Annotated in this window: 120 protein-coding genes (1 of these 120 cut by a window edge); 47 read left to right on the forward strand and 73 right to left on the reverse strand. The window is 57.1% G+C overall.

From position 1 onward, the window contains the following. Positions 1 to 16: 16 nt before the first annotated feature. From D9K61_RS18365 to D9K61_RS18395, 7 genes are all read right to left on the reverse strand, one after another. Positions 17 to 1699, reverse strand: coding sequence for a bifunctional protein tyrosine phosphatase family protein/NAD(P)/FAD-dependent oxidoreductase (locus tag D9K61_RS18365; RefSeq protein WP_120634850.1), 1683 nt, complete (start codon positions 1697 to 1699; stop codon positions 17 to 19). A gap of 13 nt (positions 1700 to 1712) precedes the next feature. Then, positions 1713 to 2597: an MBL fold metallo-hydrolase gene (locus tag D9K61_RS18370; protein WP_120634851.1), complete on the reverse strand. Its 885-nt coding sequence runs from the start codon at positions 2595 to 2597 to the stop codon at positions 1713 to 1715. Between the two features lie 166 nt (positions 2598 to 2763). Next, positions 2764 to 3201 carry a DUF6691 family protein gene (locus tag D9K61_RS18375; RefSeq protein ID WP_120634652.1) on the reverse strand — a complete coding sequence of 146 codons (438 nt, stop codon included), beginning with the start codon at positions 3199 to 3201 and terminating at the stop codon, positions 2764 to 2766. Between the two features lie 3 nt (positions 3202 to 3204). After that, positions 3205 to 3636, reverse strand: a complete 432-nt coding sequence (locus tag D9K61_RS18380) for a YeeE/YedE family protein (RefSeq protein WP_120634653.1) — start codon at positions 3634 to 3636, stop codon at positions 3205 to 3207. 1 nt (position 3637) lies between these two features. After that, entirely contained in the window at positions 3638 to 3853 is a 216-nt protein-coding gene (locus D9K61_RS18385) for a DUF2892 domain-containing protein (RefSeq protein WP_120634654.1), read from the reverse strand. A gap of 97 nt (positions 3854 to 3950) precedes the next feature. Beyond that, entirely contained in the window at positions 3951 to 4616 is a 666-nt protein-coding gene (locus D9K61_RS18390) for a Crp/Fnr family transcriptional regulator (RefSeq protein WP_120634655.1), read from the reverse strand. Further along, positions 4613 to 5083, reverse strand: coding sequence for an Rrf2 family transcriptional regulator (locus D9K61_RS18395; protein WP_120634656.1), 471 nt, complete (start codon positions 5081 to 5083; stop codon positions 4613 to 4615). Before D9K61_RS18395 ends, D9K61_RS18390 begins: the two co-directional genes overlap by 4 nt. Before the next feature lie 126 nt (positions 5084 to 5209). Here D9K61_RS18395 and D9K61_RS27710 point away from each other — a divergent pair, with 126 nt between their 5' ends. The 6 genes from D9K61_RS27710 to D9K61_RS18420 all read left to right on the forward strand — a co-directional run bounded on the left by D9K61_RS27710 (position 5210) and on the right by D9K61_RS18420 (position 11045). After that, positions 5210 to 5338, forward strand: coding sequence for a hypothetical protein (locus D9K61_RS27710; RefSeq protein ID WP_256386765.1), 129 nt, complete (start codon positions 5210 to 5212; stop codon positions 5336 to 5338). After that, entirely contained in the window at positions 5338 to 6762 is a 1425-nt protein-coding gene (locus D9K61_RS18400) for a cytochrome ubiquinol oxidase subunit I (RefSeq protein WP_120634657.1), read from the forward strand. Before D9K61_RS27710 ends, D9K61_RS18400 begins: the two co-directional genes overlap by 1 nt. Before the next feature lie 2 nt (positions 6763 to 6764). Beyond that, positions 6765 to 7769 carry a cytochrome d ubiquinol oxidase subunit II gene (cydB, locus tag D9K61_RS18405; protein ID WP_120634658.1) on the forward strand — a complete coding sequence of 335 codons (1005 nt, stop codon included), beginning with the start codon at positions 6765 to 6767 and terminating at the stop codon, positions 7767 to 7769. Between the two features lie 224 nt (positions 7770 to 7993). Then, positions 7994 to 8902: an MBL fold metallo-hydrolase gene (locus D9K61_RS18410; RefSeq protein WP_120634659.1), complete on the forward strand. Its 909-nt coding sequence runs from the start codon at positions 7994 to 7996 to the stop codon at positions 8900 to 8902. Positions 8903 to 8904: 2 nt separating this feature from the next. Further along, positions 8905 to 9846, forward strand: coding sequence for an MBL fold metallo-hydrolase (locus tag D9K61_RS18415; RefSeq protein ID WP_174235115.1), 942 nt, complete (start codon positions 8905 to 8907; stop codon positions 9844 to 9846). Positions 9847 to 9992: 146 nt separating this feature from the next. Then, a complete protein-coding gene (locus D9K61_RS18420; RefSeq protein WP_120634660.1) occupies positions 9993 to 11045 on the forward strand; it encodes a YeeE/YedE family protein in 1053 nt (350 codons plus the stop codon). Between the two features lie 14 nt (positions 11046 to 11059). Here the strand turns inward: D9K61_RS18420 and hemA are convergent, their stop codons facing one another. The 13 genes from hemA to D9K61_RS18485 all read right to left on the reverse strand — a co-directional run bounded on the left by hemA (position 11060) and on the right by D9K61_RS18485 (position 22770). After that, entirely contained in the window at positions 11060 to 12277 is a 1218-nt protein-coding gene (gene hemA / locus D9K61_RS18425) for a 5-aminolevulinate synthase (RefSeq protein WP_120634661.1), read from the reverse strand. Beyond that, entirely contained in the window at positions 12277 to 12699 is a 423-nt protein-coding gene (locus tag D9K61_RS18430; RefSeq protein WP_120634662.1) for a DUF302 domain-containing protein, read from the reverse strand. Before D9K61_RS18430 ends, hemA begins: the two co-directional genes overlap by 1 nt. A 120-nt stretch (positions 12700 to 12819) precedes the next feature. Further along, positions 12820 to 14085 carry an NAD(P)/FAD-dependent oxidoreductase gene (locus D9K61_RS18435; protein WP_120634663.1) on the reverse strand — a complete coding sequence of 422 codons (1266 nt, stop codon included), beginning with the start codon at positions 14083 to 14085 and terminating at the stop codon, positions 12820 to 12822. Between the two features lie 23 nt (positions 14086 to 14108). Beyond that, positions 14109 to 14777 (reverse strand): c-type cytochrome, encoded by a 669-nt coding sequence (locus tag D9K61_RS18440; protein ID WP_254055821.1) that lies wholly within the window; start codon positions 14775 to 14777, stop codon positions 14109 to 14111. A 42-nt stretch (positions 14778 to 14819) separates the two neighbouring features. Continuing rightward, positions 14820 to 16118, reverse strand: a complete 1299-nt coding sequence (locus D9K61_RS18445; RefSeq protein WP_120634665.1) for a c-type cytochrome — start codon at positions 16116 to 16118, stop codon at positions 14820 to 14822. Next, positions 16102 to 17373, reverse strand: a complete 1272-nt coding sequence (gene soxC / locus D9K61_RS18450) for a sulfite dehydrogenase (protein WP_120634666.1) — start codon at positions 17371 to 17373, stop codon at positions 16102 to 16104. Before soxC ends, D9K61_RS18445 begins: the two co-directional genes overlap by 17 nt. 21 nt (positions 17374 to 17394) lie before the next feature. Beyond that, positions 17395 to 19092, reverse strand: coding sequence for a thiosulfohydrolase SoxB (gene soxB / locus D9K61_RS18455; protein WP_120634667.1), 1698 nt, complete (start codon positions 19090 to 19092; stop codon positions 17395 to 17397). An 87-nt stretch (positions 19093 to 19179) separates the two neighbouring features. Beyond that, positions 19180 to 20010, reverse strand: coding sequence for a sulfur oxidation c-type cytochrome SoxA (soxA, locus tag D9K61_RS18460; protein WP_120634668.1), 831 nt, complete (start codon positions 20008 to 20010; stop codon positions 19180 to 19182). Between the two features lie 34 nt (positions 20011 to 20044). Then, positions 20045 to 20374 carry a thiosulfate oxidation carrier complex protein SoxZ gene (gene soxZ, locus D9K61_RS18465; protein ID WP_120634669.1) on the reverse strand — a complete coding sequence of 110 codons (330 nt, stop codon included), beginning with the start codon at positions 20372 to 20374 and terminating at the stop codon, positions 20045 to 20047. A gap of 26 nt (positions 20375 to 20400) precedes the next feature. After that, entirely contained in the window at positions 20401 to 20823 is a 423-nt protein-coding gene (soxY, locus tag D9K61_RS18470; RefSeq protein ID WP_120634670.1) for a thiosulfate oxidation carrier protein SoxY, read from the reverse strand. A 22-nt stretch (positions 20824 to 20845) separates the two neighbouring features. After that, on the reverse strand, positions 20846 to 21301 hold the full coding sequence (gene soxX / locus D9K61_RS18475; protein ID WP_120634671.1) for a sulfur oxidation c-type cytochrome SoxX: 456 nt from the start codon (positions 21299 to 21301) through the stop codon (positions 20846 to 20848). A gap of 151 nt (positions 21302 to 21452) precedes the next feature. Further along, complete coding sequence (locus tag D9K61_RS18480) at positions 21453 to 22013, reverse strand: thioredoxin family protein (RefSeq protein WP_120634672.1); 561 nt, start codon at positions 22011 to 22013, stop codon at positions 21453 to 21455. A gap of 16 nt (positions 22014 to 22029) precedes the next feature. Next, the gene (locus D9K61_RS18485) at positions 22030 to 22770 is read right to left on the reverse strand and encodes a cytochrome c biogenesis CcdA family protein (RefSeq protein ID WP_120634673.1); all 741 of its coding nucleotides are present in this window, start codon (positions 22768 to 22770) and stop codon (positions 22030 to 22032) included. An 83-nt stretch (positions 22771 to 22853) separates the two neighbouring features. Between D9K61_RS18485 and D9K61_RS18490 the strand changes: the two genes are divergently transcribed. From D9K61_RS18490 to D9K61_RS18500, 3 genes are all read left to right on the forward strand, one after another. Then, a complete protein-coding gene (locus D9K61_RS18490; RefSeq protein ID WP_162946960.1) occupies positions 22854 to 23216 on the forward strand; it encodes a hypothetical protein in 363 nt (120 codons plus the stop codon). Positions 23217 to 23307: 91 nt separating this feature from the next. Then, complete coding sequence (locus D9K61_RS18495; protein WP_120634854.1) at positions 23308 to 23601, forward strand: helix-turn-helix transcriptional regulator; 294 nt, start codon at positions 23308 to 23310, stop codon at positions 23599 to 23601. Positions 23602 to 23640: 39 nt separating this feature from the next. Continuing rightward, a complete protein-coding gene (locus D9K61_RS18500) occupies positions 23641 to 24693 on the forward strand; it encodes a YeeE/YedE family protein (RefSeq protein ID WP_120634855.1) in 1053 nt (350 codons plus the stop codon). Positions 24694 to 24814: 121 nt separating this feature from the next. Here D9K61_RS18500 and D9K61_RS18505 read toward each other — a convergent pair whose 3' ends face one another. Continuing rightward, entirely contained in the window at positions 24815 to 26416 is a 1602-nt protein-coding gene (locus D9K61_RS18505; RefSeq protein WP_120634674.1) for a BCCT family transporter, read from the reverse strand. Between the two features lie 58 nt (positions 26417 to 26474). Here D9K61_RS18505 and D9K61_RS18510 point away from each other — a divergent pair, with 58 nt between their 5' ends. Genes D9K61_RS18510 through D9K61_RS18525 form a run of 4 tightly spaced genes read left to right on the forward strand, consistent with a single transcriptional unit; the run spans position 26475 to position 27899 of the window. Further along, complete coding sequence (locus D9K61_RS18510; protein ID WP_162946961.1) at positions 26475 to 26750, forward strand: hypothetical protein; 276 nt, start codon at positions 26475 to 26477, stop codon at positions 26748 to 26750. A 27-nt stretch (positions 26751 to 26777) separates the two neighbouring features. After that, complete coding sequence (locus tag D9K61_RS18515) at positions 26778 to 27131, forward strand: helix-turn-helix transcriptional regulator (protein WP_120634676.1); 354 nt, start codon at positions 26778 to 26780, stop codon at positions 27129 to 27131. Further along, positions 27112 to 27534 carry an SRPBCC domain-containing protein gene (locus tag D9K61_RS18520; protein ID WP_120634677.1) on the forward strand — a complete coding sequence of 141 codons (423 nt, stop codon included), beginning with the start codon at positions 27112 to 27114 and terminating at the stop codon, positions 27532 to 27534. The genes D9K61_RS18515 and D9K61_RS18520 overlap by 20 nt, the downstream gene beginning before the upstream one ends. Then, on the forward strand, positions 27531 to 27899 hold the full coding sequence (locus tag D9K61_RS18525) for a DUF1761 family protein (protein ID WP_120634678.1): 369 nt from the start codon (positions 27531 to 27533) through the stop codon (positions 27897 to 27899). The genes D9K61_RS18520 and D9K61_RS18525 overlap by 4 nt, the downstream gene beginning before the upstream one ends. 62 nt (positions 27900 to 27961) lie before the next feature. Here D9K61_RS18525 and D9K61_RS18530 read toward each other — a convergent pair whose 3' ends face one another. Beyond that, positions 27962 to 28726, reverse strand: a complete 765-nt coding sequence (locus D9K61_RS18530) for a DUF3299 domain-containing protein (RefSeq protein WP_120634679.1) — start codon at positions 28724 to 28726, stop codon at positions 27962 to 27964. Positions 28727 to 29072: 346 nt separating this feature from the next. Here D9K61_RS18530 and D9K61_RS18535 point away from each other — a divergent pair, with 346 nt between their 5' ends. The 3 genes from D9K61_RS18535 (at position 29073) to D9K61_RS18545 (ending at position 33583) form a co-directional block, all read left to right on the forward strand. Beyond that, entirely contained in the window at positions 29073 to 29738 is a 666-nt protein-coding gene (locus D9K61_RS18535; protein ID WP_120634680.1) for a hypothetical protein, read from the forward strand. 446 nt (positions 29739 to 30184) lie between these two features. Continuing rightward, a complete protein-coding gene (pnp, locus tag D9K61_RS18540; RefSeq protein WP_120634681.1) occupies positions 30185 to 32335 on the forward strand; it encodes a polyribonucleotide nucleotidyltransferase in 2151 nt (716 codons plus the stop codon). A 249-nt stretch (positions 32336 to 32584) separates the two neighbouring features. Beyond that, a complete protein-coding gene (locus tag D9K61_RS18545; RefSeq protein WP_120634682.1) occupies positions 32585 to 33583 on the forward strand; it encodes a Hint domain-containing protein in 999 nt (332 codons plus the stop codon). A 398-nt stretch (positions 33584 to 33981) separates the two neighbouring features. Here the strand turns inward: D9K61_RS18545 and D9K61_RS18550 are convergent, their stop codons facing one another. Further along, a complete protein-coding gene (locus D9K61_RS18550) occupies positions 33982 to 34632 on the reverse strand; it encodes a peroxiredoxin (protein WP_120634683.1) in 651 nt (216 codons plus the stop codon). A 221-nt stretch (positions 34633 to 34853) separates the two neighbouring features. On the opposite strand from D9K61_RS18550, the gene D9K61_RS18555 reads away from it, so the two are divergent. Beyond that, on the forward strand, positions 34854 to 36293 hold the full coding sequence (locus D9K61_RS18555; RefSeq protein WP_120634684.1) for an aldehyde dehydrogenase family protein: 1440 nt from the start codon (positions 34854 to 34856) through the stop codon (positions 36291 to 36293). A gap of 54 nt (positions 36294 to 36347) precedes the next feature. Here D9K61_RS18555 and D9K61_RS18560 read toward each other — a convergent pair whose 3' ends face one another. The 4 genes from D9K61_RS18560 to D9K61_RS18575 all read right to left on the reverse strand — a co-directional run bounded on the left by D9K61_RS18560 (position 36348) and on the right by D9K61_RS18575 (position 39871). Beyond that, positions 36348 to 36782 (reverse strand): glyoxalase superfamily protein, encoded by a 435-nt coding sequence (locus D9K61_RS18560; RefSeq protein ID WP_120634685.1) that lies wholly within the window; start codon positions 36780 to 36782, stop codon positions 36348 to 36350. Between the two features lie 168 nt (positions 36783 to 36950). Then, positions 36951 to 37847 (reverse strand): cation diffusion facilitator family transporter, encoded by an 897-nt coding sequence (locus tag D9K61_RS18565; RefSeq protein ID WP_120634686.1) that lies wholly within the window; start codon positions 37845 to 37847, stop codon positions 36951 to 36953. A 53-nt stretch (positions 37848 to 37900) separates the two neighbouring features. After that, the gene (locus D9K61_RS18570) at positions 37901 to 38752 is read right to left on the reverse strand and encodes a bifunctional helix-turn-helix domain-containing protein/methylated-DNA--[protein]-cysteine S-methyltransferase (protein WP_120634687.1); all 852 of its coding nucleotides are present in this window, start codon (positions 38750 to 38752) and stop codon (positions 37901 to 37903) included. Between the two features lie 75 nt (positions 38753 to 38827). Next, the gene (locus D9K61_RS18575) at positions 38828 to 39871 is read right to left on the reverse strand and encodes a heme-binding protein (protein WP_120634688.1); all 1044 of its coding nucleotides are present in this window, start codon (positions 39869 to 39871) and stop codon (positions 38828 to 38830) included. A 197-nt stretch (positions 39872 to 40068) separates the two neighbouring features. Here D9K61_RS18575 and nth point away from each other — a divergent pair, with 197 nt between their 5' ends. Beyond that, positions 40069 to 40713, forward strand: a complete 645-nt coding sequence (nth, locus tag D9K61_RS18585; protein ID WP_120634690.1) for an endonuclease III — start codon at positions 40069 to 40071, stop codon at positions 40711 to 40713. After that, on the forward strand, positions 40710 to 41699 hold the full coding sequence (locus D9K61_RS18590; protein ID WP_120634691.1) for an adenosine kinase: 990 nt from the start codon (positions 40710 to 40712) through the stop codon (positions 41697 to 41699). Before nth ends, D9K61_RS18590 begins: the two co-directional genes overlap by 4 nt. 60 nt (positions 41700 to 41759) lie before the next feature. On the opposite strand, the gene D9K61_RS18595 is transcribed toward D9K61_RS18590, so the two are convergent. Both D9K61_RS18595 and D9K61_RS18600 read right to left on the reverse strand, forming a co-directional pair. Further along, positions 41760 to 42407, reverse strand: coding sequence for a hemolysin III family protein (locus D9K61_RS18595; RefSeq protein ID WP_120634692.1), 648 nt, complete (start codon positions 42405 to 42407; stop codon positions 41760 to 41762). A gap of 106 nt (positions 42408 to 42513) precedes the next feature. Further along, positions 42514 to 42999 (reverse strand): RNA pyrophosphohydrolase, encoded by a 486-nt coding sequence (locus tag D9K61_RS18600; RefSeq protein WP_120634693.1) that lies wholly within the window; start codon positions 42997 to 42999, stop codon positions 42514 to 42516. Positions 43000 to 43135: 136 nt separating this feature from the next. Here D9K61_RS18600 and D9K61_RS18605 point away from each other — a divergent pair, with 136 nt between their 5' ends. Together D9K61_RS18605 and D9K61_RS18610 are read left to right on the forward strand one after the other, a co-directional pair. Continuing rightward, positions 43136 to 45163, forward strand: coding sequence for an NADPH-dependent 2,4-dienoyl-CoA reductase (locus tag D9K61_RS18605; protein WP_120634694.1), 2028 nt, complete (start codon positions 43136 to 43138; stop codon positions 45161 to 45163). Positions 45164 to 45277: 114 nt separating this feature from the next. Beyond that, the gene (locus D9K61_RS18610) at positions 45278 to 46570 is read left to right on the forward strand and encodes an MFS transporter (protein ID WP_120634695.1); all 1293 of its coding nucleotides are present in this window, start codon (positions 45278 to 45280) and stop codon (positions 46568 to 46570) included. On the opposite strand, the gene D9K61_RS18615 is transcribed toward D9K61_RS18610, so the two are convergent. Beyond that, positions 46571 to 46891 carry an antibiotic biosynthesis monooxygenase gene (locus D9K61_RS18615; RefSeq protein ID WP_120634696.1) on the reverse strand — a complete coding sequence of 107 codons (321 nt, stop codon included), beginning with the start codon at positions 46889 to 46891 and terminating at the stop codon, positions 46571 to 46573. It lies immediately after the preceding gene. Continuing rightward, positions 46888 to 47211, reverse strand: a complete 324-nt coding sequence (locus tag D9K61_RS18620) for an NIPSNAP family protein (RefSeq protein ID WP_120634697.1) — start codon at positions 47209 to 47211, stop codon at positions 46888 to 46890. The genes D9K61_RS18615 and D9K61_RS18620 overlap by 4 nt, the downstream gene beginning before the upstream one ends. A 72-nt stretch (positions 47212 to 47283) precedes the next feature. Here D9K61_RS18620 and D9K61_RS18625 point away from each other — a divergent pair, with 72 nt between their 5' ends. Beyond that, positions 47284 to 47964, forward strand: coding sequence for a helix-turn-helix transcriptional regulator (locus tag D9K61_RS18625; RefSeq protein WP_120634698.1), 681 nt, complete (start codon positions 47284 to 47286; stop codon positions 47962 to 47964). A 3-nt stretch (positions 47965 to 47967) separates the two neighbouring features. On the opposite strand, the gene D9K61_RS18630 is transcribed toward D9K61_RS18625, so the two are convergent. Then, the gene (locus tag D9K61_RS18630) at positions 47968 to 48408 is read right to left on the reverse strand and encodes a DUF4399 domain-containing protein (protein ID WP_120634699.1); all 441 of its coding nucleotides are present in this window, start codon (positions 48406 to 48408) and stop codon (positions 47968 to 47970) included. 228 nt (positions 48409 to 48636) lie between these two features. Between D9K61_RS18630 and D9K61_RS18635 the strand changes: the two genes are divergently transcribed. Then, complete coding sequence (locus D9K61_RS18635; RefSeq protein WP_120634856.1) at positions 48637 to 49542, forward strand: LysR family transcriptional regulator; 906 nt, start codon at positions 48637 to 48639, stop codon at positions 49540 to 49542. A 67-nt stretch (positions 49543 to 49609) separates the two neighbouring features. Here the strand turns inward: D9K61_RS18635 and D9K61_RS18640 are convergent, their stop codons facing one another. The 4 genes from D9K61_RS18640 to D9K61_RS18655 are packed head-to-tail and all read right to left on the reverse strand — an operon-like array spanning position 49610 to position 52525. Continuing rightward, complete coding sequence (locus D9K61_RS18640; RefSeq protein WP_120634700.1) at positions 49610 to 50512, reverse strand: OmpA family protein; 903 nt, start codon at positions 50510 to 50512, stop codon at positions 49610 to 49612. Next, a complete protein-coding gene (locus D9K61_RS18645) occupies positions 50509 to 51066 on the reverse strand; it encodes a peroxidase-related enzyme (protein ID WP_120634701.1) in 558 nt (185 codons plus the stop codon). The genes D9K61_RS18640 and D9K61_RS18645 overlap by 4 nt, the downstream gene beginning before the upstream one ends. An 11-nt stretch (positions 51067 to 51077) precedes the next feature. Next, the gene (locus D9K61_RS18650) at positions 51078 to 51806 is read right to left on the reverse strand and encodes a GNAT family N-acetyltransferase (RefSeq protein WP_120634702.1); all 729 of its coding nucleotides are present in this window, start codon (positions 51804 to 51806) and stop codon (positions 51078 to 51080) included. Then, positions 51803 to 52525, reverse strand: a complete 723-nt coding sequence (locus tag D9K61_RS18655; protein WP_120634703.1) for a molybdopterin-binding protein — start codon at positions 52523 to 52525, stop codon at positions 51803 to 51805. Before D9K61_RS18655 ends, D9K61_RS18650 begins: the two co-directional genes overlap by 4 nt. Positions 52526 to 52717: 192 nt before the next feature. On the opposite strand from D9K61_RS18655, the gene sfsA reads away from it, so the two are divergent. Then, the gene (sfsA, locus tag D9K61_RS18660; RefSeq protein WP_120634704.1) at positions 52718 to 53428 is read left to right on the forward strand and encodes a DNA/RNA nuclease SfsA; all 711 of its coding nucleotides are present in this window, start codon (positions 52718 to 52720) and stop codon (positions 53426 to 53428) included. A gap of 65 nt (positions 53429 to 53493) precedes the next feature. After that, positions 53494 to 54132 (forward strand): hypothetical protein, encoded by a 639-nt coding sequence (locus D9K61_RS18665; protein WP_162946962.1) that lies wholly within the window; start codon positions 53494 to 53496, stop codon positions 54130 to 54132. Between the two features lie 65 nt (positions 54133 to 54197). Here the strand turns inward: D9K61_RS18665 and D9K61_RS18670 are convergent, their stop codons facing one another. After that, positions 54198 to 55862: a tetratricopeptide repeat-containing sulfotransferase family protein gene (locus tag D9K61_RS18670; protein WP_120634706.1), complete on the reverse strand. Its 1665-nt coding sequence runs from the start codon at positions 55860 to 55862 to the stop codon at positions 54198 to 54200. 191 nt (positions 55863 to 56053) lie between these two features. Between D9K61_RS18670 and map the strand changes: the two genes are divergently transcribed. After that, complete coding sequence (gene map, locus D9K61_RS18675; RefSeq protein ID WP_120634707.1) at positions 56054 to 56866, forward strand: type I methionyl aminopeptidase; 813 nt, start codon at positions 56054 to 56056, stop codon at positions 56864 to 56866. On the opposite strand, the gene D9K61_RS18680 is transcribed toward map, so the two are convergent. The 4 genes from D9K61_RS18680 to D9K61_RS18695 are packed head-to-tail and all read right to left on the reverse strand — an operon-like array spanning position 56854 to position 59459. Beyond that, positions 56854 to 57060: a hypothetical protein gene (locus D9K61_RS18680; protein ID WP_254055822.1), complete on the reverse strand. Its 207-nt coding sequence runs from the start codon at positions 57058 to 57060 to the stop codon at positions 56854 to 56856. The genes map and D9K61_RS18680 overlap by 13 nt on opposite strands. Continuing rightward, positions 57057 to 57692, reverse strand: a complete 636-nt coding sequence (locus D9K61_RS18685; protein ID WP_120634709.1) for an HAD family phosphatase — start codon at positions 57690 to 57692, stop codon at positions 57057 to 57059. The genes D9K61_RS18680 and D9K61_RS18685 overlap by 4 nt, the downstream gene beginning before the upstream one ends. Beyond that, positions 57685 to 58251 (reverse strand): 16S rRNA (guanine(966)-N(2))-methyltransferase RsmD, encoded by a 567-nt coding sequence (gene rsmD / locus D9K61_RS18690; RefSeq protein WP_120634710.1) that lies wholly within the window; start codon positions 58249 to 58251, stop codon positions 57685 to 57687. Before rsmD ends, D9K61_RS18685 begins: the two co-directional genes overlap by 8 nt. Further along, positions 58248 to 59459, reverse strand: coding sequence for an NAD(P)/FAD-dependent oxidoreductase (locus D9K61_RS18695; protein ID WP_120634711.1), 1212 nt, complete (start codon positions 59457 to 59459; stop codon positions 58248 to 58250). Before D9K61_RS18695 ends, rsmD begins: the two co-directional genes overlap by 4 nt. A 98-nt stretch (positions 59460 to 59557) precedes the next feature. Here D9K61_RS18695 and D9K61_RS18700 point away from each other — a divergent pair, with 98 nt between their 5' ends. From D9K61_RS18700 to D9K61_RS18715, 4 genes are all read left to right on the forward strand, one after another. After that, positions 59558 to 60043: a peroxiredoxin gene (locus tag D9K61_RS18700; protein WP_120634712.1), complete on the forward strand. Its 486-nt coding sequence runs from the start codon at positions 59558 to 59560 to the stop codon at positions 60041 to 60043. A 104-nt stretch (positions 60044 to 60147) separates the two neighbouring features. Further along, positions 60148 to 60393, forward strand: coding sequence for a glycine zipper 2TM domain-containing protein (locus tag D9K61_RS27755; protein ID WP_120634857.1), 246 nt, complete (start codon positions 60148 to 60150; stop codon positions 60391 to 60393). An 11-nt stretch (positions 60394 to 60404) separates the two neighbouring features. Beyond that, positions 60405 to 60752, forward strand: a complete 348-nt coding sequence (locus D9K61_RS18710; protein WP_120634713.1) for a hypothetical protein — start codon at positions 60405 to 60407, stop codon at positions 60750 to 60752. Between the two features lie 22 nt (positions 60753 to 60774). Continuing rightward, on the forward strand, positions 60775 to 61086 hold the full coding sequence (locus tag D9K61_RS18715; RefSeq protein ID WP_120634714.1) for a hypothetical protein: 312 nt from the start codon (positions 60775 to 60777) through the stop codon (positions 61084 to 61086). On the opposite strand, the gene D9K61_RS18720 is transcribed toward D9K61_RS18715, so the two are convergent. From D9K61_RS18720 to D9K61_RS18735, 4 genes are read right to left on the reverse strand one after another with little or no spacing between them, the layout of a single operon-like run. Continuing rightward, on the reverse strand, positions 61083 to 61376 hold the full coding sequence (locus D9K61_RS18720) for a 4a-hydroxytetrahydrobiopterin dehydratase (RefSeq protein ID WP_120634715.1): 294 nt from the start codon (positions 61374 to 61376) through the stop codon (positions 61083 to 61085). The two genes, D9K61_RS18715 and D9K61_RS18720, sit on opposite strands and share 4 nt — an antisense overlap. Next, the gene (locus D9K61_RS18725) at positions 61373 to 62560 is read right to left on the reverse strand and encodes a GNAT family N-acetyltransferase (RefSeq protein WP_120634716.1); all 1188 of its coding nucleotides are present in this window, start codon (positions 62558 to 62560) and stop codon (positions 61373 to 61375) included. The genes D9K61_RS18720 and D9K61_RS18725 overlap by 4 nt, the downstream gene beginning before the upstream one ends. 45 nt (positions 62561 to 62605) lie before the next feature. Further along, positions 62606 to 63373 carry a glycerophosphodiester phosphodiesterase family protein gene (locus D9K61_RS18730; RefSeq protein WP_120634717.1) on the reverse strand — a complete coding sequence of 256 codons (768 nt, stop codon included), beginning with the start codon at positions 63371 to 63373 and terminating at the stop codon, positions 62606 to 62608. Continuing rightward, on the reverse strand, positions 63370 to 63825 hold the full coding sequence (locus tag D9K61_RS18735) for a RidA family protein (protein WP_120634718.1): 456 nt from the start codon (positions 63823 to 63825) through the stop codon (positions 63370 to 63372). Before D9K61_RS18735 ends, D9K61_RS18730 begins: the two co-directional genes overlap by 4 nt. Before the next feature lie 292 nt (positions 63826 to 64117). On the opposite strand from D9K61_RS18735, the gene D9K61_RS18740 reads away from it, so the two are divergent. Beyond that, the gene (locus D9K61_RS18740) at positions 64118 to 64933 is read left to right on the forward strand and encodes a VacJ family lipoprotein (protein WP_254055823.1); all 816 of its coding nucleotides are present in this window, start codon (positions 64118 to 64120) and stop codon (positions 64931 to 64933) included. Further along, entirely contained in the window at positions 64923 to 65531 is a 609-nt protein-coding gene (locus D9K61_RS18745) for a phospholipid-binding protein MlaC (RefSeq protein ID WP_120634719.1), read from the forward strand. The genes D9K61_RS18740 and D9K61_RS18745 overlap by 11 nt, the downstream gene beginning before the upstream one ends. A 108-nt stretch (positions 65532 to 65639) precedes the next feature. Here D9K61_RS18745 and fliP read toward each other — a convergent pair whose 3' ends face one another. From fliP to fliF, 4 genes are read right to left on the reverse strand one after another with little or no spacing between them, the layout of a single operon-like run. Beyond that, positions 65640 to 66371: a flagellar type III secretion system pore protein FliP gene (fliP, locus tag D9K61_RS18750; RefSeq protein ID WP_120634720.1), complete on the reverse strand. Its 732-nt coding sequence runs from the start codon at positions 66369 to 66371 to the stop codon at positions 65640 to 65642. Next, the gene (locus D9K61_RS18755) at positions 66371 to 66658 is read right to left on the reverse strand and encodes a FliM/FliN family flagellar motor C-terminal domain-containing protein (RefSeq protein ID WP_120634721.1); all 288 of its coding nucleotides are present in this window, start codon (positions 66656 to 66658) and stop codon (positions 66371 to 66373) included. The genes fliP and D9K61_RS18755 overlap by 1 nt, the downstream gene beginning before the upstream one ends. Continuing rightward, positions 66651 to 67247, reverse strand: coding sequence for an ABC transporter ATP-binding protein (locus D9K61_RS18760; protein ID WP_120634722.1), 597 nt, complete (start codon positions 67245 to 67247; stop codon positions 66651 to 66653). The genes D9K61_RS18755 and D9K61_RS18760 overlap by 8 nt, the downstream gene beginning before the upstream one ends. Then, positions 67247 to 68833 carry a flagellar basal-body MS-ring/collar protein FliF gene (gene fliF, locus D9K61_RS18765; protein WP_120634859.1) on the reverse strand — a complete coding sequence of 529 codons (1587 nt, stop codon included), beginning with the start codon at positions 68831 to 68833 and terminating at the stop codon, positions 67247 to 67249. Before fliF ends, D9K61_RS18760 begins: the two co-directional genes overlap by 1 nt. A gap of 119 nt (positions 68834 to 68952) precedes the next feature. Here fliF and fliL point away from each other — a divergent pair, with 119 nt between their 5' ends. Genes fliL through D9K61_RS18790 form a run of 5 tightly spaced genes read left to right on the forward strand, consistent with a single transcriptional unit; the run spans position 68953 to position 73590 of the window. After that, complete coding sequence (gene fliL / locus D9K61_RS18770; protein WP_120634860.1) at positions 68953 to 69450, forward strand: flagellar basal body-associated protein FliL; 498 nt, start codon at positions 68953 to 68955, stop codon at positions 69448 to 69450. A 9-nt stretch (positions 69451 to 69459) separates the two neighbouring features. Then, positions 69460 to 69951 (forward strand): hypothetical protein, encoded by a 492-nt coding sequence (locus tag D9K61_RS18775; RefSeq protein ID WP_120634723.1) that lies wholly within the window; start codon positions 69460 to 69462, stop codon positions 69949 to 69951. Continuing rightward, positions 69948 to 70532, forward strand: a complete 585-nt coding sequence (locus tag D9K61_RS18780; RefSeq protein WP_120634724.1) for a MotE family protein — start codon at positions 69948 to 69950, stop codon at positions 70530 to 70532. Before D9K61_RS18775 ends, D9K61_RS18780 begins: the two co-directional genes overlap by 4 nt. 47 nt (positions 70533 to 70579) lie before the next feature. Continuing rightward, the gene (motA, locus tag D9K61_RS18785; protein WP_120634725.1) at positions 70580 to 71449 is read left to right on the forward strand and encodes a flagellar motor stator protein MotA; all 870 of its coding nucleotides are present in this window, start codon (positions 70580 to 70582) and stop codon (positions 71447 to 71449) included. Then, positions 71446 to 73590, forward strand: coding sequence for a hypothetical protein (locus D9K61_RS18790; RefSeq protein ID WP_120634726.1), 2145 nt, complete (start codon positions 71446 to 71448; stop codon positions 73588 to 73590). Before motA ends, D9K61_RS18790 begins: the two co-directional genes overlap by 4 nt. A gap of 88 nt (positions 73591 to 73678) precedes the next feature. On the opposite strand, the gene D9K61_RS18795 is transcribed toward D9K61_RS18790, so the two are convergent. The 3 genes from D9K61_RS18795 to betB all read right to left on the reverse strand — a co-directional run bounded on the left by D9K61_RS18795 (position 73679) and on the right by betB (position 79076). Continuing rightward, positions 73679 to 75031, reverse strand: coding sequence for an MmgE/PrpD family protein (locus D9K61_RS18795; protein WP_120634727.1), 1353 nt, complete (start codon positions 75029 to 75031; stop codon positions 73679 to 73681). Further along, the gene (locus D9K61_RS18800; RefSeq protein ID WP_120634728.1) at positions 75028 to 77472 is read right to left on the reverse strand and encodes an FAD-dependent oxidoreductase; all 2445 of its coding nucleotides are present in this window, start codon (positions 77470 to 77472) and stop codon (positions 75028 to 75030) included. The genes D9K61_RS18795 and D9K61_RS18800 overlap by 4 nt, the downstream gene beginning before the upstream one ends. A 149-nt stretch (positions 77473 to 77621) precedes the next feature. Continuing rightward, positions 77622 to 79076, reverse strand: coding sequence for a betaine-aldehyde dehydrogenase (gene betB, locus D9K61_RS18805; RefSeq protein WP_120634729.1), 1455 nt, complete (start codon positions 79074 to 79076; stop codon positions 77622 to 77624). 193 nt (positions 79077 to 79269) lie between these two features. Here betB and D9K61_RS18810 point away from each other — a divergent pair, with 193 nt between their 5' ends. Continuing rightward, positions 79270 to 79599, forward strand: coding sequence for a hypothetical protein (locus D9K61_RS18810; RefSeq protein ID WP_120634730.1), 330 nt, complete (start codon positions 79270 to 79272; stop codon positions 79597 to 79599). Between the two features lie 5 nt (positions 79600 to 79604). On the opposite strand, the gene D9K61_RS18815 is transcribed toward D9K61_RS18810, so the two are convergent. Together D9K61_RS18815 and D9K61_RS18820 are read right to left on the reverse strand one after the other, a co-directional pair. Further along, positions 79605 to 80108 carry a potassium channel family protein gene (locus D9K61_RS18815; RefSeq protein WP_120634731.1) on the reverse strand — a complete coding sequence of 168 codons (504 nt, stop codon included), beginning with the start codon at positions 80106 to 80108 and terminating at the stop codon, positions 79605 to 79607. A gap of 65 nt (positions 80109 to 80173) precedes the next feature. Further along, positions 80174 to 81079, reverse strand: coding sequence for a rhodanese-related sulfurtransferase (locus tag D9K61_RS18820; protein ID WP_120634732.1), 906 nt, complete (start codon positions 81077 to 81079; stop codon positions 80174 to 80176). 96 nt (positions 81080 to 81175) lie between these two features. Here D9K61_RS18820 and pncA point away from each other — a divergent pair, with 96 nt between their 5' ends. After that, entirely contained in the window at positions 81176 to 81769 is a 594-nt protein-coding gene (gene pncA / locus D9K61_RS18825) for a bifunctional nicotinamidase/pyrazinamidase (RefSeq protein WP_120634733.1), read from the forward strand. Here pncA and D9K61_RS18830 read toward each other — a convergent pair. After that, the gene (locus D9K61_RS18830; RefSeq protein WP_120634734.1) at positions 81766 to 82296 is read right to left on the reverse strand and encodes a hypothetical protein; all 531 of its coding nucleotides are present in this window, start codon (positions 82294 to 82296) and stop codon (positions 81766 to 81768) included. The genes pncA and D9K61_RS18830 overlap by 4 nt on opposite strands. 165 nt (positions 82297 to 82461) lie before the next feature. Between D9K61_RS18830 and pncB the strand changes: the two genes are divergently transcribed. Beyond that, positions 82462 to 83754 (forward strand): nicotinate phosphoribosyltransferase, encoded by a 1293-nt coding sequence (pncB, locus tag D9K61_RS18835; RefSeq protein ID WP_120634735.1) that lies wholly within the window; start codon positions 82462 to 82464, stop codon positions 83752 to 83754. Here pncB and D9K61_RS18840 read toward each other — a convergent pair. From D9K61_RS18840 to D9K61_RS18865, 6 genes are read right to left on the reverse strand one after another with little or no spacing between them, the layout of a single operon-like run. Further along, positions 83751 to 85202, reverse strand: a complete 1452-nt coding sequence (locus D9K61_RS18840) for an aldehyde dehydrogenase family protein (RefSeq protein WP_120634736.1) — start codon at positions 85200 to 85202, stop codon at positions 83751 to 83753. The genes pncB and D9K61_RS18840 overlap by 4 nt on opposite strands. A gap of 34 nt (positions 85203 to 85236) precedes the next feature. After that, positions 85237 to 86829 carry an ABC transporter ATP-binding protein gene (locus tag D9K61_RS18845; RefSeq protein ID WP_120634737.1) on the reverse strand — a complete coding sequence of 531 codons (1593 nt, stop codon included), beginning with the start codon at positions 86827 to 86829 and terminating at the stop codon, positions 85237 to 85239. Continuing rightward, positions 86826 to 87641 (reverse strand): ABC transporter permease, encoded by an 816-nt coding sequence (locus D9K61_RS18850; protein ID WP_120634738.1) that lies wholly within the window; start codon positions 87639 to 87641, stop codon positions 86826 to 86828. The genes D9K61_RS18845 and D9K61_RS18850 overlap by 4 nt, the downstream gene beginning before the upstream one ends. Then, complete coding sequence (locus D9K61_RS18855) at positions 87638 to 88585, reverse strand: ABC transporter permease (RefSeq protein ID WP_120634739.1); 948 nt, start codon at positions 88583 to 88585, stop codon at positions 87638 to 87640. Before D9K61_RS18855 ends, D9K61_RS18850 begins: the two co-directional genes overlap by 4 nt. 40 nt (positions 88586 to 88625) lie before the next feature. Then, positions 88626 to 89645 carry a hypothetical protein gene (locus D9K61_RS18860; protein ID WP_120634740.1) on the reverse strand — a complete coding sequence of 340 codons (1020 nt, stop codon included), beginning with the start codon at positions 89643 to 89645 and terminating at the stop codon, positions 88626 to 88628. A 29-nt stretch (positions 89646 to 89674) separates the two neighbouring features. Continuing rightward, positions 89675 to 91162, reverse strand: coding sequence for an ABC transporter substrate-binding protein (locus D9K61_RS18865; RefSeq protein WP_174235116.1), 1488 nt, complete (start codon positions 91160 to 91162; stop codon positions 89675 to 89677). 170 nt (positions 91163 to 91332) lie between these two features. Between D9K61_RS18865 and panB the strand changes: the two genes are divergently transcribed. From panB to glpK, 3 genes are all read left to right on the forward strand, one after another. Beyond that, the gene (panB, locus tag D9K61_RS18870) at positions 91333 to 92172 is read left to right on the forward strand and encodes a 3-methyl-2-oxobutanoate hydroxymethyltransferase (protein ID WP_120634741.1); all 840 of its coding nucleotides are present in this window, start codon (positions 91333 to 91335) and stop codon (positions 92170 to 92172) included. After that, positions 92169 to 93020, forward strand: coding sequence for a pantoate--beta-alanine ligase (panC, locus tag D9K61_RS18875; RefSeq protein WP_120634742.1), 852 nt, complete (start codon positions 92169 to 92171; stop codon positions 93018 to 93020). The genes panB and panC overlap by 4 nt, the downstream gene beginning before the upstream one ends. Before the next feature lie 71 nt (positions 93021 to 93091). After that, positions 93092 to 94570, forward strand: a complete 1479-nt coding sequence (gene glpK, locus D9K61_RS18880) for a glycerol kinase GlpK (RefSeq protein ID WP_120634743.1) — start codon at positions 93092 to 93094, stop codon at positions 94568 to 94570. 32 nt (positions 94571 to 94602) lie between these two features. Here glpK and smpB read toward each other — a convergent pair whose 3' ends face one another. The 10 genes from smpB to D9K61_RS18930 form a co-directional block, all read right to left on the reverse strand. After that, a complete protein-coding gene (smpB, locus tag D9K61_RS18885; protein WP_120634744.1) occupies positions 94603 to 95079 on the reverse strand; it encodes an SsrA-binding protein SmpB in 477 nt (158 codons plus the stop codon). Between the two features lie 58 nt (positions 95080 to 95137). Continuing rightward, positions 95138 to 95680, reverse strand: a complete 543-nt coding sequence (gene idi / locus D9K61_RS18890) for an isopentenyl-diphosphate Delta-isomerase (RefSeq protein WP_120634745.1) — start codon at positions 95678 to 95680, stop codon at positions 95138 to 95140. 206 nt (positions 95681 to 95886) lie between these two features. Then, positions 95887 to 96300 carry a cytochrome c family protein gene (locus tag D9K61_RS18895; RefSeq protein WP_120634746.1) on the reverse strand — a complete coding sequence of 138 codons (414 nt, stop codon included), beginning with the start codon at positions 96298 to 96300 and terminating at the stop codon, positions 95887 to 95889. Between the two features lie 113 nt (positions 96301 to 96413). Then, a complete protein-coding gene (locus D9K61_RS18900) occupies positions 96414 to 97430 on the reverse strand; it encodes a P1 family peptidase (RefSeq protein WP_120634747.1) in 1017 nt (338 codons plus the stop codon). Between the two features lie 24 nt (positions 97431 to 97454). Continuing rightward, positions 97455 to 98201 carry an SDR family oxidoreductase gene (locus tag D9K61_RS18905; RefSeq protein WP_120634748.1) on the reverse strand — a complete coding sequence of 249 codons (747 nt, stop codon included), beginning with the start codon at positions 98199 to 98201 and terminating at the stop codon, positions 97455 to 97457. Between the two features lie 60 nt (positions 98202 to 98261). Beyond that, on the reverse strand, positions 98262 to 98681 hold the full coding sequence (arfB, locus tag D9K61_RS18910) for an alternative ribosome rescue aminoacyl-tRNA hydrolase ArfB (RefSeq protein WP_120634749.1): 420 nt from the start codon (positions 98679 to 98681) through the stop codon (positions 98262 to 98264). Positions 98682 to 98944: 263 nt separating this feature from the next. After that, positions 98945 to 99589 (reverse strand): queuosine precursor transporter, encoded by a 645-nt coding sequence (locus tag D9K61_RS18915; RefSeq protein ID WP_120634750.1) that lies wholly within the window; start codon positions 99587 to 99589, stop codon positions 98945 to 98947. 96 nt (positions 99590 to 99685) lie between these two features. Continuing rightward, the gene (locus tag D9K61_RS18920; protein ID WP_120634751.1) at positions 99686 to 100570 is read right to left on the reverse strand and encodes an esterase-like activity of phytase family protein; all 885 of its coding nucleotides are present in this window, start codon (positions 100568 to 100570) and stop codon (positions 99686 to 99688) included. Next, a complete protein-coding gene (gene mepA / locus D9K61_RS18925; RefSeq protein ID WP_120634752.1) occupies positions 100543 to 101406 on the reverse strand; it encodes a penicillin-insensitive murein endopeptidase in 864 nt (287 codons plus the stop codon). The genes D9K61_RS18920 and mepA overlap by 28 nt, the downstream gene beginning before the upstream one ends. Then, positions 101403 to 102770, reverse strand: a complete 1368-nt coding sequence (locus tag D9K61_RS18930) for an MFS transporter (protein ID WP_120634753.1) — start codon at positions 102768 to 102770, stop codon at positions 101403 to 101405. The genes mepA and D9K61_RS18930 overlap by 4 nt, the downstream gene beginning before the upstream one ends. Before the next feature lie 130 nt (positions 102771 to 102900). On the opposite strand from D9K61_RS18930, the gene D9K61_RS18935 reads away from it, so the two are divergent. The 3 genes from D9K61_RS18935 to yaaA all read left to right on the forward strand — a co-directional run bounded on the left by D9K61_RS18935 (position 102901) and on the right by yaaA (position 106110). After that, positions 102901 to 103188, forward strand: coding sequence for a YggT family protein (locus tag D9K61_RS18935; RefSeq protein ID WP_120634754.1), 288 nt, complete (start codon positions 102901 to 102903; stop codon positions 103186 to 103188). A gap of 78 nt (positions 103189 to 103266) precedes the next feature. Next, complete coding sequence (gene recQ / locus D9K61_RS18940) at positions 103267 to 105306, forward strand: DNA helicase RecQ (protein ID WP_120634755.1); 2040 nt, start codon at positions 103267 to 103269, stop codon at positions 105304 to 105306. A 33-nt stretch (positions 105307 to 105339) separates the two neighbouring features. Next, complete coding sequence (yaaA, locus tag D9K61_RS18945; RefSeq protein WP_120634756.1) at positions 105340 to 106110, forward strand: peroxide stress protein YaaA; 771 nt, start codon at positions 105340 to 105342, stop codon at positions 106108 to 106110. Here yaaA and D9K61_RS18950 read toward each other — a convergent pair. Both D9K61_RS18950 and D9K61_RS18955 read right to left on the reverse strand, forming a co-directional pair. Beyond that, on the reverse strand, positions 106107 to 106562 hold the full coding sequence (locus D9K61_RS18950) for a VOC family protein (RefSeq protein WP_120634757.1): 456 nt from the start codon (positions 106560 to 106562) through the stop codon (positions 106107 to 106109). The two genes, yaaA and D9K61_RS18950, sit on opposite strands and share 4 nt — an antisense overlap. Positions 106563 to 106571: 9 nt before the next feature. Beyond that, positions 106572 to 108776 (reverse strand): response regulator, encoded by a 2205-nt coding sequence (locus tag D9K61_RS18955; RefSeq protein WP_120634758.1) that lies wholly within the window; start codon positions 108774 to 108776, stop codon positions 106572 to 106574. A gap of 116 nt (positions 108777 to 108892) precedes the next feature. On the opposite strand from D9K61_RS18955, the gene D9K61_RS18960 reads away from it, so the two are divergent. Then, positions 108893 to 111916 carry the 5' portion of an alpha-2-macroglobulin family protein gene (locus tag D9K61_RS18960; protein WP_120634862.1) on the forward strand. It continues 2403 nt past the right edge of the window, so 3024 of the gene's 5427 nt are visible here — the first part of the coding sequence; it begins with the start codon at positions 108893 to 108895; its stop codon lies off the right edge, out of view.

Genomic DNA, 111916 nt, shown 5'->3' on the forward strand with positions numbered 1-111916 from the left:
GTGGCCTGGCGCTGGGCTACTCGGCCGCGACGTTCAGCGGTTCAGGTTTCGCCATCCACTCTTTCCCCTTCAGCATGGCCGACCAGTAGATCGGCGGCAGGAGTTTTTCCTTCAGGATCCAGGCTGCCCGCGTCGGCTTGGTCCCGTCGACAAGGTACTTTGGAAAGCTCGGCTTGAGCACACCGCCATAGCCGAACTCGGCCAATACGATCTTGCCGCGCTCGACCGTCAAGGGGCAGGACCCGTAGCCATCATAGGCTGCAACCGGCGAGCCGCCATTGATGTCGGCCACGATATTATCCGCCACGGTTGGGGCTTGTTTGCGCGCAGCAGCTGCCGTTTTTGCATTTGGCGCATTCATCACATCGCCAAGCGACCAGATATTCTCAAAGCTTTTGTGGCGCAGCGTTGCCTGATCCACATCGACCCACCCTGCAGCATCCGCCAAGGACGAGACGCGGATGAAATCGGGTGCAACCTGCGGCGGGCAAACATGCATCATGTCGAAATCGACAGTGACCTGCTTTGGTTCAGCGTCGGGCATGCCAACACTGAAAGTCGCCTTTTTTGCCGCGCCATCCACTGCGATCAGGTTGTGAAAGTAGTTCAGCGTCGCGTCGTATTTCTGCACATATTCCATCAACGCCGGAACGTAGTCTTTGACACCGAACAGAACGCCGCCTGCATTCATGAACTGGATGTCGATATCCTTCAGAACACCACTCCGGAACCAGGCATCACCGGACAGATACATCGCCTTTTGCGGCGCGCCGGCGCATTTGATGGGCATAGGCGGTTGCGTGAACAGCGCGCGGCCTTCTTTCATCTCTTGCACCAATTGCCAAGTATAAGGCGCCAGGTCGTAGCGATAGTTGGACGTCACGCCGTTGCGACCCAGCGTTTCCTCAAGCCCCTCAACCGCACCCCAGTCAAGCTTGAGCCCCGGAGAAACAACCAGACGACCGTATTTCACAACGCGGCAACCATCCAGAATGACCGCGTTGTTCTGCGGTTCAAATGCGGCCACAGCGGCCTTGAACCATTTGACGCCGCGCGGAATCAAAGACCCCATGGTCTTTGCAGTCTGTTCCGGCGCAAAAACACCACCCCCGACCAATGTCCATCCGGGCTGGTAGTAATGTACATCCGAGGGATCGATGATGGCGATCGAAAGGTCGGATTTGCGCGCATGCAGGCTGGCCGCTGTCGCGATCCCTCCGGCACCGCCGCCGACGATGACCACATCGAATGACGCATCGCCGGTATCCGTCGGGGTGCGACCACCATTTGCGATACGGCGGGCCACGCCGCTCATGTCATAGCCGGCGGCTTTTGTTGCGGCTAGGATTTCAGAGACCGGGCGCTTGTGTGCCGCCTCGTTCAGCGACCACAGCGTCGCCGACCGTGTCCCAGTTCGGCAATAGGCCAGAACCGGCCCCGGCAATTCCGTCATCGCGATACCAAACGTCTTGGCATCTTCATCCTTGACCAACCCACTTTGCACCGGGGCATAGCGCGCCTCGATACCGACACGTTCAGCCGCGGCTTCGATTTCTTCAAACGTGGGTTGATCGGCCCCTTCACCATCGGGTCGGTTGCAGATGATGGCCCGAAACCCAGCCGCTTTTATGGCCGCGATGTCGCCCTGCACGATCTGAGGAGAGACCGAGAGCGCGTCGGATATCTTCGTCATCTCCATGTTCATATCCTCTTCACAGCGCATTCACGGGCACTTTGAGCATCGGGTTTCCATCCTTGTCGGTCGGAACTTCACCGGCCCGCATGTTCACCTGCAAAGACGGAATGATCAGTTTCGGCATGGCCAGCGTTGCGTCGCGCTCGGTCCGGAACTTGACGAACTCTTCTTTTGTCCTGCCGCCACCCACATGGATATTGTGCGTTTTCTCTTCGCCGACGGTGGTTTCCCATTTGATGTCGCGCCCGTTTGGACCGTAATCGTGGCACATGAACAGACTGGTTTCGTCCGGCAGGCTCAGCACTTTCTGGATCGAGTCATACAGGATACCGGCATCGCCCCCAGGGAAATCCGCCCGTGCCGATCCACCATCGGGCATAAATAGCGTGTCACCGGCGAAGGCTGCATTCCCCATGACATGAACCATGCAGGCGGGGGTATGGCCGGGCGTGTACATGGCAAACGCGCGCATGTTGCCAACCATGTAGGTGTCGCCATCCTTGAACAGAGCATCGAACTGGCTGCCGTCACGTTGAAATTCGGTGCCTTCGTTGAACACTTTGCCGAACGTGTTCTGAACGACCATTATCTTGTCGCCGATTCCGATTTTGCCGCCCAGCTTCTGCTGGATATAGGGCGCTGCCGAAAGGTGGTCGGCATGGACATGGGTTTCGATAATCCACTCCAGAACCAACCCTTGCGCCTTGACCTGACGGATCAGTTCATCCGCGTGATCATAGGTGATCCGACCGGCGGCATAATCGATGTCCATCACACTATCGACAATGGCGCAGGCATTGGATGTCGGGTCTTTCACGATGTAACTGATTGTGTTCGTGGCCTCATCGAAGAACGCCTGAACGTCGGGTTTGACATTCATATCAATGGGGTAGTCATTCATGTCGGGTCTCCTGTTATTGGTCAGGGCGGGTCGGTGACCTCGGGCCTGATCCATCATCAATTCGTGCATTGCGCGTAGCGGCCTTCCGCGCCCAGTCAAAGGCGCCGATTTCGGCAGCTGCGGCTTTGTGTGTGAAAGCTGACTTGTCGCTCGGTCTGAATGCCGCTCAGGCTCTGGCCGAGCGCGAAAACAATGGTTGGCCTTGCAAGATGCGGGCCAGAGCCAACCCTACCGCAACTGCGCCGAGGAACAACAGAACCTCCCACCGGCCTGTTCCTATCGCTGGGATGGCGGCACCGGGACAGAAGCCTGCGATCCCCCAACCGATGCCGAACAAAGCCGAACCACCGATCAGTTTTGTGTCGATAACCTTCGAGGTCGGGATCTGGAACAGGCTCGCAAACAACGGCGCATCGCGGCGCCAAACAAGATGGTAGCCGACAAAGGTAACCACCAAAGCGCCACCCATCACAAAGGCAAGACTGGGATCCCAGGTTCCGGCCAGATCGAAGAAGTTCAGCACCTTGGCCGGGTTCATCATACCCGAGATCGCGATCCCGAGGCCAAACACAAGGCCGGTGAGAAACACATAGATCAATCGCATCCCCTATCCTCCGAACATGTGGCGGATCACAAAAACGGTGATTGCTGCGGTCACCATGAAGGTCGGCACGGCCACAAGCGACCGCACAGACAGGCGCGACAGGCCACATACGCCGTGACCGGAGGTGCACCCGGACCCAAGGCTTGCGCCCAACCCGACAATCACACCGCCGATGACGATCATCAGCGGGCTGATCGGAACGTCGATTGCGGGCATGGTGCCGGTCACTGCATAGATCAGGCCCGGCGCAAGGATCATCCCCGCCGCCAGTGCAGCCCGCCAGGAAAACTCGACCGTGTTTTCAGCAAAGACCAGCCCGGACATAATGCCGGTGGCCCCCATGATGCGCCCAAGGCCCAGCATCAACAGCACGGCCCCAAACCCAATCAGCAACCCGCCGCCCAATGACGCAAATGGAGTGAATGCGGTTTCCATGTCAGCAAGCCTTGCAGGTCTTAATGCCCAGCAACGAATACAGCGGGCAGACTTGCATGGCCGAGGTCAGCAAAACGACGCCGCCGATGACTGCCGCGCCATATTTGTACAGGGGTTCGGCAAACAAAGGCTGGGCACTGAAGAAGGCAAGGTACAGCAGGGCCAGACCCAGCGCGGCGCGCAGAACCCGGTCGATTGCTCCGACATTGGCGGTCATATCGTTCTCCTAATTCTAAAGCTCATCAAAAAATATAACTTTGAGACCAGACCTTCAGTGACAATGTCACGCAAACTTAGAAAAAATCTGAAATCCTTCAGTCGCTTTGCGCCAGCACTGCTAACGCAGGCTTGTCGATCAATGAGATCTGGCCACGTGACTGGGTGATCAAGTCGCGCTTTTGAAAATCATGCAAGACCCGCGACACCACTTCACGGGCGGTGCCCAGCTCGCTGGCAAGCTGCTGATGCGTGGCCAGAATTTCAGCCTTGTCGTCGGCAAGGGCCAGAAGACGTTCGGCCAGCCTGACGTCGATGCGCCCAAAGGCTACGTCGTCCACGACCCTCAGCAGGTCGATCAGACGACGGGAATAGGCCGCAAACACGAAATTGCGGAACGCGTCCTCTTCGGCAGCCAACCGGTCAAAGGCGGGTTTTGGCAGAACAATCGCCGTCACGTCGGTTTCGGCCACGCCCTCTGCATTATACGCCTCTTCGGCCAACATGCAGGCGGTGGTCAACACGCAGCTTTCACCAGCCTCAACCCGGTAAAGCACGATCTCGCGCCCTGATTCCGAGCTTTGCGATACCCGGATTCTACCTTCGTAAAGGAAAAACAGGCTGTCCGGCACGTTATCCGGGCCAAAAACCTGACTACCTTTGGAAAACCGCACGAGACGCGCCGCGGATACAAGGCGATCGCGGACGGACCGCGGCAGCCTGCTGGTGCCTTGAAAGCGTTCGGTCCAGTCCGTGATCGTCATCGCGCTTTCCTGATGGGTGCCACTATGCCGTCCTCAATCGGTGCAATACGCGCAAGCAGTTCGCCTTTGTTCGAGGCGATATCGGCCAGGGTCAGATCATCGAGCACGGCCATGAAAGCAAGGGTTGCCTTCTGCATCGCCTGTGACAGCTTGCAAATGCCGATCAACGGGCATGTGTTTTTCTCGGGGTTGAAACACTCGACAACATCTAGCGGGCCCTCGGTCAATCTGATGACGTCGCCAACAACAATTTCATCCGGTGGCTTGGCCAGGAAAAATCCGCCGCCACGACCGCGCAGGGTCTTAAGGTATCCGGCACGCCCAAGCTCGTGTACGATTTTCACTATGTGGGGCCGGGCCAACCCGTGGACGCGCACGACATCATCCACTCGAATGCGATTCGGGGCCTTCAGTGCCGCAAGTTGTAATGATCGCAGCGCATAATTCGAATACGATGTCAGCTTCATTTTGTCCCCTCGAACAAAATTCTAAAAATAATATAACTTTTCTGCAAGCTCAGTGATTTTGTCACTGAATGCATGTCTCGGCACAGATATGTCGGGCGCAAGTGACAAGATCGGAAAGGAAGACTCATGCCACGAATCCCTGGTGATGTTTCTCTGATCGTCTCAGCTGAAATTTCAACACCATTCAAGTCGGTGCCGCAGCGCCTGTTCTCTGCGATGCTGGCTGTTCGCCTCGTTGAAAAGGAACCGATCTAATGCTCGAAAGCTTTAGTGCAGAGACTCTGGCGCGGGCGCAGTTTGCGTTCACCGTCTCGTTTCACATTATCTTCCCAGCGTTTTCAATTGGACTGGCCAGCTATTTGGCGGTGTTGAACGGATTGTGGCTGCGAACGCGGGACGAAACCTATTTGAACCTGTTCAACTACTGGAAAAAGATCTTTGCCATGGCGTTTGGCATGGGCGTCGTTTCGGGCATTGTGATGTCCTACCAATTCGGAACGAATTGGTCGGTGTTTTCCGACAAGGCAGGCCCGGTCGTTGGGCCGCTCATGGCGTATGAAGTGCTGTCGGCCTTTTTCCTCGAGGCCGGGTTTTTAGGCATCATGCTGTTTGGCCGGGACCGCGTGGGCGACAGGCTGCACATGTTCGCAACAGCCATGGTTGCGGTTGGCACACTGATGTCCGCCACCTGGATTTTGGCCGTGAACAGCTGGATGCAGACACCGGCAGGCTTTGGCATCGGCGAAAATGGACAGTTCATTCCGCTGGATTGGTGGGCCATCACATTCAACCCCTCATTCCCTTACAGGTTGGTGCATATGGTGCTGGCCGCCTTTTTGACTGTCGCCTTTGTAGTTGGCGCTGTCAGTGCGCTGCATTTGCTGCGCGACCGGACGGATCGGGAATCCCGTCGCGCCTATTCGATGGCCATGTGGATGGCGGTTGTGGTCACGCCGATCCAGATCATGGCGGGCGATCTTCACGGCCTGAACACGCTGGAATATCAACCTATTAAAGTTGCTGCGATGGAAGGTCATTTTGACCGGGAAGGCGATCATCAGCCCTTTGCCCTGTTTGGCATCCCGAATGAAAAGGACGGTCGGCTGGATCATGCGATAGAGATTCCGTATCTCGGCTCTCTGATCCTGACCCATACGATTGACGAGCAGATCAAGGGTCTGAATGAATTTGACCGGGACGAGTGGCCACCGGTCGCGATTGTGTTCTTCAGCTTCCGGGTGATGGTCGCGATCGGCTTTGCGATGCTGGGCCTGGGCCTGTGGAGCCTTTGGGCGCGCTGGCGGGGCGGGTTGTATGACTGGCCATGGTTACATCGCGCAGCGCTTGTGATGGGGCCAAGCGGGTTCGTCGCGGTGCTGGCAGGATGGATCACGACCGAGGTTGGCCGACAACCCTATACGGTTTATGGCCTGCTGCGCACATCAGACAGTTTAGCCCCTGTGGACGCCCCGGCTGTTGCTACATCACTCCTGGCTTTTGTGGTGGTCTATTTCTTCGTCTTCGGAGCGGGCGCGTTCTACATCCTGCGCATGATGAACCAACGCCCAGCGACCCCGAAGATTGGCTTGCGGGACGGGCCAGTCCGCGCAGCAGGCATTACACCTGCGGCACAGCTCGATCCCAATTTCATTCCCGCCGCTTCACCCAAGGAGAATTGATCATGCCATTCGATCTTGCATTTATCTGGGCCGGTCTCATCGCTTTTGCCGTTCTTACCTATGTGGTGCTTGACGGCTTTGATCTGGGTATCGGCATTCTGTTCCCATTTGGAAAATCCGACCACGACAGAGATCTGATGATGAATTCGGTCGCGCCGGTCTGGGACGGCAATGAGACCTGGCTTGTGATGGGCGGCGGTGGGCTTTTTGCCGTCTTCCCGCTGGCCTATGCAGTCTTGATGCCAGCACTTTACATCCCGATCACATTGATGCTGTTGGGGCTGATCTTTCGCGGTGTTTCCTTTGAGTATCGCTGGCGCACTACGCGCTGGAAAGGCGTGTGGGACATGGCCTTTTTCGGCGGTTCCCTTTTGGCCGCCTTTTGTCAGGGCATTGCACTTGGTGCTTTGGTGCAAGGCATCGACATCGCCGACCGCGCCTATGCGGGTGGCTGGTTCGACTGGCTAACGACGTTTTCAATCCTGACCGGGCTGGCCGTTGTCATTGGCTATGCGCTGCTGGGCGCGACGTGGCTGGTTCTGAAGACAGAAGGCGACCTGCAGGTCCAGATGCGCGGCTACTCGTGGTGGCTGGGGGCCATGACTCTGGCACTGATCGGTTTGGTCAGTATCCTGACACCGTTTCAGGACCCGGTCTATTTCCAGCGTTGGTTCAATCTACCGGGCAGTCTGATTTCGATGGTGGTTCCGCTGCTTATGCTTGCCCTGACTTGGACGTTTTTTGCCGGGCTCAGCGAGCAGAAAGATCTGCAACCCTTCCTCTCTGCGCTTGGTTTCTTTGTTCTGAGTTTCGTCGGGATTGGCATCAGCTTTTATCCGATGATCATTCCGCCTTCTTTGACGATCTGGCAAGCGGCCGCACCAGATGAAAGCCTTGCTTTTGCATTGGTCGGAACAGTGATCCTGATCCCGATTATCCTGGCCTACACGGCCTACGCCTATTGGGTGTTCCGCGGCAAGATGGACCCGAATGAGGGGTATCATTGATGGCAAAACAGTCTTCGTTATCAAAGTGGCTGTGGTTTGCCGGGCTTTGGTTGGCCGGGGTGGCGACCCTATTATTCGTCGCCTTTGCAATCCGCCTGATGATTTAAGCACAGATCAGCCCGGTCACCATAAACCGGATTTCCAACGCCGAAGCGACATAGTTTCCTTGCGATCTAATCAATATTCATTCATATTCGTATAAGAGAATTCAATGGAGGGATGTGATGCCATTTTCACGCCGCAGGTTTCTGCAGACTGCAGCCATCATGTCGTTGGCAAGCGCCCTCCCAACGCTTTCAAAAGCCGAGATTTCAATTGGCTCTGCTACAATTACAACCGTAAGCGATGGCCACCTGACATTGCCCGGCAGCTTCTTGTTTGGGCCGATGCCACAGGACGAACTTGCGCCAATTCTGGCAGAATACGGAGTGTCGAACAAAACGCTCCTGCCCGAGTGCAATCTGACCCTGTTCCGAGACGGGCAGAATACGGTTCTTTTTGATGTGGGATCCGGCGCGGATTTCATGCCTTCCGCCGGCACGGTGTTAGACAGTTTGGACGCTGTTGCGTTGGCACCGGAAGACATCACGCATGTCGTGTTCACCCACGCCCATCCCGATCACATCTGGGGCCTTCTGGATGAATTTGACGAGCCTGTGTTTTATAACGCGACCTATATGATGGGACGGGCCGAGTGGGATTACTGGTGGAACCCGGAAACCGTGACTGACATCGGTGAAGCCCGAGTTGCCTTTGCTGTGGGCGCCAAGCGTCGGATGGAAGCGATCGAAGACAACGTTCAGCTGTTCGATGCCGATCAAGAGATACTGCCCGGGATCGCTTCGGTCTCGACGCCCGGACATACGCCGGGACACATGTCCTTTGAGATCAGGCAGGGTAATTCAGCCGCGATGATTGCAGGCGATGCGATTGGCAATCACCACGTGGCGTTTCGCAAGCCGGGCTGGCTCAGCGGGTCTGACCAGAACGCCGAATTGGCTGCTGCAACCCGGCAGATGCTTTTTGATCGCCTGACGCACAAAGACCTGAGCCTTGTTGGCTTTCACCTGCCCAATGGTGGCATTGGTCGGGCCGTCGCGGACGGTGACGGTTATCGGTTTATCGAGGGTTGATCATGCGCAAAATCATCTCACTGATCCTGCTGGCATCCCCCGCTTTGGCCAGCGAAGATATTGCGGATCAGTATCCGGGATCGCCACTGTATTCCAAACCGGTTGAGGTCATTCCACACGTGTGGTCCGCGATAGGTGCAACTGCCCCGCCGACCTATGAGAACAGCGGTCACAACAACAATCTCAGCTTCATCGTGACAGGGGATGGCGTCATCGTGATCAATGGTGGTGCCGCCTATATTTTGGCGCAAGCCTTGCATGAAGAAATCACGGCCATCACGGACCAGCCCGTGAAACTGATCATCGACGAAAATGGTCAGGGTCATGCTGTGCTGGGCAATTCGTACTGGGCTGAACAAGGTGTACCAATCCTGGCCCATATCGACGCGGCGCATGAGGTCGAGGAACAGGGAAACCGGCTGCTTGAGCAGATGAAGGGCTACAACCGGGACAAGGCCGAAGGCACCTTCATTGCCGCCCCGACCGAGACGTTCGAAGACAAGAAAACCATCGAAATGGGCAAGTTCCGGATAGAAGTTCTGAATCTGGGCCCCGCGCACGGGCCGGGCGACACGCAAGTCTGGTTACCCGATCAGGGTCTTGTCATTGCCGGGGACATGGCGTTTCACGAACGGATGCTGCCCATTTTTGAGAACACAATTGTGCTCGACTGGATCGAAACCTGGGAAACCGCTTTCGAACCCTTGAATGCCACCTATGTGATTCCGGGGCACGGTCATCCGACCAACATGGATCAGGTCCGCCGGTACACGCACGGCTATCTGGTCTATCTGCGCGAGAAAGTCGGCGAACATCTGGGCAATGGCGGGGATCTCGCCGAGGCCTATTATGTCGACCAAAGCCCCTACGCAAATCTGGATACGTTCGAAGAACTGGCGACCCGCAATGCCGGACGCGTCTACGAGCAGATGGAGTTTGAGTAAGCAGGTGCTACCGGCTGTTTCCAGTCCGAACATCATGAGATTGATGTTTTGACTTCTGGTTAGACCCGCCGCAATTGCGCGAAGTCAAGGACGCTCTCAAACTGCCGATGCATGGTGGTTCAACTGATGACGAACCAGCGGTTTGAATGGAACAGCTCATTGATCAGTTCGGTGAACCAAAGCTCCTGATGGCGTCAGGCGCTGGTGTCGGGCTGGTCTTTGGCGCGGCGGCCTATCATTCGCGGTTTTGCCTGCGGGCTGCGACGGTAGAGGTTGCGCAACTTTCATTTGGGCCGAAACTTGCAATCTGGTTTGTGGCGTTTGCAGCCGGGCTGGCAATGGTTCAAATCGCAATTCTGTCAGGTCATCTGGATGTCAGCGCAGCTCGGCAACTTACCGGCACCGGTAGTCTGTCCGGTGCGATGATCGGGGGTCTGTTGTTCGGAATCGGCATGATCCTTGCGCGGGGCTGTGCCAGCCGACTGCTGGTTCTGTCTGCCTCAGGCAACCTTCGGGCAATTGTGACCGGCCTTGTTCTGACCTTGACGGCACAGGCATCGTATCGCGGCGTTCTGGCCCCCGTGCGGGAAAAACTGGCGGGGATCTGGACGGTTTCCGGCGAGTCAGAAAGGTCACTGCTCGAAACCACACCTGTTGTCGGGATCGCTTGCGGACTGGCTTTGCTGGGCGCCCTTGCATTTGGGCTGTCGCAGAACCTGCGAAAATCCGAACTGCTCTCAGCGGCGCTTGTTGGCATTGCTGTTTTTGCAGGCTGGTTCCTGACTTACCGGGTCGCCGCAGTTTCCTTCGACGTGGTTCCCATTCAATCCGTAACGTTCACAGGGCCGTCTGCCGACACCTTGATGGCATTGGTCAATGACCGCGTATTACCGATGAGTTTCGGGCTGGGGCTGGTTCCCGGTGTCTTTTTGGGGGCCTTGAGCGTCGCGCTCATGACCGGCGAGGCGAAAATCCAGCGGTTCGAGGCCGACACTCCGATGGAGAAATACCTGCTCGGAGGTGTTCTGATGGGGTTTGGCAGCATGCTGGCAGGCGGATGCGCCGTTGGGGCCGGTATGTCGGGCGGCGCAATTCTTGCACTTACGGCTTGGGTTGCCGTCTTTTGCATGTGGATCGGTGCGATTGGAACGCATGTCCTGATGGCCTCGGGACGCGGCGCCAAACCGGTCAATTCGTAATCCGATTTAACTGGTTATTGCGCCGCCAAAGGCTGCCGGGCCAGTTGGCACTGGGACCAAAGGTCTTCAAGTGCGGTGACCAATCGATCAATGTCCTGCTGCGTGTGAACAGGGGACGGCGTGATCCTTAGACGCTCGGTCCCTTTTGGCACAGTCGGGTAATTGATGGGCTGAATGTAGATGCCGTAGTCTTTCAACAGCGTGTCCGAGATGAATTTACACTTGATTGGATCACCCACCATCACGGGAATAATATGGCTGGGGTTGTCGATATGAGGCAAGCCTATCGCATCCAGCTTGGCCCGCACCTCGGCCACCCGCTGTTGTTGCGTCGCGCGTTCCTGATCGCTGTTCTTCAGATGCCGGATCGAGGCCGCCGCCCCGGCCGCAATGGCGGGTGGCAGCGCGGTGGTAAAGATGAATCCACTGGCAAATGAACGCACGAAATCACAGACCTCAGCAGAGGCCGCGATGTAGCCGCCCATGACGCCAAACGCCTTGCCTAACGTGCCTTCGATAACCGTCAGCCGGTCCATAAGACCCTCGCGTTCGGCGATGCCGCCGCCCCTTGGGCCATAAAGACCAACAGCGTGGACCTCATCGAGATAGGTCATCGCATTGTAGCGGTCGGCCAGATCGCAGATCTCTTTGATTGGAGCGATATCACCATCCATCGAGTAGACGCTTTCAAACGCGATCAATTTCGGCTGGTCAATCGGCAGTGCGGCCAGCTTCGATTCCAGATCGACCAGATCGTTATGTTTCCAGATCACTTTTTGGGCGCGAGAATGACGGATCCCTTCGATCATCGACGCATGATTCAGCGCGTCAGACAGGACGACACAGTCCGGAATGCTAGCCGCCAGAGTTCCCAGCGCAGCCCAGTTGGACACATATCCCGACGTGAACAAAAGCGCCGCTTCCTTGCGATGAAGATCAGCCAGCTCACCTTCGAGCAATACGTGATCATGGGTGGTGCCTGAGATGTTGCGCGTACCTCCTGCACCGGCTCCGGTCCGGTCCAACGCGTCGTGCATGGCCTGTAGAACCTTTGGGGATTGTCCCATGCCCAGATAGTCGTTTGAGCACCAGATGGTGACCTCGCCCGGCCCATTGTGACAGGTCGCGCTGGGGAACTGCCCCCTGTGACGCTCAAGCTCAGCGAACTCGCGATAATTGCCTTCATCACGCAAGCGCGTCAGTTTGGATCGGAAGAAGCCCTGGTAGTTCATCAGTTCCCCGCTGCCTCAGCAACAATGTCATTGAGAAGAGCCTGCACTTTCTGCATCGGCCCATCTGGGTATGATCGATACCCTACCATGACCTGACCTTCCCGATCTGTGACAAAGATACCATAAGGACAAAACTCGATATTCATCGGGTCCGCTTCCATCACCTCGCGCGAGATGACGGCCGAGCAGAACAGGAAGATGTCGGCATTGTCAAAAATCGTCGCGTCGCTGCCCACATCCTGACCGGTACGGTTCAGCATGTCGCCAACATGACTTACGGAATCGATCACCAGACCTTTGCCGACAATCGCGCTTTCAACCGCAAAGGTTGCGTCATCGAAGCTGCCATCAAATGGCACTAGGATTGGGTCAGCGGCCGCCGTACCGGCGGTCAGGGCAAGTGCCAAAAGCGTCGTATTCATCTTGCAGCTCCTTCTTCGTTCAGTATCGTCAGATCCACGACCGGGGGCCTTAAACGTCATCCGGGAACTTCAAAAAAGACGCCCTTGATGCCTGATACGCGACAAGGACGTCCAATCGGCTCAGCCGAACATGTCGGCGGTTATTCCGGAATACCAACCCTCAGATTCTTCGTAGGTGGCTTTGCGCAAATCAGCACTTTCGCCGGTTTGGGAAATGAAACCATCCACCTTGGCGATCTTTTCGGCTGTCGCCTCGTACGTGGCACCAACTTTGACACCATCGTTGGTTTCAATGAGGGACCAACAGGTGTTCGAGAATTTGGCCGGGAATACTTTGGACCCAGTCAGCGCACCGCGCACGGCATTGGCGCACACCTTGGCCTGGCTGTTGGCCGAGAACCCTGATTTGGGCATGTCACCCTGTTGCGAGGCATCCCCCAGTACATAGATGTCGGGATCGGCCTTGGTGGACATGTCCGCCGCATTGACAGGGGCCCAGTTGCCATCGGTCACACCTGCAATCTCGGCAATGCGACCGGCTTTCATGGCCGGGATGACATTGCAGACGTCAACCTTGGTTTCTTCACCATCAATCGTCACAGTCATTGCAGCAGGGTCCACGCTGACATTGCCACCGCCGAAATCCTCGCCGATCCAGTCGATCATCCCTTCGTAATGGTTCGCCCAACCTTCCTGGAACAGCGACATTTTCGAGAATTTTGGCTTAGGGTCAGCCACGATGATCTTGGCCGTCGGGTTATTGGCCTTCAGGTAATGCGCGGCCATCGAGACCCTCTCATACGGGCCGGGTGGGCAGCGATACGGGTTTGGCGGGGCCACCATTGCAAATGTGCCGCCTTCGGGCATCGCCATCAGTTGCGCCCTCAACAGTTCGGTTTGTGATCCGGCCTTATACGCATGAGGCATCGCATTTTGTGCAGAAATGTCCCAACCGGGAACGGCCATATCGACGAAATCGATACCGGGGCTGAGGATAAGCTTGTCGTATTTCACATTGCCACCACCGGCGAGCGATACCGTTTTTGCATCGCGGTCGACACCAACAGCCCAGTCATGCACGACGTTGACACCACCGGCTGCAAGGCCACCATATGAATGGCCGATATCTTCGATCTCTTTGAAACCGCCAAGATAGAGGTTTGAAAAGAAACAAGTGTAGTAGGTCCGCGTCGGCTCGATAAGCGTTACATTGATCTCACCTTTGCTGTCTTTGGCGATATAGCGTGCCGCAGTCGCACCGCCTGCACCCCCTCCGACAACGACGACGCGTGGCTTGGCATGACCGTCCGCCAGAACCATTGGCGCAGCCACGGCGGCTGTCGCCACAGCGGTTTTGCCCAGAAAAATCCTCCTATTCATCTTCATTGCAGTCTCCTCCCTGTTTTGCCTCAGTTTTCGAGGCTGTTGAAATACGCCGCCAAGGCGGCGATTTCTTCGTCATTGAGCCGTCCTGCTATCATTTGCATGACAGGATGATTGCGTTGCTTGGTCTTGTAGGCATGCATGGCGACAACAAATTCGTCTTCCGGCCATAGAACGATTGACGGGATGCCCGCATCCCCTCCGTCCGCCTGATGGCAGGTTGTGCACTCGCTGCTCAGATAGGCGCCATATTCGGGATCGCCCTGAGTTGCTAAAATAGCCTGATCGACGTCATGATCAGTTGCCGTTGCGGTTGGGTCTGCTTCGGGAATGTTTGCGGGGTCATCCGAGAACAACCGCAAATACGCGATGACATTGTGCCGGTCTTCGGGGTTTTTCAGTCCGCGAAAGCTCATCCGCGTTCCGGACGCGTAAGACCGTGGGTTTTCCAGAAACGCATCCAGGGTTTCAGCATGCCATTCCAGCCCACTGGATCCAGCTCGCTGAATGCTTTTCGAATAGGAAAACTCGGTCAACCCGGCGGCGGGGCGGCCGAACAAGCCGTTCAGATGCGGCCCAATACGGTTCCGCGCGCCTTCGCCAACCTGATGGCAGCCTTTGCATTTCGCGAAAACCTTCTCTCCCGCCTCGGAATCCCCGAGGGTACTCGCCGCCGCGACGGTAGAAACCGTCATGGCGAGGGCTGAGAGGGAAGGTCGCAAAAATGGCACCATCTACTATTCACCGATTGATTTGAGATACGCTGTTATTGCGGCTCGGTCTTGCTCTTTCTTCAATCCTGCAAAGCTCATCTTGGTGCCTTTCATATAGGCTTTTGGCTTGGCCAGGAACTCGTCCAGCGTAACCTCATCCCAAACACGGCCTTCGTCATGTGCCGCTTTGAAGACGGACGAGTAACTGAACCCATCAACCGCACCAAATTCACGTCCAATCAAAGCGTTCAACTGCGGACCCACTTTGTTGGTGGCCCCATCCCCGACAGCATGGCAGGCTTTGCACTTCTTGTAGACTTTTTTGCCTGCCGCGACCAATTCAGGGTCTATTCCAGCGGCACTGGCAGTCGCATCTGCTGAAACCGCGGGTGTTTCGGTGTCAGCGGCTGACGTCGACGCTGCAGTGAATGTTGGCGTATCTGAGGTGGTTGCGTCGTTCATCACCGACTCTCCACCCTCTTCTGGTGTGACGTCCAGGAAGGTGGCCCGCATGGTGATTTCCACGCTGTCTTTGCAGTTCTCCATACAGGGTTCGACGGCCCATTCGGCGTATTCAAGATCAGGCCGGTCATCGATGACAAAGCCGTCCTTATTGTACATCTCGAACGCTGCGAAATTGTCCTGGGTCAACTCGAACTCATCATCCACCAAATCATTGGAATACAGAATATAAGCAACGATTGCATAGGTTTCGTCGGCACTTAGCGTTCCGGCCTCGCCGAAAGGCATCGAACGGTTCACATAGTCCCAGACCGTGGACAAATGCGGCCAGTACGAGCCGACGGTTTTCACCGGATCCTTGTCGGCCAATGTGTCAAACCCGCCGGCAAGGACCGGCCAATTGTCGACGCCTTCGGCAAAATCTCCGTGGCAGGAGGCGCATTTATCAGCGAAGACCTCCTCCCCGGTGAACACATCGCCAGCACCTTCCGGCAGACCCCGCCCATCCGGAAGCACATCTACATCCCATGCAGCAATCTCTTCCGGCAGCGCGTTGCGCCCAAGCCTCAATTTCCCGTCATGTGCGGGCACCTGTTCTGATATTCCGATACCTGAGGCACCTGCCCCGCTGTTGGCCTGCGCCTCCTGCAATTGCGTTTCCAGTTCGGCAACCCGGGCGGCATTTTCATCCGCCAATACCCGCGCCGCGCCCTCATGGGCCTTGACCTGAGACAGACGCGTCTGCAGCGTGTCAATCTGGCTGTCGCCATACCCGCGATTTGCAACAGCCACAGCAAGACTGGAAACCAGCGCGATACCGCCGAATATGGGAAGATAGATACGACTAAGAGACTTCGACATTCTCGGCGATCCCTTCTGCATTCACGTACCAGGTCTGGATACAGTTGTTATGATAGACAGAGTTTTCGCCGCGCTTTTCACGCAGCTGATCCTTGGTTGGTTGGACATACCCGGTTTCGTCCATCGCCCGACTTTGCAGCAGCATTGGCGCGCCGTCCCAGTCAGTATCCAGATAGAACCGTGTCAGGGCTTTGGTGTCGCCCTGTCGCCCCAACCGCGCCGTTTCCCAGGTAATGCCGCCGTCTTTGGAGACGTCGACCCTGGTGATCTGACCGTGACCGGACCATGCAAGGCCGGAAATGATCAACGGACCTTGCCCATGTTTGATCGGCATCTGAGGGCTGGGCGAGGTAATGACCGATTTCGCGTCCATAACCCACGTCCATTTCCGCGCAACCCCGTTTTCATACACATCCGTGTATTTCGACGTTTCTTCGCGGCTTTCGACGGCTGCATCCGTCACTTCAACGCGGCGGAGCCATTTGACCCACATATTGCCTTCCCAGCCGGGCACAACCAGACGCACAGGATAGCCATGTTCCATCCGAAGCGCTTCGCCGTTGGCCTTGAAGGCAACAAGCACGTCGTCCAAGGCTTTTTCCATCGGGATCGATCGGCCGTTGGACGAGGCATCCGCGCCTTCGACATAGACCCATTTGTCCGCAAAATCCCCGGCCGCATCCAGACCGGCCTCTTGCAGTAACAGGCGCAGTGGCACGCCGGTGTATTCCATGTTGTGAATCATGCCATGGGTGAATTGCACGCCGTTCAGCTGCGCGCCCGCCCATTCCATGCCAGTGTTAGCGGCGCATTCACAGAAATAGACATGGTTTTCGCGCGGGAACCGCTGAAGATCGTCATAGGTGAAGACCAGGGGCTGATCGACCAACCCGTTGATCATCAGGCGATAGTCATCTTTGCTCAGTTCGATGGCGCCGGAATGGTGCCGTTCGAATGCACAACCCTGAGGCGTAATCGTCCCATCAAGCGCATGGATCGGCGTGAAGTTGATCGAGGAAATCGGCGAGGCCGTCAGCCATTCCACATTCCGACGTACCACATCGCTTTCAAAGTGAATCGGAAGGCTATAAGGCGTTTCGTCAACACCTGCGCCGGTGTACGAGGCCCAGTCCTGCAGCTCGGTGATCAGCGGGTCTGCGTTTTGGGCGGCAACCGAGCCAGCAACCGAGCCGGCCGCGATCGCGGCGCCGCCTCTCAGGAAGGCTCGGCGGGACGGCTTGAACATCTGATCCATGTCTCAAGTCTCCAGTTTTATTTAAACGCCGACAACGTCGACATTGGTGTTATCTTGAACCGTCACGGTACCCAGCTTGCGGATGTGGCTTTCCACGACATCCCAGATCTGCGGACCTTCGGTGTCTTCATTGACCGAAGCCCATCCGGCGACCACATAGGATTTTGCCGGATCAATCGCCTCACCCGTTTTCACAAGCGTCATGTTCGAGATACGTTCGCCCTGCGGCTTGGACACATCGATCCGATAGCCAAGCCCACCGGTGCGCACCATGTCGCCGCCTTGTTGGTAATAGGGATCCGGGTTGAAAATGTTGTCGGCAACATCTTCGAGCACAACTTTCAGGAATTCCCCTGTCATCTCAGAGCGATAGGCTTGACCATAAGACATCGAGGTCACGCCAAAGATATCCTCACGGGTGATGTCCTGACCGGGCACCAGCGACGGGCCCCAGCGCACACCGGGGCTGAGCGCGATTTCCGCGTCACGCTCGCTGAGCAGTGCATCACAGATCAGATCATCCCACGTGCCGTTGAAATTCCCACGCCGATACAGAAGGCTGTCGGTCTGCCCGACGACCTCCAACATCTCGGCCAGATAAGGCGCGCGCTGTTCATCGATCAGGGCGGCCACTTCGGCGTCCGGGGCTATCACATCCGAGAAAATCGGGATCAGTTTCGTCCGATACCCCATCATCCGACCGTCACGGATATCAAGATCGACACGGCTCACGAATTTTCCGTTCGAGCCTGACGGCACGATGATGGTATCTCCAACCTGTACCGGCTCGGGCAGGGCGTCGTGCGTGTGGCCAGACAGGATGACGTCGATCCCTGGGACAACGCTGGCCATCTTCTTGTCAACGTCGAATCCATTATGGCTGAGCACAACGACACATTCCGCCCCGGCTGCGCGCACCTCTTTGACCATCGCGGCCATGTGTTCGTCGCGGATGCCAAAGGCGTATTCGGGGAACATCCAGCCGGGATTTGCAATCGGCATGTACGGAAACGCCTGCCCAATAACCGCGATCTTTGTGCCGCCGCGTTCGAACATTTTGTAGGGGGGGAACAGCTCGGTCGGTTCGTCCCATTCCGCGTCAAAGATATTCTGCCCCAAGGCCGCAAAGGGCAGCTGTTCAACCAGCTCGGCGACGCGATCACTGCCTAAGGTGAATTCCCAGTGAAACGTCATAGCGTCCGGCGCAAGGGCGTTCATCACATTGACCATATCCTGGCCCTGCGTCTTCAGACAGGTGTAAGAGCCATGCCAAGTATCGCCGCCATCCAGAAGAATGGCATCGGGGCGATCTGCACGGATGGCCTTGATCACCGTTGCGACCCGATCAAGCCCGCCGACCCGTCCATAGGTCTGAGCAAGCGACGAAAAATCCCCGGAACTCAGCGCATAGTGGCTGGGGCTGCCATCGGCGATGCCATAGAGTTTGCGGAAATCAGAGCCTGTGACATGCGGCGCAACACCTTTGCCACCACCGACACCGATATTGATGGAAGGCTCGCGGAAATAGATCGGTTTCAGCTGCCCGTGAATATCCGTCACATGGATCAGGGAAACATTACCGAACGTGTCGAACTCTAACAGTTGGTCCTGTGTTAGGGACTGTTGCGCTGCAAGCCGCGCCCAATTCCCGAAACCGGATGCGCCGACAATGGCTGAGGCTGCCATCCCGACCTGCAAAAAGTCCCGACGCGAAATCATAGTTGTTTTCTCCCTTAAACACATGCGCATGTTTGAATTTTAAATAAGTGCAATGGCCCCGTGCGTGACACGGGGCCAGTCAGATCATCAGTTTCGTACAGAAGGCGTCTCGACCGACAGACCCTGGCCACGCGAGGCTATATAAAGCTCCAGCGCTTTGAACTCGTCACCGCCTTCCTTGAAGGGTGTGGCCCGAATGTTCTTCATGCATCCTTTGAAACGCCCGTGGATCGAATTCAGCTTGGCGTTCTTCAGACGATAGGTGGGAAAGCCATTGACCTGACCCTGGGACAGATGGTCCGCCCGGATCATGACGCCATAATTGTCTTCGTGACAATTCGAGCAGGCCATGTCCAGCTGACCAACACGCGTATAGTACAGGTCCTTTCCTCTTTCCCAGAAAGGCGCGGCATCGCCGTCGATGGCAACTTCGACAGGCATGCCACGTGATTGCACGCCAATAAGCGCGGTCATCGCCGTCATCTGGCCACCCGACCATTTCCAAGGCTCGGCACCCATATGTTCGACACGGCTGCGGTTGATCAGATCTTCCAGCGTCATAAGCTCGCCATTTTCGACGCGCGGAAGCTGGGCCCGTAGCCCTGCGAACTCTTCAACGCTTTCATGGCAGGATGCGCAGGATTTCTCGGCCGACCCATCGACCTGCTCCCACAGATCTACGGCTTGCTCAACGAACACAAATGCCGGGTTGTCAAAGTCATCTATTTCCAGCGCCTGAGTTTCCGGCGAACGGAACCGCCATCCGGAATAGATCGTGTCGACGTTTTCCAAATGATCCGGCGCTGCCACCTCAGTGATCATTGCCTCGCCGTCAATGCTCAGCGAATTGCTGTCCTGAGCAGTCGCGGCGCCGGCCAACCCAATCGCTGCTGCCGTTATCCATAGTGTCGCGCGCATGTGGCTACCTCCCTGGCTCTGCACCCTTGTCTTCTTACGAGACCGATATTTTTTTGCTTTCTTCGTAGACGGACCCGTCATCGTCATACCAGGTGAACTTGAATTCACCGGTTTCCGGCACAACAGCCTCGAACTGGAAATATGGATTGGTTGAAATCGCCGGTTCCAGCGTCACATCGATCACGTTCTGACCATTGAAATCAGCGGTGAAGCGATTGATGATCGAACGCGGAATGATGTTGCCATCATCGTCTTTGCGCTGCCCGCTTTCCATCTTGTGGCTGATCAAGGTCTTGATGGTGATCGTCTCACCTGCTGCCGCCGTTTTTGGGACTTTGACCCGGGGTTTTACACCAGATGCCATAGTGTCTCTCCTTGCGTTTCGTGAGTTCAGCCGCCGCAACCGCCGATTGTTACTTTGACATTGGCTTTCGCCATCTGGAATGAACCGTCTTCCATCTTGGCGATGGCAACAACGTTCTGTGTCGCGGCAAGGCGGATACGCGTTGATGCACTGCGAGATGCGCTGAGCGGGCCAAAGTTGAACGTCGCGACGTTCGGCACCGGGTTGCCATCTGCATACAGCGTGATCGAAACGGCACCGGGTGCCTCGACCTTGACGGGTACAGTATTCCCGTTCTCTGCGATTTCCGGCGCGGTCAGTACAACTGCACCTTCCCCAATTTCAGCGCCCCCGGTCAGGGCTGCGATCGCGTCGTCCGTCAGGCTGGCAAATGCTGGCAGACCGGTAAAGCTTGCCAGCGCAAACGTACCGGAGCCGATCGCGAGAATTTTTCGCCGTGTCAGTTCCATGTCATGCTCCAAATTTCGTGGATTACTGTTCTTTCAGCGTCATCAGGTAGGCCACGACATCTTCGACCTGCTGCGCGGTCAAAATGCTCTGGCCTGCAAAATCGTCCAGCGGTCGTTCATAACCGCTGTCGATGTAGAAAGCGGGCATGATCGTTCCTTCGAACATATTTTTCGAGTTCGAAACGATACCGCGAAGTTCAGCTTCGGTCCAACGATCCGCGACGCCGTCCATTGGTGGACCAACTTCGCCGTGGAAGCTTTCTTCGGGTATTTCCGAATTGGTATGGCAGGCGAGGCAGTTGCCTTCTTTGCGGTTTGCGAAAACCGCCCTGCCTGTTGCTGGATCACCGGCAACGCCGGTCAGTGATGTCTCGACGGCACCATCCGTAAAGGACACATCCATCGGTTTCAGTTCACCCGCTGTGGCGGTCGATGCACATAGCATCATGGCAAAGCCTAGCTTCAACGCGTTTCTCATGCCTCCTCCCAAAGACGATTCTTGTCGGTCGTTTTTTGCACACTAATGCACACATTCAGCAGTTCGCAACATTAAATTCATTTAGATGAATTTTTCAATTACTTTGCAAGCGCAGAAAAATTTTCACAAAAGTTGCGAGGACGGCAACGTGTCAGCCGTTTTGTTCTTCAAACTTACGGGCATGGTACTTCTGGAACGGCTCATGCCCTTCATATCCCTTTTCAACAACCCAGTTCAGCATGTTGAATGTCGTCCACCGGCCAAAGGCGCCGGGCATATTGGCAACAGCCGCTTGCGGCGCGGTCAGATCTTCAGAAACATCTGCAGGAAGGAAATAGATACTGGGCGTAAACAACGCACCCCACCTTTTGACCATGTCTTTCTCAGGCAGCATAGTTCCGTCGAAATCGGTGACTTCGACATCCCCGAACATGTTGATCTGCAGAACAAAATAGTTGTCTTCAATGAACTGTTCGATTTCCGGGATGACAAACACTTCTTCGTGCATCTTCTTGCAGTAGATACACCCGCGCTGCTCAATGATGATCATCAGGCGCTTACCTTCCGCATTTGCTTCGGCAAGGTCTTCGCGCAGGTCCATGAATGTATCGCGCATCCAGGGTGCTTTGTGCAGGCCATCATCGCCAAGTTCGGCTGCAAAGGCCGCCGGAACCATCAGGATCGACAGCAACAATATCCAAAGTCTCTTCATGATCTCCTCCTGAGATTCATCCGATCACGCTGAACCACGGAACATGTTCCAGCATCCATTGAGCAATGTAATTGATCGAGTTGGTGGCGATCAGAACTCCAAACAAAATAAGGAAGACCCCCATCAGCTTTTCGATCAAGCCAAGGTGTTTTCGAAACCGCGCCATCCAGGACATGAATGGCCCGATGAACAAGGCCGCAATAACAAAGGGCAGGGTCATGCCCAACCCATATGCCAATAACAGTAGTGCCCCTTGATCGGCAGTGTCTTGCCCCGCAGCCGTAAACAGGATCGCCGCCAGAACCGGCCCGACACAGGGTGTCCAACCAAACGCAAACGCCAGTCCAATGACGTAGGCCCCTATCAGGCCGACATTCGAAGTGTCGCCCGCATCGGCGCGGAATTGCCGATATAGAAACCCGATTTTGATGACGCCCAGGAAATGCAGACCCAATGCAATGATAACGGCGGCCGCAAACCAGCGCAGCACGTCAAAATACTCTCTCAGCAAACCTCCGAACACGGTCGCGGTTGCCCCAAGCCCGACAAAGACCGTGATAACGCCCAGCGCGAAACAACAGGCAGCCAGAACTGCCCTGACCCGCACCGCGCGCGAGATTTCAGCGTCAGCCGAAATCTGGTTCATCCCGACACCTGCAAGGTAGCTGAGGTAGAAGGGAACGATGGGCAAAATGCACGGCGACAGGAATGACAGCAGCCCGGCGACAATTGCGCCCAGAAATGTGACATCAAACATATCGCTCTGGCCTCACAGCTTGAGATATTCAAAAATATAATTATGATGAAAGATAAGCTCCCGTCAATTTAGGACGTCTGAAAATGATAAAGACGTTGGTCACCTCCTTCGCCTTGATGTTGCCGATCTCAACATCGGCTGAACCTTATCTTCTGATGGCTGAAGAAGATGGGTGTTATTGGTGTGCCAAATGGAACGCAGAAATCGCGCATATCTACCCCAAAACAGCCGAAGGGCGCGCTGCCCCTTTGCAGCGCTACGACCTGCACAGCGAAACACCCGATGTTGCGTTCGATCGCAGGGTGCATTTCACCCCGACTTTTATTCTGGTTGAAAATGGTCGCGAAGTCGGGCGAATTGAGGGATACCCCGGAGAAGACTTTTTCTGGGGCCTGCTGACCATGATGTTCGAACGCGCAGGAATAGACTTGAAACAGACCGGGTAAAGGAAACCTTTTCGTGACCTCTAACGCTGAAAGCACACCACAAACCGCTTCGCGTCTGCCAGTGTTCGACAAGAACATCTGTGCCGATGACATGCAGCGCATGATGGACAACGCGCAACGGGCGTCCAACTTCCTGAAGGCCATTAGCCACGAAGGTCGGTTGATGATCATGTGTCATCTCGCTTCGGGCGAAAAATCGGTGACGGAGTTGGAGGAGCTTTTGTCAGCACGACAAGCCGCAGTCTCGCAGCAGCTATCCCGGCTTCGCTATGAGGGGCTTGTGATACCAAGACGGGAAGGCAAGGCCATTTACTACAGCTTGGCAGATGACCGCCCGAAACAAATCATGGAGGTCGTGTACGATTTGTTCTGCCGTACCGACTGACCAGATGCAGGACCGGTGTTTGGTCAGGGGAGGGCCGAGGTGCTGGAAATACTCGGAGAAGCAAACACTGCCGCTCTGATCGGCTTGATCGGTGGGGTTGCGCTTGGACTCGCCGCCAGAATTGGGCGGTTTTGTACCCTTGGCGCTATCGAAGACGCGCTTTACGGGGCAGACAATCGTCGCCTGAAAATGTGGGCCATTGCCATCGGTGTCGCCATTGTCGGGGCGCATCTGGCAATTGGATTCGATCTGCTGGACGGGTCGGAAACGGCCTATCTTGATCGCGTCTGGAACCCGCTTGGTACCATCATCGGCGGGCTGATGTTTGGCTATGGCATGGCCCTGAGCGGAAACTGCGGCTATGGCGCTTTGGCCCGTCTTGGCGGCGGCGATCTGCGGTCCTTTGTCATCGTTGTGGTAATGGCATTATCCGCCTATTTCGTGATGTCAGGGCCGTTGGCCCATACCCGGGTCTGGTTGTTCCCCGAAGTAACAGGGGCCACGTCTGCTCAGGGGTTCGCGCAGTTGTTTGAAGCTTACGGTGTGGCCCCATTGGTCACTGGCCTTGTGATCGGAACCGGGCTTGTTGTGTTTGCCATTGCGCGTGCCGAAACGCGCCCATCGTACAAACAGATCTTCTGGGCGTCGGTTGTGGGTCTTGCCGTCGTATCTGGCTGGGTCGGCACCTATTGGATCGCCACGACCGGATTCGACGCCGAACTAATTGAAACGCACACCTTTGCGGCCCCGATCGGGGATACCATCATTTATGGGATGACCGCCTCGGGCAACGCTTTGTCCTTTAGCGTTGGGTCGGTCGTGGGTGTCGTTATTGGGGCTGTTTTGGGATCATATTCCAAGGGTCATTTCCGATGGGAGGCCTGCGAAGACCCCCGCGAATTGCGGCGCCAGCTACTAGGAGCGGCGATTATGGGTCCCGGCGCTATTCTTGCGGTGGGCTGCAGCGTTGGTCAGGGAATCTCTGCGTTTTCGGTGCTTGCCTTTAGCGCACCAATTGCCTTCATCGCGATTTTCGCAGGCGCCGCCATTGGACTGCGTCAGCTGATTACAGGATTTGCACCAGCCGAATAAGGTTTGCTTTCATAGATCAGGCCTATGTTCGGTGACGCAAATAGCCTTTTAGCGGGCATCCACCCACATAAGAAAACGCCCGCCGGGATGGCGGGCGTTTCATGTGTATCAGATCTGCGCTTTAGATCTTTGCGCGTTCCGATTTCAGCGCCAGCCACAGGCAATAGCACATTATCAGAACCACCAGTGTGAACGGTATGCCGGTTGACACCGCAGCGCCCTGAAGCGCCGAGAGGCCACCCCCAAGCAAAAGTGCAATGGCCACCAGTCCTTCGAGTGTGCACCAGAACACGCGCTGCACCACAGGCGCGTCCATCTTGCCGCCCGCCGTGATTGTGTCGATCACCAACGAACCGGAATCGGATGAGGTGACGAAGAAGATCACAATCAGCACCAGCGCGATAGGGGCCACGATGCTATTCAGAGGCAGCTCCTTTAGGAAGCCGAACAATGCGCCTTCCGGGGCATAGCTGTCGATCACTGTGGCGCGGACACCTTCTGCACCACCAGCGTTCAGCATGTCGATGGCGGCACCGCCAAAGGTAGACATCCACAGGGCACAGACGGCGGTCGGCGCCAGCAAGGCGCAGATGATGAACTCACGCACAGTGCGGCCCCTTGAGATGCGGGCGATGAACATGCCCACGAAGGGTGACCATGCAATCCACCAAGCCCAGTAGAAGGTTGTCCATCCGTGGAAGTAACTGGTGTCCTCACGCCCGAACGGGTTCGACAGAGCGGGTAAATGAGTAACATAGTCCGTCATCACGCTGAAATAACGTGAAATTGCAGTGCCGACGCCTGTAACGGCAATCACAAACAGGAACAGGCCAACGGCCATAATCATGTTGATCTCACTCAGCCGTTTGACGCCCGCATCCATACCCATCAGAACCGAACCCAAGGCGATAAGCGTAATGCCGATGATCAGCAGGACGGTGACGGTCGGGCTGGGCTCGATGCCAAAGACCTCGTTCAGGCCCGCCGCGACCTGCTGCGCGCCCAGACCCAACGAGGTTGTCAGGCCGAACAACGTGGCAAACACCGCCAGCGTGTCGATCATGTGGCCCCACCAGCCCCAGACACGTTCGCCCAGGATCGGATAAAAGGCGGACCGTAGCGTCAGCGGCAAACCGAGGTTGTAGCTGAAGATTGCCAGGCTCAGACCCACGGCGGCATAGATCGCCCAGCCTTCAAGGCCCCAATGATGGATCGTTCCGACGATACCGGCATATTCATTTCCCGGTACCGCGATATCGATACCCAATGGGCTGGCACCACCGTCTTCTGCGAAGTTGTAGTAAACCGGTTCCATCACGCCAAAGAACAGCAGACCGATACCAATGCCGGCCGCGAACATCATCGCGATCCATCCGGCATAGGAATAGTCTGGCTTGGCATCTTTGCCGCCGATACGAACCTTACCCACCGGCAGGACGATCAAAGCCAAACAAAACAGGGTGATTGCATCAACCGACAAAACCAGAAACCAGTCGAATGTGCTGGTGAGCCATGGCCTGAGCCATCCAAAGAATGTGCCGGCAGCTTCCTGGTTTGCCAATGCGATCAGAACGAACGCAAAAATCAGGATGCTTGAGATCAGAAAGACCGGATTGTGAATGTCCAGACCGAACGGGCGGACATTGTCTTGCCCAAGCTCATACTCAGTCTCAAAATCATAGATCCGAGGGTCCGGATCCAACATTTTCTTGGTTTGTGCCATGCGTCTGCCCTTCTGTTCGCTACGTGCAAACGCCAAGGTATTCGACCGGCGGACGGAGATGAGTTTGGTGTTCCCTTGGCGCGTTTCCGTCGTTTCGACCGCAGGTATGGTGATAACAACCTACACGGTCACCAAACTTTCACCAAACGCATTCATTGGTTGGAGTTCGTTCAGCAAGAAAACCGACCCCAGTGCCGAAGATCACGCCGTGCGAAGGGAATTCAGAAAGGGGGCCAAGATGCCCGTGCATCTGCCGGAACGCCGGGCAAAGAGTGTACAGCTGTGGCTGGCCAAAGACCCAGGTAGCATGTTATTCACCCAAATGGTTGACTGAAGTAGAATAAGGTTGTAATTCATCCATATGGTTGAACGAGAGAGTCGATATGACCTCAACGCGATATTGAAGGCCGCGTCCGACCCGACCCGCCGTGCAATCCTGACGATGCTTGCGCAGCAGGGACCTTTGCGGGTGACGGACATCGCGCGGCAGTTCGATATGAGCCTCAATTCGGTCTCCAAGCACATCAAGGTGCTGGAAAACGCCGAATTGGTGCAGCGCCGGACGGAATGGCGCGAGCATCTGATCGAGGTTCAGATGGCCCCCTTGTCAACCGTTGATTCTTGGTTCGCCGGGTTGCGTTCGATTTGGACGCTTCGGCTGGACGCCTTGGAAACTGCTTTGGAGGAACCAGAAGATGACGGATCTGTCACTTGAAATAACACGCGCCATCCCGCACCCGCCAGATAAGGTATTCGATGCCTGGCTGAACCCCGAAATGCTGGCAAAATTCATGCTTCCGGCGCCAGGTATGACGGTGTCCGAGGCGCAATCCGACGCCAAGGTCGGGGGTCGGTTCAAGATCGTCATGCGCGCGCCCGAGGCCGGCGACCTGCCACATGAGGGTGAATACAAGGTCATCGACCGCCCGAACCGTCTGCAATTCAGCTGGAATTCTCCGTACAGTCAGGACGATTCGACCGTGACGCTGGATTTCACCCCAACGGATAAAGGCACTCAGCTGCGCCTGCATCACATCCGGTTCCCCTCGCAGGAAAGCCGCGACAATCACGAAGGTGGCTGGACCGCAGTATTGGCTGCGCTGGAGGAAGCGCTGTGATCAACTGGCTGGCGCTTGCAGCGGGGGTGATCGCGGCGTTTCTGTTAGGTTATCTGGTCTATGGGCCGCTCGGCTTTCAGAAACGCTGGGCCGAGGGCACACGGATTGACCCAACCCCGCCTGATACACCACCACTGGCGGCAATGACCGCACAGATCGTGTTCCTGATCTTGCTGGCAGCGGTGATCGCGGTGACCGAGACCACCAACAGTCTAGGTGTGGCTCTGTTGGCGATCCTAGCGGTGGCGGCGCAGGCGGTCTCGGTTGGCGCTTGGGCGCAGAAAAGCAGCTTCGCGATCACGGTCGATGCCGGTTATGCGCTGGGCTGCGGCGTTGTGATGATCTTGGCCCACGCAATCCTATGACATCTCTGCCTCGGTCCGGTCCCCTGTGGGTTGGGCTGAGGTTAACATTTTAGCTGCCCGTCCTACTCGGTCGCTTGTCCACCGCCCGTTTTCTTATGTCCCGCTGCCCGAATTCGGTCCGTCAGGCTGAGTTGCGCGTCCGACGCACCCCCGGCACCACCCAAATCTTCAATCTCTGTCACGTCCAATCTGAACGTCGCCCGCATCGGCACCAAGCCATCCACGACGACAATCTCACGCTCGGACGGATCAATAGACAGCGTTCCGGTTACTCGCACCAGAACATGGGCATAATCCGGGGTCCAGGTGCCATCCAACTGCACGCGGATCATCTGATTTGGCGGCGGCGGCGGCATATGACTGCACATTCCAAACTGAGGCACCAAATAGGCGACCGCCTGGCCATCAGCCTCCGGCGGCGCCGGGATAGCAAACCCGTTCAGCGTGACCGTCTGGCCATCGAATTGCGGGTTCCCGGCTGCACCAGCCCGTTCCCGGCGTTCGGTGACAACCGGAACCTGTTCAAGAAGCCAATCGACATCGATGTCGTCCGAAGCCAGCGCGTCCTCGGTCTCCAACAGCAGCTCTTGCCATGTTTGTCGTTCTTCTTCGGTGCCGACATCCTTTCGCAACCTGTTGCGCAGGCGAACCACAAAGAGGACATCGTCGAACTGTTCCGGGCTGAGATCACGATAGGGATCGTCGAAGACTTGCATCGCAGGGTCCGGCAGGTCGGACCATCCGACAGGCAAGGGCGACGCAGTCACTGCTGGAATCCCCCAAAGGGCCAGTAAGATCACCGTCAGGAACTGCAGGCGGAAGGTCATGGCATCCTCGGACTATCAGCGCATGTTACGTCGTCAACAATCCTACGTCGAATGCCGCGCGCGTCCATCCGGAAAACGGTCACAACCTTGGCATGACGATCACTTGCCCAGGCTCGGTGGTTCACCTACCCGTCAATCCAAGCGTCGAGTACACACATGCGGGAACTGACGCAGGGAAACCATCCCAATTCTACGCCAGCACCTTGCAAGAATTTCTCCTTAAGGTAGATCTTTGCAAAGCAGAAATTTCAATGTCTCAAATTAGCACTCTAATTTCATAAATCTGCCAGACCATTCGAGCGTACCGCCTTGCGCAGGCACAACCCATTACTTGCAGGCCCTTGCCATGATGATCATCCTCAATTCGATACCCCTGTCATTCGGCGTGTTTGTGCGCATGATTTTCCCGGTCATTCTGATCAGCGTCGCCTCTATGGTTGTGTGGGCCATTCTGAATATCGTCACCCTCGGAATGGCAAGTTACATCAGCGGGCCGGTTACAGCGGTGTTCATCAGCCTGTTTGGTATTCGTGCAGCTTTGGCAATCAAAGGTGATTTGCGCCGAACGGATCTAACGATCCTGGCATTGAACTCACTCCTGTATGGCGTGTTCTTTATCGCTGTAATCGGCGGCCTGGCCGTTTTCGCAAATGTTGTAGCTGTGTTGTTTGCCCTGTGGACATTGGGTGAGCCGATATCCCTGAGCGCACTCAGCGAAGCTGCAAAACCCATTCAGATTTCGTTCGCGTTTCTCGCGGTGGGCAGCAAAATTGTTTTGGCATACATACTTTTAGCGGTTGTCTACACCGTCATGGCCGTACCAATGGCAAGCGCAGCCCGAGGGGCAGGCCAAGGGGCCCTAAGCAGAGGCTTTTTCAATGGGTTCGGGCGCAGCTTCCTTCCATTGTTCTGCGTCTTTTTCGTTTCAATATTCCTCCAGTTCTTTTTCGACGTTTTTACCGCTCTGTTTGCCATTTCCCCCTCATTCTGTCGATTGTGTCACTTGTCCTGACACAGTCCTTACCGAAATTCGATCTCGACACTATCCTGAGGGGCATAGCCTCGGGTGCCGCCCTTCTCTGGCTCAATTCATGGATTTGGTCGATATCAGCACTTGCTCTGCTGAAGCTCGACGACAGCGACATCCCGCGCCCCCCTGTCCCATCACCTGAGGCGGAAACGGAAACCGATATTCGGGGACTGCGCAAATCTCGCGAGCGGTCATTTTGAGTTTCGGGACCTGCGCTGTTCCCAGCAGACTTATCAGGACCAATGATCACTCACGAAAGTGAGACCTCTTTCAATCCGGACCATTCTCATGTATGGGCGCTGCATCTGAGACGTTGTGCCCTGACCCCGGCACTCGAACGGAAGATAAAATGGGGTCGGCGGCAATGGGGCCGCCATGCAAAACGGGAGACCCGCAGGGGCGGGAGTGCTCTCATCTAGGATACGCATATGTTTGATGTAACAAAGAAATCAATTCAGTGGGGCGAAGAGACGCTGACACTGGAAACCGGCAAGGTTGCCCGTCAGGCCGACGGCAGTGTGATTGCCACGCTGGGCGAAACCAGCGTCATGGCAAACGTGACCTTTGCGCGGAAGCAAAAACCCGGTCAAGACTTTTTCCCTCTGACCGTCCACTACCAAGAGAAATACTATGCCGCCGGTAAGGTTCCGGGTGGCTTTTTCAAGCGCGAAGCGCGCCCGACGGAAAAAGAGACGCTGACAGCGCGTCTGATCGACCGTCCGATCCGCCCGCTGTTCGTTGACGGCTTCAAGAACGAAGTTCTGGTGATGTGCACCGTGCTGAGCCACGATCTGGTCAACGATCCCGACATGGTTGCAATGATCGCCGCCTCTGCCGCACTGACCATTTCTGGCGCACCGTTCAGGGGTCCGATCGCGGGTTGCCGCGTTGGCTTCGAGGATGGCGATTACGTCCTGAACCCGACCGTAGACGACATGCAAGACCTGCGCCTGAACCCTGAACAGCGTCTGGACCTGGTTGTTGCCGGCACCAAAGACGCCGTGATGATGGTTGAATCGGAAGCGTACGAGCTGTCCGAGGCCGAAATGCTGGGTGCGGTCAAATTCGCACATGAGCAGATTCAGCCGGTGATCGACCTGATCATTGATCTGGCCGAAGATGCCGCAAAAGAACCTTTCGATTTTCAGCCTGCTGATTACTCGGAACTGTATGAAGCGGTCAAAGCTGCTGGCGAAACCGAGATGCGTGCCGCATTTGCGATCAGCGACAAGCAAGAGCGTACCGCCGCAGTGTCTGCTGCCCGTGACACCATCAAAGCCGCTTTGACCGAAGAGCAGCTGGATGACGCGAACCTCGGATCGGCCTTGAAAAAGCTTGAGGCTGGCATTCTGCGCGGTGACGTTGTCAAAACCGGCAAGCGTATTGACGGTCGTGCAACCGACGAGATCCGCGACATCGTTTCGGAAACCGGAATGCTGCCCCGGACCCATGGCTCGGCCTTGTTCACCCGTGGTGAAACGCAAGCGCTGGCCGTGACCACGCTGGGCACCGGCGACGATGAGCAGTTCATCGACGCGCTGCATGGCAACTTCAAATCGAACTTCCTGCTGCATTACAACTTCCCTCCCTACTCGGTTGGTGAAGCGGGTCGCGTGGGCCCTCCGGGACGTCGTGAGATTGGTCACGGCAAACTGGCATGGCGCGCGTTGCAGGCGGTTTTGCCTGCGGCAACCGACTTCCCTTATACGATCCGTATCGTGTCCGAGATCACTGAATCCAACGGCTCCAGCTCGATGGCTTCGGTCTGCGGTGGCTCCCTGTCGATGATGGATGCGGGCGTTCCGCTGAAATCGGCAGTTGCCGGTGTGGCCATGGGTCTGATCCTGGAAGATGACGGCGAATACGCCATCCTGTCAGACATTCTGGGTGACGAAGACCACTTGGGCGACATGGACTTCAAAGTGGCGGGTACCGAAAACGGCATCACCTCGCTGCAGATGGACATCAAGGTTGCGGGCATCACGCCCGAGATCATGGAGAAAGCCCTGGCGCAAGCCAAGGACGGCCGGATGCACATCCTGGGCGAGATGGGCAAAGCCCTGTCCGAGACCAACGAATTCTCGGTCCACGCCCCGCGCATCGAGACCATGAACATCCCGACTGACAAGATCCGTGAAGTGATCGGTTCTGGTGGCAAGGTCATCCGTGAGATCGTTGAGGTTTCGGGTGCCAAGGTCGACATCAACGACGACGGCGTCATCAAGATCGCCTCGCCTGATGGGGAATCGATCAAGAAGGCCTATGAGATGATCCACTCGATCGTCGCTGAACCGGAAGAAGGTCAGGTTTACACCGGCAAGGTCGTCAAAATCGTCGACTTCGGTGCCTTCGTGAACTTCTTTGGCAAGCGTGACGGTCTGGTGCACGTGTCCCAGATCGAAAACCGCCGCCTGAACCATCCGTCAGACGTTCTGAAGGAAGGCCAGGAGGTGAAGGTCAAGCTGCTGGGCTTTGACGATCGCGGCAAAGTACGCCTGTCGATGAAAATCGTTGATCAGGAAACCGGCGAAGAGATCGCTCCTGAGAAAAAAGAAAAGAAGGAAGAAGGCGCAGAATAACCTGCCCTTCCCCTTCGAGTTTGAAAGACCCCGGTTCTGGCCGGGGTCTTTTTTTTGCATGTAGCAAATCTCAAACGTTAGGCGTGAAGGCAAGGGGCGTCCCAAGCTCAATGCGCGCCACCTCGTCTTCTGTAATGGTTCAACCCCGGCCCAGCTTGTTGCTGTGAACACCGCTAGGCATATGCACGCTATACGCGTATACTCTCAGGACTACTTAAACTTTAAGCTTTCCTGAGGCGTATTACAGCCATGAAGTTTATTACAATTTACCAGATTAACAGCGACCCGTTGAGCAATACAAATGTCACGGTTCTGCAATCCTTTCAGGTTGCGATCACTGATAGTGACGATGCGTTGGAAGATCCTGATGCGGATGGCGGCACGCAGCTTGACGTCAGCGGCGTTCCCGGATTCATCGGCAATTCCACAAACTTCCAGACCTTCGAAACCTATAGTGGAAATGTCGGTGGAAATCCGGTCACCTTCACGCTGCTGCAGTTTTCCAGCCCGCAATACATTGTCGTCACCTCTGGCCAGGTTCAGGTGGGCGAGGTCATTGCCGGTACCAATAATTCGATCAACACGGCCCCACCCGTCGACTACGACACACTGCCGACATTTGTTTGCTTCACCGCAGGCTCGCATATCCAAACACCAACGGGACTGCGTAGGATTGAGACGCTGCACCCCGGTGATCGGGTATATGTCGGCGACGGCAGTATCAAACCTGTTCGCTGGATCGGACGACGGCGATTGTCGGCACCTGAGCTGCAACAGGACCCGCATCTGTGCCCTATTCGGATCAAGAAGGGCAGTTTCGGCGAGGATTGCCCCAGCCGCGACCTTCTGGTCTCGCCCCAACATCGGATTGCGGTCTCCTCAGTGAGGATGGAGCTTTACTACGCTGATCCGGTCATGCTCGCCCCGGCCAAAGGGCTGCTTGATGGTGAGACAATCACTCAGGAGTCACCCGACCGGGGTGTTGAATACATCCATATCCTGTTTGACCAGCATGAATTGGTGAATGTCGAGGGCGTCTGGTCTGAGTCCTTCTTTCCCGGCACCGTAACGCTTGACGCACTGGCCGCAGAAACCAAACGCGAACTGTTCGATCTGTTTCGAGAACTGATGTCCAGAGACACCGGGTACGGAGATACGGCTTTGCCTGTTATGAAACCGTACGAGGCTCGGTTATTGCAACAAGATTTTTCTGTCCTGCAAGGGCATAGGGCGCCCCTGTCGGCGTGACGCTCGGGTTCGCCCAAGTTAGCCTGAGAACGATCTGTATCCGTTTCGACCGGCGCAATGATTTACGAACCATTCAAATGGCAGCATTTGCCTCCGGTTTCACACCTCCGCATAGCGTCGTATTTTAGCACTGGGCATGCGTTCCTTCGTCATCCGCATGTCTACCTGTACAGCCCGGCAGCCCAATCCCAAACTGCTGTGCAGGGACCTACCCAGTGCTGAGCGGTTCGAGGCTGTGGTCGGAACGCGGATCAGATCGCTGATGTCAACGTCCATCGCAAGAGACTGCAACCTCCATTATCCCTTCGCCCTGCAAGCCGCGGAAATCGGCGAAACCCTCGCGCAGAAAGATGCAATGAGCTTAGCAGGGATTAGGGGGCCTATGGCCCCCTTCCATATTACGATGGCGCTTTGGTTTTGCGCAGATAAGGGAAGATCGTCTCGAACTCGCCGAATTTCGCCTTGGCGTCTTCATTCGAAACGCTGGGTGGGATGATGACATCTTCACCCGGCATCCAGTTTGCCGGCGTCGCAACACCCTTTGAGCTCATCTGAAGACCATCCAGCGCGCGCAGGATCTCGGCGAAGTTCCGACCCACTGTCATCGGGTATGTCATCGACAACTTCAGTTGCTTGTCGGGCCCGATGATAAAGACCGAGCGCACCGTGGCGCTGTCGGCTGGCGTGCGGCCATCGGGCAAATAGGCCTCGGCGGGCAGCATGTCGAAGGCTTTGGATACGGCCAAACCGTCATCGGCGATGATCGGGAAGCCGGGGTTGGCTTTGCCGTATTCTTCGATGTCCTTTTTCCATTTTTTGTGGTCTTCGACACCATCCACAGATACGCCGATGACCTTGGTGTTTCGCGCGGCCCATTCATCGTTCAACTGGGCAACCGCCGAGAATTCGGTCGTGCAGACAGGCGTGAAGTCTTTCGGGTGTGAAAACAGGATGGCCCAATTGTCGCCGATCCAGTCATGAAACTGAATGGTGCCTTGATCCGTTTCTGCCGTGAAATTCGGGACCGTATCGTTGATGCGCAAACCCATGGGGCATCTCCTTTCCTGTTAAAAACCGAGTCGGTTGCTGTAAACCTAAACACTTTGTGCGCAGGTTAAACCATCGGTTTGGGGCCGCCGAATTTATTTCGCATTGTTTTGCCTGAAAAAATTTGATCAAATTTTGATCTCTCCCTCTTGCCGGGCGTGCATACCGGTGCCAGAGTGACCGCGAAACCGCCCCAGTGGCTGTATGGTCAGGAGGATCTACCATGATCGAAAAACGCGATTTCTATGTCAACGGACAGTGGGTTGCCCCGTCTGCGGCGAATGACTTCGAGGTGATCGACCCGTCGACCGAAGAGCCTTGCGCGGTGATCTCTCTGGGGTGTGAAGCCGATACCAACGCCGCTGTTGCTGCCGCCAAGGCCGCGCTGCCAGGCTGGATGGCGACACCGGTCGAAGACCGCATTGCCTTGGTCGAAAAACTGATCGGCAACTACCAAACCCGCGCCGAGGATTTGGCACAGGCCATGTCGCATGAGATGGGTGCACCCATAGACATGGCGCGCAACCAACAGGTTGGGGCCGGGTCTTGGCATCTTCAGGGTTTTGTCCAAGCCGCCAAGGCTTTCGCGTTCGAGCGCCCGCTGGGTGATCACGCCCCCAATGATCGTATTATCCATGAGGCGGTGGGCGTTGCGGCCCTGATCACACCGTGGAACTGGCCAATGAATCAGGTCACACTCAAAGTCGGTGCGGCGGCGATTGCCGGGTGCACCATGGTTCTGAAGCCCTCGGAACAAAGCCCGCTGAACGCGATGATCTTTGCCGAGATGATGGATGAGGCCGGGTTCCCGGCGGGCGTCTTTAATCTGGTGAATGGGGATGGTGTGGGCGTTGGTTCGCAACTGTCCGCGCATCCCGATGTGGATATGGTCAGCTTCACCGGCTCAACCCGCGCAGGCACCGCCATTTCCAAGGCCGCGGCGGACACGCTGAAGAAGGTGCATCTTGAACTCGGCGGCAAAGGCGCGAACGTGGTGTTTGCAGATGCCGATGAAAAAGCCGTCAAACGCGGTGTGCTGCATATGATGAACAACACCGGCCAGAGCTGTAACGCGCCCAGCCGCATGCTGGTGCAGCGCCCGATTTATGATCAGGCCGTCGAAACGGCTGCTGAGGTGGCGAACAAGGTTTCGGTCGGCCCTGCGTCAGAGGAAGGCCGCCATATCGGCCCCGTCGTGAACGAATTACAGTGGGGCAAAATTCAGGATCTGATCCAGAAGGGGATCGACGAAGGTGCCCGTCTGGTCGCCGGTGGTACCGGGCGCCCCGAAGGGTTGAACAAGGGCTTTTATGTGCGCCCAACGGTCTTTGCCGATGCAAACAACCAGATGACCATTGCGCGCGAGGAAATCTTTGGCCCGGTCCTGACCATGATCCCTTTCGACACCGAAGAAGAAGCGGTCGAAATCGCCAATGATACGCCCTACGGCCTGACCAATTATGTCCAGACCCAAGACGGCGACCGCGCCAACCGCATGGCACGAACTCTTCGGTCGGGCATGGTTGAGATGAACGGCAAGTCGCGCAGTGCGGGTTCACCCTTTGGCGGCATGAAGCAATCCGGCAATGGCCGCGAAGGTGGTCTGTGGGGACTGGAAGATTTCCTTGAGGTCAAGGCTGTGGGCGGCTGGGCCGCTGAGTAGCACCCCATCTGACGACATAATTGGGCGAGGCGCAGCGTTGTGCCTCGCCCTTTTTTAGGCTGGTCGCACCACCAATTGCGGCTCACCATCAGAGGTGTGTCGTGTGGATCGACCGTCCCACCCGACTTCGCCGGTGACGCGTTGCCGAAGGGCCGAGAAACTGTCGAACCGAACCACATCAACGGGCGCATCGAAATGCAGGGTGACACGTCGATGTGCACCGTCGCCCAGCAGGGTCAGACCACGAATTTCCGCGGTGAAGGGTTGTCCCAGATAGTGCCCAGACACCCGATCACCAACGCGCAGGCGCATCCGGTTTCCGGCCATCGCGTGCAACGTGTTCCAGTCTTTGACCCCATGTTGATGAGCAACCAGCTCAAGCGCTTCGCTATGCGACAGCGCTGTCCCGGCATGGTCGAGTTTTTCGCGCAGCCGTTTGGCCTGCGCCTTCAGCTCCTCAAGCGGAGCGATGTCTTGTAAATGTGTCATGCCTCGTTTCCTTGAACGGGCGCAAAGTCTGGACGGTGTTCGCATTGCCATCCGCGCGCCTGGAAAAGGCAACAGATGCTTGTTCGACCGGGTTTCACCAAAGCCAAATGGCTGCGAACGGCGGGGGACCCGAACCTGCGCAGTTTGTGACACCGAGGGCGCGATCTGTCAATCAGACACCACTGCCTTCAATTCGCTGTCCGGCTCCAGGTGGATCACAAACACCGATCCCGGGTATTCCTTCAGCAAGGCGGCCTCGATATCGTCGCAAATCTCATGCGCGGCGGCAACCGACATGGTGCCAGCGACAACAAGATGAAACTCGACAAAAATGATGCTGGCCGATCTGCGCCCGCGCAGGTCATGATACTCCAGCGCCGGGCCAAGGTTGGAATCGATGGCGTTGCGCACGGACTGTAACTCGGCCTCGGACAAGGACACATCCATCAGCCCGTCCACCGAGGAGCGGATGACCTTCCAGCCCTCCCAGAGGATGTTCAGGGCAACCAGTATCGCGAGGATCGGATCAAGGATCAGCCATCCGGTTGCCATGGCAAACAACAACCCGATCACAACTCCGACCGAGGTTATGACATCGGTGAAGATATGCTTGGCGCTGGCCTCAAGCGCGGGGGACCGGGCGCGCCGGCCAACCCGAAGCAGGACGAATGCCCAAGCGCCGTTCAGACAGGTTGCAATCGCGTTGATCGCGATACCCAGAAATGGCGCGTCGCTTAGATGGGGCGAGGCAAGCGCAGCCGTGGCTTCGCGTATGATCAGAAGGGCCGCCAGCACAATCAGAATACCTTCGACCACGGCCGAGAGATACTCGGCCTTTTTGTGCCCGAAGGGGTGTTTCTTGTCCGGGGGTTTTCCGGAAATCCAGACCGCGAAATAGGCCAGCGACGCCGCCGCGACATTCACGATGGTTTCCAAAGCGTCCGAGAACAGGGCAACCGACCCGGTCAACCACCAGGCCAGAAGTTTCAAAGCCAGAATTACGATGGAAACCGGAATGGCCAAGGCGGCGAAAGTCCGGGGTGTCAGCTGAGTGTCCTGCGTCATTGCCCATGATGTAACACAGGAATTCCCATCGCGCGCCGCCTTTTTGGCAGCGCCTAAGCGTCAGCCTGCGCCGCCTCATAGGCCAACATCGCGCGTTTCACAGGCAGGCCCCAGTGATAGCCGCCCAGACCGCCGGATTTGCGCAAGGCACGATGGCAGGGGATCAGCCAGCTGACCGGGTTTCGACCTACGGCGGTGCCCACGGCCCGCACCGCCTGTGGCGATCCGACCCGCTGTGCAATCTCGGAGTAGGTGGTGACCTGACCGGACGGGATGTGCATCAGCGCCTCCCACACTTTGATCTGAAGGGGGGAGCCGATCAAGTAGAGCGGTGTCGTCTCAAGCCGGTCGCTGGCCGATCCAAAGGCGCTGAGCACCCAGGGGCGCATACGCATCGGATCTTCGACATACGCGGCGTTGGGCCAGCGTGAAAGCATATCTTCCATGGCAGCTTCCTCGCCGGATTCAGCCCCGAAGGCGATGCCGCAGATACCCTTGTCTGTGCCCATGACCAGCGCCGGACCAAAGGGGCTTTCGAACCAACCCCAATAGATCGTCAGCCCGCCGCCCTTACGGGCGTATTCGCCGGGGCTCATGGATTCCCATTTCACGAACAGATCATGCAGGCGTCCACTGCCGGACAGGCCGACATTATGGGCGGTTTCCAGCGTGCTGAAGCGTTCGCGCAGCAGCGCCTTGGCATGGCCCAACGTCAAGTATTGCTGGTACCGCTTTGGCGACACCCCGGTCCAACGCGAAAACAGGCGTTGAAAATGCGCCGGGCTCATATCCATCTGACGCGCCAGCTCATCCAGGCTGAGCGGTTCGGCGCTTTCATCGATCAGATCGATGGCGCGGCGCATCACGTTAAAATGGTAACCGGTCTCTGGGGTCTGGACGTTCATGGTCGCACTCCTTTACCCGATCAAAACTAACTGATCCGATCCGAAGTGCGACCCGATTCTTGCGCTTTTGACCGGTCAGACGGCAGGCATCAGCGTATAGGGCTCAGCATCTTCCGGCGGGGCGACTTTTTCCATCAGGTTGATACTGACATGGGGCCAGCGGATCAGACCGGGTTGGCCATCAAACCGAGGGAAGAAATCGAGGCCAACATTTTGCAGATACATCAACATCAGTTTCGGCTCACCGCCGATGCCGGGTTCATCCAGCTCAAGAATCCAGAAGATCGAATCCATGACCGCCGCATTGGCCTGTTTGACGATGAACGGGATGTTGACGATACCCGCATCCTGAAGCGCGGTATTGAACGGCAGCACGGTCGTGCGTTTCACATTACCTGGCATACCTGCCTGCAGCAGCAGCTGCGGATGCACCGGATCGAACCCTGGGAATCCAGGGGCCGCGATGGTGCCCTTGAACGGGTTGTCATGATAATGGAGGTAAGGTGCCAGATATCCGCTGTTCAGGTCTTTGGTCGCGCCTTCAGGCAGGCCGTCTACCGCGGGGATGGTAGGTGGTCCGTCCATAATGGCAGACTCCCCCAGCCCCAACAGGGAATCCCCGTGCGGCACCGTCCCAAGACGCGCCACATCTAGATTGTCAGTCGTGAAGTTGGTCATATGCAGGAACAGCCCGGGTTCATGATGGATCGCCAAATCCGCGGGTCCGGCCAGACCGCTGTCGGGGCGATCTTCAGCCGCAAGCTGTGCGATCGATTGCTGATAATCCAGCGTGACGACAAATTGGTCGGTGTTGATCGTTAGATCGCCCGTGGCCGGGTTTGGGCGCTGAATACCACGGTTCGGGACCGCCTTGTCCACCGTGGTGAATTGCAGCGTTTCCTCAAATTGATTGACCAGCAGACGATAGTTGATCCGGCTGTCGGGCTCGGTCGCAAAGGGCAGCGCAATCATGTTCCAGCCGCGCCCCCGGGTGCTGTCCGCATTCTTCCAGACACCCGGCAAAAGCTTCATTGGGCCAAGATCTTCGTCACCCTGATGGGCCAATTCAACAGACCGGTAACGAGATTGCATTTTCTGGGCGAGTTCGGGATTAGCCATAGCTATGCCTTTCAATAACAATGAAATGTTCCGCAAATGCGGTAAAAAATGCGCCTAAAAATACGAATAGCGCAGACATAATGTACCACAGAAACCTGAGTTCTGCGCGCAGCGGGTGGTAGCTGGGCAGATTCTTGCCCGTGTCCTTGTCCGAACATCGGGTTGCCCTGCCTCGAAATCCGTGCATACCGTCCCGCATGGCCAAGCAACTTGACTATCACACGATCCGCGAGATCTTTACGCGTTTTCAGGACGCCGATCCCGAACCCAAGGGCGAGCTCGATCATGTAAACGTCTACACGTTGGTCGTTGCGGTTGCCCTATCGGCCCAGGCCACGGACGTAGGTGTCAATAAAGCCACGCGCGAGTTGTTCAAAGTCGCCGATACGCCGCAAAAGATGCTGGATCTTGGCGAAGAAGGACTGATCGAGCATATCAAAACGATCGGCCTGTTTCGCCAGAAGGCCAAAAACGTGATCAAGCTGAGCCGTATTCTGGTCGAAGACTATGGCGGCGAGGTGCCCAATTCCCGTGCAGCGCTGCAATCACTGCCTGGTGTCGGACGGAAAACCGCGAATGTGGTTCTGAACATGTGGTGGCGACAGCCGGCACAGGCAGTGGACACCCATATCTTCCGTGTCGGCAATCGTAGCGGCATTTGCCCGGGAAAAGACGTTGAAACCGTCGAACGAGCCATCGAAGACAACATCCCGGCCGATTTTCAGCTGCACGCACATCACTGGCTGATCCTGCACGGCCGCTATCACTGCAAGGCGCGCAAGCCGCAATGCCCCACCTGTATCATCCGCGATCTCTGCGAATTTGAGGACAAAACCCAATGAAAACCTACCAACTGACAGGCATCGGAAATGCCGTTGTGGACGTTATTTCTCAGGCCGATGACAGTTTTCTGGAATTGATGGGCATTGAAAAGGGCATCATGCAGCTGATCGAACGGGATCGCGGTGAGGTTCTGTATGCCGCTATGGAAAGCCGGGTTCAGACACCCGGCGGTTCGGTTGCCAACACGATTGCAGGTGCCGGCGCGCTGGGTCTGGACGCCGCGTTTATCGGACGGGTGCATGACGACGCGCTGGGCCGGTTTTATGCGGATGCGATGAACCAGGATGGCGTGGATTTCGTCAACCCTCCGGTACCGGGGGGTGAATTGCCCACGTCCCGCTCGATGATCTTCGTGTCACCCGACGGTGAGCGTTCGATGAACACTTATCTGGGGATTTCGTCCGAGCTTTCGTCAGAAGACGTGGCCTGTGACGTGGCGGGCAACAGCCAGATCATGTTCCTTGAGGGGTATCTGTTCGACAAGGAAAAGGGCAAAGCCGCATTCCTTGAGGCGGCCCGCAACTGTCACAAAGGTGGCGGCAAGGCTGGTATTGCCATTTCCGATCCGTTCTGCGTCGAACGTCACCGGGTCGATTTCCTGCTGCTGATCGAAAACGAGTTGGATTTTGTGATCGGCAATGAGGCCGAGATCAAATCGCTGTTTGAAACTGACAATCTGGAAGAGGCATTGGCAAAAACGGCCGAGATCTGCCCTCTGGTCGTGTGCACCCGGTCTGGCGATGGTGTGACGGTTCTAAGCAAAGACAGCCGTATCGACGTTCCCGTTGAAAAAGTCGTGCCGGTGGATGCGACGGGTGCTGGCGATCAGTTCGCCGCCGGATTCCTGTTTGGCATGGCCACAGGCCGGGATTATGAGACTTGCGCGCGCATCGGCAATGTCTGTGCCCGCGAAGTCATCAGCCACATCGGACCACGTCCCGAGGCGAATATGCTTGAGCTGCTGCGAGGCGAAGGGTTGCTTTGACGCCCGGCGCAATTGTGCGCGTTTGGGAGAGGGCGCAAAGCCCTCTCCAATTGCTAGGCTCTATCCTTGCGTGAACAGGGCCATCCAAATGCCTGCAAACATCAGTATTCCGCCAAAATTCACCCATGTGTGCCAAATCGCATACCGGAAAGGCAAAGCCTTTTGGGCGTAAAATACCGTGCCGATGACATAACAGGCGGCCCCACCCATGATGCACCACAAAGTGGCGATGGGTACGGTTGTCAGATCGGGTATGGCACTTAATCCGATTGCCCCTAATCCAAGATAAGAAGCCGTCGACCATCGGGACTTAACCATTTCGTTTGTGATTTTGTTCCACACCGCCGCCGCGGTCAGGCCCCAACACACCCAAAGCAAGGTCAAGGTCCAGGTCGTGCCCGCCAGAACGAAGAACGGCGTGAATGTCCCACAAATGCTGGGATAAATCGCAGCGTGATCAACACGCCGCAGCAGTTTGCGATTTTGATGCAAGCCTGAGAAGTGGTAGGCGCATGAGGCCAAGTTAGACGCGAGCGCACACAAAACATACACAACGACTGCAAACACCAACCCGCCTTGAAGATTGATGTAGGATTTCGAGATAAGCAAGCCGCCAGCCGACAGGATCAATACCAGTCCAATCGCATGGACAACCATATCAGCGCGACGATGAGAGATAACCAGGCTTGGGTAGGTCGTTTGGGTCATGGCGAAATCTTAAATGGGATGTCTTGCGCTAAATGCTGACACCTTAGATGTCCACAGTTTCCGGAGCGTCAGTGACAAGTCAGACGACGCGAGTGAGGGAGTGTTGCTAACCCAGATAATCGCTGAACTCGGCAACCACCCGCGTATAAACGTCCCGCTTGAAGGGCACGATTTCTTCTACCAGACGGTCTTGGTCCTGCCATTTCCAGCGGGTGAATTCCGGATGATCGGTTTCAATGTTGATCTGGTCGTCGCGTCCGGAAAAGCGGAGCAGATACCACTTCTGTTCCTGCCCGCGATAACGGCCCTTCCAAATCTTCGGGACGATGTCATGGGGCAGATCATAGGGCAACCAGCCTTCAGTTTCAGCGATGATCTCGACCAGATCGGCAGTCACCCCAGTTTCTTCCCACAATTCGCGCAAAGCCGCATCGCCCGGGGCTTCGCCCTTGTCGACGCCACCCTGAGGCATTTGCCAGGCATCTTTCGGCCCGTCATTGCGCATGCCCACAAAAATCTTGCCCTCGGCATTCATCAACATCAACCCGACGCATGGGCGGTAAGGGAGTTTGGCGATCTCGTCCGGGGTCATCCGTGGCCTCATGGGTTGTTTGGTTAACCTGTAGCAAGCGCGGCGACGCCGCAAAAGGGTGTGACGTTAGGTTTCGCGTGACAACGTTTACGTGCACGTCAATTTATGGGGCGAATTCGTAGGGAGAGTTTGCGAAATGACTGCGTACCCGAACATGCTGGCCCCGCTGGATCTGGGCTTTACCACGCTGAAGAACCGCGTCCTGATGGGCTCGATGCATACCGGGTTGGAAGAAACCGGCGATTGGAACCGTGTGGCCGAGTTCTATGCCGATCGCGCGCGCGGGGGTGTCGCACTTATGGTGACCGGGGGCATTGGCCCGAACCTTGAGGGTTCGGTCCTGCCAGGGGCCTCGATGATGACAAATGATAAGGAAGTCGCCAACCATTCCATCGTGACAGAACGTGTGCATGACGCGGGCGGCAAGATCGCGATGCAGATCCTGCATGCGGGGCGCTATGCCTACGGACCAAAATGTGTGGCCCCCAGCCCGGTGAAATCCCCGATTTCCCCGTTCCCACCGCATGAGTTGGACGAAGACGGCATCGAAAAGCAGATCAGCGATATCGTCAACGCCGCCGTTCTGGCCCAGAAGGCAGGTTATGACGGGGTCGAGATCATGGGGTCCGAGGGGTATTTCCTGAACCAGTTTCTGGTGACCCACACCAACAAACGCACGGACCGCTGGGGCGGGTCTTACGAGAACCGGATGCGCCTGCCCATTGATGTGGTGCGCCGCACGCGCGAAGCCGTGGGAACGGATTTCATTATCATCTACCGCCTGTCGATGATCGATCTGGTGCCCAATGGGTCAACTCATGACGAAGTTGTTGAGCTGGCCAAACGGATCGAAGACGCCGGCGCCACCATCATCAACACCGGCATCGGCTGGCATGAGGCGCGGATCCCGACGATTGCAACCAGCGTCCCGCGTGCGGCCTTCGCTTGGGTGACAAAAAAGTTGATGGGCAAGGTCTCGATTCCGGTGATCACGTCCAATCGCATCAACACGCCCGAAGTCGCAGAAGAGGTGCTGTCGACCGGCTGCGCTGACATGGTTTCGCTGGCGCGCCCCATGCTGGCCGATGCGGATTTCGTCAACAAAGCGATGTCTGGTGAGGGTGCGAAGATCGCACCTTGTATTGCCTGCAATCAGGCCTGTCTGGATCACACCTTCAACGGCAAACTGACCTCGTGCCTGGTCAACCCGCGCGCCTGTCATGAGACCGAGCTGGTGATTGGCAGCGCCAGCACCGCGAAAAAAGTAGCCATCGTTGGCGCCGGTCCGGCAGGCCTGTCCACCGCCATGACCGCAGCCCAGCGCGGCCACGACGTCACGCTGTTCGACCGCGCCGATGAGATCGGCGGACAGTTGAACATGGCCAAACAGGTGCCAGGCAAGGAAGAATTCTGGGGGCTGGTTGATTGGTACCGCACCATGATGGCGGATCTGGGCGTCAGGGTCGAACTCGGCCGCGAGGTTGTCGCAGACGACCTGACCGGTTTTGACGAAGTGGTAATCGCCACTGGTGTCACCCCGCGCGATCCGCAGATACCGGGGCAGGATAGCGACAATGTCTTGAGCTATATTGATGTGCTGCGTAGCAAAGCCCCAGTTGGCAAATCGGTTGCCGTGATCGGCGCGGGCGGCATCGGTTTCGATGTGTCCGAGTTCTTGCTGGAAGACGGTCACAGCCCAACGACCGATCTGCCGCTATGGATGAAAGAATGGGGTGTGACCGACCCGGAGGAGCATCGCTCGGGTCTGGCACCGGAAGGGCCACAACCCGAGGCACCTGCACGTCAGGTCACGCTCCTGCAGCGCAAGGTACAGCGTCACGGTAAGGGGCTGGGCAAGACGACTGGCTGGATTCATCGCGCGACATTGAAGATGAAGAACGTCAACTTTGTCGGTGGCGTGAACTATGAACACATCGACGAGGACGGCTTGCATATCAGCTTTGGCGAAGAACGTGCCGACCCCACCGTGGTTGCGGCGGATACGATTGTTCTGTGTTCCGGTCAGGTCTCGGATCGCAGTCTGGCCGACGCGCTGATCGAGCGCGGGGTAACACCTCATGTAATTGGTGGGGCTGACGTGGCGGCTGAACTGGACGCAAAACGTGCCATCAATCAGGGCACGCGGTTGGCGGCAACTTTCTAAGCTTTCAGGGCAAGACCTCATCGGACTGGCAGCCTGAAGGCTGCCAATCCTTGCTTAATTCTCCCGTTTGGCGTGAACTCGACGCGATCAACATGCGTCACACACCACAGGACAATGAGCCAGAAGCAGTTCGAGCCGCATCGCAGGAACCTACCGATCTTGGCGGGCCAAGGCGCGTTTGCCGTCATGGCCTGGTCCATGGCCAGCCCGCCAATTGTTCTGACATTTCTTGCGGTGTCGTTGGACCTTCCCGTCTTTCTCGCAGGGCTTCTGGTGACTATTCGGCACGCGGCCGGCACGCTCTCAGACATGTTTCTTGCGCAGTCGATCGCCCGGCTTCCGAAAAAGAAGGCTGCCATTGCCCGTACCGATCTGGCAGTTGCTGTCTGCTTTCTGCTTGTCATTCTCGCCGTCATCTATGGGACCAGACCAATGGTCACCGTCGCATTTGTCGTCGGAATTTTTGTCATCGGCGTTCTGGGAGAGATCAAGAGCCTGATGATCATTGATTTCATCAGCGACAATCTGCCCTCAAAAGACAGGATGCGCATCAGTTATACACAAAAGGCACTTGGTGGGGCGGCGACGATTGCCATTGCGCTGTTGCTGCATCAGTTTTTTCAGGACGCCCCTGCCCTGACGCGACACAGCATGGTGATAGGGTTCGGAGCAGCATGCTTTATCCTTTCAGCACTTTTCATGATGACCTTGCAGGAGAGGCAACCTGATCAATCAGTGAGACCAGCGCCGCCCTCTTCCTCACGCCTGGACAATATCAAGACCTACTGGCACGAAGCCAAGACGCTGCTGGATGAGCGTTGGTTCCGGCGGTATGTCCTGATCCGGCTCACCTTTGTTCTGACCGGCCTGTCGGTTCCGTTCTACGCGCTGCTTGCGGCAGAGGCGCACCACAGTTCGGCACAGGGTTTGACAGCGCTCGTTGTGTCGTCGGCAGCCGCATTGCTGGTAGCAGCGCCCCTCTGGCGGGCGCTCAGCGGTTACTCCAATCGGATAGTCATGGTCGCCGGGGCCTCGATGGTTGCCATAACCGGCGCGGGCTTAGTGGCGATACATCATTGGGGATTTGATCACAGCGTGCACCTGCATGCGATAGCGTTGTTTGTCGTAACGGTTGCCGTCACCGGGCTGGGTAGCGCCCGGGGGCTCTACTTCATGGACATCGCGCCGAAGCCCCAACGGATCGCGGCGCAAGCGATCTCACAAACGCTGGTGCGGCTTGCCATCGTCGCCATCTCAGCTGCGCTTGCGGCGATTGCCCACATGAATGAGATCGTGTGGGCTGTTGCCGCAATCTCGGCCGGAAGCCTGCTTGCGGTAGTCGCCATCCTGTCCTTTGTCGAACCAAGTGAGCAAAAGGTTAAACAGCAAGAAGAGAAAGCGACATGATCACGGCACCTGCGCCCGGTCTGTCAGGCCGTAGTCGCGGATCACAGAGGCCACCCGCAAGCGGTACCCCGCGAACAGCCCCGACCGCCCTTGCGATTGGGCGGAGCGATGTTGCGTGAGGTGCCGCCATTCCGCAACCGCATCCTCATCTCGCCAAAAGGACAGCGACAAGTACTTGCAGGGATTTACGAGACTCTGAAAGCGTTCAACAGAAATGAAGCCCTCGATCTGATCCAGCATCGGGCGCAGGTCGGCGGCGATATCCAGATAGGTCTGGGTTTCGCCGTCGGCGGGCTCAACTTCGAATATGACAGCGATCATGACGGATCCCCGTGTGGCGCCGAGGCGCATGTAAGCCAGGTTCGATCCTCGCGCAGGATGAACCGTTCTTTCTGCGCAAAGGCATAGTTTTCCTTGCCCAACGGGTCGGCGCTGAGACGCGCGCGATAGGCTTCGTATTCGGCAAGGCTGGGAACATCGTAGATGCCATAGGCCAGTGTCGATGACCCTTCGTACGGGGCGAAATAGCCGATCAGGTCGGCACCACAGCGCGGGATCGCTCGGCCCCAGTTTTGGGCATAGGTGTTGAACTGCGCTTTCTTGGTTGGGTCGATCTGGTAGCGAATGATACAGGTCAGCATTGAAGCCTCCGATTGTTGACCAGTTCAGAATACACTCTTGGCTGACGTATATGTTTCGACTATGATCGAACCATGAAAGACGGACCGGATATTGCCCAGATGGCCGCGCTGATTGGTGATCCCGCGCGCGCAAACATGCTGACAGCCTTGATGTCAGGCAAAGCTCTGACAGCCGGAGAGTTGGCACGCGAGGCGGGGATCAGCCCGCAAACGGCAAGCTCGCATCTGAAAAAGCTGCTGAATGGCGGGCTGTTGCATCTGCGGGGACAGGGGCGTCACAAGTATTACGGCCTGTCCGGTGAGGATGTCGCGCAAACGCTGGAAAATCTGATGGGGCTGGCCGCGGGACGCGGGCACCTTCGCACCCGAACCGGACCCAATGACACCGAAATGCGTGACGCGCGTGTGTGCTATAACCATCTGGCGGGCAGTAAGGGCGTACAGTTGTTTACCTCAATGCGGACACGTGGGTTTCTGGACGCCTCCGCAGACACTGTGGTTCTGACTAATCCCGGTGCTGAATTCAGTACCACGTTTGGGATCGATCTTGACGCACTTGGCAAAAACCGCGCGCCCCTGTGTCGACCCTGCCTGGACTGGAGCGAGCGCCAGACCCATCTTGCGGGCAAGCTCGGACGTGCCATGCTGGCGCGCATGGAAGACATCGGATGGGTATCGCGAAAACCAGACAGCCGCATCATCCGGTTTTCCCGCGCAGGCGCGCAAGCCTTCGACAAGCAATTCGGAGTGTGACGGCTATTCGACCGTGATCGTAATCACCTCGGACACAATCGGTGTTGCATGGGGCACGTGACCAGCATCGCCCAGCACAAGCTGTAGCGTATGTGGACCTGGCGCAAGATCCAGCGTCACTTCGGTCTGACCACCGCCAAAATGGATGTGATTGTCATCTGCGGGCAAGCCATAGGCCAACTCATCAGCGCCATCTTCCCCCTCACCCAAAGGTGGACGGTCGATCAGCAAATGGTGGTGGCCAGTGTTTTCCTTCTCGGTTCCTGCTGGTGCGATCCCCATGCCAGTTAAGCCGAATACGACGGTGACCGGCGATTGAACGGTGTCACCATCCGACAGATTCACAAAATAAACCTGTGCGTCCGGGTTAGATGGCGTTGATCCCCCGGCCATGGCAAAGGTGGCAGATAGACATAAGGCAATGGTGATGAAAATGGCTTTCATGATTTCCTCCCTGGACACGAAAATGCCATTCTCAGCATAGCACGTTTGGACAAAAGTCCAGTAAACCCGCACCTATTAGGCTTTTGGGCAGGTTTGGAAATCACTGTTTCCGCGTTTCCCATCTGCAAACGATCCGATTCAAAACCCTGATATTATCCCATGTCTGCCCCGTTTCCGCCCAGATTGAGCGGCAAGTTCAGTCACGAAAGCAAGACCTGGGGTACGAGAATGGACCGACTGACCGAAATGGAAGCCTTCGCCAATGTGGTGGACCAGGGTGGCTTCACCGATGCGGCCAAAAAGATGGGCATCTCCAAATCGGCCGTGTCCAAGCACGTCTCGAGCCTTGAGGCACGTCTTGGCGCACGTCTGCTAAACCGGACGACGCGCCGCGTGTCGCCGACCGAGATCGGGCTGGCCTATTACGACCGCGCACGTCGCGTGTTGAATGACGCTGGCGAAGCGGATTCGCTGGTGACCTCGATGCAATCAGCGCCGTCTGGCCTGTTGCGGATCAGCGTTGCGACCGATTTTGGCGTCAATCACCTGTCTCCGGTCCTGTCGAATTTCCTATCGGCCTATCCCGATATCACCGTGAACATGGTGCTGAACAACCGCTACGTCGAGCTGATTTCTGAAGGGTTTGACGTGGCCGTGCGCATTGGCGAGCTGGAAGACAGCACCCTGCGCGCACGCAAGCTGACCGAAACTGTCAAACGAATGGTCGCGGCCCCGTCTTACATCGAAAAATTTGGACGCCCGCAAAAGATCGACGATCTGAACGAGCATAAGCTGCTGCATTACTCCAGCCAGTCATCAGGCAATGTATGGAAACTGACCGCGCCCTCGGGCGAAAAGCGGCAGGTTCGCACGGCCGGTTGGCTCAGCGTAAATGACGGTCAGTCGCTGTTGAATGCGGCAATCTCTGGGTTGGGAATCGCATATCTGCCCAGCTATTTATATGCGGATGCGCTGAAATCCGGACAGGTTCTGGATGCGATGCCATCCCTGCCTGATGAGGTTCAGGGTGTCTATGCGGTTTACCCGCCCGGTCGCTTTACGCAGCCCAAAGTACGGGCATTCATTGATTTCCTTGTCGAGTCCTTCAACGAAAAGGGCCCGATGGATTGGTAATTTCTCCCGGTGGACTGGCCCGCACTTCGGTGCGGGTCTTTTTTTGTCTGCCCGTTTTGGAGAAAGGTCAGTTCAACAGCAACACCGCCTCGACCCGACGATTCAGATCCCGCCCTTCGGCGGTTGCGTTCGATGTGATGGGGGCCAGATAGCCAACACCCTGCGCCTCGATCCGGTCGGCTGCTACGCCATGCGCATTGATCAGCCGGGTCCGCACGGCCTGTGCGCGGCGGGTGCTGACGGAAGTATTCGCCTGCAGATCACCGGTATCGTCCGTGTGACCCACCAAAGCGAGCCGCGTGCCCGGGTTTTCAGCTAGGAAACCAGCCAGAAGGGTCAAAGACGCAAATGGTCCATCACCCAACGCCACTTCGCCTGTGCGAAAATGAAGATCATCCAGAATGACGTGGCCGGTGCGTTCAAACCCGGCCAAAAGACCACCCGTTCCATCAACGGTCTGCTCAATCACAACAGGGGTCGGGCTTGGCCCACTCAGGGGCGTGACGCGGATCATCTGAACATAGCCGTCTGGCGGGTTGCGACTGACCAGAAGGCTCAGTACTTCGGACCCTTTGGTAGCGGACAGAAATCGATAGTCCTGAATGGCGACGTACATATCCGGTGTCGGAATCACCTCGGTGCCGAACCGAAAATCGAACCCTCCACAGGTGCGGGCTTCGCATTCAAAAACAATGTCGAAACCCTGTGCTTCGATTTGGTCCCGCAAAGGGGCCAAAAGCTGCAGCGTGGTGCTGGACCCAGCCTGCAACCGCCAGGAAAACCGTTCAACGCGACCTTTCAAGATGCGGGCGGGCACAGCACCATCAGCAAACGGACCTGTCGGCAGATCGTAGCTATCCAACGGCGAAATCCGTTCACTGATCTGTCGCGCGCTAGCGGGCAACGTCAGATCCTGCGCGGCTACGGGTCCGGCCAATATCAGGGCACAAAGGGTGAGAAATCGGATCATCGAAATTGCGCGTGATACTCTTCGTTTGGAACCATCGCTGTGGCACTGGCCACCCGGTTCGACATGTTGAAAAAGCCAGTCACATTGGCGATGTCCCATATATCGCGGTCACTAAATCCCACATCGCGCAGGCGTTGCCGGTCTGGCTCTTCGATTGCAGCACTGGCTGTGGTCATCCTGGCTGCAAAGTCCAGCATCGCGCGCTGACGGTCATCCAGCGGAGCGACCCGATAATTCATCACCAGCATCTCACCCAGTTGCGGATTGCCCGACAACTGCCGTACCGCCGCACCATGGGCAACAAGGCAGTAGAAACACTTGTTGATAGACGACACGACCACGGCGATCATCTCACGTTCCAGCTTGGACAGACCGCTGTCTGCCAGCATCAGATCGTTGTACATCGCCGCAAAAGCGTTCAGCTTTTCGATGTCGAACGCATTGGCCTTAAGCACATTGGGCACCATGCCCAATTTCTCGACACAGATGTCAAAATACTTCTGCGTCTCGGGCGGCAGCGGGTCGACCATGGGCAGGTCCAGCGCGGTGGGCATGTCTTGTATTGTCACGACGATCTCTCTCCTTCGACACGCTGACGGTAATGGTATTCTCCGACGATCTCCATCCCGAGCGCGCGGTAAAGACCATTGGCTCCGTCATTGGCTTTGGTGCAGATCACGCTAAGCGTCTGGGCGCCATTGTCCATCGCCCAGAAGGCCGCAGCACGCATGGCCCACTGCCCCAATCCCTGTCGGCGGTGATCGGGCAGGATTTCCAGCGCATGCAACATCGCGACATCCCCGTGCATCGCAACAAACGCGGTGCCACAGGGCTGATCGTTGTGACGCAAAAGGAAGCCCGTTTTGGGGTCTTTGGCACGCTCCATGATCGCCACACGTTCAGGTCCTATCCCCCCCGACCCCCAGATTTCACGCATGATCACCAGCGGTTCCCAGATTGAAAAAACTGTGACCCGGGGGATGGGTTGATCGGTCAGGCGGGTCACTGGGCAGGAATAGATATTGACCGGGTCCAGGATGTCATACCCCCGCTCGGCAAGCTGTGCATCCAGTGCCTCGTCACCCGGACGCAGGCAGAAAATACGCTTCTGTCCCATTCCAAGCATCGCGGCCTCGGCAGCGTCGATGTCTGGATCAGCCGCAGCGTCCAACGGGTTGGCTGCTGACACACGCGAGCCGCCGCCCTGTCCTTCGCGCAATTGAAACGGACCCAGCGTTTCATATCTGGCGGCAGGCCAAGTGCCGTCAACGATGTCGGCCCAATTCGGGCTCACAGCTGCAGTTCTTTCGCCAACCGGGTCATGGCCACGTCGATCCGCGCGCCATCAGTGCCCCGGACAACCACATTGGCCCCAAACACTCCGTTGGTCTGAAACGGATAGCACCCGATCGAAAGGTCGTCGAACGCACCGGCCAACGCAGACAGTGTTGCGGCGATATCGCCCTCACCCCGGTTCACGCGCAGGGTTTGTGACAACAATGGGCTGCCGCCGGTCAGTTTTGGCAGTACGCTCGCAACCATCGCCTGAAACACCAACGGGACCCCAGCCATCACATGCACATTTTCTATGGTGAACCCGGGCGCGGTCGAGACTGGATTGTCGATCAAAACCGCCCCATCCGGAATACGGGCCATACGCAGTCGCGCGGCGTTCAGTTCCAACCCGGAGTTGTCATAGTGGGCTTGCAGCAACGCGCGGGCGTCGTCGCGCACATCGATATGCGCCCTAAAGGCCCGGGCGATGCAATCAGCCGTTATATCGTCGTGGGTCGGACCGATGCCACCACTGGTAAACACGTGGTCATATGTTTCGGACAATGCTTTGGCCGCCGCTTCGATGGCGGGGGCATCGTCACTGACGATGCGAACTTCGCTCAGGTCGATGCCTTGTTTGGTCAGCTCGCCAGCCAGATAATGCATATTGGCGTCGCGCGTACGACCCGACAGGATTTCGTCCCCGATCACCAGCATGGCTGCGGTAGGGTTTGACATGGCCTGTCCTTTCTTGCTGCGACGTGTAAGCAAGATATCCGTCCTGACTGGCCTCGCAAGGTCCCTTTGTTGGTGGCGCGGGGTTTCCGCTGGCAATTTCACGACTGAAATCCATTTTGCGGGCGCTGTCTCTGGTTGGCGCTGCGGGCCTGACCCTTTCCTTGCAGGCGGGTGCGCGCTAAGGCGGTGGGTATGAAGTTTCCCACGCCGCTTGTCTCCGCCCGCCTGATCCGCCGCTACAAACGCTTTCTGGCCGATTGCACGCTGGAAGACGGGCGAGAGGTGACGGCCCACTGCGCCAATCCAGGCTCAATGCTGGGATTGGCTGAGCCGGGGATGAAGATTTGGCTGGAGCCAAATGACGATCCCAAGAAAAAACTGAAATACGGCTGGCGGCTGGTCGACCACGAGAACGGGCATTTTACCGGTGTCGACACCTCTGTTCCCAACAAAGCCCTGCGTGCCGCGCTTGAAGCAGGTGAGATTGCCGAACTGGCCGCTTATCAAACTGTGCGACCCGAGGTGAAATACGGCGAGAACAGCCGCATCGATTTCTTGCTGACCCAACCGGGACTGCCGGATGCCTATGTTGAGGTCAAAAGCGTCACCCTATCGCGCCAACCCGGTCTGGCCGAGTTTCCCGACAGCGTCACCGCCCGCGGCACGAAGCATTTGGGGGAACTGGCGGCGATGGCCCAACAAGGACATAGGGCGATCATGTTGTATCTGGTTCAACGCACGGGTTGCGATCGATTTGCACTGGCAGCAGACATTGACCCGACCTATGCGGCGGCATTTGAGGTGACACAGGCGCAAGGTGTAGAACGGCTGATCTATGGAGCTCGAATTTCTCCCAAGGAAATTGAGATAGACGACCGATTGATTTCAGGCAAACCGCTGTGAACTTGCGCTTAAGTCTTTTTGACGACTGAGCACTGCCAATTCCAACCGAAAATTCTGAGGCCACGGTGGCACATAAAAAAGTCTGGGAATCTCTGCTTCTCCACAGCACTCGAAACAGCCAACCCATTGATGTGCATCTGAATGCGCCATATCCGGAAGGCTATGTTGCGTTCAAGCACAAGTACCAGGATGCACAGGACGTTCCGGCCTCTGACTATCCAAAATACATTTGGTTTGAATCCTATGATCTTCCAAAGAAAAAGAAAGAGAACCTGCCGGACATCTTCACCGGAGCGATGGCCCTCATCTATGTGTCAAAGGAAATGCGTGATCTTTTGATGCAGTTCGAGCTTGGGCGCACACGCTTCCACGAAGTTCCGCTGTTTGAGTATGACCAGAAAACGCCCTATCCCGGACGGCGCTGGTTCATGATGCATATTCTGGAAAACCGGAAGACGTTTGTGCCAAAACTGTCCACTGGACTACGGGAAGTTGGCGAAAATACCAACGTCTGGCAAGCCAATCCCGAGGGAAAGAACAAGCTGGCCGTAAACCCGTCTGCCGCCAGTGATCTGGATTTCTGGATGGATCGCAACGTTCTCAGCAGAATGTTCTTCTCTGACCGGTTGAAAATCGCGATCAAGGAGTCCGGGCTAAGCGCGCGCTGGCTTGGGTTCCGACCCTGCAAAGTAGTCTCTGATTGACCTGTGCTGGAAGCGACACTTCTTTGAACGGGCGCTCCTAACACAAGTCAGATCAATATATCACCTCACAAAGCCTTGAGATTCGGCCACAAATCTGCATCAAGGGCTTTGACAAAGGGTTTGAAATGGTCTGCCACCGATTGCCAACGCCCGACCGAAGACGCGCTGATTGGCTGTCGAACCTGCAAGTTACTTGCGGTTTTGACGGCATCAGGCAGGTCATGCGGCGATAGCATAGCCTCTTGGAATTGAAGATCGCAGATCCGGGCAAGGTCTTCGACCGTGTCTTTCAGATTGCTGACCAGATGCTCATATCCGATGTTGTGAATCCGACCCGGCAGCAGGTTCTGCCAATGCAGAACATAGCGGCGATAACGGTTTGCCTCGGCTGCCATCCATTTCAGGTCGTGGGTGAAATACAACCCAGCAGCACCAAAATGCGTGCGCCACATCGACAGGGCAACATCCCGGGGATCGCGTTCGACGTTCAGAATGACAGCGTTGGGGAAGGCCTGCGCAATCGCCCCGATATACGCGTAGTTGCCTGGCGCCTTGTCGACAAAGGCCACGGCACCTTCAGTCAGGTTCGGTAAGTGTTCGACATAGTGATCGGCCAGTTTATCCGCCGCTTGCCATTCCGACGGCTGAGCGTGGGCTTTTCTGGCCCAGTGATGCACCGACGCAAGTTCCCCCAGCCCCTGAACACCGCTATGGGCTGACAAAATACGCTCGACCAGAGTCGTCCCGGATCGGGGCAGCCCAATCACAAATATCGGACGAGGGATATCTGTTCGCGGTCCGAGTGCAGCGACGGGCAAAGGTGCCGCCAGAATCTTGCGGCACTGCTTGTCGTTACGCGATTGCCATTCCTTAAGGTCCTCGCGCAGAAATCCATGGGCCTCGAACAGGTGCTGCATCTCATCTGCGGTATCCTTGTCCTGACGCGCCAGACTCGCCGCAGCAAAATGAACCACCGCCGCGCTTTCGCGACCCGTGGGCCGCTTGCCTTCAAGGGCATGCGATATCCTGGCCTTCAATTTGGATCGGTCTTCCCGCGACAGGTTTGGCAGCGTCGCCATGAACTCAAGCGTTTCGGGATCATCCGGCGCCAGATCAAGGGCCGCACGGGCATGTATCACGGCCTGATCAATCCGCCCCATCCCAACATGCGCCTTGGCCAGTCTCAATTGCCCGTAATGGAATTGCGGGTTCTGCTCGACAAGTGCCGTCAGCAGATCAATCGCTTGGTCCCATTGGCGCAGTTCATCCAGAATATCTGCTTTCAGACATTGCGCCTGCAAATGTGTCGGCTGATGTTTCAGCACTTGCTCAACCGCCGCCAGCGCTTTTTCTACTTCGCGTTCGCGCAACAACGCCATCGCCCGAATATAAAGCTGAGCCGGCGTCAGGGGTGCCCTGGTGCCGATTTTGTCGATAAAGCGCAAAGCGTCTTCAGAATCTCCGCCCTGCACCAGACTCAACCCATAGTTTTGAATTAACTCCTGATTTCCGGGATCCAGATGCCAGGCACGTTCAAAGTTTGTTTGTGCGAGTTTGAATTTCTGCTGTTGGACTGCACACAATCCCGCGAGCTTGGGCAGAGCGGGCACTTTCGGCCACTTTTTTGCAGCCTTGGTTGCGCGTTTGTAGGCTCTTTCCGGTCGGCCACTTTTTAACAAATCACTAATAACAGATACTTCGGCACCCAGTGGGTCGAATTTATTAATCATTTTCAAAGCCTTATCTGTCTTTTGAAATCGAACAGACCATGCCCCGGTTCATTCAAATAACTTCCGAGGGTCTATTTGCTTCGATATGATACTTGACCAAAGGCTTTACAATGCGACGCCGCACCCTCTGGTACTTTCTGCGCAAGCAGCGTAAAAGGAGTGCTGCGCGAAACATTTGGAGCCTAGCGTCGATGAAAGAACATCGTGGCCGTCTGACAAAGGACGGTATCCGCATCTATGAACAGGGTGACTTTGCCGGGATGCACGCGGCAGGGGAATTGGCTGCGCGGATTCTGGATAATGTAGCTGACCACGTCTTTGTCGGCCAAACCACCGGCGAGATTGATCGGATCATCACACAGATGGTTGAGGATGCGGGCGCGACCTCGGCGACTATCGGCTATAAGGGCTATCAACACGCCAGCTGCATCAGCGTCAATCACGTGGTTTGCCATGGTATTCCCAGCGACAAAAAGCTGAAAGATGGCGACATCTTGAACGTCGATGTGACGGTTGTTGTCGATGGCTGGTTCGGCGACACCTCGCGCATGTATGTAGCCGGAAAGCTGCCGCGCAAGGCCGAACGGCTTATTCAGGTCACCCATGACGCGCTGTTCAAAGGCATCGAGATGGTCAAGCCGGGCAACACGTTCGGCGATATCGGCCACGCGATTCAGGCCTATGTCGAAGCGCATCGGATGAGCGTCGTGCGCGATTTCTGCGGCCATGGGTTGGGCCGGGTGTTCCACGCGCCGCCAAACGTTCTGCACTATGGGCGTCCGGGCACCGGGGCCAAGCTGGAAGAAGGTATGTTCTTCACCATCGAGCCAATGGTCAATCTGGGTCGTCCCGAAACCAAAACGCTGGCCGATGACTGGACTGCCGTGACCCGTGACAAATCGCTGTCAGCGCAGTTTGAACATTCGGTGGGTGTCACGGCGGATGGGGTTGAGATCTTCACTCTGTCACCAGACGGCAAGTACCACCCGACCTATTCCTCATGATCCCCGACCTGTTCGCGCAATAGCTTTAGCAGCATCGTCTCAGGCCCGCATGGTGCGACCGCATCATGGATAAAGATCGGCATGCGCATAGGTTTTGGAGGCGGGCCGGTGACGGCATAGGTGTCCTGCACAAAGGCCCAGAGCGGAGGGGTGATGGCGCGGTCCATCCCCAGACCATACCATAGTTGGGTCAAAGCCCCAAAAGCTGGGGGGCCTGTGCCATGTCAGAAAAGACCTCGGCCCCAAGTGCAGCCAAACGGGCACCATCATCATGGGCCGCGTACCCAAGGCAGCGCATTTCAGCCCTGATAGCGGCGGTAACGCCATTTGCACTGTCTTCGATGACGACAGGGGATTTTGCGTCAAAATGCCGGGCTGCAGTTAGAAACATGGTGGGATCGGGTTTGCCGATCCCCAAAGCATAGGCCGAGAACATTACTTTGCTAAAACGGTCCCACAAGCCGTTTTGACCCAGTGTGATCTGCATCTTTTCAGGCCGCCCGTTTGAGGCAACGCAATATGGAATTCCCTGCGCATCAAGCTGTGCCAGCAGTTCGGGGATACCCTCGATCAGAGGCGTCCCTGCGCGCAAAACCTCGTAGGTCTCGGCATAAATCTGATCGGTCCACGCGTCGGGCAAATCCGCGCCCAGCGCCCGTGCTTTGTCGCGGACACCAGTCATGGTTCCCCCGACAAAAAGCGACATGCATTCGTTCAAGGAAAGGTGCACACCATAGCCCGCGAGATTGTCGACTATGACCTGATTGGACAGAACCTCGCTATCGACCAGAACACCATCGCAATCGAAAATCACCAGATCATGCATGTCGGGTCCCATTCCACCACATCAATGAGATGTAAGTGTCGCCGTATTTCCGTGCATCGTGCAGATCGAACCCCTCGGGCGCAGTCATTGAGGCATTTTCTTCCCAGACGATCAGGGCATCATCAGCCAACCAACCACCCTGTGTGATCGCGGTCAAAGCCTTTTGCCCCAGTGCTTTGCCATACGGCGGATCCAGAAACACCAGATCATAGGGCATGTCTGGGTTGTCCCCCAGCCGGGTTGCATCACGGCGGATCAGGTCGGTTCGGTCGTTGCTACCAGTCAGCTCGATATTCTTGCGGATCAGAGTCTGTGCGGCACGACCGTCATCTACGAAGGTCACATAAGACGCGCCACGCGACAACGCCTCAAGCCCCAAAGCACCAGTGCCCGCGAACAGGTCCAGCACGCGCAAGCCATCAAAATCGATCTGATGGTTCAGAACGTTGAACAGGCTTTCGCGCACCCGGTCGGTGGTGGGGCGCAAATGGGCTCCGGTATCGCCTTTGCCGACCGAGGTCAGGGCTCGGCCCCGCGACGCTCCGGCGATGATCCTCACGCTTTGAGCAGCGGTTTCAGATCCGCATCAGGATCAACCACCACTGCCGGGTCAGCCGTCTTTCCCATCTCGATCAAGCGCTTGCCAACCATATAGGCACGCGGATCGTTCATCGCGTCAACGGCGATCAGTTGGTCACCCTTGTAGTACCAGAAGGACACGGTTGCCCCTTCGCCCTTGCGGGTCACGACACGGTCATATCCGGTGTTCAGGCCCGCGATTTGCAATTTTACGTCGTACTGATCCGACCAGAACCATGGCGTCGCCACATAATCTTTAGCCGCGCCCAGCATGTTCTGAGCCACGATCTCGGCCTGATCGATGGCGTTGGGCACGCTTTCCAACCGAATGCGGTCGCCTTTGTGCAGGAATGACGCACAATCACCTGCCGCCCAGATCGACGGATCGGAGGTGCGGCCATGGGCGTCAGTCTTGATCCCGTTGTCCAGCGTCAGCCCCGCCATCTCTGCCAGCTGGGTTGCCGGGGCGATGCCAACGCCGACAATAACGAAATCCAATTCAAGCGTGGACCCATCGCTCAGGGCTGCGCCCGTCACCTTGCCATTCTCACCCAGCAGACGATCGAGCCCCACGCCTTCACGGATGTCAGCGCCATAGTTGTTGTGGAGGGTGCGGAAGTAATCGCTTGTCTCGGGGGCAGCGACACGTTGCAGGATGCGGTCCGCCATTTCGACCAGCGTCACCTTGACCCCGCGCTTGGCGCAGACAGCAGCGGCCTCAAGCCCGATATAGCCGCCCCCCACGATCAGCGCGCGCGCGCCTTCGGTGACCCACGGCCCCATATTGTCCACATGCGCCAGATCGCGCACCACGTGCACGCCGTCCAGATCACCGCCAATCGAGGCAGGCAGGCGGCGCGGGTCTGATCCGGTGGTCAGGGCCAGCTCATCATAGGAAATGACCTCATCCCCCAACGTCACAGTCTTGGCCTTCGGGTCGATGCCCGTCACGCGCTGACCCAAACGCAGGGTAATGTTGTTGTCGGCATAAAAGCTCTCAGGCCGCAGGAATAACCGTTCCAGCTCCATCTCGCCCAGCAGGTAGGCCTTGGACAGTGGCGGGCGCTGATATGGCAGATGCGGCTCGGCCCCAATCAAGGTGATATCGCCTTCGAACCCGTCTTTGCGCAGCCTGGCAACAAGCGATGCGCCCGCCTGTCCGGCACCTATCACGACAATATGGCTCATGTTCCTCCTACCCTGTCGAATTCACGTGGTCACTTTCGTCTGACCACCTATATTGCGGCAGGGACTGACTCTGCAAATCCAATCGACAGGAGCACAAAATGATTTCTACCGGTGACACGCTGCCCAATGCCACGCTGATCCAGATGGGCGCGGATGGCCCAGAAGGTGTTCAGGTTTCAGACAAGACAAAAGGCCGCAAGGTCGTCATTTTTGCTGTTCCCGGTGCGTATACCGGCACCTGCACAACCGCACATGTGCCCAGCTTCATGCGGACCAAAGATCAATTCGACGCAAAAGGTGTGGACGAGATCATTTGCGTTTCGGTCAACGACCCCTTTGTGATGAGCGCCTGGGGCGACGCCACTGGGGCCAGCGAGGCCGGTCTGACCATGCTGTCTGATGCCTCATCGGAATTCACCAAGGCACTCGGGATGGATTTCGACGCGCCGCCGGTGGGCCTGATTGCGCGGTCCAAGCGGTATGCCATGCTGGTCGAAGACGGGAAAGTCATCGCCCTGAACCTGGAAGAAAACCCTGGTGTCTGTGAAATTTCGGCCGGCGAAGGACTGCTGGACGTCATCTGATCCTGTTTGGCCCCGGCAGTGTCGGGGCCACGTGAAGTGTAATTAGCTTGATACACACCCCCATTGCACCAATAATGTGCACATCTTATTTGGGGGGCTTATTTGTGAAACTTAGTTTGTTTTCTGTTATCTTAGGCGGGGCGGGTCTGTTGGCGGCCTGCGGTCCTGCACCCACACCGCAACAGCAAGCGGCACGGCAACACGAAATCGCATGTCTCGGCGGAACCCTTGGGGGCGCGTTGATCGGCGGGGCGATTGGCAACCAGTTTGGCGGTGGGTCGGGGAAATCAATCCTGACAGCAGCAGGCGCGGCCGCCGGGGGCTTTGAAGGTCAGAGGTTCTCATGCTGAGGGGATTTGGAATGAAACGCGCAATAGCTCTTGTCGCCGCCATGTTTCTGGCGAATGCCGTCAGCGCCGAGACCGTGGCTGAACTGCATGAAAAAGAGCTGAACGCAATCGACGCCAACAATGATGGGTTTTTGTCCAAAGACGAGTTCAACGCCTTTTCCGACTATGCCTTTCAGGAGATGGATGACGACAAGAACGGCACGCTGGGTCTGGATGAGGCCAAGCCGTTTCTCGACATCAAGCAGTTCCAGCAAGTTGACCGCAACAAAGATAGCCTTATCTCCCGAGCAGAATACGATGCCCAGATGAACCTAGATTTCAATGCGGCGGATCAGGACGGAAATAGCCAGTTGGACTAGGCCAACTCCGACAGGAGCAGGTATGAGAAAGTGGATCGGCCTGAGCGCGCTTGCGCTGATGACGGCGTGCGACGTGCCGCAAGCCCCCGTTGTCACCGGACCGGATGGGCAGGCCGGTATCCAAATCAATACCAGCGGTCTAACCTGCTATGATACGCGGTGTCTGGACATCAACCCCGCCGCACGCAGCGTCCGGTCCATCGGCAATCGCACAACTGGGATACCGCGTAACATCAATGTCAGTGATGGCATTGTAACACCGGCCGAATTCAAACAGATAGGTGTGGTGGCGTCTCTGGCTGGCGGCGTGGGCTCAGGCAGCGATAGGGGCTAAAGCAAGCTGTCCATTTTGCGGGCAAGCTTTGCATCCAGCGACGACAAACCGCCCACGTCATGAGTGGACAGCACCACGTCGACTGTGCGGTAGACATTCGACCATTCGGGGTGATGGTTCCATTTTTCGGCCCAGATCGCCACCTGCGTCATCCAACCAAATGCAGCGACGAAATTGTCGAAAATGAAGGTCTTGGTGATCGCGTCCCGGCCTTCAACCATGGTCCAGCCGTTGTTGAACAGCGGATCCAGCAGGGGTCCGCGGGTTTCAGTAGACAAAAGTTCGGTCATTGCTGTTCCTCCGGGTTCGATTTTCTAAACGGGCCGTAATCCGTCAGAATCTCGATCTCTTCTCCCACTGCACGGCCTTCGGCGTCTAGATACTTTTTTACCGCATCTGCAAATCCCGGGTCCCCGATCCAATGCAGGCTGTGGGTGAGCGTGGGCAAATAGCCGCGCGCCAGCTTGTGTTCACCCTGCGCACCGGCTTCGACACGGGCAAGCCCATGAGCAATGGCAAAGTCGATTGCCTGATAGTAGCACAGCTCAAAATGCAGGCAGGCGTGGTGTTCAACACAGCCCCAATAGCGACCAAAAAGTGTTTCGCGACCAATGAAGTTAAGCGCACCTGCGATCGGAACGCCATTGCGTTCAGCCAGAACCAGCGCCATATCGTCCGTCATGGTTTCCTGTGCGATATCAAAAAACTGGCGCGTAAGATATGGCGAACCCCATTTGCGCGCGCCAGTGTCCTGATAAAACTCCCAGAACGCATCCCAATGCTCCGGCCTTAGGTCAGGTCCTGTAAAGGTGTGGATCTCGCCCCCGAAATCTCCGGCCTGTGCGCGTTCCTTGCGTATGTTCTTGCGTTTGCGCGAGGACAAGTCGGCGAGAAAATCGGCGAAATCCGCATAGTTGTTGTTGAGCCAATGAAACTGCTGCGAGCTGCGCACCATCAACCCCATCTGCTCACCCGCCAGCGCCTCGTCCCGGGTGCAGAAAGTTGCATGCAGGGATGACACCTGATTGTCCGCCGCCAGTTGCACCGCGCCTTGCACCAGCGCTGACATGCCAATGCCATCGTAGCCAGGGCGCACCAGAAAGCGCCGCCCCGTGGCCGGGGTAAAGGGCACGGTGATCTGCAATTTCGGGTAATAGCGCCCGCCGGCACTTTCGTAGGCATGCGCCCAGCTGTGATCGAAGATGTACTCGCCCTGACTATGCGATTTGGCGTACATGGGCGCTGCAGCAATCAGCATGCCATCCAGATAGGCGGTCAGGTATTGCGGTTGCCAGCCAGTGCCACGACCTACGGAATCGCTTTCCTCAAGCGCGAGCAGGAACCGATGTGTGGTAAACGGATCTAACGGACGCCCGCCATCCGCCGTCTCGGGACAAGCGCAACTGTCCCACTCTGCCGCTGCAACCTGCAAGAGCGATCCCAGAATCCGAACCTCGATCTGTGCCTGATCCATATGCCCTCCGCACCTGATCAGTATTTGTGGTGGGGCGCGGCGGGATCAACCCGGTTGTTCGGCCAAATACCCCTCAAAGGTCACATTGTCGGCAACCTTGCGCGCTTCTGCCTCTTGTTCGGACGACCGGACCGTCCAGCACAGGATCGGTACGCCCTTCGATTTGAGCTCGGCCACACGAGGACGGTCCAGATCATGGACTTCGTGGCTGATGAAACTGGCGCCGACCCGGTCGAAATCGGGAATGGCGCGCAGATGACTGCAAGTTTCATCAGACAAAGGCCAATCCTGCGGATCATAAGAACTGGTCACCAGCCCGCGCGGCAAGTGCGGGGCCAGACGGGCCAGTTCGGCCACGCTGTTTGGATTAAAAGACATCAGCGCCAGTGGGCCATCATATCCGTGCAAGGCGCGAACAGCATCCTGTTCAAGCGGCCCGACATCCGTGCCCATTCCCCCGTCCTGATCCTTAAACTCAATCAGCAACGGCACCTGACCCGCAACCAGACTCAGCACTTCGTCCAGAGTTGGAATCCCGTCCTCAGCGTGCAGCAAAGTGGTGGATAAGGCCTGCGCGGCGGTGATCTGGCGGATTGGGCCAGACTGCCCGGTCAATCGAGCCATGTCATAGTCGTGAAACACCATGGCGCGATCATCCGACGTCAGTTGCAGATCGATCTCGATCCCATACCCGGCCTCGACGGCAGAACGAATGGCCGCCCGGCTGTTTTCCGGGCGGTTTTGCGTTTTGTCATGCAGCGCCCGATGGGCGAGCGGGGTTTGCAGGAACTCTGCTGGCAGGGACGGCGTCATTGAACCTCGAAGATTCCTTCGATTTCAACGGTCACGCCCAGTGGCAACGACGCGGCGCTGACGGCGGAACGGGAATGACGACCGGCGTCTCCCAATGCCTCGACAAGGAAATCTGAGGCCCCGTTGATCACCTGTGGTTGGTCGATGAAATCCGCCGTTGAATTCACAAAGCCGGTCAGCTTGATTACGCGCACCAGCTTTTCGATGTCTCCACCACAAGCCGTCTTGACCTGTGCCAGCAGGTTGATGGCGCAAACCCTTGCCGCCGCAGCACCTGCAGCGACATCCATGTCATCACCCAGTTTGCCTGTGATCAGATCATCTGCCTTTGAAATCTGGCCCGAGACGTAGACAATGTTTCCGACACGCACAAAAGGCACATAGTTTGCCGCTGGTGCAGGTGCATCGGGCAAGGTCACGCCCAGGCTTTCCAGTTTGGCTGTGATGCTCATATTATGGTCCTCCCCTTTTTTCGACTCGGGCGGACGCTAACCGGGAAGCCCGGATTGGGAAAGAAGGAAACACCGATTTTCTGGATTGCCTGCAATCTGGGCGTAACTTCTCTTATTCCGAACTGTTGAACCTGTGTCACTTTACCCCGAACCGACAGGCGGGTTAAACGCAAGGTGTTTCAATTTTGACCTGAAACATCTATGTGACAACGACTTGTGCCGATGCAGCACTACATTGTTGGTTGAACGCCTGGTTGCGAAGATGCTGGGCCGCTTTGGAGTAACAAAGACCGTGTTAAGCAGACTTCGCCTGAAACATCTTGTTGTTCTTCCGCTTGTGTTCGTATTGACGGCATGCGCCTCACAACCTGCAGATCAGGCCGCCCGTGGTGAGGTTTTTGACCCGTACGAGGGTACAAACCGCTCGATGCATAGGTTCAACCTGGGTCTTGACCGGTTCCTGTTTCGCCCAGCCTCGAAAGGCTACGTGAAGATCGTCCCCGACCCGATGGTCACCAGCTTTAGCACTTTCGCTGAAAACATCTCTCTGCCCGGACAAGCGGTAGATTATTTGCTGCAGGGCAATCCCAAGCAAATGGGTAACGCGCTTTTGCGATTCGCGATCAACATGACTGTTGGTGGATTTGGCTTGTCCGCCCCGGCTGACGAACTGAACTTGCCCCCGGTTGATACCGATTTCGGCGAGACATTGCATGTCTGGGGCTTTGGCGAAGGTGCTTATGTCGAACTGCCGTTCTATGGCCCCTCGACCACCCGTGACGCCGTGGGTGTTGTGGTCAACCTGTTCTCGAACCCCATCAATTTCGCTCCAACGCGCCCGGCCGACAATCTGGGGGTCTATGCCGAAGTTGTACGCCGGATGGGCGACCGAGGTCGGTTCTCGGACACGGTCGATTCAATCCTGTATGATAGCGCCGACAGTTATGCGCAGGCGCGTCTGATCTATCTGCAAAACCGCCGCTTTGAACTGGCAAGGGATGACGAGGATGCCTATCTGGGGCTCTACACCGATCCTTATGCCGAAATCGGAACCGACCCTGTCAGGGACCCCTACCTAGACCCTTACGAGGACCCCTATGCCGAATAACACTTTGAACCGACGCCGTTTTATCACAACCAGCCTGACGGGCCTGGCGCTGACCGCAATGCCCCTGTCCGCGCTTGCCCAAACTGAAGCAAGCGCCAAGGCACTGGTGAACAGTGTGGTGACCGAAATCAATCGTGTGATTGCGTCGGGTAAGTCAGAAAACGCCATGTTGCGCGATTTCGAGAAGATCTTTGTGCAATACGCCGATGTGCCGATCATGGCGCGCTATGCGTTGGGTGTGGATGCGCGCACCGCCAGCCCGTCTCAGTTGAAAAAGTTCACCAAAGCGTTTCAGGGATATATCTCGCGTAAATACGGACGCCGCTTCCGTGAATTCATCGGGGGCGAGGTCAATGTACGAAACGCCCGCAAGATCAAAGCCGGATACGAGGTCAGAACGCTGGTGAAACTGCGCGGCTCTGCACCTTTTGATGTGACCTTTCTGGTGTCCGATAAATCGGGTCGCGAGAAATTCTACAACATGTTCATCGAAGGCGTGAACCTGCTGTTGACCGAGCGTACGGAGATCGGAGCAATGCTGGATGCCCGAAAAGGCAACCTGAACCAACTGATCAAGGACCTTGGCCGAACGGGGTAAGATTTTGTGTGTTCAGACCTGCCTAATTCATGCTGTTCCACAGCGCGATCCCTTGAGAACGGTCAAACTGGCCGAAAAACTTCCTTTGATAGAATGCCCTGACAGCTGTCAGGGCATATAGCTGCGCACCAAGGCGCTGGCGATCAGTGCCCATCCGTCTGCAATCACAAAGAACGCCAATTTGAACGGCAGTGACACAATCGCAGGTGGCACCATCATCATACCCATGGACATAAGAACGGCTGCCACCACTAGATCGATGATCAAGAACGGCAGAAAGATCAGAAATCCGATCTGAAAGGCCCGGGCAATCTCGGACAACATGAACGATGGCATCAGAACCGAAAGCGGCGCGTTGGCTGACATCTCAAGCGCGTCGCCACCGGGTCGCAATGCCGCCATCGCATAGAACGTATCCGCGTCCAAACGGTTGGCCATAAACACCCGGAACGGCTCCAGTGCACGCTCCAGTGCAAGTTCCATGCCCATCGTTTCTTCGACCATGGGGCGGATTCCAGTGACCCAAGCTTCGGTAAAAACAGGTTCCATGATGAAGTAGGTCAGAAACAGAGCCAGGCTGATAATCAGCACATTTGGTGGTGATTGCTGCAGTCCGATACCCTGCCTCAGGATGGCCAAAACGGTGATCAGAAACGGGAAGCAGGTGATCATGATCGCCAATCCGGGCGCAAGGCTGAGCACGGTGATCAATAGGATCAACTGGATGGTCCGGGCAGAGATTGAACCGCCTTCACCCAGCGACAGCATCACATCTTGTGCAGCGGCGAGTGACGGGGTCAGAAGTACCACGGCACACACCACCCAGATCAGAGAGCGCATTAGCCGATCCCGTTTTGCAGATCGGCAATTTCCGTCAGGCGCACAGCCAATTGACCAGCTTGATCGCCCTCCATTTCCTCTAGCAAACCGCGTGCAACCAACTGATCTCCGACATACAGGTCCACCGGATCCTCAATCCGTTTGTCCAGGGTCAAAACGGCATTCTCGCCCATGTTCAACAGGTCCCTGATCAGGGGGCGTGCACGGCCAACCGACACGGTCACTTCGATCGGGACAGAGTCAAACGGGTTCGGCTTATCTGATTTCGGGATCTGGGTATCACTCATTTGACAAAGCCTCTCTTGCCTCAAATACATAGGAATCGAATGCTTGCGCGACCAAGCCCAGCAGGGCGCCGCAGTCCACCTCGCGCCGGGATACACCCACCTGCAACCGTGCCTGACCCGAGTTCAGCGATGGGTCCTCAATCACCCGGGGGGCCGGGGACAAATCAGATGGGATCATCGCCTCGACGTCTCCGGCGCGACCTTCAGGCACCATGATCTGCATGGGTTGCTCGATCTGTTCGCTGGCCATCTCACACAGTTGCTCGACCAGACGGGTCGCAAAGCCACGTTCGATTGTGTCTGGCAGAACGACACGGGTCAGGCCTTGGAACATCGGTTCCAGCGACAAGGTCATGCGGGTGATCGCTTCGTGATAGGTGAATGACATGTCCTGCAGCGCGTTGCCAAGTTCGGCCGAGATCTGTCCCTGACTTTGCTCCTGCGCCTGCACGGCATCTTCCCATCCGGCACCATACCCTTTTTCAAAGGCTGCGAGGTTTTGCTCTTCCAGCGCATCGTCATCCAGAAGATGAATGGCGCCGCCGCCGGATTGTACTGTGAAATCTTCAAGAAGATGGGTAATCGACATCACGCACGCTCCTCGCCTTCTTCAAGCCAACTGCGAAGGATCTCGACGGTCTCTTCCTGCTTGTCGCCAATCATAGAGCGCAGCCGATCCACCGGGTCCTCTGCAGCGCTAGATCCGAGTGCGGGAACATTGGCTTGGGTTGGAAGTTGCGTAAATTCCGAACTGTCATCCGGCGCGATTTCACCAGTCAGCAGTGGAGCATCGCCGACAGCAGGTTCGGCGCCGACCTGCAGTAAAGCCTGGGTCGTGGCGGGTTTCATCAGGATCGGGCGAATGACGAACAGCGCCAGAACCAAAGAGACAATGGCCATAACAGCCATCTGTATCAGTGACATCGCATCCAGATGAATGTTTTGCCACATCGACGCCGAGGCTAGCGTCCCCCGAGGTTCAACAACCGGTAAATCCAAGGATTTCAGTGTGATCACATCCCCGCGCTCAGGGTCGAACCCGACTGCAGATGCAACCAGCTCCTCCAGCGCGTCGAGCTCAGATTGCGGCAGCGGCGTGAAGGTTTCAACACCGGCGGCGTCCTCGGCGTGTATGCCATTGACCAGCACGGCAACAGTCAGGCGCTTGATCGCTCCCGGCGCATTGAGGACCTCAAGCTCGGTCTCGGACACTTCATAGTTCACACGCTCGCGGGTCTTTGTCGCTGTAGAATTTGATTCGTCACCGCCTGCGCCATCCCCATCGGGTAGGTTCGACGCGACAGTTACATCAGAAGACTGGTTGCGGGCACTGTCAGATCGCTCTTCGACATCGGTACTGATCGCCACGCGACCTTTGGGGTCAAAACGCCGCTCGCGGATCGATTCCGTCTTGGTCACGGTATCGACGCTGACCTCGACCACCGCGTTGCCAGCACCGACACGTGCCTCGACAAGACGCAACACCCGTTCGCGCAATTGGCGAGATTTGTCATCGGCCGTATCGGCGGCCACCGCCGTTTCCTGGCCCCCAATCACGGTTCCGTTCGAATCGATGACCGTCACATTCTCGGGAGACAAGCCGCTAACGGCCGACGAAACAAGAAATCGGACCGCCTTGGCCTGATCGCCTGTGATATCTGCCCCTGATGGGACCAGATAGACCGAGGCGGTCGGGGCGACACTGCGTTGAAACGGGTTTGCCGAAGCATTAGCGATATGAACGCGTGCCTGACTGATATGGCGACCACCTACAATTGTACGCGCCAACTCGCCCTCTTTCGCGCGCCAATAGGCGGCATCGAACATCTGGGAAGTGGTGCCAAAACCGCTGAGCGTATCCAGCAGTTCATACCCGCGGTTGCCGTTTGCAGGCAGGCCTTCGCTGGCCAGCATCATGCGCAGTTCGTCCCGCTTTGCGCCTGGGACATAGATGGAGCCGCCGCGAATCTCATATGGCACACCACGCTGATCCAGCGAACGGACAATGTCCCCCGCGGCACCGCTTTCCAGCCCTGCATATAGCAGTGTCATCGATGGAGCGGACACAAGCCGTGACATACCCAACACGCCAAGAAAGACCAACACAACCGCACCAGCGACGATGATTTGTTTTCGTCTGTCTAAATTTGCCCAGACAGTTCCGATCTGCTGCACGCTCACCTCCGACTCGCCGACATTCTGCCCGACGCCCCTTCTGTTTGGACGAATGCCCTTAACAATCGGTTAGTCCATACGGGGTTATGAATGTCGCAGAACGGATGAATGAGGACGTCATGACCGACGCGACTGTGGATCAGGCGGAAGCTCCTGAAAAAAATAATAAATTAGGGCTTTTAATAGGGCTGATTCTAGCGATCTCAGGCGCTGCCGGTGGTTACTTTCTGACATCGTCTGGGATGTTGCCTTTTGGCGCCAAGACAGAAAAGGCCACCGCCAAAGAGGCGCAAGAAGATATGCCCGCCCAGGCGCTTGCAGATGTGGGATTCGTCGATCTTCCGCCTGTGATTGTATCTGTAAATGCGGGGAACTCGCGTCATCTGAAGTTTCACGCGCAGCTCGAAGTTAACACCCCGTACATCGCTGATGTGGAAAAAATGCAACCGCGAATCATGGACGTCCTGAATGGATATCTACGGGCCGTTGAAATCTCGGATCTTGAGGATTCTCTGGCCCTGATACGCATTCGCGGGCACCTGCTACGGCGTATCGGAATTGTCATCGGCGAGGGCCGAGTACGCGACGTTCTGGTGATGGAATTTGTATTGAACTAGGAGGCGAAATTGGAGCTGATTGCAGATATTTTGCTGGTTGCGGGTGCGCTTGGCGCGGGTCTTTATTGCTTCGTGCTGTCGCGACGACTCAAACGCTTCACCGACCTTGAAACAGGTGTTGGCGGTGCTGTTGCCGTGCTGTCTTCTCAGGCGGATGAGTTGAAGACATCGCTGGAGCGCGCGCGGTTGGCCTCTGACCAATCTGGCGATGTGCTTAAGGATCTCACCGAGAGAGCGGAAATCGTGGCGCAGCGGTTGGAACTCATGATGGCGTCAATGCATGACGTCATCCCGGAGGAGAATGCCGCTACCGCAACGGATGCGGCTGCCTCGGGCGACCTATCTGCTGATTCAGAGACGCAGAACATCAAGGACGCAACGCAAGAGCCTGCCATCGCATCTGAAGACGAGGTTTTCACACCCTCTGACACCCCTGCAAGGACCCCTGAAGGCGTTATGTTTTTCCGGCATGAGCGAAAGCTGAACGAGGTCACGAAATGAAAGGCCACCCGGCAGATCAGGTGTGCGGCCGCCCACGCGGCGGGGTTCTCACGGTGATTTCTTTGCTGATGATCGGCTCCGCCGCGATTCGAGTGGGATTGGAAGCCGGACCAGCCTTGGCAAAATCGGTCGAACCTCAGCCCGTCGAAAACAAATCCGTATCAGCGGATACGCGAGATGTTCAGGTTGTCCTAACAGAACTTTTGCGTCGCGAGGAACGCCTGAAACAGCGTGAAGATGCCTTGATCGAAAGAGAAAAAGCGTTGGAAATCGCGAATCGGGCAATTGAGAACAGACTAGGAGCGATGCAGGAGGCTGAAGAGTCTCTGCGAGCGACGCTGGCAGTGGCAGATAAGGCTGCGGAAACTGATCTGACACGGCTGACAGACGTGTACCAGAACATGAAACCCAAAGATGCTGCCGCTCTGTTCGAAACCATGGACCCGACTTTTGCCGCTGGCTTTCTGTCGCGCATGCCACCGGATGCCGCAGCTGGGGTTCTTGCCGGTCTCAGTCCCGAGGTGGCGTACACGATCAGTGTTGTCATGGCGGGCCGCAACGCCAACGCCCCGCAGGAGTAGATGCCCGTGTCCCCTGACCCTGCACTGGAAGTTTCTGGAGATCGCAAATGATTGGAATTGTTGGAATTGTTGTCATTTTCGTGATGGTGTTCGGCGGTTACCTGGCCGCAGGTGGCAAGATGACCATCATTATGAAGTCCCTGCCGTTTGAAATGATGATGATCGGCGGTGCCGCGATCGGTGCGTTTCTGATTAGCAACGACATGGGCGGTGTAAAACATACGATTAAGGACATGGGAAAAGTCTTCAAGGGGCCAAAATGGAAACCCGAGGACTATCGCGACCTGTTGTGCCTTTTGTTCTCACTGATCCGCATCGCGCGTGCAAACCCAGTAGAGGTCGAACAACATATTGAAGAGCCCGAAAGCTCCAGCGTCTTTTCTGCCTACCCCAAGATCCAGGCCGACAAGGAAGCGGTGGATCTTATCTGTGACACAATGCGATCGGCTTCGATGAACTATGACGATCCGCATCAGGTCGAAGAGGTTCTGGAAAAACGGATGGAGGCCAATTTTCACCATGCCATGCACTCCAGCCACGCGCTGCAGACCGTGGCAGACGGCCTGCCCGCGCTCGGAATTGTTGCCGCGGTTCTGGGTGTGATCAAGACAATGGGATCAATCGATCAGCCGCCCGAAGTTTTGGGAAAACTGATCGGTGGCGCTTTGGTCGGTACATTCCTGGGGGTCTTTTTGGCCTATGGGCTTGTCGGCCCGTTTTCGGGCAAGCTGAAATCCGTGGTGGAAGAGGACAACCATTTCTACCAGCTGATCAAAGAGGTTCTGGTTGCCAATCTGCACAATCACAACGCGGCGATGTGCATTGAAGTGGGACGTCAAAACACGCCAACCCATAACCGCCCCGGCTTTACCGAGCTTGAAGACGCGCTGAAGGAACTCAAGCAGGCGGCGGCATGACACGGCTTGGTGCAGTGATTTCGATCCTGATTGCGCTCGCCTCGGGCGCGGCATCACAGGAAGTAACGGTCCGATCTGGCGAGCATGACGGATACACACGCCTAGTGTTCAATGTGCCTACGGACACCGGTTGGGTTTTGGCGCAGCAGAAAAATGGCGCAAAGCTGACCGTGAAGATGGATGACGTCATCTTTCGAACCGGGTCGGTTTTTGGACGCCTGACAACCAATCGTCTGTCGTCCCTCTCGCAATCCCAGCCCGGGGCCGCCTTGGACATGGAGTTCGGGTGCGACTGCGTCGCTTCGGCGTTTTTGTTCAGAAATTCGATGATCGTAGTCGACATTGCACCGGGCATTCCATTGCCACCGCTGACCACTTACATCCCTCCGCCAGTTTTGACCCGCGAACCAGACCGGGAATCTCACCCCGAAGGATTGGGTCCGAAAGTGGATCTGAAGCTACCGCCTCTGAACATGAATGGGCAGGTGTATAAGGATCAGCTATCCGCGCGTCTGCTACAGGGGGCGGATCGGAGCTTGCTTGACCTGAACCTGGCGCCTGTTGGACCTCGTAAATCATCCTCGATTTCGAGTACACCAATTCCGCACGGCCTAAGCTCGAATGTTCATCTGTCGACCGTACTTGACGGTCTGAATGGGTTGCTCAATGCGGAATTGTTGCAGATCGAGGATAGACCGGCCTGTTTCTCGACAGCCGAACTTGATTTTGATCACTGGTCCGATACGCGCCCATTTCAGGATCAGTTGGCCGAACTCAGGACTGGGCTATATCAGGAATTTGATCACCTTGACGACGAACAGGCTGTAAATCTCGCCAAGGTCTACGCGTTTCATGGATTTGGGGCAGAGGCGATCAGGGTGTTGGGCTTGATCGCGGCACGGCCCCCCGAGTTGGCACGGGTTGCCGCCATTGCATATGTCATGGATGATCGACGGGGCTCGGGGCCGAACCCGTTCCACACTCTACAGCGATGTGACAGTGACGCCGCGCTATGGGCGGCTTTGTCGGAACGAAAACTAGCATCCGACGCCGATGTAGAGGCGATCGAGCAAGCTTTTGCCCGGTTACCAGAACATCTTCGTCGTGCTCTCGGGCCAAGACTGTCGGCCATCTTGGTCGATGGTCAGAAATTAGAGGCGGCACGGCGCGTGTTGCGCTCGGTCGATCGTATCGAACCGACTGGAACTCCCAGCGTGATACAAGTTAAAGCCAAGGTCGCCGAAGCCGAAGGTGATGACAAACGCGCTGAAATCTTGCTGGGCGAAGTCGTCTCCAGCCCGGGTGCTTTGACAGAGGCACCTCTGGCACTGGCTCGGCTGGTCGAAAAACGCTGGGCAGATAGGGGTGCAGTATCATCGCAAGAGCTTGGGCTTGCCGCTTCTTATGCGTTGGAATTCCGGCGATCCGAAATCGGGCCTTTGATGGCACGAACGCATGCGGTTGCTCTTGGCCTGAGTCATGAATTCGACGGCGCGCTGGCACTGATCTTAACCTTACCAGACGGAGAAGAGGTTTCAGATACCTTGAACCGGCACCTTCAATTGCTGACCGAGCGGTCAGACGACGTGGTTTTTCTGCGCCAAACATTGGCAATGTCACCAGATTTCACTAGCATGTTGTCGACAGATACAGCGATTGCCCTATCGGACCGCCTCGCATCGCTTGGGTTCGCGACGCAGGCGTTTGCTTTGGCCAACAGACAGCAAGACCGCACCAGACGATCTGAACGGGCGCGGTTGCGGGCTCGCGCAGCACTGATGAACGCCCGCCCACATCAGGCGATGCTAGAGTTGGAAGGCGACGCATCCAAAGATGCCGTTGCGCTGCGGGTTCAGGCCAAAGGTGCCGTTGAAGACTACGCAGCGGCGGGCGAAATGCTTAAGGAACTCGGCGAAACACAGAGGGCCAACCGCTACTTGTGGCTGGCCGGGCTACCGCTCGACCTCAATTCAGAAACGGCAGGGAAATTCGCGGGCATCAATGCAACGACAAAAGCACTGACCGAACCACCGATCCGGTTGGTGGACAGACCATTGGCAGATGCGGCCAATCTGCTGGATGACAGTGCAAAGGCGCGCCAACAGATCGTTGATCTTCTTGAAGCCGTAGAGAGTGAATAGCGTATCGGTCGCCGTGGAAACGTGGTTTCAACGATGTTTGTAGGGCAATAACCATGGCGTGGCTCAAAACCGAGGTCGGCATTTGATTTCAAGAGGTTGGTGGATCGTAGATATGGCCCGCCACATCCGCGTAGTAAGAACTTGCTTCGGTCCAACCCAGAACCGCCTCACGAATGGCCTTGGCCCGCACAAGCCCGACGACAGGGGATGCGAATTGCATGAATTTTTCGATCACCTCTGCCTTGTTCAGCGGTGTTTCGTCGCCTCCACGGGCGTCAACGTGGCCTGACGCCAGGACGCGCCCGTCTGTGGTGGTGATACTGACATCGGCGCTACGACCTTGCGGGAAACGAGCGTTATGATGATCGCTTTCGGCTACGTGAATACGCGGCATTAGTCCGGCGACAACCGGGTCGGATAAGCTGGTGCCCGAGATCTGTTCGACCCCAATCCGCCCATGCAACACGTAGGTAGCTACTGCAAATGCCAGGGAATACTGCGCCTGTGACGTTGTTTCAGGCAAACCGGGAAACAGGCAAACCGCTTCGTGGAAACTGTTGATGTCCAACCTTTCGATTTGCTCATGGGTCAGATCATGCTCCGACATAACCTTGCGCACTCCGTCGATCGCAGCATGGGCCCATCGGCAAATCGGGTAGGGTTTTATGTATTGATGTTCGACCACCCAGAATGCACCCAAGTTATCCCAATGCGGTGCGACCTCGGCAGCCTCGATAGTTATCGCGGGGGCACCGGTGAAGCCGCGCTCGGCCAGGATGGCAGCTGACATTCCGACCATCGCACCCCAGCCTGATCCATCATGCAGCATCGTCGGGTTGGCGATCTCGCGCATCATCTGGCTGCGCGGGCCGTGATATTCGGCGATCCCCATCGCCTGCCGCATTTGTTCAGGTGTTTGCCCACGCAAACGCGCGGCCATGGCCGCCACGCCCAGCGCATTCCAGGCACCAGAGGTGTGATAATCACTGACACTTGCATGCAGCGACAAACCGGCGCGCCCGGCCACCTCGTAACCGGTGATCACAGCCGCCAAAGCCTCTGGTCCCGTCAGATTGGGGCAATGTTCGGCGAGCGCCACGAGCGCGGGCAAGACGACGACGCCGATATGACCCTTAACCGGGTTGAAGCCGTCATGGCCATCCAGATTGTCGGTCTGGGTTGCAGCGGCATAGGCGGCCCCGGCCATACTGACCTGTCGTCCGTCGAACATCATGCGCGCGCTATAGGTAGGGTCGGAACTGGCATAAAGCAACGCCGCCGTATCGCGCGCGATCACCCCGGCCTCCATTGGGCCCGAGGCGATCAGGATCCCCATCGTGTCCAGCATCAACAACGCGGCTGCCGCGCGCGCGCTGGCCGGCATATCCTGCGCCGAACGGTTCAGGGCAAATTCGGCAACGCGGGCGAAGGTGTCCGTCATTTGGCTGCTGCCATCACAGATGGTTTGACATCGCGCAGGCGCAGGCCGTCGGGGTCAAATGGCGGTTTAACCAACAGTTTGGCAGTGTGAGGCCTGCCGAGGATAAATATCTCGACCATGTCGCCGGGCCGCGCCACTTTCGGGTCGGCATAACCAATCGCCAGGGATTTGCCGACCGAATAGCCGTATGCGCCCGACGTCACACGGCCCACGGGTTTACCGTCGGCGGTAAAGATCGGTTCACCACCTGCAGCGTCGGCATCGACCGCATCGACCTCGAAAATCGAAAGCACCTCACGCAGCGCGTTGTCTTTGACAGCCAGATAGGCGTCCTTGTGCAAAAAATCCTTATCGAGCTTGATCAGCCCGGCCAGGCCAACCTCTTGCGGCCAGTATTCCTGAGAATACTCCCGACCCCACGAGCCATAGCCTTTTTCGATGCGTAGAGACCCCAGTGCACGACCGCCTACAGGCCCGCCGTTAAATGTCTTTGCTGCATCTAGTAGGACCGAATAGAGCCTGATTTGATCCTGTTCTGCGCAATGCAGTTCCCACCCCAGATCGCCGGTAAAGCTGACGCGAATAGCCAGACACGTGACCCCGGCCACGTCGATCGTTTGCGAGCGCATAAACCGAAAAGCCTGGTTGGATAGGTCCGCATTTGTCAGGTACTGCAGCACGTCGCGCGACCTTGGCCCTGCCACGTTGAAACCCGCGATACGATCTGTTGCGACCTCAAGCGTGGTGCCTTCGGGCAGATCGACCATGTTGAAGAAGCGCTGATGATAGCGTTCGGCCATGCCAGAGCCGATCATCATGTATTCATCTTCCGCGACTTTTGTGATGGTGAAATCGCCAGCAACGCCGCCCCGGACCGAGATCAGCGGGGTCAGGCACGACCGCCCCACTTCAGTCGGGACCCGGTTGGCCACCAGGCGGTCCAGCCAATCATAGGCCCCTGGACCTTTGATCACATAGTTGGCGAAGTTTGAGATATCGATAACACCGACAGTTTCACGCAGCATTCGCACTTCGCGACCAACCGGTTCCCACCAGTTCTGGCGGGGAAAGCCGTTAGTTTCGACGGTTCCCGGCTGATCCGCGAACCAGAGCGGGTGTTCCCAACCACAGTTGAGACCAAAGACGCAGCCCATCTTTTGTTGCATCTCGTATGAGGGACGGGTGCGGGCAGGGCGACCGGCGCTGCGCTCTTCGTTTGGGAAGTGGATGGCAAAGCGGTGCGAATACTGGTCTTCAACCCGCGCTTTAGTGAATTTCTTGTCCGCCCAATCGCCAAAACGGGCCAGATCCCAGGCAAACATATCGTATTGCGGCTCCCCCTCGATCATCCATTGTGCAGACAGCAGACCCAAACCGCCGGACTGAGAGAAGCCAGGGATGATACCGGTACAACAGAAGTAATTCTGGAGCTCCGGCACTGGCCCCCAGATCGCATTGGCATCCGGGGACCAAATCATCGGGCCGTTGATCACCCGTTTAACCCCTGCTGTGGCGGCAACCGGAACGCGTTCGGTGGCGCGGATGACATTTTCCATGATCCGGTCGAGATCATCGGGGAACAGATCGTGGGCGAAATCCAAAGGCGTGCCGTTCTCGGCCCAAAACCGCATGTCTTTCTCGTAGGCGCCAATCAGTAGGCCGTTGCCCTCTTGGCGAAAGTAGTACTCTCCATCCCGATCGGCGATAGATGGTAGACGGCGACCCAACTCGGCAACTTCATCAATCGCCTCGGTCACAAAATACTGATGCTCGGTCGGTTGCAGGGGAAGTTCGATGCCTGCCAGCGCCGCGACCTCGCGCCCCCAAAGCCCACCGGCGTTGACCACCCATTGTGTGTGGATGTCGCCTTTTTCAGTGCGGACGATCCAGGACCCATCTGGTTGCTGTTCAGTCCCTATTACCGGGCAAAACCGCTCAATCGTGGCACCCATTGCCCGCGCGCCAGCGGCATAGGCGTGGGTCACGCCCGAGGGATCGACATTGCCACCATCGGGTTCAAACATGATGCAACGAACATCATCGAACTGCGCCAGCGGGTGCAGCTCCATCGCCTGTTCGCGGCTGATTTCGTGAAAATTTAGACCGTAGAACTTGGCTTTGGCCTCTTGCAGTCGCAATTGGTGTTCCCGGTCTTCGGTCTGCGCCAGATAGAGCGATCCGGATTGAAACACACCACAGCCCTGCCCGGTTTCCTTCTCCAGCTCTTTGTACAGGTTCATCGTATAATGCTGGATGCGGGTGATATTGTTGTTGTCGTGCAGCCCGTGAATATTCGCCGCCGCGTGCCAGGTTGAACCGCTGGTCAACTCATCCCGTTCCAGCAGGACCACGTCGGTCCAACCGAGCTTGGCCAAATGGTAAAGGATCGAACAACCGACAAGGCCCCCTCCGATAACGACGGCCTGTGCGTGGGTTTTCATGGGATAGTCTCCTGCGTTTCGGGCGTCGCCAGATCGGCTCCGTTGCAGGAAAGTCAGCCACAGGTCGGGATGGGCTTATGCTCTGTTCCCGACGCGAAATGTCGGGAACAGATATCTCATGGCTCGAATAATTCTCAACCAGAGTTGAATCAGTATGGTGCGTCGACGTCATTCATCGAAACATAAACCGTCTTCATATCGCTGAAATGGTTGATCGCCAGCTTGGAATTCTCACGCCCGACGCCTGACATTTTCGATCCACCAAAGGGCGCTTCGACCGGCGCGAGGTTGTAGGTGTTGATATAGCAGGTGCCCGCTTCAAACCCCGCGACGATGCGATGGGCACGGGTCAGATCATTGGTGAACACGCCGGCAGCCAGACCGAATTCGGTGTCATTGGCGCGGGCCAGAACCTCGGCTTCGGTGTCGAAATCCAGAACTGACATGACCGGGCCAAAGATTTCCTCGCGCGCGATGGTCATGTCATCCGTCACATCGGCAAACACGGTAGGCTGCATGTAGTACCCGTCGCCTTCAATCCGTGCACCGCCATAGACCAGCCGTGCGCCCTCAGATTTGCCTTTTTCAACATAACCCAAAGCGATGTTCATTTGGTTTTCGCTGACCATCGGGCCAAAGTTGACCGCTTCATCCATCGGGTCCCCGATTTTCGCTGTGGCGAGACGCTCTGACAGACGGGTCAAAAACGCCTCTTTGATGCCCTTTTGCACAAAGACACGGGTGCCATTCGAACAGACCTGCCCCGAGGAATAAAAATTGCCCAGAATCGCGCCGGATACCGCGTTTTCGATGTCAGCATCGTCAAACACGATCATTGGGGACTTGCCGCCCAATTCCATCGTCACGTGCTTCATGCCATCCGCCGCAGCGGCATAAACTTTACGACCCGTCGGAACCGAACCGGTCAGCGACACTTTGGCCACGCGCGGATCGGTGACCAGCGCAGCACCCACGTCACCGTAGCCTTGGACCACATTGTAGACGCCCTTGGGCGCCCCGGCTTCGATCAGGATCTCGGCAACCTGCAACGCAGATAATGGCGTGGTTTCAGATGGTTTGAAGATCATCGTATTGCCACAGGCCAACGCCGGGGCCCCTTTCCAGCACGCGATCTGGGTCGGGTAGTTCCATGCGCCGATGCCAACACACACGCCCAGCGCCTCGCGGATGGTATAGACAAAGTCCCCACCGCCCAGAGGGATGTGTTCCCCAGTCAGGGATGCAGCCAATCCGCCAAAGTATTCCAACGCGTCGGCGCCGCTGGTTGCGTCCGCCACCAGCGTTTCCTGAAGGGGTTTGCCGGTGTCATGGGTTTCCAGAATCGACAGCGCGCGGTTGCGTTCACGCATGATGTCAGACGCACGGCGCAGGATGCGGCCACGCTCAGTCCCGGACATCGCGGCCCAGGCCTTCTGAGCAGTTTTTGCACTGTCTAGAGCCTTGTTTACGATCGCAGGCGTCGCCGAATGCAGTTGTGCGATCACTTCTCCGGTAGCGGGATAGATCACGTCGATGGGTGCGCCGCTAGTATCTTCGACAAAGGTGCCGTCGATGAAATGGCTGGCCTTGGGCTGAAACTTCATAACCGAGTCCTTTTCCTTGCAAACGTAGCCCCCGGGTCGGTTTCAAGGGGCAGCTCCATTCGGCCCTACCGGTTATTAACTGACCAGTCAATAACACGGCCGAGCAGCCTGGGTTTCAGGTGATCCACCGTCGAAAGCTTGAAATATTAACCAAATGTTCTATATATGTTCTACACAGTCAGAGGATACACCGATGGCCCAGTCTGCTCGAACATTGGCTCCTAACGGCCCTACAAATGATTATCACCTGTTGCCGGTGACAGACCGCCAGATGCGCTATGCCCGCGCAATTGCCGAACAGTCAGCGCTTGAGATTCCTGTTGAGGCGCAGCACGACCGGCGGATGCTGTCGGATTGGATCTCGACACATAAGCCCCGGGCTGCATCCCCTTTTGACAGCTACCCGACCGGAAAGCAGGTCGCCTTTGCCGAGCGGATTTCACGCAGCAAACGCCGCCCGATCCCATCCGAGTGTTTCCGCGACAAACAGCAGATGTCACGCTGGATCGACCAGAACAGATAAGCTGATTAACTGCGGTTGTGGTTATGGGAGTATATGGTGACGGCCGCCGCAACAAACAGGCCCAACAGGATATACCCTGTGACGGCCTCGGCCGCAGCCAAACCCCGGCACAGCCCTGCCGGGGACAGATCGCCGTATCCTACTGTGGTAAAGGTCACGTAGGAGAAATACAGCACATCCGCAGGTCCCTTTGCGCCGATGACGCACAGGTCGCTGTACCCAAACGCGCCATATACGGCTGCAAAAAGAAATGGCACCACCTGAATAAACGACACGCCCATCAAAAACAGAAGCCTGCGGGGCGACTTAACCTGCGTCATGTAGAACCAGGATTGCGAAATCAGCCAGATGACAAGACCGACTGAGGCAAGTGTACCGATGGTATCGCCCGCAGCAGATTCGCTGAGACGGGACAGCCCGTACCAGGCCAGAAAGCTTGCAAAGACCATCCCCGCAGCCGCAACCAGTGTCGATTTCCACTCATCCAGAGTTTTGGGTTCGCGGGACATGACCACTCCGCTTTGATGACATTCGGTCAATCATCCGGCGTCACACCGGCATACGCAACCCGAATTCAGTCCGTACCCAAATGTTCAACGCCGCGCGCTCGGGCCAGCCCGATCTGCTTTTGCCGCTCGCGAAAGCGCGTTTTGTCCGCCTCAGACGTTTCGTTGATGCATCGGTGGCAAGACACTCCGTGTTCGTATTCGGCGCGCTTCACGTCTTCGGGCAGGATAGGCCGACGACACCCGTGGCACAGTTTGTGTGGCCCTTCGACCAGCCCATGCCCGACCGAGACCCGGTTGTCGAAAACAAAGCAATCGCCCTGCCAGGTGCTGTCTTCCGCTGGCATTTCCTCAAGATAGCGCAGGATGCCGCCTTTCAGATGATAGACATCCTCTAACCCCTGACCTAGCAGATAGTTGGTGGATTTCTCGCAGCGGATGCCACCGGTGCAGAACATCGCGACGCGCTTGTTATGGAACCGTTCTTTGTTCTGCTCCCACCAAACGGGAAAATCACGGAAACTGCTTGTTTCAGGGTCTATTGCGCCCTCAAATGTGCCAATCGCAACTTCGTAATCGTTGCGGGTGTCGATCACCACCACGTCGTCCGCACGGATCAGATCATTCCACTCTTCCGGCTCGACATAGTTGCCGACGCGGGCGCGCGGGTCGACATCCGGCTGACCCATGGTGACGATCTCTTTCTTCAGACGCACCTTCATTTTGCCAAACGGCGGATCTTCGGCAGTGGCCTCTTTCCAATCCAGATCGGCGCAACCCGGCAAAGCCTTGATATGGGCCAGCACTGCGTCAATCCCGGCGCGGGGTCCGGCGATGGTGCCATTGATCCCCTCTTGCGCCAATAACAGTGTGCCTTTGACCGATTGGGCGCGGCACAGCTCTGCCAACGGGTCACGCAGGAAGGCGTGATCAGCAAAACGGGTAAAGTGATATAGGGCAGCGATCGTGTACATACGCGCGGTCTAAACCCGCTGGGCCAGAGTCGCAAGGGATCGGATTGACGCCCCGCACGCGGCCCCCTACCCATACTGCAGATAAAGGAGATCGCCATGACCCATGCCTTGATCGTAATCGATGTCCAGAACGATTTTTGCCCAGGCGGGGCGCTGGCCGTGACCGGAGGAGACGAGATCGTCGCGCCAATCAATGCCATGATGGATGAATTCGACGCCGTGATCCTAACGCAAGACTGGCATCCGGCCGGACATTCTTCGTTCGCGAACTCGCACCTGGGCAAAGCACCTTTCGAGATGACAGAGATGCCTTATGGTCCACAGGTTCTGTGGCCTGATCATTGCATTCAGGGATCGCATGGCGCAGCTTTCCATCCCGATTTGCGGACGGACGCTGACCTGATCCTGCGCAAAGGGTTCCGCCCAGCCATCGACAGCTATTCCGCCTTTTTTGAGAATGATCACAAAACGCCAACAGGGCTAAAAGGATATCTGGACACGCGCGGAATAGACCGGCTGACATTGGTGGGATTGGCCACCGATTTCTGTGTTCACTACTCAGCCGTGGATGCGACGAAACTGGGGTTTGACGTCACGGTGCAAACGAAAGTCTGCAGAGCAATAGATATGGATGGATCGCTACAGGCCGCCGAAAATGCCATGCGCGCGTCGGGCGTCGTGCTGGCTTAGGGCGACACGCCAGCGGCAGCCAAGTATTTTAACAAGGCGATTAGAATAACAGCCAAGCCCAGGGCCAAACCAATTCGCCCTGGCACACTGCGTCTTTGATCTTTGGCGGGCGGATATTGCGCCTCGTCATGCGCAATCGCTGCGGCACCGATCACGCCATTCACCGGTTGTGCATGCCTGACATGATGCAGAAACTGCCGGAAATCGAATTCCCCGGAATACTCGCCCTGAATCCCACTGGTTTTGATATTTGCGAACAGATCACGCAGAATGCGGTCTCGATCAGGCTCATCAGCAGGTGGGTAAACGCCGGGCGCAATCCCACTGTCATGGGCCTCAAGCCCGAACCCGGCATCCGAAAACATGCCGCGGATCTTGGGGGACGCGCCACGCAGCGCATCAGCCGTCTTGATATCCCGAAACAACGCGCGCACCTCGACGCCTTCAGCGCAGCCGGTGGTGCTCAGGTCAGGATCAATGTCGCTCGACGTCTTAGTGACTATATCAAAATCGTATTTGAGGGCCATTCACCAGGTTCAGCCTTCTCTATTCATTCTGCCCCCTCACTAATCTGGGAAAACCACGCACAATATGCCCGTAATGTGACGTCATCCGGGCATTGTCATCAAATCAGCGACTCTTGCCAATCAGCGTGACGATTGATCTAACAACGGAAATCGCAGGAGTTCCCCATGGTCGACATCGCGACCCGTGTCTACAATCACAAATGGCAGATCGACCCGATTGTGCGGTCTCTGATCGATACGGATTTCTACAAACTTTTGATGTGCCAATCCGTGTTTCGCAACAAACCGCAAACTGATGTCACGTTTTCGCTGATCAACCGATCACTTCATGTGCCACTCGCCCAACTGATCGACGAAGGCGAGCTGCGCGAGCAGCTGGATCATATCCGCTCACTCAGTCTCAGCCGTGGCGAAAGCACCTGGTTGCGGGGCAACATGTTCTACGGAAAACGCCAGATGTTCCGCTCAGATTTCATGGAGTGGTTTGAGAACTTGCGCTTGCCACCTTACCATCTGGAGCGCAAAGGCGATCAGTACGAGCTGACCTTTGAAGGCAAATGGCACGAGGTGATGTTGTGGGAAATCCCTGCGTTGGCCGTTCTGATGGAACTGCGTTCGCGGGCCGTCCTGAACGACATGCGCCGGTTCGAATTGCAGGTGCTTTATGCCCGCGCGATGACCCGTGTTTGGGAAAAGATCGAACCACTCAGCTCGATCGACGGACTAAGCATCGCAGATTTCGGAACCCGTCGCAGACATTCATTCCTTTGGCAGGATTGGTGTGTTCAGGCGATGATGGAAGGGTTGGGCGAGTCGTTTACCGGAACCTCGAACTGTCTGATCGCAATGCGCCGCGAAGTTGAAGCGATCGGGACCAACGCCCACGAACTTCCTATGGTGTATTCCGCTTTGGCCGCCACGGATGACGACCTGGCCCAGGCCCCTTATGACGTGCTGAGCGATTGGCACGATGAACACGATGGAAACCTGCGTATTATCTTGCCGGACACCTATGGGACCATAGGATTCCTGGATCGCGCCCCCGACTGGCTGGCCGGCTGGACTGGGATTCGCATTGACAGCGGCGATCCGGCGGCAGGCGCTGAAGTCGCAATAAATTGGTGGCAGTCGCGGGGCGAGGATCCGCAAGAAAAGCGCGTCATATTCTCAGACGGGCTGGACGTCGACAAAATACAGGAATTGCACAGCCAGTTTGCCCATCGCACCAAGGTGTCTTTCGGTTGGGGAACATTGCTGACCAATGATTTCCGTGGGCTTGTGCCCAATGACGCGCTCGCCCCGTTTTCGCTGGTCTGCAAGGCGGTTTCCGCCAATGGCCAACCGACCGTGAAACTGTCGGACAACCCGGAAAAGGCGATGGGTCCGGCGGATCAGATCGACCGCTACAAGCAGGTGTTTGGTGTTGGTGCCCAGCAGCCCATCGAAGTGATCGTTTAGCCGTGAAAGGCCGCCACGGTCTTAAGTTGCGAAAGCCCATACAGGGCTTCGAATCCTTTTTCGCGGCCGTGACCGGATTTTCCAACCCCGCCAAACGGCAACTCGACCCCGCCTCCGGCACCGTAGTTGTTGATGAACACTTGTCCCGAATCTAGCCGCTTGGCCAAACGCATCTGGCGCGCGCCATCGCGGGTCCAGACGCTGGCAACAAGGCCGTAATCGGTGCTATTGGCTATGGTTAGAGCCTCATCTTCGGTGTCAAATGGGATCAGAACCTGAACCGGGCCGAAAATTTCCTGCTGCGCCAGAACGTGATTTGGTGGCACATCCGAGAACAAGGTGGGCCGCACATAGGCCCCGCCTTTCGGCGCTGTTTTGACGATATCTCCTTGCGCCGCGATGCTAAGGTCGGCGCCCTTGGTAAGAAACCCGGTCACGATCTCTTTCTGGCGGGCCGAGATCAACGGCCCGACCCGCAAATCGTCTTGCGCCGGGCCAACACTAAGCTGCGTGTAGGCGTCTGCCATACGTTCTTTGACCTGATCATAAACCCCACGCTGCACCAGAATACGCGATGAGGCCGAGCAGGTCTGGCCCGCATTCTGGATCCCCGCATTCACAAGAAAGGGCAGCGCTGCATCAAGATCAGCATCATCAAAGACAAGCTGCGGGGATTTCCCGCCCAATTCCAAGGTGACTGGAACAACGTTTCGCCCCGCCGCCTGCTGCACCAGCGCACCCGTCGCCACCGATCCGGTGAACGAGATGTGATCAATGCCCGGATGTTCCGACAAGGCCGCACCTGCCTCGGCACCTAGTCCCGGTACCACATTCAGCGCCCCGTCCGGCAGCCCTGCCTCTTGCGCCAGATGGGCAAAGGCCAGTGCTGTCAGACAGGCCTCTTCTGCTGGTTTCAGCACACAGGCATTGCCCATAGCCAACGCCGCTCCAACGGATCGTCCGATGATCTGCATCGGGTAGTTCCACGGCACGATGTGGCCTGTGATCCCGTGCGGTTCACGCAAAGTGTATACGGTGTAGCCATCTAGGTACGGGATGGTCTCACCCATCACCTTGTCGGCTGCGCCCCCATAGAATTCGCAATACCGCGCCAGGGCCACCGCATCTGCGCGTGCCTGCGTCAATGGTTTACCAACATCCAACGCCTCGAGCAGGGTCAGGTCTTCGACCCTGTCCAGCACCAATTGTCCCAGACGGCTTAGGATACGACCGCGCTCCAACGCGGTCATCCGGCCCCAAGCCCCCTCGCGCGCGGCCCTTGCAGCCTTTACAGCTTTAGCAATATCTGCTGCCGTCCCGCGCGCGATCCGGCAAATCTCGGACCCGTCCGACGGGTTGACCAGAGGCAACGTGTCTCGGGACGCAGGTGCAGCCCATGTTCCACCAATCAGGCAAAGGCTGGGATCGAACCAGAGGGGAAGTGTCATGTCGGACTCCAATTTCGGCTCTAACTAACGGGATTCATGCGATACCCAATTCAGGTAGTCGCGGCGCCGCCGCGATCAGTTTTTGGGTATAGCCATGCTGCGGATCAGCAAAGACAGATTCTGTCTCACCCTGTTCCACGATTTTGCCCGCCCGCATCACCATCACCCTGTCGGAGATTGTCCGAACAACGCTCAGATCGTGACTGATGAACAAGTAGGTCAGGTCATAGGCCGCGCAAAGTTCGACCAGCAGATCCAGGATTTGTGCCCGGACAGAAACGTCGAGCGCTGAAACCGCCTCGTCAAACAGGATCAGCTCGGGCCGGATGATCAATGCGCGGGCGATCGCAATGCGTTGTCGCTGACCGCCCGAAAATTCGTGAATGTACTTGTTGGCGTCATCGGGGCTGAGGCCAACAGCCGTCAGGATTTCTGCGATACGATCCTGTCGCTCGATTCCCGCAGGAGGGTGATCCAGCAGATGAAACGGCTCGGTGATCAATCGGGCAACGCGATGGCGCGGATTGAAACTGCCAAACGGATCCTGAAACACCACCTGCATCTTCCGACGCACCGCCAAATTGGGTTTGTGGCCTGCGAAAACAGGCTGGCCGTCCAGCAGAATTTGCCCCTGTTGCATTTCTTCAAGGCCCAAAATCGCCCGTGTTAGGGTCGATTTCCCGCACCCGGACTCGCCCACAAGCCCCAGTCGCTCCCCTTTGTTCAGGGCGAAGCTTACACGATCCACCGCGCGGTGCTGCCCCGGAACCGTAAACAGATGCTGTCGTGGCATTCGATACTCTCGAACCACATCCGCGACCTCAAGCAACGGGGTCGGTTCTACTGGTTCAGGAAGCGTCACCTGATGGCCGGACGCCTCAAACAGCATTCGGGTATAGGGGTGCTGCATGTGCCGAAGCAAATGCGCGGTTGCACCGGTTTCGACCACCTTGCCGTGGCGCATCACTACAATCTGATCGGCCAGATCGGCGACAACGGCCAGATCGTGGGTGATCATCAACAGGCCCATGTCGTATTCCGTAACCAACCCTTTGAGCAGGTCGAGGATCTGCGCTTGTGTGGTGACATCCAGCGCCGTTGTCGGCTCATCTGCGATTAGCAATCGGGGAGGCAGGGCGATGGCCATCGCGATCACAACCCTTTGCCGCTGACCGCCAGACAATTCGTGCGGATAGCGTGACAGGGGGAATTTATCGGGTGGCAAACCAACCCGGGTCATAACCTCCTTTGCCCGTTCCCGTGCACCCGCAGGAGACATGGCCTTGTGGATCAGGATGGCTTCCATCACCTGATCGCCAATGGTTTTAACCGGGTTCAGGGCCGTCATTGGTTCCTGAAACACCATTCCGATGGAAGACCCACGTAGTTGGCACATCTCTGCCTCAGGGCGGTTCAGTACCTCTTGCCCGTCCAGCAGAATAGACCCTTCGGCCCGGGCGCCGTTTGGTAGCAGCTGCATGACCGTCAAAGCAGTCATCGACTTGCCCGAGCCGCTTTCGCCGGTTACCGCCACGATTTCCCCCGGCGCAATCGACAGGTTGACGTGGCTCAGAATGGTCGTCCCGTGGATCCCCAGAGAAAGATCATTGATCTGCAGTAGTGTCATGCCCGCGCCACCCGGATACGAGGGTCAAGCCAATCTCGCAACCCGTCCCCAAGCAGATTCAAGCCCAACACCGTCACTATGATTGCAAACCCCGGAATCAGAGCCAAATGCGGGGCAAAACTGACCATTGTCTGTGCATCGGCCAGCATCCGCCCCCAGCTGGGCGTTGGCGGTTGCGCTCCCAATCCAACGTAAGACAAGCCTGCCTCGGCAAGAATACCAAGGCTGAACTGGATCGTCCCCTGAACGATCAGCAAGTTGGCGACATTTGGCAAAATATGCTCGGCCGAAATGCGTGCTGCGCCTTTCCCGGCGACGCGGGCGGCAAGGATGAACTCACGTTCCCACAAGGACAGCGCTGCGCCGCGGGTAATGCGCGCGAAAACGGGAATGTTGAAGATGCCGATGGCGATGATGGCATTGACCGCGCCTGCACCAAACACCGCTGTGATCAGGATGGCGATGACCAAAGACGGGAACGCAAAAACCAGATCATTGCCGCGCATGATCAACTCGTCCGACCACGATCCCTTTCGCGCCGCCGCCGCCAAGCCCAAAGGCACGCCCAGCGCCATACCGATGCCGACGGCAACCAACGCGACAGCAATCGACGTCCGCGCCCCAACCATGATCATCGAGAATATGTCGCGGCCGAAATGATCTGTCCCGAACCAATGCATTGCGTTGGGGGGTTGCAGTTTGTCGGGAATGTTCAGCGTAGCATAGTTGTATGGCGTCCAGACAAAGGACACCAAAGCCGCCAATAGAACCAGTGAAGACAAACACGCGCCAAGGATCAAGTTGCGGCTCATGTCCGGCCCCTCAGCCTTGGATCAACGGCGGCATAAGCCAGATCGACCAAAAAATTCACGGTGATCACCGCGAAAACCAGCAGCATGACCACGGATTCGACCACGATCAGGTCACGGGCTGAAATCGCCTGGAACACCAGCCGGCCCAAACCCGGCAGGTAAAAGACCTGCTCGATGATGATGGATCCGGCCAGAAGGAAGGAAAACTGCAACCCGATGATGGTCAGAACCGGGATCAGCGCATTCCTCACCCCATGACGCCAGAGCGCCTGTCGGGGGTTGAGCCCTTTGGCGCGCGCTGTCCGCATGAAATCTTCGCCCAGAATGTCCAGCAAGGCCGACCGCATGACACGCGCCAGAATGGCCGCCTGTGGCAAGGCCAGTGCGATGGCGGGCAACGTTAGCGAATGCAGCCCGGTCCAAATCCCTTTGTCCCATCCCGAAAACCCGCCGGCATTGAACCAACGCAGGTTGATGGCAAAGATCAGCACCAGCATCATCGCGAACCAGAAATTGGGCACGGCAACACCCAATTGCGTGGCGCCCATCACGGCCAGATCACCGGGTTTGCCCCGGCGCGCAGCCGCATAGATCCCGGCGGGAAAGGCAATCAGGGTGGACAGGGTCAGCGCATAAAGTGCCAGCGGCAGTGACACCCAAAGGCGGTCGGCAATCATCTGCGACACCGGGGTACGATACGTATAGGATGTGCCAAAGTCCCCAACCAGCATGCCACTGACCCAGTTAAAGTATCGCAGCGCCTTGGACACATCCAACCCAAGTTCCGCGCGCAGAGCGGCCAGTGTGTCGGCCTGCGCGTTCACCCCAAGCATGAAAGACGCCGGATCGCCCGGCGCAATCTCGATCACCGCAAAAATGACGACCGAGGCAACGGCAAGACTCAGGATAAGCGAGAGTAGGCGTTTGAGGGCATAGCGTAGCATTGGCAACAGGTTAAGTGCGCTTGCTGCCCGGGTCCAGCGGCTACTGGTACGCCTGACGTTCTTCCTGGATCAGGCCAATGGCGCAGGAAGACAACTCGGCTGCGGGCGCGGATTCGGCAAGCCATTCAAGATTGGTCTCGGTCCGAGCCAGAACCACCCTGCGCAACACCATCAATCGCGCGCGGGGGCTTTCCAGAAACCTGTCCTGAGGAATAACCGTCTCAAGCGGGCTGTCGGTACGGATGACCTCAAAATACCCACCGGACAACGCCATGAATGCAAAAGCGCATGCAGGCGCTTCGGTTCCACAGCTTGACGAGCAGAGCTGCGCAATCGGCACGGTTGCCTGGGCGGTCATCAGCCAGTTCTCCACCGCGGGTCGCCAAGGATTGTTCGGTGAAAGATCCCCATATCCCAGCCCAAGTGCCAAGGTTCCCGCCATGCCCAGCGCTTGCGCAGAACCCGCATCAACACCGTCCGACTGAATGTGGCGCAAGGCGGCAAGGCCATCGCCACGCGGTTCAGGATCAAGGCTGAGGTACGACAAATACGGTTTGAGATCATCCATCAGCCCATCGTCTTCCAGGAGGCTGTGGCGCATGTCTTTATTGCCATACAGGGCCACTATTCTGGTTGGATAATCCGTTGCCTGATGTTCGCCCAGCGCATTCAAGCGCGAGATCAGCACAGGATCTGGCTCGGGTCGTTTGGCGCGCAACAAAGCCTGTGCCAGGTCGTTGCCCGCCGCTGCCTCGACCATCAACCAAGACCGCCCAAACGCCGAAAGGTCTTTTTGACGGAACAACATGCGGGACTGAGCAGGTTCAAGCCCCAGCCGAAATGGTGACGGACCCAGATCCATCGTTTCGATCCGCGCCAAAAGCAAACGCGCCTCGGCATCGCCCTTGGCCGCCAGTTCAGCCAGCATCGGCAAAGCCCTTGCGTCATCGCCGTCCAGCCAAAGCGCCACGGCCTTCTCAAGCCGTGTTTGCGCCGAAACGGTTGATCCGATCGCAGCCTGAGCCACAATAAAAAGGGCAGCAACAAGTATTCTGATCATGCGCTGACCCTCTTCAGTGCTAGATGCTTTTATTCATTCCAGCTTATTGCCGTTAAATCTATTGCTGCGGTAGGGGCATTTTCCCAAAGTCCTTGGACACCGGCCTTGGCCACGCCCAGTTTGGCCAATTGGAACAGATAGCCGTTTACATAGTCATTCGCGATCACTCGCTGCGCTTCTCCCAGAATCTTTGCCCGCTCTTCAGGGGCCGTGGTCGAATTCAGCGTCGCCATCAAGGCTTGAAAGTCCGTGCTGTCATACTGGAAATAATATTCTGGCCGGGCGTAGATTCCGATATCCATCGGCTCGGTGTGGCTGACGATGGTCAGGCCAAAGTCTTTGCCGTTGAATACAGATTCCAACCATTGCGCCCATTCGACATTGATGATCTCGGCGGTGATCCCGACCTCGGCCAGCTGTGCGGCGATAATCTCTCCACCACGACGGGCGTAAGACGGCGGCGGCAAATGCAGCGTGGTTTCGAACCCATCGGCAAATCCAGCCTCGGCCAGCAGTGCCTTGGCTTTTTCCAGATCGTAGGCTGAGTTTCCCGTCAGATCGACGTAAGCCGGGTTGTGCGGCGCGAAATGGGATCCAATCGGTGTGCCATACCCAAACATCGCTCCATCGATGATCGCCTGCCGGTCGATGGCATGGGCCAGCGCCTGACGCACACGAATGTCGTCAAATGGCGGCTGTTTGTTGTTGGTGGACAGGATCGTCTCACCCTCGGTCGAGCCGACGAGAACTTTGAAACGCGGGTCAGCCTCGAATTGAGGCAGGTTTTCCGGCGCGGGGAAGTTGTCGAACGCATCCACATCCTCGGCCATCATAGCGGCAAAGGCAGCGGTTGGATCCGAGATGAACTTGAATGTGGCAGTCTCTAACGCAGGCTCATCGCCCCAATAGTTGGGGTTCCGGTTCAACGTGATGTTGTCACCCTGAACCCATTCACCAAACGCGAAAGCCCCGGTGCCGACCGGGTTGGTTTTAATGCCATCAATGCTTTCCGGCGCAACGATGACCGCATCCCCCCAGGCCAAGTTGAACAGAAAACTGCCATTCGGCTCTGACAAGGTGACCTTGACGGTCAGAGGGTCGACAACTTCGACACTTTCGATTCCGGCAAACAGCGCTTTCTGCGCATTGGCGCTGTCTTCGGCCGTGGCGCGGTCGAGGCTGAATTTGACGTCCTCGGCATCCATCGTAGTGCCATCGTGAAAGGTCACACCATCCCTTAGCGTGAATGTGTAGACGGTCCCATCATCGGAAATCTCCCACATCTCGGCCAAGCCCGGCACGACCGATCCATCACCCATGAATCGAGTCAACCCTTCAAACACATTGGTGTAAACAACCGAATCGATGGCCTGCGCTGCAGCGCTTGTCGGGTCTAAATGCGGCGGCTCCAATTGCATGGCAATCGTGATATCCGATTTTGCCAAAGCCGGGCTGGCCAGAACGCTGACACCCATTGCCAACACTGAGCTTACGGTTCGAAACATCTGCTTTGTCATAAAATTCTCCACCCACTAATACGCGTTGACCCGTTGTTTTGCGGGCCATCGTACCCACAATGTCCCTTTAAACTTCGGGTCATTCAAGGAAATGTTCGCGCAACCGGGGTTTCTCTAACCTCATTCGATCTGTTATGCCGCACTGCAACATCAACCCCGCAGGAGCGAGCATGAGCGCCACCGCCCGCAAAAAAGCCCCAAACGCCGAGGATATTCGAGCCCGAAAAGGCGGCGAACCTCTGGTAAGTCTGACCGCCTATACGACGCCCATGGCGCAGCTGATGGACGACCATTGCGACTTTGTTCTGGTGGGCGACAGCGTCGGCATGGTGCTACACGGTCTGTCGTCGACCCTTGGCGTGACCATGGAGATGATGATCCTGCATGGGCAAGCCGTCGCACGCGGGCTGCAAAAGGCCATGATGGTCATCGACATGCCCTTTGCCAGTTACGAAGAAGGCCCAGCGCAAGCCTTTCGAAACGCGGCACGGCTGATGGCACAAACCGGGGCAGGTGCCGTGAAACTGGAGGGCGGCGTCGAGATGGCCGAAACCATCCGCTTTCTGGTCAAGCGCGGCATCCCGGTGATGGCCCATATCGGTTTGACGCCGCAATCGATCAACACGTTGGGCGGCTACAAGGTGCAGGGCCGCGATGATCAGGCCGAAACGGTGCTGGCAGATGCCCATGCTGTTGCGGATGCAGGGGCATTTTCCGTCGTGTTAGAGAAGGTTCCGCAAGTATTGGCCGACCGGATCACCGCTGCAATTGCCATCCCCACAATTGGTATCGGCGCGTCTGCCGGATGTGACGGGCAAATTCTGGTGGTCGACGACATGCTGGGCTTTTTCACCGCGTTCAAACCAAAATTCGTCAAACGCTATGCCGACCTTGGCCCATTGGCAGAACAGGCCATTGCAGACTACGCGACCGAGGTTCGGGCACGCAGTTTCCCGGCAGAGGAACATATCTTTGCGGATCAGGCTCCGACCGAGGGCTCAAAGGCATGACCCCACCAATCCTGCGTCGCCTGACAGATCTGCGCGCGTTAACGTCTGAATGGCACCAAAACGGGGAAGTTGTCGGCGTTGTCCCAACAATGGGCGCACTGCATCAAGGGCATCTGTCGTTGGCCCAAGCTGCAAGGGCAGACTGCGACCGGGTGATCGTCACGATCTTTGTGAACCCAAGACAATTCAACAATCCCGAAGATCTCGCCAAATATCCGCGCACCGAAATTGAAGACGCTGAAAAGCTGGCGCCTTACGGTGTGGATGCGATCTATGTTCCGGACCCGGATCAGATCTATCCCGAAGGGTTTTCGACAACGGTGACAGTCTCTGGGCTGACCGATGTCATGGAGGGGCCGTTCCGGCCCGGACATTTTGAAGGGGTGGCCACCGTTGTGGCCAAGCTATTCCTGCAAACCCGCGCGGATCGAGCCTATTTCGGGGAAAAAGACTATCAACAGCTGCTAGTTGTTCGTCGCATGGCCCGCGATCTGGATATTCAGATCGAGGTCATTGGCTGTCCGACGATCCGCGAACCGTCGGGTCTGGCCATGTCATCGCGCAATCTGATGTTGTCCCGCGAAGGTCTGAACATTGCCGCGAAAAAAAGCGGAATCATGCGAGCTCTGGCAGCCGAGTTGGCAAACGGGCAAGCCTTCGCACCGCTGGCGCAAAAGGCCAAGGCCGAACTGATCGACGCCGGTTTCACCGAGGTCGAATACATTGACCTGCGCTGCGCTGACAGTTTGGAAGAGCTGCCCCGCGCCTCGCGCCCGGCCCGGCTGTTCATCACGGCCTGGGCGGATGGGGTTCGCCTAATCGACAATATCCCGGTCACGCCAGTCTGATTTCTGCTCTGGCAGGACCACAACCGTTTGCGCTAAAGTCCCGCAAAATGAAGCGGGGGAGAAGCGCAGGCATGACCTATATTCTGGCAATCGATCAGGGCACAACGTCCTCACGCGCAATTCTGTTTGACGCACAGATGCAACGTGTCGGCACGGCGCAGCACGAGTTCCCGCAGCATTTCCCGCAGGAAGGCTGGGTCGAACACGATGTCGAAGACATCTGGGACAGTGTTCTGACGGTCTGTCGTGAGGTTATGGAAACCGTCGGAGCATCCTCTGAGCAGATCGCAGGGATCGGCATCACCAACCAGCGGGAAACCACCGTCGTGTGGGATCGCGCAACCGGTAAGGCCATCCACAACGCCATCGTCTGGCAGGACCGGCGGACCGCCGATATCTGCGCGCGCTACCGTCAGGCCGGGTGCGAGGACGATGTCACCGCACAAACGGGCTTGCTGCTGGACCCGTATTTCTCGGGCACCAAAGTCAAATGGCTGCTGGACACTGTGCCGGGTGCCCGCGCGCGTGCCGAGGTCGGCGAACTGATGTTTGGCACCATCGACAGCTTTCTGATCTGGCGACTGACCGAAGGGCGCAGCCATGTAACGGATGCCACCAACGCCGCCCGAACCTTGCTGTTCGATATCCACAAAGGCGCATGGAGCCCGGAAATCTGCGATCTTCTGGATGTCCCTTTGGACATGCTGCCCGAGGTGCGCGATTGTGCGACCGATTTCGGCAGCACATCCCTTTTCGGCGGTAGCATCCCGATCCTTGGCGTCGCAGGCGACCAGCAAGCGGCCACCATTGGTCAGGCCTGTTTCCAGCCGGGTATGATGAAATCGACCTATGGCACCGGGTGCTTTGCGCTGCTGAACACGGGCGCACAGCCCGTTGCATCCAAAAACCGGCTGCTCACGACCATCGGGTATCAGTTGGACGGACAGCGGACTTACGCGCTGGAGGGGTCTATCTTTATCGCAGGCGCAGCGGTGCAATGGCTACGTGATGCGTTGGAAATCATCGAAACAGCCCCGCAAAGTGGTGATCTTGCCGCCAAGGCCGATCCGAACCAGCATGTGGTGCTGGTTCCGGCCTTCACCGGCCTTGGGGCACCGTACTGGAAACCGGATTGCCGAGGCGCCATGTTCGGTCTGACCCGTAACTCGGGCCGTGCCGAGATCGCCCGTGCGACACTCGAAAGCATCGCCTTCCAGACCCGCGATCTGTGGCACGCCATGCAAGGCGACTGGGGCACCGATGCGGATGTCATCCTGCGCGTCGATGGCGGGATGAGTGCATCTGACTGGGCCATGCAAGGCTTGGCCAACTATCTGGGCGCCCCGGTGGACCGACCGGTAATGCAGGAAACCACTGCACTGGGTGCAGCTTGGCTGGCCGGAATGAAAGCGGGGATTTATCCCGATCAGGATGGCTTTGCCGAGACATGGCGTCTGGATCAGCGGTTCGAACCTGCCCTGCCGGAAGCCGAGCGTGACGCTGCTTACGCGCGTTGGCAGCGCGCGGTTCAGGCAACGATGGCGTTTTGATCGGGTTGGTTCGGCAAAAACACCGAGCCGCTTTAACTGTGATCTTTCAGAAGCCGCTGCTTTTGCCGTGACCAATCCCGCTTGGCCTCGGTTTCACGCTTGTCATGGGTCTTCTTGCCCTTGGCAATGCCGATTTTGATTTTGGCCAGACCTTTGTGATTGAAGTATAAAACCAACGGCACCAACGTCATGCCTTTGCGTTGCGTCGCGTTCCACAGATTCGACAATTCCTTGCGAGTGACCAGCAGTTTGCGGCGGCGACGCTCTTCGTGTTTGAATGATTTTGCCTGATCGTATGGCGCGATGTAGCTGTTGACGAGCCACAGCTCTCCGTCATCAACCGATGCATAGCTTTCAGCAATATTCGAGCCACCTGCGCGCAGCGACTTGACCTCGGACCCTTCCAGCATGATGCCGCACTCGATATCCTCTTCGATCGCATAATCGAAGCGGGCACGCCGGTTTTCGGCAATCACTTTGTAATTCGGGTCTGTCTTTTGCTTGGCCATGACGCGTTGATTTAGGCGGCTTGTCCCGGCCATGCAAGGCAGGGTTTCGCCTTAGGTGTCAGGATTTGGCGGAAATGATCAAGTCTGGCCCAAAAATCGTGTCTGCGTGGTTGTGCAAATAGATCTTGAGCCACGGGGTGAAACGGTCCGGATGGCGCTGCACTTCGGCCAGCAGATCGTGGTAGTCGATCCAACGAATATCCATGACCTCGTCCGGGTTAGGCTCGATCTTCAACGGACCACGCACATGGGCCAGGAACACATCAACCACTTCGTTTTCGACCATATTGTTGCCGACGTCGGCGTGGTATTCCAACCGGTGGCGATATTCCGGATAGAGGCCGGTAATGCCAAGTTCTTCGTGCAGGCGACGCACAGCACAGACCGAAGACTTCTCGTCCCAGTCCGGATGGGTGCAACAGGTATTCGCCCATAGGCCAGGCGTATGATATTTGCCCATCGCACGGCGCTGCAGCAATATCTCGGTTCCGCGCACGACGAAGACGGACACCGCCTTGTGCTTGAGCCCCTTTTCATGCGCCTCAAGCTTGTCCACGGGGGTCAATTCACCATCAACCCAGGCCGGGATCATGATTCCCATCTGTCGTCTCCTGCTGCCGATCCGCCTTCCCGACGGGATTATAATATTAGCTGCGGCCGGATCGGCTTGGCGTTGCGACGTGACCATGATTACAGCCCACATCGCTTGTTCCCAAAGTGACGATGATCCAACTGGTTAGCAATCGCACGAAAGGCCGCAGGGGCTGCGGCCTTCTGCTCATTTCATCACGCGGCGGCAATCAGGCGTTATTCACCAGAAACGCTTACGATATAGGCGTACACGTCTTCACCGCCCTTTTTCAGCTTGAAGGTCATCTTGGACTTGGCCGAGGTTTCCCCGAGATAATCTTTCAGGAAGGCCTTGGGATCCTGTGAGTATTCAACAAATGTTGCTTCGTCCCAGACCAGACCGTTTTCGCCTGCGGCAACGATGCTGTCGCCATATTTGAACCCTTCGTAGGTTCCTGCAGTGCGACCTGCGATTCCATACAGGTTCGGGCCGGTTTTGCCGCCTTTGACAATCGCTTCGCCGGCTGGGTCAGCAATCATGTGGCAGGATTTGCATTTGTTGAACGTCTTCTTTCCGGCTTCTGCGTCGCCTTCGGCGTAGGCAGGTACGGCCAAAAGGCCGACAATTGCGGTAGCGAGGATGCGATTCATAGCTATTTGCTCCGATACATTTGGCTGCACCGAATGGACCGCTGGTGCAGGTGAGAGTCAACGCGCAGATTGCCGCGCGAGGATACTGTGTCACTAGAGTTTGTGTACCGTCCTTAACTTATGTCATGTGACGCCGTCCAACAGGGCAAAAGATCGCCTGTTTCGGGTGAAGCAAGATAGACAGCCCGTGCAATTGCCCGCGACAGGCACAGCGATGCTGCGTGTCCAATCGCGCTCAATTCTGCCTCGGTTTCTAAAGGTCGGGCACCTGTGCTGACGCCAAACACCAAGTCGCCATCACCCGGTGTATGCGCAGGAAGAATGGCCCTGGCGATACCGTCATGGGCCGCCACCGCAAGCCGGTGGCATTGCGGTTTAGACAGGGCTGCGTCGGTTGCGACGATGGCAATGGTGGTGTTGGTTTTGTCTGGTGCGGCAGGTCGCATTGCCAGGGCCTTGCGACTGACGAATGGTTGTCCCAACCCGGCTGACGGATCGGGGCCCAACCCGCCAAATTCACCACCAACCTCAAACGGCGCAGCCCAGAAATGACGGTCGCTGGGCGTCGTCACGCTGCCTAGCGGGTTGGCGGCAACCAATGCGCCGACTGTCACGCCAGTGTCCAGCACCAGTGAAGCAGACCCGAGCCCGCCCTTGTGCATCGCAGCTAAAGCCCCGGTTCCCGCACCCGCAGTGCCCAACGCAAACGTATCCCTGGCATTTTCAAACGCGGCACGTCCCAAGGTGCGATAGGGGTTTTCATCCCAATCCTTATCTCCTCCGTTTAGCAAGTCGAACAGAATTGCACCCGGTACGATGGGCACCCGTGTGTTACCGACCGGATAGCCGCGGCCCCGTGATCGCAGCGCATCAGAAACCCCGGAGCAAGCATCCAGCCCAAAGGCGGACCCACCTGACATGGCGATTGCATCGATTTGTGTAACAGATTTATCTGGCGCCAGCAGATCGGTTTCCCGCGTGCCGGGGGCACCCCCCATCACGTGAACCGACGCAGAGAAGGGATGATCAGCGGTCAGGACAGTTACACCGGATTTCAGCGCATCATCCTTTGCGTTCCCAACCTTCAGGCCGGGCACATCGGTGATCAGATTTTGGGGTCCGGGTGTCATAGGAGTGTCGTCCGTTTGTTCAAATCAGATGCACCGTCCGCCATCCACTTCCAACGCGGTACCCGTGATCATACTGGCCTCGTCCGAGCATAAAAAACAGGTGGAATTGGCCATGTCCTCGGGTGTTGAAAAACGGCCCAGTGGAATGGTGGACAGAAATTTGGCGCGTACCTCGGGCGTGTCTTCCCCCATGAAGGACTTCAGCAAAGGCGTTTCGCCTGCCACCGGGCAGATCGCGTTCACGCGTACGCCAGACGGGGCCAGTTCCACGGCCATTGTTTTGGTCGCGGTAATCATCCAGCCCTTGGAGGCGTTGTACCAGTTCAGGTTCGGGCGCGGCGACAATCCGGCCGTAGACGCCACATTCAGAATAGCTCCGGCGCTGCGGGATTTCATATGCGGCACCAATGCCCGCGCCGTCAGGTAAACCGATTTCATATTCACGGCGAAAACGCGGTCAAAATCCTCTTCGCTGACATCCTCCAGCGGGGTGGGAAGATGCGTGATCCCCGCGTTGTTCACCAGAATGTCGAGGTGTCCGAAACGGCCAAGAACTTCATCAGCCATGGCCTGAACCGAGGCCGCATTCGCCACGTCAACCACTTGGGCAACTGCATTCACGCCAAGCTGATCCGCCATATCGCTGGCCGCATCCCCATTGATGTCGGCAATCATGACGCGGGCCCCTTCGGCCAGGAATTTTTGAACGATGCCTGCACCAAAACCGGATGCGCCGCCTGTTACGATCGCGGTTTTTCCCTCCAACCTCATGGCTTTGCCTCCCTGCCGCCTTTGAGTGGCAGAGTAGCAACGCCCGGAAAAGTTACCAGATCAATCTTCAGGCACCTTGCCGCGCAAGGCTTTGACGTCTGATCGCGCTTTTTTTGTTGCCAACCGACGTTTGACCGAACCGTAAGTGGGTTTGGTCGCGATGCGCCGCTTGGGTTTAACTAATGCTCGGGCGATCAACTCGGCCAGGCGTGCGCGCGCGATTTCGCGGTTGCGCGCCTGTGACCGCGTCTCTTCGCACTGGATGATGATCGCACCCTCTTTGGTCCAACGCCGCCCGGCGAGCCGCTTCAATCGCGCCTTGATCGGATCAGGCAAAGAAGGAGAACGCGCAGCCTCAAAACGCAGCTCAACGGCCGTTGAAACCTTGTTGACGTTCTGCCCACCCGGGCCGGAAGAGCGGACAAAGCTCTCAGTCAGTTCCCAGTCCTGTACGGTGATATCGTCATTGATGCGCAACATAAGGCGGACCTTATAGGCCCTCGGCAGAAACAAAAAGGGCCGCCCCAGCGGGACGGCCCTTCGAAAGTTCAGGAGGTTGGGTCGGTTAGATCAATCGACCAGCCGGAGCGAGCGCTCCGCCAAGGGCTGCCCTAACAGGCGATCCCCCCGGTTGTTCCAACACCTCTCTCCAATCTCTTTCTCGACACTGGATCACCTCCTTTTCTATCTATTGCGGTTGAAAAGAAGCGTGCCACAAGTTGTGCCATTCTCAAAGCGTTTTTTTATGCAGGCTGCGCGGACAGTCGGGCGACGATCACCTTGAACGGGATCAGCGCGATCAGCGCCAGTGACAGTTTCACCAGCCAGTCCGCAAAAGCCAACGTCACCCAAAGCGGGGCCATCGGACCCGTCAGCATGAAGGGCACAGGCTCCCACGCCCAGCTGATTGCAGCGTCTGCATTGGCACCAAAGATCGCAACCGAGGCCGAAAAAGCGATGGTAAAGAAGATCACCGTATCCAGCGCCGATCCGACCAGTGTCGAAACCAGCGGCGCGCGCCACCATCGGCCACCGCGCAGCGAGTTAAACACGGTGACATCGGTCAGCTGTGCGATCAGGAAGGCGGTGCCGGACGCGACGGCGATCCGCAGCGGCACTGCGGCATAGGTGAACCCGTCACCCTGCAACATGATCTGGCTGCCGATCAGCGAGCAGATGATACCGGTGACAAACCCGGCGAACACGACCTTGCGGGCCGGACCCACGCCATAGACTCGGTTCATGATGTCGGTGACCAGAAAGGCCAGCGGATAGGTGAAAGCACCCCAGGTCAACAGCCCGTCAAAGATCAGGAACTGGACCAGAAAGTTTGAGGCCACAACAATGGTGGCCATGGCAATAATGCCGGGAATGTAAGCGCGTTGCATATTTTGATGCCCGTTTTGACAAGGTAGCGGCGACTTGGCCAAGGGCTCATCCCAAGGCAAGCCGCGCTTCTAGCGGTTCGAACTGCGTTTGGCAAGTCAGTCAGGCAGGGCGTATTCAACAAGCTCTGTGCGTTGCAGGCCAATGAAATTGTCATCCGACACCATGGTTGCACGCAAGATTCCCTGATCGTCGCGCCACACGGACAGGCCTTCCAGATTGTCGTGTGTGCCTGTGCCCGTCTCAAACAATGTCTCTTCGGCACCGGGCGTATCGTTGTCGATCTGCCACCGGCGCAAACGCGTACGGAAGCCGGTCAGAGAGACCTTACGCTCCAGAACATAGAACCGGCCAAGCGGGTCAAAATCGGCGGCAACCGGTAAGAACCCATCCCGAGGCGGCAGAACGAACGGCGTGGACCAGGACTGCCCGTTCCAGCGATACACTGGGATATTGCGCTGAACTGTCCTGTTTTTCTCGGTCAGAGTGTAAATCCGCCCCTTTTTGTCAATCGCCAAGCCTTCAAACGAGCCGTTGCGATCAAGCTCATCAAACGCCTGTGGGCGCGGCAAGACCCGCGCATTGGTACCGGGTGCCGCGTAATAGGCAACGCGATGCACACCTTCAAAGGACACATAAAAGCTGCCATCCGGCGCGACTGCTATGCCTTCGGAATCACCCGCATAGCCCAACATGATGCGGCCTGTGCTGGACAGAACCGGCCAATGACCCAGGATCTGAACATCTTTGATCTCGGCTCCGTCCCGCTTGATCCTGACCGACAACACAGTGGCACGGTCACTCAGAACGATCGCGCTGCGACCGTCATCCGAGATATGGATGGCGGAAAATCCGCCAAACCATTCGGCATTGTGTCGCCAGGCGAAGCTGCCCAGATGAGAGGCGATCTTGACGTCAACGGCCCAAACCGATCCGGCAAGAAGCAGTGCCGCAACTAGTTGGATTGTAAAACTGCGGCGCATTGCTGAGGTAGATCTGCCAAACGGTATTCCCTGCGTTTCTTGGGCGCTGGCGCGTTTGGATCTGGCGGCGGCGGGTTCAGGATGTTTTGCACCCATTGCTGCGCCTCGGCACATCCATCGCCTTTGGGTGGCGCGTCCTGATTTACGCATCCGCGCGACCCGCGCGGACATTTCAGCCGCACATGGAAATGATAGTGATGCCCCCACCAAGGTCGGATCTTACGCAGATAGGCGCGGTTGCCTTTTTCATCATTGCACATCTGCACTTTGGCGCCCGGGAACACGAAAATCCGCGCGACGCGCTTGTCCTTGGCAGCCTCTTTCAGAACGGCATGGTGTTGCTTGGTCCAGTTGCCGTTCACATAGGCCCCATTGGACCGGCGCAACGAAATGGACGAGAGATTCTCGCGCGCTTTGCGCGACAGGCGCATGTTATCACCCGGCAGCATCCAGATATCGATGTCCAAACCCAGCTGGTGACTACGGTGCCCCGATGTCATCGGACCACCACGCGGCTGGCTGATATCCCCGACATAAAGACCGTTCCATCCCCGCTGTTTGGCGGCAAACTTGCTGAGGTCCTGCACGTAATCAATTGCCTCGGGGTGTCCCCAATTGCGGTTGCGCGACAAACGCATTGCCTGCCATGTCGGTCCTGTCTCGGGCAATTGCACCGACCCGGCGGCGCATCCGCGCGAGTAACTGCCGAAGGCGGCTGCTTTTTGTTGTGAATTTTGCTTTTGCGCCCCGAACAACTGTTTGGCCAAGGGCTGTGCCCCAGCCGTGCCTGCCAAAGTTATCGTGGCCAAAATCGCCAAAAAACGTAGTAAAATCATCTGCTCTGATCCCCTTCCGGTCTGACCCAGCGCATCAGGACTAGACCCAGAATAAACAACAGAACGATGGGTGACACCCCCAATCGTGCACTCCCCGTTGCAGTTGTTGCAATCCCGATCAGTAGCGGGGCGGCAAACGCGGTTGCGCGGCCCGACAACCCATAAAGACCAAAGCTTTCAACCGGGGCTTTGGGATCGGTATGGCGGACCATCATCGAGCGGCTGGCCGATTGCAAAATCCCACCCATGCCCCCGATCAGCACCCCGCAGCCAAAAAAGACCAGATCCGGCAAGCCCGACCCTTCGGGCAAAGCGATGCCATAGATCTGGGTTCGATCCATCATGACAACGGTCGCGCAGACGAAAATCAGTACCCAAATAGCCACGATAATAACCGGCTTGGGGCCGTATTTCTTGTCCAGCTTGCCACCAATCCAGGCAAAAACTGCCGCTGCCAGCACGCTGACAATGCCAAATACGCCGATCTTGATCAGATCCCATTCCAGCACCAGCCGCGCATAGACGCCCCCAAACGTATAAAGCCCGTTCAATGCATCGCGATACAACATGGACGAGCCCAAGTAAGACGCAAGACTGACCCGGTGACGCAAGGCGGAAATGGAATGGCCCAGCAATCGCAATGCCTCGCCGATACTGCCTTTTTTGTCCGGTTCGGGATCGTCCCGGACCCACAGGAAGTAGGGAACCATGAAAAGGACAAACCAGCCGGCCGTGAACGGCCCGACGAAGCGCGTGCCCTCGCGTTCAGCAGCATTCAGACCAAACATCGGATCCATCCCGATCAGCGTCTTGCCATTGGCCTGTTCGACAAACAAAGCCAGCATGATGGCAAGCGAGATCAGCCCACCGAAATAGCCAAAAGCAAACCCAGACCCGGAAATCTCACCCACTTCGCTGTCATCGCCAAGATCCGGAAGCTGCGAGTTGATGAAAATCAGCGCATATTCGGCGCCGACAAAGCCCAAACCAAACGCCGACAACATCAGCCACATGTTCGAGCCGTCTGGCAACGTGTACCATAATGCGGCCGAGCCCACGGCGTACATCACCGAAAAGGCGAAAATCCACGGCATGCGACGGCCCGATACATCCGCCATCGCTCCCATCAACGGCGCGCCAAATGCGATGATCAAACCAATGATGGTCATACAGTTGGCCCATACCGTCTGCGCACGTGCGTCTGCGGCATCGCCATCCAGACCCGAGTTTACAAAGAACTCGGCGGCGACCCCTGCAAAGTAGGGGCCAAAGACAAAGGTGACCAGCAAGGTGTGATACGGTTGGCTGGCCCAATCAAAAAACCACCAGCCCCAGATGCGCTTGCGCTTGGAAATCTCTGCCATACCTGCCTCTGTTTTATCGTTGTTTTAGTAAGACGAGTGTTTGCTGCATTTCGCAAGCGTTCTGTTGCGGCAGTCTTGCTCTTTGCCGTAAGGGCGCTTAGGTCTCAGCCAGTAAGAAAACGGAGTGCCCATGCTGTCGCTGATCCAAATCCTGTTGCTTATCCTGGACATTGTCTGGTTCATCATTCTTGCTTATGTGATCATGAGCTGGTTGATCAACTTTCAGGTGCTCAACCTTCATCAACAGCTGGTGGCGCAGATTTGGTATGGTTTGAACCGCATACTCGAACCAATTTACGGTCCGATCCGCCGTATTCTACCTGCAATGGGTGGGCTCGACCTGACACCTTTGGTCGTGCTGATCGGTGTCTATGCTTTGCGGATCATTCTGATCAACAATATGGTCTATTTCTACTGACCTCTTGTTCACTGAATCTTAGTATGTGATTGTCCTGTCTTAAGAGCAGACAAACCTTAAAACAGGGCAACGCCGCACATGTTCGACGCCGCACCTTTGCTGCGAGATGTCTTTGGATTCGATGACTTCCGCCCTGGGCAGGAAGAGATCGTCGATGCCGTGACAGCGGGCGAGAACGTGCTGGCCATCATGCCTACGGGTGGCGGCAAATCCCTGTGTTTCCAATTACCTGCCCTACTACGCGACGGGGTCACGGTGGTGATCTCTCCGCTGATCGCCCTGATGCGCGATCAGGTGCGCGGGCTGCAAGAGGCCGGCGTCGAGGCCGGCGCGCTGACATCCGGAAACACCCCCGAGGAAACCGATGCGGTGTGGGAAGCACTGGAGGCTGGACGGCTCAAGCTGCTGTACATGGCCCCCGAACGTCTGGCCGCGGGGTCCGCGATGGGGATGCTGCGGCGGATCAACGTCAGCCTGATCGCCGTCGACGAAGCCCATTGCGTCAGTCAATGGGGTCACGATTTCCGCCCAGATTACCTGCGGATCGGGGAACTGCGCCGTACACTGAACATTCCGCTGGCCGCGTTTACCGCCACGGCAGACGCGGAAACGCAGGACGAGATTGTCGAAAAGCTGTTCGACGGCTCGCCCCCGCGCAAGTTCCTGCGCGGGTTCGACCGGCCCAATATTCATTTGGCCTTTGGGGCCAAGGACGGGCCCCGCAAGCAAATCCTCGATTTCGCTGCGGCGCGCAAAGGACAATCCGGCATCGTCTATTGCGGCACCCGCAACAAAACCGAGGTGCTGGCACAGGCCCTGCGCGCCGAAGGTCACGCCGCCTGCCATTATCATGGCGGGATGGAGGCTGAGGACCGCCGCATCGTCGAAACCCGCTTTGCCCGCGAAGACGGTCTGATCGTCGTGGCCACGGTGGCCTTTGGCATGGGCATCGACAAGCCTGATATCCGCTGGGTCGCCCATGCGGACCTGCCCAAATCCATCGAAGCCTATTATCAGGAAATCGGGCGCGCCGGACGCGATGGCGACCCTGCTGAAACCCTGACCCTGTTCGGCCCTGACGATATCCGCCTGCGACGGACACAGATCGACGAAGGACTTGCCCCAGCAGAACGGCGCGGGGCGGATCACGGTCGTCTGAACGCCCTGCTGGGTCTGGCCGAAGCGCTGAAATGCCGTCGACAGACTTTGTTGGGGTATTTCGGGGAACAGGCTGAACCCTGCGGCAAGTGCGATCTGTGCGATACACCGCCTGAAATTTTTGATGGCACCACGCCGGTGCGTATGGCCCTGTCCGCGATCCTGCGGACCGAGGAATGGTTCGGCGCTGGTCACCTGATCGACATCCTGCTGGGCAGCGATACCGATAAAATCCGCACCCGTCGCCATGACAATCTGTCCACCTACGGCATCGGCAAAGAGTGGTCGCGCCCGCAATGGCAGGCGATCTTCCGGCAGATGATGGGGTATGATCTGGTGAGACCCGACCCCGACCGTCACGGCGCGCTGCGCATGACCGAGGCCGCCAAGCCGATCCTAAAAGGCGAAGCGCAGATCGATCTGCGCAAGGATACGATCCGCAAGGCAACCCGGCGCCCTGCGGTCAAAGCTATGGTGTCCGAAGAAGACGCGCCGCTGTTGTCGGCGCTCAAGGCCAAGCGTCGCGCACTTGCCGAATCCGCGCGCGTACCGGCCTATGTCATCTTCCCTGACCGCACCCTGATCGAGATGGCCGAAACACGCCCCGCGACGCTGGACGATATGGCCCGGATCAGTGGCATTGGCGCGAAGAAACTGGAACGCTACGGGACCACCTTCCTTGAGATTCTGACCGGCGCGGTCGAGGAATTGCACCCCGCGCGCCGCAAACTGGCCGGGCGCGATCAGGGCGCGGTTTATGACCGACTGCTGGAAGTGCAATCGCAACTTTCCCGTGGTCCGGACGGGATCGACAAACCGCTGACCTGCTCGGCTGCGCAACTGGCAAAGGTGGCGCAATTGCGTGACGGTGATGCCCGCGCGCTGGAGCAGCTTCTGGGCGAACGTCGCGCTGATAGATTTGGTGCAGCGTTTCTGGACGTGTTGCAGGCAGCAGGCTAGATACGGGTCTGACAGGCAAGAACGAGGGCGGATATGCTGGTAGTGATTTCCCCGGCCAAGCGGCTGGACTGGGCGGAACGAGACGAAAAAGCGACTGAACCCGCCTTTCAGGACGACGCAATCCGCCTGTCCAAAACCGCCCGCAACCTGACGCTTGGTGATCTGAAAAAGCTGATGGACCTCAGCGACGATCTGGCCCGCCTGAACCGGGACCGCTATCGTGTCTTTTCCGAAGATCCCGGGTCTGACCAAACGCGACCCGCTGCTTTGGCTTTTGCAGGTGACACTTACCAAGGTCTTGAGGCCGCGTCGCTGGATGCAGATGAAATGGCCTGGGCCCAAGATCATTTGCGCATCCTCTCAGGTCTTTATGGGATATTGCGCCCCTTGGATGCCATTCAGGCCTATCGGTTGGAGATGGGCAGCAGGCTGAAAACCCGTCGTGGCAAGAACCTGTACGAATACTGGCGCGATCAGTTGAGCAAAGCGTTAAACGCGCAGGCCAATAAAATCGACAGCAACATTTTGGTGAACTGCGCCAGCCAGGAGTACTTTGGGGCCGTTGACCCCAAAGCGTTGAAACTGCGCACTATTACGCCAGTCTTTATGGAAGACAAAGCAGGCACCCCGAAAATCGTTAGCTTCTTTGCTAAGAAAGCCCGCGGGGCGATGGCGCGCTATGTCATCCAGCATCGTCTAACCGATCCAAAAGGACTGCTGGATTTCGATACCGGGGGCTATGCATATCGCCCGGACCTGTCGGAGGAGAACAAACCGGTCTTTGTTCGCCCCTATCAGGCCTAAGTTAGAAGCGATGGATCGTAGGCCACCAGTTCAACCGTATTTCCCTCGGGGTCCTCGGTGAAAATGCCACGCCAGCCGATCCAGCCGAACTCTTCGATCCGGTAAGGCTGACCGATCTCATCATACCAGCGCAACACGGCATCCTGTTCTTCAAACGGCAGGGACAATGCTATGTGATGCAACGCAGAGCCGCCGCCCGTAACAGGCCGATCTGCGCCTATAGGATGCAGCCCAGGACGTGGCGCGGCCACGTGATGAAACAAGGCAAGCACCTGCGTGTGCCCGCCAAAACCTTCGGCAATGCGGAAAAACACGATGGCGCTGTTGTGATCCCCGTACAGCCGTTCCAGGCCAATCACGGTTTCATAAAACGCGACCATCGCACTCATATCTGCACAGCGAATAGCAATCTCGCCCAAAGCGCGTGCGCGAAACCCTCGATCCTTTGACATTTGCTCAGCCTAGTCAGCCTGTTCTGTTTCAGCAATGACCGGAATAGCGCATTTGGGACAGTGTTTCAGGATCATTTGATGGATCAGCTTTTTGTGCAGTGGTTTGGTCAGGTAATGATCCAAACCCGCAGACAAAATCCCCTGATCGTCCCCGGCCATCGCATGCGCTGTCAGGGCAACAATGGGAACATGACGGCCTGTTTCAATCTCGAACCGGCGAATTTCGCCGGTGGCCTGCTTGCCATCCATTTTGGGCATTGAGATGTCCATGAAGACCAAATCAGGCTCGAAGTCCTCATAGGCATCGACCGCTTCGATCCCGTTGGCTGCAAAGCGCAGGTCGATGTCTAAATCCTTCACCATCTTTTTCAGGATGAGCTGATTGGTTCGATTGTCCTCGGCCGCCAGAACCCGCATGAGTCGTTGCCCCCCTGGTCGATCCGCAGGCGCCGCACCGGCGGGTTCTGGGTCGTTTGACATCAAAGGTGGACTCCCAAGGGCCATAAGTCGGGAATACAGCTCGGACCGGGGGATTGGTTTTTGCAACACCCCTTCTATCAGATGCCGCGCAGGGTTGGTGTGAATTACGCCGGGATTGGCAGACATCACCACAACCGGCAGATCGTCCCAACCCCGTTCCTTAAAGAGTGTTGCCAGCTCCAGCCCATCCATATCCGGCAGGTCGTGATCGCAAAGGACAAGGTCAATCGAGGCATCAAGCTTTGCAAGCCCCTCATGGCCCGAGGCACATACAGTGACTTCGATCCCAAGACGACCCAGCTGTTTGGCCAGAATGGCGCGATTGACGGCCATATCTTCGACCACCATGACATGTTTCAAACGATCGGCCAGATCCGGCGGTGCAGGCTGCGGGCCTTCTGCAACCGGCAAAGACGTACGAAAGCCAAAACACGATCCCTGACCCGGTTCACTTTCGACCCAGACCGAACCGCGCATCATATTGATCAGACGCTTGGTGATCGCCAGGCCCAGTCCGGTGCCTTCGAACTGACGGTTGCGTTCATCCTCGATCTGATTGAATTCGCCAAAGATATGCCCAACCTTGTCCGCATCGATGCCGATACCAGTGTCTTCGATTGCAATATGGATGTCACAGGTCTGGTCGTTGGCATCCGGCACACCGGTCACCCGGATCAGCACATGCCCTTCGGCCGTAAACTTCACAGCGTTACCGACCAGATTCGTCAAGACCTGCCGCACCCGGCCCGGGTCGCCCACAAAAAGCGTCGGCATGAACAGATCGTAATCCACCAACAGCGTCAGCCCCTTGTCCCGAACGCTGGGCTGCAACAACATCGCCACCTCAAGGATACACCGTTCCAGATCGAATTGTTCGGGGTGCAGGATCAGCTTGTCAGCTTCGATCTTGGAATAGTCCAGAACATCGTTGATGATGACCAGCAATGCCTCGCCCGAGTTGCGGATCGTATTGACATACAGCCGCTGCTCTTCGTCCATCGGCGTTTCGCTCAGCAGCTCGGTCATTCCGACAATACCGTTCATCGGCGTTCGGATTTCATGGCTCATATTGGCCAGAAATGCCGATTTCGCCCTGTTCGCAGCTTCGGCACGTTCGCGCGCGGCTTTAAGGTCGGTCTCGTGCTGGACCGAGGCGGTTATGTTGAGCGCCAGGCTCACGACATCCCCACCACTGCCGCGCTGGTCGATGAGGCGAATATAGTGCCCGTTCCAAAGCTGGATCACCACCGACGGCGGGTTTGCACGCGCCCACCGATCCTGCATTCTGGCGCACCATGCTTCGGCGGGTTCAGGCCCGATATCCACGATCCCTTCAGTCGTCAAAAGCTCCAGAATCCGCGAATAAGGTATTCCCTGTGCAACCTCATCCAGCCCCTCAAACACACCTAGATAAGCCGCGTTGGCACTGATCAGCCTGCTGTCACCGTCAAAGAAGGCAAACCCGTCCTGAATGGTTTGGATCGAATGCCAGAGGCGACGTTCGGCCACCTCGATCTTGGCATTGGCTACGGTCAGGTCTGATTTGACCTTTTCATTCTCCCCCCGAACCGTCTCAACCTCGGCCTGGGTTTCGTCAATGCGTTTTGTCAGGGCCATGGCGTGGCGACCCAGTTTGCGGTTTGCGGCGGACAGTTCCGCCTGTTTCAGATCAAGCAACCGCTCGGCTGCCAGACGCGCGCGCCGTTCTTGTGCCAGTTTGTTTGCAAGACTCATATCGATCAGTTCCGAGACGCTATCCGCTCAGCATCCCGACAGACCGTGAAAAAGTGTTTAAGCCGTTGCGCAACGGGCGCACGACATGCGAGGCTGACGACAAAGAGGAGGGCGTCATGCACCGCTTTGTATTAATTTCAATTACTTACATAATTTCGCTTTTCAGTTTGCCCGCCGCTGTTTCAGCACAAAATGTGGTGCCGGAATTTCGGTATATCACCACGCGGGACGCAGATTTCTATGGCTCGGACCTGGATGCGCTGTTTGATACGGACCTGAAGTCCTGCATTCGGGCATGTTCCGCAAATGCGCGCTGTACGGCGTTTACCTACAATACGCGCTCGGATGCTTGCTTTCCCAAAAGTGGCGTGTCCCGGCAAGACCCTTACGAAGGCGCGTTGTCTGCACAGAAGATTCCAACCACTGATCAGACACTGACACTGGCCAAATCGCGTGCAACTGCTCTCGATGATCTAAGCGCTGCGGATTTTGATAGCGCAGCACAACAGGCCCGCGATCTGGGCTTTTTGCACAATGCCGATGGGCGCGACCTGAGTGCCGTTCTGGACGCGGCGCGCAATGCCAGCAGCGTGACACAAGCGATGCAATGGACAGGCATTGCCGTATCCCTTGGCGATGCACCCGATCTGTGGATCGAATACGCGCGGCTTTTATTAGCCATGAACCCGTCAGGCTGGAACGAAAAACGTGATCTGCGCAAAAGGGCGGTGAACGCCGCGTTGAACGGATATCTGCGGTCTGATGACCCCGGCGCGCAAATCGCCGCCCTGATGACACTTGCAAACGCGCTGGAGGAAGTTGAGCGCGGCCGCGATATGATCCCGGTCCTTAGGCTGGCCGAACAGGTTCAACCACGCGAAGACGTGTTGGCGGCGCTGGATGATGCAATTGGAAAATACGGCTTCCGCGTTATGGACAGCGCCGTCGAAAGCGACGCGGCCCAACCCCGGATCTGCGTCGAATTCTCTGAACCGCTGGTCAAAGCCGGTGTGGATTATGATCCATTTGTGCAGCGCAGCGATGACGGGCTTGTTGTGCAGGTCGATGGCACCCAGCTTTGTGTTGATGGTGTCGCGCACGGCCAGCGGTATCGCCTGACCCTGCGCGAAGGTCTGCCAGCGGCCTCCGGCGAATCCCTGAACCGCAATGTGGAACTGACCCACTACGTGCGCGACCGCGCGCCGTCGGTGCGGTTTCCGGGGCGCAGTTATGTATTGCCAAAGTCAGCCGATGCGGCTTTGCCGGTCGAAACGGTCAATGTCTCGGAACTGGACCTGATTTTGCGGCGCGTTAGCGACCGCAACCTGTTGCGGGCTGTCCAGCAGGATTACTTTGGCCGCCCGCTGTCTGAATGGCAGGAACGCGCGTTTTCTGACGAGATTGCCGAAGATATCTGGACCGGCACTGCCGAAGTCTCAAACCAGCTTAATCAAAGCATGACCGCGCGCCTGCCGATGGCCGATGCGATTGCGGATCAGCCAGCTGGTATCTACGCGCTGACGGCCCGGGTTCCCGGGGCAGATCCTTATGACGATCCCGGTGCGACGCAATGGTTTGTGCTGTCCGATCTGGGTATCAGCACGGCCCTGGGCACCGATGGGCTGCACGTCACGGTGCGCGGATTACACGATGCCCAGCCACGTGATGGGATCGAGGTCTCGCTGATGTCAAATGCCAACGCGGTCATTGCCACGGCGCAGACGGATACCAAAGGTTACGCCCGGTTTGAGCCTGGCCTGACACGCGGCACCGGGGCCAGCGCCCCTGCGTTCGTCATGGCCTCGGACGGTGACGTTGATTTCAGCTTTCTTTCCCTGACCGACCCTGCTTTTGATCTGTCTGATCGCGGCGTCGAAGGCCGCGCACCCGCCGGTCCGGTGGATGTTTTCATGACCACCGACCGCGGCGCCTATCGCGCCGGAGAGGTGATCCACGTCACGGCCCTGTCCCGCGATGACGAAGCACAAGCCGTAGAAGGGCTGACTTTGACCGCCATTCTGTATCGCCCCGATGGGGTTGAATACCGCCGCGTTGTCTCGGACGGAGGCGTCGCAGGGGGTCACGTCTTTGCCCTGCCCGTCGCGGTGGACGCGCCGCGCGGCACCTGGAACATTGAGGTCAAGTCAGACCCAAAAGGCGACGCACTGTCGCGTCAGACCGTTCTGGTTGAAGACTTTCTGCCGGAACGGATCGATTTCGACCTGTCACTGCCCGATGCCCCTCTGCACCCCGGTGATATCCCCCCATTGCAGATCGACGCCCGTTACCTGTTCGGGGCCCCCGGTTCGGATCTAACGATCGACGGACAAGTCGTCGCACGCCCGGCAGAAACGGTGCCCGGCTTCGAGGGCTACCGCTTTGGGCGTTACGATGCCGAGGTTTCCACCAAGAGCACCTATTTCGGCGACGCCCGAACTGATGCATCGGGGCAAGCCACAATTGCAATCGAAATCCCGGTGTTGAAGACCGGTGGAAAACCCATCGAAGCGACCGTCATCGCACGGCTGGCTGATGGATCAGGTCGCCCGGTCGAACGAAGTTTGACGGCTGCGGTTCAACCGCCCCAGCCAGTAATCGGGATCAAACCGATGTTTGAAGACGTGATCCCCGAAGGCTCCGAGGCCGCGTTTCAGATTGTTGGCCTGTCCTCGGATCTTACGCCCAGCCCGATGCGGCTGCGCTGGACGCTGAGCCGGGTCGAGACGCGCTATCAATGGTATCAACTCTATGGCAACTGGAATTGGGAGCCGACCACAAGACGCACACGTGTGGCAACAGGAGAGGTCGATTTCACTTCGGAGCCGCTGGCGCTGACCCAACCGGTCGATTGGGGCCGGTACGAGCTGGTCGTACAACGTATCGACGGCACCTATACCGAGACAGCGGTTGATTTCTATGTTGGCTGGTTTCAGGCCGCCGATGCGTCGACCACACCAGACCGGCTTGAGATGTCGCTGGACCGAGATAGTTACCTGGCTGGCGACACGGCGCAGCTGCGCATCGTGCCCCGCATGGCAGGTGTGGCGCAAATCGACGTGCTGTCGAACCGTTTGATCCACCGCCAGATGGTCGAGGTGCCAGAGGGCGAGACCATCATCCCCATTGAGGTCACGCAGGAT

This window comes from Ruegeria sp. EL01, from assembly GCF_900313035.1.
In the GTDB taxonomy this organism is placed as follows: Bacteria; Pseudomonadota; Alphaproteobacteria; order Rhodobacterales; family Rhodobacteraceae; genus Ruegeria.

Excerpts from the sequence above, each read along its gene's own strand:
- D9K61_RS18365 (WP_120634850.1), bottom strand. The coding sequence starts at position 1,699 with ATGGAGATGACGAAGATATCCGACGCGCTCTCGGTCTCTCCTCAGATC.
- D9K61_RS18370 (WP_120634851.1), bottom strand. The coding sequence starts at position 2,597 with ATGAATGACTACCCCATTGATATGAATGTCAAACCCGACGTTCAGGCG.
- D9K61_RS18375 (WP_120634652.1), bottom strand. The coding sequence starts at position 3,201 with ATGCGATTGATCTATGTGTTTCTCACCGGCCTTGTGTTTGGCCTCGGG.
- D9K61_RS18380 (WP_120634653.1), bottom strand. The coding sequence starts at position 3,636 with ATGGAAACCGCATTCACTCCATTTGCGTCATTGGGCGGCGGGTTGCTG.
- D9K61_RS18385 (WP_120634654.1), bottom strand. The coding sequence starts at position 3,853 with ATGACCGCCAATGTCGGAGCAATCGACCGGGTTCTGCGCGCCGCGCTG.
- D9K61_RS18390 (WP_120634655.1), bottom strand. The coding sequence starts at position 4,616 with ATGACGATCACGGACTGGACCGAACGCTTTCAAGGCACCAGCAGGCTG.
- D9K61_RS18395 (WP_120634656.1), bottom strand. The coding sequence starts at position 5,083 with ATGAAGCTGACATCGTATTCGAATTATGCGCTGCGATCATTACAACTT.
- D9K61_RS27710 (WP_256386765.1), top strand. The coding sequence starts at position 5,210 with ATGCCACGAATCCCTGGTGATGTTTCTCTGATCGTCTCAGCTGAAATT.
- D9K61_RS18400 (WP_120634657.1), top strand. The coding sequence starts at position 5,338 with ATGCTCGAAAGCTTTAGTGCAGAGACTCTGGCGCGGGCGCAGTTTGCG.
- cydB (WP_120634658.1), top strand. The coding sequence starts at position 6,765 with ATGCCATTCGATCTTGCATTTATCTGGGCCGGTCTCATCGCTTTTGCC.
- D9K61_RS18410 (WP_120634659.1), top strand. The coding sequence starts at position 7,994 with ATGCCATTTTCACGCCGCAGGTTTCTGCAGACTGCAGCCATCATGTCG.
- D9K61_RS18415 (WP_174235115.1), top strand. The coding sequence starts at position 8,905 with ATGCGCAAAATCATCTCACTGATCCTGCTGGCATCCCCCGCTTTGGCC.
- D9K61_RS18420 (WP_120634660.1), top strand. The coding sequence starts at position 9,993 with ATGGAACAGCTCATTGATCAGTTCGGTGAACCAAAGCTCCTGATGGCG.
- hemA (WP_120634661.1), bottom strand. The coding sequence starts at position 12,277 with ATGAACTACCAGGGCTTCTTCCGATCCAAACTGACGCGCTTGCGTGAT.
- D9K61_RS18430 (WP_120634662.1), bottom strand. The coding sequence starts at position 12,699 with ATGAATACGACGCTTTTGGCACTTGCCCTGACCGCCGGTACGGCGGCC.
- D9K61_RS18435 (WP_120634663.1), bottom strand. The coding sequence starts at position 14,085 with ATGAAGATGAATAGGAGGATTTTTCTGGGCAAAACCGCTGTGGCGACA.
- D9K61_RS18440 (WP_254055821.1), bottom strand. The coding sequence starts at position 14,777 with ATGACGGTTTCTACCGTCGCGGCGGCGAGTACCCTCGGGGATTCCGAG.
- D9K61_RS18445 (WP_120634665.1), bottom strand. The coding sequence starts at position 16,118 with ATGTCGAAGTCTCTTAGTCGTATCTATCTTCCCATATTCGGCGGTATC.
- soxC (WP_120634666.1), bottom strand. The coding sequence starts at position 17,373 with ATGGATCAGATGTTCAAGCCGTCCCGCCGAGCCTTCCTGAGAGGCGGC.
- soxB (WP_120634667.1), bottom strand. The coding sequence starts at position 19,092 with ATGATTTCGCGTCGGGACTTTTTGCAGGTCGGGATGGCAGCCTCAGCC.
- soxA (WP_120634668.1), bottom strand. The coding sequence starts at position 20,010 with ATGCGCGCGACACTATGGATAACGGCAGCAGCGATTGGGTTGGCCGGC.
- soxZ (WP_120634669.1), bottom strand. The coding sequence starts at position 20,374 with ATGGCATCTGGTGTAAAACCCCGGGTCAAAGTCCCAAAAACGGCGGCA.
- soxY (WP_120634670.1), bottom strand. The coding sequence starts at position 20,823 with ATGGAACTGACACGGCGAAAAATTCTCGCGATCGGCTCCGGTACGTTT.
- soxX (WP_120634671.1), bottom strand. The coding sequence starts at position 21,301 with ATGAGAAACGCGTTGAAGCTAGGCTTTGCCATGATGCTATGTGCATCG.
- D9K61_RS18480 (WP_120634672.1), bottom strand. The coding sequence starts at position 22,013 with ATGAAGAGACTTTGGATATTGTTGCTGTCGATCCTGATGGTTCCGGCG.
- D9K61_RS18485 (WP_120634673.1), bottom strand. The coding sequence starts at position 22,770 with ATGTTTGATGTCACATTTCTGGGCGCAATTGTCGCCGGGCTGCTGTCA.
- D9K61_RS18490 (WP_162946960.1), top strand. The coding sequence starts at position 22,854 with ATGATAAAGACGTTGGTCACCTCCTTCGCCTTGATGTTGCCGATCTCA.
- D9K61_RS18495 (WP_120634854.1), top strand. The coding sequence starts at position 23,308 with ATGCAGCGCATGATGGACAACGCGCAACGGGCGTCCAACTTCCTGAAG.
- D9K61_RS18505 (WP_120634674.1), bottom strand. The coding sequence starts at position 26,416 with ATGGCACAAACCAAGAAAATGTTGGATCCGGACCCTCGGATCTATGAT.
- D9K61_RS18510 (WP_162946961.1), top strand. The coding sequence starts at position 26,475 with ATGAGTTTGGTGTTCCCTTGGCGCGTTTCCGTCGTTTCGACCGCAGGT.
- D9K61_RS18515 (WP_120634676.1), top strand. The coding sequence starts at position 26,778 with ATGGTTGAACGAGAGAGTCGATATGACCTCAACGCGATATTGAAGGCC.
- D9K61_RS18520 (WP_120634677.1), top strand. The coding sequence starts at position 27,112 with ATGACGGATCTGTCACTTGAAATAACACGCGCCATCCCGCACCCGCCA.
- D9K61_RS18530 (WP_120634679.1), bottom strand. The coding sequence starts at position 28,726 with ATGACCTTCCGCCTGCAGTTCCTGACGGTGATCTTACTGGCCCTTTGG.
- D9K61_RS18535 (WP_120634680.1), top strand. The coding sequence starts at position 29,073 with ATGATGATCATCCTCAATTCGATACCCCTGTCATTCGGCGTGTTTGTG.
- pnp (WP_120634681.1), top strand. The coding sequence starts at position 30,185 with ATGTTTGATGTAACAAAGAAATCAATTCAGTGGGGCGAAGAGACGCTG.
- D9K61_RS18545 (WP_120634682.1), top strand. The coding sequence starts at position 32,585 with ATGAAGTTTATTACAATTTACCAGATTAACAGCGACCCGTTGAGCAAT.
- D9K61_RS18550 (WP_120634683.1), bottom strand. The coding sequence starts at position 34,632 with ATGGGTTTGCGCATCAACGATACGGTCCCGAATTTCACGGCAGAAACG.
- D9K61_RS18555 (WP_120634684.1), top strand. The coding sequence starts at position 34,854 with ATGATCGAAAAACGCGATTTCTATGTCAACGGACAGTGGGTTGCCCCG.
- D9K61_RS18560 (WP_120634685.1), bottom strand. The coding sequence starts at position 36,782 with ATGACACATTTACAAGACATCGCTCCGCTTGAGGAGCTGAAGGCGCAG.
- D9K61_RS18565 (WP_120634686.1), bottom strand. The coding sequence starts at position 37,847 with ATGACGCAGGACACTCAGCTGACACCCCGGACTTTCGCCGCCTTGGCC.
- D9K61_RS18570 (WP_120634687.1), bottom strand. The coding sequence starts at position 38,752 with ATGAACGTCCAGACCCCAGAGACCGGTTACCATTTTAACGTGATGCGC.
- D9K61_RS18575 (WP_120634688.1), bottom strand. The coding sequence starts at position 39,871 with ATGGCTAATCCCGAACTCGCCCAGAAAATGCAATCTCGTTACCGGTCT.
- nth (WP_120634690.1), top strand. The coding sequence starts at position 40,069 with ATGGCCAAGCAACTTGACTATCACACGATCCGCGAGATCTTTACGCGT.
- D9K61_RS18590 (WP_120634691.1), top strand. The coding sequence starts at position 40,710 with ATGAAAACCTACCAACTGACAGGCATCGGAAATGCCGTTGTGGACGTT.
- D9K61_RS18595 (WP_120634692.1), bottom strand. The coding sequence starts at position 42,407 with ATGACCCAAACGACCTACCCAAGCCTGGTTATCTCTCATCGTCGCGCT.
- D9K61_RS18600 (WP_120634693.1), bottom strand. The coding sequence starts at position 42,999 with ATGACCCCGGACGAGATCGCCAAACTCCCTTACCGCCCATGCGTCGGG.
- D9K61_RS18605 (WP_120634694.1), top strand. The coding sequence starts at position 43,136 with ATGACTGCGTACCCGAACATGCTGGCCCCGCTGGATCTGGGCTTTACC.
- D9K61_RS18610 (WP_120634695.1), top strand. The coding sequence starts at position 45,278 with ATGAGCCAGAAGCAGTTCGAGCCGCATCGCAGGAACCTACCGATCTTG.
- D9K61_RS18615 (WP_120634696.1), bottom strand. The coding sequence starts at position 46,891 with ATGATCGCTGTCATATTCGAAGTTGAGCCCGCCGACGGCGAAACCCAG.
- D9K61_RS18620 (WP_120634697.1), bottom strand. The coding sequence starts at position 47,211 with ATGCTGACCTGTATCATTCGCTACCAGATCGACCCAACCAAGAAAGCG.
- D9K61_RS18625 (WP_120634698.1), top strand. The coding sequence starts at position 47,284 with ATGAAAGACGGACCGGATATTGCCCAGATGGCCGCGCTGATTGGTGAT.
- D9K61_RS18630 (WP_120634699.1), bottom strand. The coding sequence starts at position 48,408 with ATGAAAGCCATTTTCATCACCATTGCCTTATGTCTATCTGCCACCTTT.
- D9K61_RS18635 (WP_120634856.1), top strand. The coding sequence starts at position 48,637 with ATGGACCGACTGACCGAAATGGAAGCCTTCGCCAATGTGGTGGACCAG.
- D9K61_RS18640 (WP_120634700.1), bottom strand. The coding sequence starts at position 50,512 with ATGATCCGATTTCTCACCCTTTGTGCCCTGATATTGGCCGGACCCGTA.
- D9K61_RS18645 (WP_120634701.1), bottom strand. The coding sequence starts at position 51,066 with ATGCCCACCGCGCTGGACCTGCCCATGGTCGACCCGCTGCCGCCCGAG.
- D9K61_RS18655 (WP_120634703.1), bottom strand. The coding sequence starts at position 52,525 with ATGTCAAACCCTACCGCAGCCATGCTGGTGATCGGGGACGAAATCCTG.
- sfsA (WP_120634704.1), top strand. The coding sequence starts at position 52,718 with ATGAAGTTTCCCACGCCGCTTGTCTCCGCCCGCCTGATCCGCCGCTAC.
- D9K61_RS18670 (WP_120634706.1), bottom strand. The coding sequence starts at position 55,862 with ATGATTAATAAATTCGACCCACTGGGTGCCGAAGTATCTGTTATTAGT.
- map (WP_120634707.1), top strand. The coding sequence starts at position 56,054 with ATGAAAGAACATCGTGGCCGTCTGACAAAGGACGGTATCCGCATCTAT.
- D9K61_RS18685 (WP_120634709.1), bottom strand. The coding sequence starts at position 57,692 with ATGCATGATCTGGTGATTTTCGATTGCGATGGTGTTCTGGTCGATAGC.
- D9K61_RS18695 (WP_120634711.1), bottom strand. The coding sequence starts at position 59,459 with ATGAGCCATATTGTCGTGATAGGTGCCGGACAGGCGGGCGCATCGCTT.
- D9K61_RS18700 (WP_120634712.1), top strand. The coding sequence starts at position 59,558 with ATGATTTCTACCGGTGACACGCTGCCCAATGCCACGCTGATCCAGATG.
- D9K61_RS18710 (WP_120634713.1), top strand. The coding sequence starts at position 60,405 with ATGAAACGCGCAATAGCTCTTGTCGCCGCCATGTTTCTGGCGAATGCC.
- D9K61_RS18715 (WP_120634714.1), top strand. The coding sequence starts at position 60,775 with ATGAGAAAGTGGATCGGCCTGAGCGCGCTTGCGCTGATGACGGCGTGC.
- D9K61_RS18720 (WP_120634715.1), bottom strand. The coding sequence starts at position 61,376 with ATGACCGAACTTTTGTCTACTGAAACCCGCGGACCCCTGCTGGATCCG.
- D9K61_RS18725 (WP_120634716.1), bottom strand. The coding sequence starts at position 62,560 with ATGGATCAGGCACAGATCGAGGTTCGGATTCTGGGATCGCTCTTGCAG.
- D9K61_RS18730 (WP_120634717.1), bottom strand. The coding sequence starts at position 63,373 with ATGACGCCGTCCCTGCCAGCAGAGTTCCTGCAAACCCCGCTCGCCCAT.
- D9K61_RS18735 (WP_120634718.1), bottom strand. The coding sequence starts at position 63,825 with ATGAGCATCACAGCCAAACTGGAAAGCCTGGGCGTGACCTTGCCCGAT.
- D9K61_RS18745 (WP_120634719.1), top strand. The coding sequence starts at position 64,923 with ATGCCGAATAACACTTTGAACCGACGCCGTTTTATCACAACCAGCCTG.
- fliP (WP_120634720.1), bottom strand. The coding sequence starts at position 66,371 with ATGCGCTCTCTGATCTGGGTGGTGTGTGCCGTGGTACTTCTGACCCCG.
- D9K61_RS18755 (WP_120634721.1), bottom strand. The coding sequence starts at position 66,658 with ATGAGTGATACCCAGATCCCGAAATCAGATAAGCCGAACCCGTTTGAC.
- D9K61_RS18760 (WP_120634722.1), bottom strand. The coding sequence starts at position 67,247 with ATGTCGATTACCCATCTTCTTGAAGATTTCACAGTACAATCCGGCGGC.
- fliL (WP_120634860.1), top strand. The coding sequence starts at position 68,953 with ATGACCGACGCGACTGTGGATCAGGCGGAAGCTCCTGAAAAAAATAAT.
- D9K61_RS18780 (WP_120634724.1), top strand. The coding sequence starts at position 69,948 with ATGAAAGGCCACCCGGCAGATCAGGTGTGCGGCCGCCCACGCGGCGGG.
- motA (WP_120634725.1), top strand. The coding sequence starts at position 70,580 with ATGATTGGAATTGTTGGAATTGTTGTCATTTTCGTGATGGTGTTCGGC.
- D9K61_RS18790 (WP_120634726.1), top strand. The coding sequence starts at position 71,446 with ATGACACGGCTTGGTGCAGTGATTTCGATCCTGATTGCGCTCGCCTCG.
- D9K61_RS18795 (WP_120634727.1), bottom strand. The coding sequence starts at position 75,031 with ATGACGGACACCTTCGCCCGCGTTGCCGAATTTGCCCTGAACCGTTCG.
- D9K61_RS18800 (WP_120634728.1), bottom strand. The coding sequence starts at position 77,472 with ATGAAAACCCACGCACAGGCCGTCGTTATCGGAGGGGGCCTTGTCGGT.
- betB (WP_120634729.1), bottom strand. The coding sequence starts at position 79,076 with ATGAAGTTTCAGCCCAAGGCCAGCCATTTCATCGACGGCACCTTTGTC.
- D9K61_RS18810 (WP_120634730.1), top strand. The coding sequence starts at position 79,270 with ATGGCCCAGTCTGCTCGAACATTGGCTCCTAACGGCCCTACAAATGAT.
- D9K61_RS18815 (WP_120634731.1), bottom strand. The coding sequence starts at position 80,108 with ATGTCCCGCGAACCCAAAACTCTGGATGAGTGGAAATCGACACTGGTT.
- D9K61_RS18820 (WP_120634732.1), bottom strand. The coding sequence starts at position 81,079 with ATGTACACGATCGCTGCCCTATATCACTTTACCCGTTTTGCTGATCAC.
- pncA (WP_120634733.1), top strand. The coding sequence starts at position 81,176 with ATGACCCATGCCTTGATCGTAATCGATGTCCAGAACGATTTTTGCCCA.
- D9K61_RS18830 (WP_120634734.1), bottom strand. The coding sequence starts at position 82,296 with ATGGCCCTCAAATACGATTTTGATATAGTCACTAAGACGTCGAGCGAC.
- pncB (WP_120634735.1), top strand. The coding sequence starts at position 82,462 with ATGGTCGACATCGCGACCCGTGTCTACAATCACAAATGGCAGATCGAC.
- D9K61_RS18840 (WP_120634736.1), bottom strand. The coding sequence starts at position 85,202 with ATGACACTTCCCCTCTGGTTCGATCCCAGCCTTTGCCTGATTGGTGGA.
- D9K61_RS18845 (WP_120634737.1), bottom strand. The coding sequence starts at position 86,829 with ATGACACTACTGCAGATCAATGATCTTTCTCTGGGGATCCACGGGACG.
- D9K61_RS18850 (WP_120634738.1), bottom strand. The coding sequence starts at position 87,641 with ATGAGCCGCAACTTGATCCTTGGCGCGTGTTTGTCTTCACTGGTTCTA.
- D9K61_RS18855 (WP_120634739.1), bottom strand. The coding sequence starts at position 88,585 with ATGCTACGCTATGCCCTCAAACGCCTACTCTCGCTTATCCTGAGTCTT.
- D9K61_RS18860 (WP_120634740.1), bottom strand. The coding sequence starts at position 89,645 with ATGATCAGAATACTTGTTGCTGCCCTTTTTATTGTGGCTCAGGCTGCG.
- D9K61_RS18865 (WP_174235116.1), bottom strand. The coding sequence starts at position 91,162 with ATGACAAAGCAGATGTTTCGAACCGTAAGCTCAGTGTTGGCAATGGGT.
- panB (WP_120634741.1), top strand. The coding sequence starts at position 91,333 with ATGAGCGCCACCGCCCGCAAAAAAGCCCCAAACGCCGAGGATATTCGA.
- panC (WP_120634742.1), top strand. The coding sequence starts at position 92,169 with ATGACCCCACCAATCCTGCGTCGCCTGACAGATCTGCGCGCGTTAACG.
- glpK (WP_120634743.1), top strand. The coding sequence starts at position 93,092 with ATGACCTATATTCTGGCAATCGATCAGGGCACAACGTCCTCACGCGCA.
- smpB (WP_120634744.1), bottom strand. The coding sequence starts at position 95,079 with ATGGCCAAGCAAAAGACAGACCCGAATTACAAAGTGATTGCCGAAAAC.
- idi (WP_120634745.1), bottom strand. The coding sequence starts at position 95,680 with ATGGGAATCATGATCCCGGCCTGGGTTGATGGTGAATTGACCCCCGTG.
- D9K61_RS18895 (WP_120634746.1), bottom strand. The coding sequence starts at position 96,300 with ATGAATCGCATCCTCGCTACCGCAATTGTCGGCCTTTTGGCCGTACCT.
- D9K61_RS18900 (WP_120634747.1), bottom strand. The coding sequence starts at position 97,430 with ATGACACCCGGACCCCAAAATCTGATCACCGATGTGCCCGGCCTGAAG.
- D9K61_RS18905 (WP_120634748.1), bottom strand. The coding sequence starts at position 98,201 with ATGAGGTTGGAGGGAAAAACCGCGATCGTAACAGGCGGCGCATCCGGT.
- arfB (WP_120634749.1), bottom strand. The coding sequence starts at position 98,681 with ATGTTGCGCATCAATGACGATATCACCGTACAGGACTGGGAACTGACT.
- D9K61_RS18915 (WP_120634750.1), bottom strand. The coding sequence starts at position 99,589 with ATGCAACGCGCTTACATTCCCGGCATTATTGCCATGGCCACCATTGTT.
- D9K61_RS18920 (WP_120634751.1), bottom strand. The coding sequence starts at position 100,570 with ATGCGCCGCAGTTTTACAATCCAACTAGTTGCGGCACTGCTTCTTGCC.
- mepA (WP_120634752.1), bottom strand. The coding sequence starts at position 101,406 with ATGATTTTACTACGTTTTTTGGCGATTTTGGCCACGATAACTTTGGCA.
- D9K61_RS18930 (WP_120634753.1), bottom strand. The coding sequence starts at position 102,770 with ATGGCAGAGATTTCCAAGCGCAAGCGCATCTGGGGCTGGTGGTTTTTT.
- D9K61_RS18935 (WP_120634754.1), top strand. The coding sequence starts at position 102,901 with ATGCTGTCGCTGATCCAAATCCTGTTGCTTATCCTGGACATTGTCTGG.
- recQ (WP_120634755.1), top strand. The coding sequence starts at position 103,267 with ATGTTCGACGCCGCACCTTTGCTGCGAGATGTCTTTGGATTCGATGAC.
- yaaA (WP_120634756.1), top strand. The coding sequence starts at position 105,340 with ATGCTGGTAGTGATTTCCCCGGCCAAGCGGCTGGACTGGGCGGAACGA.
- D9K61_RS18950 (WP_120634757.1), bottom strand. The coding sequence starts at position 106,562 with ATGTCAAAGGATCGAGGGTTTCGCGCACGCGCTTTGGGCGAGATTGCT.
- D9K61_RS18955 (WP_120634758.1), bottom strand. The coding sequence starts at position 108,776 with ATGAGTCTTGCAAACAAACTGGCACAAGAACGGCGCGCGCGTCTGGCA.